The sequence below is a fragment of the Paraburkholderia sp. SEWSISQ10-3 4 genome (assembly GCF_030464785.1).
In the GTDB taxonomy this organism is placed as follows: domain Bacteria; phylum Pseudomonadota; class Gammaproteobacteria; order Burkholderiales; family Burkholderiaceae; genus Paraburkholderia; species Paraburkholderia aspalathi.
Map to the genome: position 1 here is coordinate 286695 of NZ_JALPRI010000001.1, position 115343 is coordinate 402037.

104 protein-coding genes and 2 pseudogenes (2 of these 106 cut by a window edge) are annotated in these 115343 nt (G+C 59.8%); 49 read left to right on the top strand and 57 right to left on the bottom strand.

The window, feature by feature from the left end; all coding sequences use genetic code 11:
* On the bottom strand, positions 1-1907 hold the 5' portion of the coding sequence (locus M0D68_RS01270; RefSeq protein ID WP_308187546.1) for a type VI secretion system tip protein TssI/VgrG. It extends 766 nt beyond the left edge of the window; only the first 1907 of its 2673 coding nucleotides appear in the window; it begins with the start codon at positions 1905-1907; the stop codon falls past the left edge of the window.
* A 581-nt stretch (positions 1908-2488) separates the two neighbouring features.
* Between M0D68_RS01270 and M0D68_RS01275 the strand changes: the two genes are divergently transcribed.
* Complete coding sequence (locus tag M0D68_RS01275) at positions 2489-3031, top strand: NUDIX hydrolase (RefSeq protein WP_266223576.1); 543 nt, start codon at positions 2489-2491, stop codon at positions 3029-3031.
* A gap of 87 nt (positions 3032-3118) precedes the next feature.
* On the opposite strand, the gene M0D68_RS01280 is transcribed toward M0D68_RS01275, so the two are convergent.
* The gene (locus M0D68_RS01280) at positions 3119-3790 is read right to left on the bottom strand and encodes a DUF4336 domain-containing protein (RefSeq protein ID WP_266208853.1); all 672 of its coding nucleotides are present in this window, start codon (positions 3788-3790) and stop codon (positions 3119-3121) included.
* Positions 3791-4104: 314 nt separating this feature from the next.
* Here M0D68_RS01280 and M0D68_RS01285 point away from each other — a divergent pair, with 314 nt between their 5' ends.
* Positions 4105-4602: a RidA family protein gene (locus M0D68_RS01285; RefSeq protein ID WP_200622414.1), complete on the top strand. Its 498-nt coding sequence runs from the start codon at positions 4105-4107 to the stop codon at positions 4600-4602.
* A gap of 236 nt (positions 4603-4838) precedes the next feature.
* A complete protein-coding gene (locus M0D68_RS01290) occupies positions 4839-6266 on the top strand; it encodes a cytochrome P450 (RefSeq protein WP_266223577.1) in 1428 nt (475 codons plus the stop codon).
* A gap of 145 nt (positions 6267-6411) precedes the next feature.
* Here M0D68_RS01290 and M0D68_RS01295 read toward each other — a convergent pair whose 3' ends face one another.
* Positions 6412-6678, bottom strand: coding sequence for a hypothetical protein (locus tag M0D68_RS01295; RefSeq protein ID WP_200622412.1), 267 nt, complete (start codon positions 6676-6678; stop codon positions 6412-6414).
* A gap of 348 nt (positions 6679-7026) precedes the next feature.
* Between M0D68_RS01295 and M0D68_RS01300 the strand changes: the two genes are divergently transcribed.
* The 5 genes from M0D68_RS01300 (at position 7027) to M0D68_RS01320 (ending at position 9931) form a co-directional block, all read left to right on the top strand.
* Entirely contained in the window at positions 7027-7281 is a 255-nt protein-coding gene (locus M0D68_RS01300; protein ID WP_266223578.1) for a hypothetical protein, read from the top strand.
* Positions 7282-7595: 314 nt separating this feature from the next.
* Positions 7596-7970, top strand: coding sequence for a CHAP domain-containing protein (locus M0D68_RS01305; RefSeq protein ID WP_093641928.1), 375 nt, complete (start codon positions 7596-7598; stop codon positions 7968-7970).
* 8 nt (positions 7971-7978) lie between these two features.
* Positions 7979-8431 carry a DUF3828 domain-containing protein gene (locus tag M0D68_RS01310; RefSeq protein ID WP_266223579.1) on the top strand — a complete coding sequence of 151 codons (453 nt, stop codon included), beginning with the start codon at positions 7979-7981 and terminating at the stop codon, positions 8429-8431.
* 80 nt (positions 8432-8511) lie between these two features.
* Entirely contained in the window at positions 8512-8856 is a 345-nt protein-coding gene (locus tag M0D68_RS01315) for a hypothetical protein (RefSeq protein WP_266223580.1), read from the top strand.
* A gap of 169 nt (positions 8857-9025) precedes the next feature.
* A complete protein-coding gene (locus tag M0D68_RS01320) occupies positions 9026-9931 on the top strand; it encodes a hypothetical protein (RefSeq protein WP_266223581.1) in 906 nt (301 codons plus the stop codon).
* A 135-nt stretch (positions 9932-10066) separates the two neighbouring features.
* Here M0D68_RS01320 and M0D68_RS01325 read toward each other — a convergent pair whose 3' ends face one another.
* A complete protein-coding gene (locus M0D68_RS01325; protein WP_266223582.1) occupies positions 10067-10561 on the bottom strand; it encodes a hypothetical protein in 495 nt (164 codons plus the stop codon).
* A gap of 339 nt (positions 10562-10900) precedes the next feature.
* Between M0D68_RS01325 and M0D68_RS01330 the strand changes: the two genes are divergently transcribed.
* Positions 10901-11425: a hypothetical protein gene (locus M0D68_RS01330; RefSeq protein WP_200654784.1), complete on the top strand. Its 525-nt coding sequence runs from the start codon at positions 10901-10903 to the stop codon at positions 11423-11425.
* Positions 11426-12738: 1313 nt separating this feature from the next.
* Here the strand turns inward: M0D68_RS01330 and M0D68_RS01335 are convergent.
* The 3 genes from M0D68_RS01335 to M0D68_RS01345 all read right to left on the bottom strand — a co-directional run bounded on the left by M0D68_RS01335 (position 12739) and on the right by M0D68_RS01345 (position 17265).
* On the bottom strand, positions 12739-14709 hold the full coding sequence (locus M0D68_RS01335) for an alkaline phosphatase family protein (RefSeq protein WP_266223583.1): 1971 nt from the start codon (positions 14707-14709) through the stop codon (positions 12739-12741).
* Positions 14710-15272: 563 nt separating this feature from the next.
* The gene (locus tag M0D68_RS01340; protein ID WP_266223584.1) at positions 15273-16682 is read right to left on the bottom strand and encodes an MFS transporter; all 1410 of its coding nucleotides are present in this window, start codon (positions 16680-16682) and stop codon (positions 15273-15275) included.
* Positions 16683-16692: 10 nt separating this feature from the next.
* Positions 16693-17265: a hydrolase gene (locus M0D68_RS01345; RefSeq protein ID WP_266223585.1), complete on the bottom strand. Its 573-nt coding sequence runs from the start codon at positions 17263-17265 to the stop codon at positions 16693-16695.
* Positions 17266-17383: 118 nt separating this feature from the next.
* On the opposite strand from M0D68_RS01345, the gene M0D68_RS01350 reads away from it, so the two are divergent.
* Positions 17384-18082, top strand: coding sequence for a TetR/AcrR family transcriptional regulator (locus M0D68_RS01350; protein ID WP_200620978.1), 699 nt, complete (start codon positions 17384-17386; stop codon positions 18080-18082).
* A gap of 66 nt (positions 18083-18148) precedes the next feature.
* On the opposite strand, the gene M0D68_RS01355 is transcribed toward M0D68_RS01350, so the two are convergent.
* Complete coding sequence (locus M0D68_RS01355) at positions 18149-18838, bottom strand: glutathione S-transferase (RefSeq protein ID WP_266223586.1); 690 nt, start codon at positions 18836-18838, stop codon at positions 18149-18151.
* A gap of 147 nt (positions 18839-18985) precedes the next feature.
* Between M0D68_RS01355 and M0D68_RS01360 the strand changes: the two genes are divergently transcribed.
* The 3 genes from M0D68_RS01360 to M0D68_RS01370 all read left to right on the top strand — a co-directional run bounded on the left by M0D68_RS01360 (position 18986) and on the right by M0D68_RS01370 (position 22082).
* On the top strand, positions 18986-19561 hold the full coding sequence (locus tag M0D68_RS01360; RefSeq protein ID WP_093641871.1) for a TetR/AcrR family transcriptional regulator: 576 nt from the start codon (positions 18986-18988) through the stop codon (positions 19559-19561).
* 343 nt (positions 19562-19904) lie between these two features.
* A complete protein-coding gene (locus M0D68_RS01365; RefSeq protein WP_266223587.1) occupies positions 19905-20615 on the top strand; it encodes a hypothetical protein in 711 nt (236 codons plus the stop codon).
* Between the two features lie 273 nt (positions 20616-20888).
* A complete protein-coding gene (locus M0D68_RS01370; RefSeq protein WP_266223588.1) occupies positions 20889-22082 on the top strand; it encodes a GGDEF domain-containing protein in 1194 nt (397 codons plus the stop codon).
* 22 nt (positions 22083-22104) lie between these two features.
* Here the strand turns inward: M0D68_RS01370 and M0D68_RS01375 are convergent, their stop codons facing one another.
* Positions 22105-22476, bottom strand: a complete 372-nt coding sequence (locus M0D68_RS01375) for a YciI family protein (RefSeq protein ID WP_266223589.1) — start codon at positions 22474-22476, stop codon at positions 22105-22107.
* Positions 22477-22725: 249 nt separating this feature from the next.
* On the opposite strand from M0D68_RS01375, the pseudogene M0D68_RS36575 reads away from it, so the two are divergent.
* Positions 22726-22911: pseudogene (locus tag M0D68_RS36575) on the top strand (hypothetical protein); the annotation flags it as partial.
* Positions 22912-23092: 181 nt separating this feature from the next.
* Here M0D68_RS36575 and M0D68_RS01380 read toward each other — a convergent pair.
* Together M0D68_RS01380 and M0D68_RS01385 are read right to left on the bottom strand one after the other, a co-directional pair.
* A complete protein-coding gene (locus tag M0D68_RS01380) occupies positions 23093-23389 on the bottom strand; it encodes a TM2 domain-containing protein (protein ID WP_093641855.1) in 297 nt (98 codons plus the stop codon).
* A 1032-nt stretch (positions 23390-24421) separates the two neighbouring features.
* Complete coding sequence (locus tag M0D68_RS01385; RefSeq protein WP_266223590.1) at positions 24422-25063, bottom strand: lysozyme inhibitor LprI family protein; 642 nt, start codon at positions 25061-25063, stop codon at positions 24422-24424.
* A gap of 30 nt (positions 25064-25093) precedes the next feature.
* Between M0D68_RS01385 and M0D68_RS01390 the strand changes: the two genes are divergently transcribed.
* Positions 25094-25804: an SH3 domain-containing protein gene (locus tag M0D68_RS01390; protein WP_266223591.1), complete on the top strand. Its 711-nt coding sequence runs from the start codon at positions 25094-25096 to the stop codon at positions 25802-25804.
* Positions 25805-25979: 175 nt separating this feature from the next.
* Here M0D68_RS01390 and M0D68_RS01395 read toward each other — a convergent pair whose 3' ends face one another.
* The 5 genes and pseudogenes from M0D68_RS01395 to M0D68_RS01415 form a co-directional block, all read right to left on the bottom strand.
* Positions 25980-26714, bottom strand: coding sequence for an LrgB family protein (locus M0D68_RS01395; RefSeq protein WP_256456937.1), 735 nt, complete (start codon positions 26712-26714; stop codon positions 25980-25982).
* 122 nt (positions 26715-26836) lie between these two features.
* Positions 26837-27160 (bottom strand): annotated as a pseudogene (locus M0D68_RS01400) (CidA/LrgA family protein); the annotation flags it as partial.
* 149 nt (positions 27161-27309) lie between these two features.
* Entirely contained in the window at positions 27310-27660 is a 351-nt protein-coding gene (locus tag M0D68_RS01405) for a DUF4148 domain-containing protein (RefSeq protein ID WP_266223592.1), read from the bottom strand.
* Positions 27661-27975: 315 nt separating this feature from the next.
* Entirely contained in the window at positions 27976-28641 is a 666-nt protein-coding gene (locus tag M0D68_RS01410) for a response regulator transcription factor (RefSeq protein ID WP_266223593.1), read from the bottom strand.
* The gene (locus M0D68_RS01415; protein ID WP_266223594.1) at positions 28622-30292 is read right to left on the bottom strand and encodes an MASE1 domain-containing protein; all 1671 of its coding nucleotides are present in this window, start codon (positions 30290-30292) and stop codon (positions 28622-28624) included. The genes M0D68_RS01410 and M0D68_RS01415 overlap by 20 nt, the downstream gene beginning before the upstream one ends.
* 235 nt (positions 30293-30527) lie before the next feature.
* On the opposite strand from M0D68_RS01415, the gene M0D68_RS01420 reads away from it, so the two are divergent.
* Positions 30528-31556, top strand: coding sequence for a hypothetical protein (locus M0D68_RS01420; RefSeq protein ID WP_266223595.1), 1029 nt, complete (start codon positions 30528-30530; stop codon positions 31554-31556).
* A 35-nt stretch (positions 31557-31591) separates the two neighbouring features.
* On the opposite strand, the gene M0D68_RS01425 is transcribed toward M0D68_RS01420, so the two are convergent.
* Positions 31592-32554 carry a pseudouridine-5'-phosphate glycosidase gene (locus tag M0D68_RS01425; protein WP_266223948.1) on the bottom strand — a complete coding sequence of 321 codons (963 nt, stop codon included), beginning with the start codon at positions 32552-32554 and terminating at the stop codon, positions 31592-31594.
* Positions 32555-32767: 213 nt separating this feature from the next.
* On the opposite strand from M0D68_RS01425, the gene M0D68_RS01430 reads away from it, so the two are divergent.
* The 3 genes from M0D68_RS01430 to M0D68_RS01440 all read left to right on the top strand — a co-directional run bounded on the left by M0D68_RS01430 (position 32768) and on the right by M0D68_RS01440 (position 38094).
* Positions 32768-35521, top strand: coding sequence for a glucosidase (locus M0D68_RS01430; RefSeq protein ID WP_266223596.1), 2754 nt, complete (start codon positions 32768-32770; stop codon positions 35519-35521).
* A gap of 248 nt (positions 35522-35769) precedes the next feature.
* Positions 35770-36936, top strand: a complete 1167-nt coding sequence (locus tag M0D68_RS01435) for a leucine-rich repeat domain-containing protein (protein ID WP_266223597.1) — start codon at positions 35770-35772, stop codon at positions 36934-36936.
* 429 nt (positions 36937-37365) lie between these two features.
* Positions 37366-38094 (top strand): OmpW family protein, encoded by a 729-nt coding sequence (locus M0D68_RS01440; RefSeq protein WP_266223598.1) that lies wholly within the window; start codon positions 37366-37368, stop codon positions 38092-38094.
* Positions 38095-38157: 63 nt separating this feature from the next.
* On the opposite strand, the gene M0D68_RS01445 is transcribed toward M0D68_RS01440, so the two are convergent.
* From M0D68_RS01445 to M0D68_RS01460, 4 genes are all read right to left on the bottom strand, one after another.
* Positions 38158-38379, bottom strand: a complete 222-nt coding sequence (locus M0D68_RS01445) for a hypothetical protein (protein WP_234486938.1) — start codon at positions 38377-38379, stop codon at positions 38158-38160.
* Between the two features lie 185 nt (positions 38380-38564).
* On the bottom strand, positions 38565-40997 hold the full coding sequence (locus M0D68_RS01450) for a DNA-binding protein (protein ID WP_266223599.1): 2433 nt from the start codon (positions 40995-40997) through the stop codon (positions 38565-38567).
* 398 nt (positions 40998-41395) lie between these two features.
* A complete protein-coding gene (locus M0D68_RS01455; RefSeq protein ID WP_301711642.1) occupies positions 41396-42145 on the bottom strand; it encodes an Asp/Glu racemase in 750 nt (249 codons plus the stop codon).
* Between the two features lie 45 nt (positions 42146-42190).
* Positions 42191-43543, bottom strand: a complete 1353-nt coding sequence (locus M0D68_RS01460; RefSeq protein ID WP_093641797.1) for an MFS transporter — start codon at positions 43541-43543, stop codon at positions 42191-42193.
* Between the two features lie 295 nt (positions 43544-43838).
* Between M0D68_RS01460 and M0D68_RS01465 the strand changes: the two genes are divergently transcribed.
* Positions 43839-44765, top strand: a complete 927-nt coding sequence (locus M0D68_RS01465) for a LysR family transcriptional regulator (RefSeq protein ID WP_244179482.1) — start codon at positions 43839-43841, stop codon at positions 44763-44765.
* A 119-nt stretch (positions 44766-44884) separates the two neighbouring features.
* A complete protein-coding gene (locus tag M0D68_RS01470) occupies positions 44885-45844 on the top strand; it encodes a D-2-hydroxyacid dehydrogenase family protein (RefSeq protein ID WP_256456947.1) in 960 nt (319 codons plus the stop codon).
* Positions 45845-45853: 9 nt separating this feature from the next.
* Here the strand turns inward: M0D68_RS01470 and M0D68_RS01475 are convergent, their stop codons facing one another.
* From M0D68_RS01475 to M0D68_RS01515, 9 genes are all read right to left on the bottom strand, one after another.
* On the bottom strand, positions 45854-47623 hold the full coding sequence (locus M0D68_RS01475) for an ABC transporter ATP-binding protein/permease (RefSeq protein ID WP_266223600.1): 1770 nt from the start codon (positions 47621-47623) through the stop codon (positions 45854-45856).
* A gap of 371 nt (positions 47624-47994) precedes the next feature.
* Positions 47995-49029, bottom strand: coding sequence for a zinc-dependent alcohol dehydrogenase (locus tag M0D68_RS01480; protein ID WP_093641778.1), 1035 nt, complete (start codon positions 49027-49029; stop codon positions 47995-47997).
* 33 nt (positions 49030-49062) lie between these two features.
* Positions 49063-50514 carry an NAD(P)(+) transhydrogenase (Re/Si-specific) subunit beta gene (locus tag M0D68_RS01485; RefSeq protein ID WP_200620959.1) on the bottom strand — a complete coding sequence of 484 codons (1452 nt, stop codon included), beginning with the start codon at positions 50512-50514 and terminating at the stop codon, positions 49063-49065.
* A gap of 10 nt (positions 50515-50524) precedes the next feature.
* On the bottom strand, positions 50525-50896 hold the full coding sequence (locus tag M0D68_RS01490) for an NAD(P) transhydrogenase subunit alpha (protein WP_256456950.1): 372 nt from the start codon (positions 50894-50896) through the stop codon (positions 50525-50527).
* A gap of 49 nt (positions 50897-50945) precedes the next feature.
* Positions 50946-52121, bottom strand: coding sequence for an NAD(P) transhydrogenase subunit alpha (locus M0D68_RS01495; RefSeq protein WP_266223601.1), 1176 nt, complete (start codon positions 52119-52121; stop codon positions 50946-50948).
* Between the two features lie 21 nt (positions 52122-52142).
* Positions 52143-53525: an NAD-dependent succinate-semialdehyde dehydrogenase gene (locus M0D68_RS01500; protein ID WP_093641770.1), complete on the bottom strand. Its 1383-nt coding sequence runs from the start codon at positions 53523-53525 to the stop codon at positions 52143-52145.
* Positions 53526-54050: 525 nt separating this feature from the next.
* Positions 54051-55607: a DUF2235 domain-containing protein gene (locus M0D68_RS01505; RefSeq protein ID WP_266223602.1), complete on the bottom strand. Its 1557-nt coding sequence runs from the start codon at positions 55605-55607 to the stop codon at positions 54051-54053.
* Between the two features lie 30 nt (positions 55608-55637).
* Positions 55638-57494, bottom strand: a complete 1857-nt coding sequence (locus M0D68_RS01510) for a potassium transporter Kup (RefSeq protein ID WP_200620982.1) — start codon at positions 57492-57494, stop codon at positions 55638-55640.
* 270 nt (positions 57495-57764) lie between these two features.
* Positions 57765-58568: a helix-turn-helix transcriptional regulator gene (locus tag M0D68_RS01515; protein ID WP_266223603.1), complete on the bottom strand. Its 804-nt coding sequence runs from the start codon at positions 58566-58568 to the stop codon at positions 57765-57767.
* Between the two features lie 155 nt (positions 58569-58723).
* Between M0D68_RS01515 and M0D68_RS01520 the strand changes: the two genes are divergently transcribed.
* From M0D68_RS01520 to M0D68_RS01545, 6 genes are all read left to right on the top strand, one after another.
* Positions 58724-59836 carry a P1 family peptidase gene (locus M0D68_RS01520; protein ID WP_266223604.1) on the top strand — a complete coding sequence of 371 codons (1113 nt, stop codon included), beginning with the start codon at positions 58724-58726 and terminating at the stop codon, positions 59834-59836.
* Positions 59837-59885: 49 nt separating this feature from the next.
* On the top strand, positions 59886-60995 hold the full coding sequence (locus tag M0D68_RS01525) for a polyamine ABC transporter substrate-binding protein (protein ID WP_266223605.1): 1110 nt from the start codon (positions 59886-59888) through the stop codon (positions 60993-60995).
* 150 nt (positions 60996-61145) lie between these two features.
* Positions 61146-62033 carry an SDR family oxidoreductase gene (locus M0D68_RS01530; RefSeq protein ID WP_266208856.1) on the top strand — a complete coding sequence of 296 codons (888 nt, stop codon included), beginning with the start codon at positions 61146-61148 and terminating at the stop codon, positions 62031-62033.
* Between the two features lie 123 nt (positions 62034-62156).
* Complete coding sequence (locus tag M0D68_RS01535) at positions 62157-63137, top strand: chromate resistance protein ChrB domain-containing protein (RefSeq protein ID WP_266223606.1); 981 nt, start codon at positions 62157-62159, stop codon at positions 63135-63137.
* Positions 63134-64318 (top strand): chromate transporter, encoded by a 1185-nt coding sequence (locus tag M0D68_RS01540; protein ID WP_266223607.1) that lies wholly within the window; start codon positions 63134-63136, stop codon positions 64316-64318. The genes M0D68_RS01535 and M0D68_RS01540 overlap by 4 nt, the downstream gene beginning before the upstream one ends.
* A gap of 38 nt (positions 64319-64356) precedes the next feature.
* A complete protein-coding gene (locus tag M0D68_RS01545; protein ID WP_234486743.1) occupies positions 64357-65091 on the top strand; it encodes a superoxide dismutase in 735 nt (244 codons plus the stop codon).
* Between the two features lie 162 nt (positions 65092-65253).
* Here M0D68_RS01545 and M0D68_RS01550 read toward each other — a convergent pair whose 3' ends face one another.
* A complete protein-coding gene (locus M0D68_RS01550) occupies positions 65254-65616 on the bottom strand; it encodes a translation initiation factor Sui1 (protein ID WP_256456957.1) in 363 nt (120 codons plus the stop codon).
* 20 nt (positions 65617-65636) lie between these two features.
* Positions 65637-66647: a DnaJ C-terminal domain-containing protein gene (locus M0D68_RS01555; protein ID WP_266223608.1), complete on the bottom strand. Its 1011-nt coding sequence runs from the start codon at positions 66645-66647 to the stop codon at positions 65637-65639.
* 340 nt (positions 66648-66987) lie between these two features.
* Between M0D68_RS01555 and M0D68_RS01560 the strand changes: the two genes are divergently transcribed.
* Both M0D68_RS01560 and M0D68_RS01565 read left to right on the top strand, forming a co-directional pair.
* Entirely contained in the window at positions 66988-68730 is a 1743-nt protein-coding gene (locus M0D68_RS01560) for a methyl-accepting chemotaxis protein (RefSeq protein ID WP_266223609.1), read from the top strand.
* Positions 68731-69103: 373 nt separating this feature from the next.
* Positions 69104-70846, top strand: a complete 1743-nt coding sequence (locus tag M0D68_RS01565) for a thiamine pyrophosphate-binding protein (protein ID WP_266223610.1) — start codon at positions 69104-69106, stop codon at positions 70844-70846.
* A gap of 49 nt (positions 70847-70895) precedes the next feature.
* On the opposite strand, the gene M0D68_RS01570 is transcribed toward M0D68_RS01565, so the two are convergent.
* From M0D68_RS01570 to M0D68_RS01595, 6 genes are read right to left on the bottom strand one after another with little or no spacing between them, the layout of a single operon-like run.
* On the bottom strand, positions 70896-71117 hold the full coding sequence (locus M0D68_RS01570; RefSeq protein ID WP_093641745.1) for an FmdB family zinc ribbon protein: 222 nt from the start codon (positions 71115-71117) through the stop codon (positions 70896-70898).
* A gap of 6 nt (positions 71118-71123) precedes the next feature.
* Positions 71124-72545 carry a dihydropyrimidinase gene (gene hydA / locus M0D68_RS01575; protein WP_054033454.1) on the bottom strand — a complete coding sequence of 474 codons (1422 nt, stop codon included), beginning with the start codon at positions 72543-72545 and terminating at the stop codon, positions 71124-71126.
* Positions 72542-73492 (bottom strand): dihydrodipicolinate synthase family protein, encoded by a 951-nt coding sequence (locus tag M0D68_RS01580; RefSeq protein WP_256456960.1) that lies wholly within the window; start codon positions 73490-73492, stop codon positions 72542-72544. Before M0D68_RS01580 ends, hydA begins: the two co-directional genes overlap by 4 nt.
* Positions 73489-74649, bottom strand: a complete 1161-nt coding sequence (locus tag M0D68_RS01585) for an FAD-binding oxidoreductase (protein WP_266223611.1) — start codon at positions 74647-74649, stop codon at positions 73489-73491. The genes M0D68_RS01580 and M0D68_RS01585 overlap by 4 nt, the downstream gene beginning before the upstream one ends.
* The gene (locus tag M0D68_RS01590; RefSeq protein WP_266223612.1) at positions 74646-76070 is read right to left on the bottom strand and encodes an NAD(P)/FAD-dependent oxidoreductase; all 1425 of its coding nucleotides are present in this window, start codon (positions 76068-76070) and stop codon (positions 74646-74648) included. Before M0D68_RS01590 ends, M0D68_RS01585 begins: the two co-directional genes overlap by 4 nt.
* Positions 76060-76365 (bottom strand): (2Fe-2S)-binding protein, encoded by a 306-nt coding sequence (locus M0D68_RS01595; RefSeq protein ID WP_234487551.1) that lies wholly within the window; start codon positions 76363-76365, stop codon positions 76060-76062. Before M0D68_RS01595 ends, M0D68_RS01590 begins: the two co-directional genes overlap by 11 nt.
* 160 nt (positions 76366-76525) lie before the next feature.
* On the opposite strand from M0D68_RS01595, the gene M0D68_RS01600 reads away from it, so the two are divergent.
* The 4 genes from M0D68_RS01600 to M0D68_RS01615 all read left to right on the top strand — a co-directional run bounded on the left by M0D68_RS01600 (position 76526) and on the right by M0D68_RS01615 (position 79498).
* Positions 76526-77356: a transporter substrate-binding domain-containing protein gene (locus tag M0D68_RS01600; protein WP_054033460.1), complete on the top strand. Its 831-nt coding sequence runs from the start codon at positions 76526-76528 to the stop codon at positions 77354-77356.
* Positions 77357-77425: 69 nt separating this feature from the next.
* Positions 77426-78094: an amino acid ABC transporter permease gene (locus M0D68_RS01605; protein ID WP_211708698.1), complete on the top strand. Its 669-nt coding sequence runs from the start codon at positions 77426-77428 to the stop codon at positions 78092-78094.
* A complete protein-coding gene (locus M0D68_RS01610; RefSeq protein ID WP_266223613.1) occupies positions 78094-78783 on the top strand; it encodes an amino acid ABC transporter permease in 690 nt (229 codons plus the stop codon). Before M0D68_RS01605 ends, M0D68_RS01610 begins: the two co-directional genes overlap by 1 nt.
* The gene (locus M0D68_RS01615) at positions 78761-79498 is read left to right on the top strand and encodes an amino acid ABC transporter ATP-binding protein (protein WP_054033467.1); all 738 of its coding nucleotides are present in this window, start codon (positions 78761-78763) and stop codon (positions 79496-79498) included. The genes M0D68_RS01610 and M0D68_RS01615 overlap by 23 nt, the downstream gene beginning before the upstream one ends.
* Positions 79499-79547: 49 nt before the next feature.
* Here M0D68_RS01615 and M0D68_RS01620 read toward each other — a convergent pair whose 3' ends face one another.
* The 7 genes from M0D68_RS01620 to M0D68_RS01650 all read right to left on the bottom strand — a co-directional run bounded on the left by M0D68_RS01620 (position 79548) and on the right by M0D68_RS01650 (position 85481).
* A complete protein-coding gene (locus M0D68_RS01620) occupies positions 79548-80204 on the bottom strand; it encodes a GntR family transcriptional regulator (protein WP_266223614.1) in 657 nt (218 codons plus the stop codon).
* Positions 80205-80323: 119 nt separating this feature from the next.
* Positions 80324-81562: an EAL and HDOD domain-containing protein gene (locus tag M0D68_RS01625; RefSeq protein WP_266223615.1), complete on the bottom strand. Its 1239-nt coding sequence runs from the start codon at positions 81560-81562 to the stop codon at positions 80324-80326.
* Positions 81563-81619: 57 nt separating this feature from the next.
* Positions 81620-81907 carry a DUF1330 domain-containing protein gene (locus M0D68_RS01630; RefSeq protein WP_093641713.1) on the bottom strand — a complete coding sequence of 96 codons (288 nt, stop codon included), beginning with the start codon at positions 81905-81907 and terminating at the stop codon, positions 81620-81622.
* Positions 81908-82065: 158 nt separating this feature from the next.
* Complete coding sequence (locus tag M0D68_RS01635) at positions 82066-82494, bottom strand: YciI family protein (RefSeq protein WP_266223949.1); 429 nt, start codon at positions 82492-82494, stop codon at positions 82066-82068.
* A 182-nt stretch (positions 82495-82676) separates the two neighbouring features.
* The gene (locus tag M0D68_RS01640) at positions 82677-83249 is read right to left on the bottom strand and encodes an OsmC family protein (protein WP_211700187.1); all 573 of its coding nucleotides are present in this window, start codon (positions 83247-83249) and stop codon (positions 82677-82679) included.
* Between the two features lie 46 nt (positions 83250-83295).
* Positions 83296-84228, bottom strand: coding sequence for a hypothetical protein (locus tag M0D68_RS01645; protein WP_211708701.1), 933 nt, complete (start codon positions 84226-84228; stop codon positions 83296-83298).
* A gap of 209 nt (positions 84229-84437) precedes the next feature.
* Positions 84438-85481: an AraC family transcriptional regulator gene (locus M0D68_RS01650; protein ID WP_266223616.1), complete on the bottom strand. Its 1044-nt coding sequence runs from the start codon at positions 85479-85481 to the stop codon at positions 84438-84440.
* Positions 85482-85946: 465 nt separating this feature from the next.
* Here M0D68_RS01650 and M0D68_RS01655 point away from each other — a divergent pair, with 465 nt between their 5' ends.
* Positions 85947-86111: a hypothetical protein gene (locus M0D68_RS01655; protein WP_200619709.1), complete on the top strand. Its 165-nt coding sequence runs from the start codon at positions 85947-85949 to the stop codon at positions 86109-86111.
* A 35-nt stretch (positions 86112-86146) separates the two neighbouring features.
* Here M0D68_RS01655 and M0D68_RS01660 read toward each other — a convergent pair whose 3' ends face one another.
* Positions 86147-87037, bottom strand: a complete 891-nt coding sequence (locus M0D68_RS01660; protein WP_211708703.1) for a LysR family transcriptional regulator — start codon at positions 87035-87037, stop codon at positions 86147-86149.
* A gap of 92 nt (positions 87038-87129) precedes the next feature.
* Here M0D68_RS01660 and M0D68_RS01665 point away from each other — a divergent pair, with 92 nt between their 5' ends.
* Positions 87130-88104: a zinc-binding dehydrogenase gene (locus tag M0D68_RS01665; RefSeq protein ID WP_211708704.1), complete on the top strand. Its 975-nt coding sequence runs from the start codon at positions 87130-87132 to the stop codon at positions 88102-88104.
* Positions 88105-88172: 68 nt separating this feature from the next.
* On the opposite strand, the gene M0D68_RS01670 is transcribed toward M0D68_RS01665, so the two are convergent.
* Positions 88173-88556, bottom strand: coding sequence for a nuclear transport factor 2 family protein (locus M0D68_RS01670; protein ID WP_266223617.1), 384 nt, complete (start codon positions 88554-88556; stop codon positions 88173-88175).
* A 433-nt stretch (positions 88557-88989) separates the two neighbouring features.
* Here M0D68_RS01670 and rimJ point away from each other — a divergent pair, with 433 nt between their 5' ends.
* Positions 88990-89592, top strand: coding sequence for a ribosomal protein S5-alanine N-acetyltransferase (gene rimJ, locus M0D68_RS01675; protein ID WP_266223618.1), 603 nt, complete (start codon positions 88990-88992; stop codon positions 89590-89592).
* 11 nt (positions 89593-89603) lie between these two features.
* Positions 89604-90482: a S9 family peptidase gene (locus M0D68_RS01680; RefSeq protein WP_266223619.1), complete on the top strand. Its 879-nt coding sequence runs from the start codon at positions 89604-89606 to the stop codon at positions 90480-90482.
* A gap of 92 nt (positions 90483-90574) precedes the next feature.
* Here the strand turns inward: M0D68_RS01680 and M0D68_RS01685 are convergent, their stop codons facing one another.
* Entirely contained in the window at positions 90575-90931 is a 357-nt protein-coding gene (locus tag M0D68_RS01685) for a hypothetical protein (RefSeq protein WP_266223620.1), read from the bottom strand.
* A gap of 71 nt (positions 90932-91002) precedes the next feature.
* Positions 91003-91485 carry a Spy/CpxP family protein refolding chaperone gene (locus M0D68_RS01690; RefSeq protein WP_266223621.1) on the bottom strand — a complete coding sequence of 161 codons (483 nt, stop codon included), beginning with the start codon at positions 91483-91485 and terminating at the stop codon, positions 91003-91005.
* A gap of 179 nt (positions 91486-91664) precedes the next feature.
* On the opposite strand from M0D68_RS01690, the gene M0D68_RS01695 reads away from it, so the two are divergent.
* Positions 91665-91838: a CsbD family protein gene (locus M0D68_RS01695; RefSeq protein WP_266223622.1), complete on the top strand. Its 174-nt coding sequence runs from the start codon at positions 91665-91667 to the stop codon at positions 91836-91838.
* 64 nt (positions 91839-91902) lie between these two features.
* Here the strand turns inward: M0D68_RS01695 and M0D68_RS01700 are convergent, their stop codons facing one another.
* The 4 genes from M0D68_RS01700 to M0D68_RS01715 form a co-directional block, all read right to left on the bottom strand.
* Positions 91903-92934 carry an alpha/beta fold hydrolase gene (locus M0D68_RS01700; protein WP_266223623.1) on the bottom strand — a complete coding sequence of 344 codons (1032 nt, stop codon included), beginning with the start codon at positions 92932-92934 and terminating at the stop codon, positions 91903-91905.
* A gap of 245 nt (positions 92935-93179) precedes the next feature.
* Positions 93180-94496, bottom strand: coding sequence for a HAMP domain-containing sensor histidine kinase (locus M0D68_RS01705; protein WP_211708058.1), 1317 nt, complete (start codon positions 94494-94496; stop codon positions 93180-93182).
* Positions 94493-95233: a response regulator gene (locus tag M0D68_RS01710; RefSeq protein ID WP_093641654.1), complete on the bottom strand. Its 741-nt coding sequence runs from the start codon at positions 95231-95233 to the stop codon at positions 94493-94495. Before M0D68_RS01710 ends, M0D68_RS01705 begins: the two co-directional genes overlap by 4 nt.
* Before the next feature lie 126 nt (positions 95234-95359).
* On the bottom strand, positions 95360-95731 hold the full coding sequence (locus tag M0D68_RS01715; protein ID WP_054033507.1) for a GFA family protein: 372 nt from the start codon (positions 95729-95731) through the stop codon (positions 95360-95362).
* A gap of 238 nt (positions 95732-95969) precedes the next feature.
* Here M0D68_RS01715 and M0D68_RS01720 point away from each other — a divergent pair, with 238 nt between their 5' ends.
* Complete coding sequence (locus M0D68_RS01720; RefSeq protein ID WP_266223624.1) at positions 95970-96551, top strand: thioredoxin family protein; 582 nt, start codon at positions 95970-95972, stop codon at positions 96549-96551.
* Between the two features lie 30 nt (positions 96552-96581).
* Here M0D68_RS01720 and M0D68_RS01725 read toward each other — a convergent pair whose 3' ends face one another.
* Positions 96582-97340: a creatininase family protein gene (locus M0D68_RS01725; protein WP_266223625.1), complete on the bottom strand. Its 759-nt coding sequence runs from the start codon at positions 97338-97340 to the stop codon at positions 96582-96584.
* Between the two features lie 126 nt (positions 97341-97466).
* On the bottom strand, positions 97467-98750 hold the full coding sequence (locus M0D68_RS01730; protein WP_266223626.1) for an MFS transporter: 1284 nt from the start codon (positions 98748-98750) through the stop codon (positions 97467-97469).
* Positions 98751-98887: 137 nt separating this feature from the next.
* On the opposite strand from M0D68_RS01730, the gene M0D68_RS01735 reads away from it, so the two are divergent.
* The 3 genes from M0D68_RS01735 (at position 98888) to M0D68_RS01745 (ending at position 101846) form a co-directional block, all read left to right on the top strand.
* Positions 98888-99811 (top strand): LysR family transcriptional regulator, encoded by a 924-nt coding sequence (locus tag M0D68_RS01735; protein WP_211700174.1) that lies wholly within the window; start codon positions 98888-98890, stop codon positions 99809-99811.
* Positions 99812-100066: 255 nt separating this feature from the next.
* Positions 100067-100303, top strand: coding sequence for a DUF4148 domain-containing protein (locus tag M0D68_RS01740; protein ID WP_093641636.1), 237 nt, complete (start codon positions 100067-100069; stop codon positions 100301-100303).
* Between the two features lie 187 nt (positions 100304-100490).
* On the top strand, positions 100491-101846 hold the full coding sequence (locus M0D68_RS01745; protein WP_211700172.1) for an epoxide hydrolase family protein: 1356 nt from the start codon (positions 100491-100493) through the stop codon (positions 101844-101846).
* A 112-nt stretch (positions 101847-101958) separates the two neighbouring features.
* On the opposite strand, the gene M0D68_RS01750 is transcribed toward M0D68_RS01745, so the two are convergent.
* Positions 101959-103041, bottom strand: a complete 1083-nt coding sequence (locus tag M0D68_RS01750; protein WP_266223627.1) for an aldo/keto reductase — start codon at positions 103039-103041, stop codon at positions 101959-101961.
* Between the two features lie 166 nt (positions 103042-103207).
* Between M0D68_RS01750 and M0D68_RS01755 the strand changes: the two genes are divergently transcribed.
* The 6 genes from M0D68_RS01755 (at position 103208) to M0D68_RS01780 (ending at position 109733) form a co-directional block, all read left to right on the top strand.
* The gene (locus M0D68_RS01755; RefSeq protein ID WP_266223628.1) at positions 103208-104110 is read left to right on the top strand and encodes an AraC family transcriptional regulator; all 903 of its coding nucleotides are present in this window, start codon (positions 103208-103210) and stop codon (positions 104108-104110) included.
* Positions 104111-104285: 175 nt separating this feature from the next.
* On the top strand, positions 104286-104585 hold the full coding sequence (locus M0D68_RS01760; protein WP_234486737.1) for a helix-turn-helix domain-containing protein: 300 nt from the start codon (positions 104286-104288) through the stop codon (positions 104583-104585).
* A gap of 2 nt (positions 104586-104587) precedes the next feature.
* Positions 104588-105811, top strand: coding sequence for a type II toxin-antitoxin system HipA family toxin (locus M0D68_RS01765; protein WP_093641624.1), 1224 nt, complete (start codon positions 104588-104590; stop codon positions 105809-105811).
* A 62-nt stretch (positions 105812-105873) separates the two neighbouring features.
* On the top strand, positions 105874-106788 hold the full coding sequence (locus M0D68_RS01770; RefSeq protein ID WP_256456980.1) for a LysR substrate-binding domain-containing protein: 915 nt from the start codon (positions 105874-105876) through the stop codon (positions 106786-106788).
* A gap of 180 nt (positions 106789-106968) precedes the next feature.
* Complete coding sequence (locus M0D68_RS01775) at positions 106969-108258, top strand: dicarboxylate/amino acid:cation symporter (RefSeq protein WP_256456981.1); 1290 nt, start codon at positions 106969-106971, stop codon at positions 108256-108258.
* Positions 108255-109733, top strand: a complete 1479-nt coding sequence (locus M0D68_RS01780) for an aspartate/glutamate racemase family protein (RefSeq protein ID WP_266223629.1) — start codon at positions 108255-108257, stop codon at positions 109731-109733. Before M0D68_RS01775 ends, M0D68_RS01780 begins: the two co-directional genes overlap by 4 nt.
* Positions 109734-109858: 125 nt before the next feature.
* Here M0D68_RS01780 and M0D68_RS01785 read toward each other — a convergent pair whose 3' ends face one another.
* On the bottom strand, positions 109859-113176 hold the full coding sequence (locus M0D68_RS01785) for an adenylate/guanylate cyclase domain-containing protein (protein ID WP_266223630.1): 3318 nt from the start codon (positions 113174-113176) through the stop codon (positions 109859-109861).
* Between the two features lie 225 nt (positions 113177-113401).
* Between M0D68_RS01785 and M0D68_RS01790 the strand changes: the two genes are divergently transcribed.
* Positions 113402-115343, top strand: the 5' portion of a protein-coding gene (locus M0D68_RS01790; RefSeq protein ID WP_266223631.1) for a SulP family inorganic anion transporter. It continues 290 nt past the right edge of the window; the window shows 1942 of its 2232 coding nt (coding positions 1-1942); its start codon is at positions 113402-113404; the stop codon falls past the right edge of the window.

Here is a 115343-nt window from a genome sequence, read left to right on the forward strand (position 1 = left end):
GCCTTCGCCTGGGCTTTCAGGGTACTGGCGACGGCCTTCTGTTCGCCATCCTGTGCCCCTGCTGTCTGAGCCGACTGCGCGAGGCTCGCTGCCGTATCCTGGGCGCTCGCCAACTGGAGGTTCACCTCATCAACGCTGAACGCGTCTCCGGTTGCGCCCGAGCGCGGATGAGTCGTCAGCAGCAGCCCGCGCGCACCACGCACGGCCGCATTCCCATCGGTGCGCAGCTCCACGCCTTCACCGCGTTTCTCTCCACGACCGGACGGCTCGCTTACCCGCGTGATATAGCCCGCGTGCAGGCCCGAATCGAGGTGATCGCTACGTATCTGCGTTTGCACCTGCCCAGTGGTGTCGTCCTTCAACCAGACGTTGTTCTGGCTGCCGCCGATTTCCTTGCTGACGAACCCCGACAGCATGTGCTGGTCGGGCAGGTTCCACTGCGGCCGGTTCGCGCCGTTGCCCACGCGCGCCGTGATGAGCGGCCTGTCTGGATCGCCGTCGAGAAACGATACGACGGCCTCGTCGCCAATTCTCGGCAGCTGGATACCGCCAAAGCCGCCGCTTGCCCACGGCTGCGCGACGCGCACCCAGCACGAACTCCGGTCATCGCGCTGGCCGATGCGGTCCCAGTGAAACTGCACTTTCACGCGGCCCAGTTCGTCCGTATAGACCTCCTGTCCGCCCGGTCCCACCACGGTCACCGTCTGCAACTGCATGACGGGCTTCTGATGTTCAAACGGACTGCGGAACGACACGGACTTACGCTGGACCTCTATCTCGACGCGGAAAAAACCACCCGAGCCATCCGCGTGCGGCACGATGGAAGCCGGGCTGTCCTGGGCGCTTTCGCGCGCCTGGGCTAACCGGTTTTGCAGGCTGTGCGGGAAGTTCGCATGATGACTCGATGCCGGAATGTTGTTCTCAATCAGCCATACCGTTTCGATAATCACGAACTGCCGCCTGTCGGCAGCGTCGGGGTCGTGCTCCGGATGCCCGGTAAGTTCGAACCCGCGCCCGGCGTCGATGCCGCGCACTCCGCCGACACCGTAAAACCGCTTCGCCTCCGACTCCCATTGCTCCATGCGAATCTTCGACAGGTGCTCGCCGCGTTCCTGTTTCAGATAACTATAGGGTCCTGTGTATTCGTAGACTTCCAGCTCGTCCGGCAATTCGTGCGACACCGTGGGGATGCTGGTGCCTTTCGGATTGGCGAGCGACGACGGGCTTTTGTAGTCGGCTGTACGGGTTGTCAGCACCGCGCTGTGCAGCGTACGTTCGCTCGACCAGTGAACCAGCGCGTCCAGTTCACTGCTCGTACCGTAGCGGGAAAACTGCACCGTCTGCGGGGCGAGCGGTTCAAACGTGTCAAGCCGGTCCGTAATCGTCAGCGTATGAGACTTACCGTCCTCGCCCTGTGTCCAGAAGCCGAACAGTCCTTCCTCTTCGATCAGCCGATGAGCAAAATTCCAGTCGTCTTCATATTGCGTGCAATAAGACCTCGGCGGTAACGGTGTCGAGAGTTTGAACTGAAACTGGCCTTTCGCCTGGGGGTGGGCATTGAACACATCGGTCAGGATGACGTCGGCGGACTTATCCTGCCAGATGCGCTGGTCGCGGCGGAATTTGAGGAAATTCATCCACGAGGCAAAACGGATCGAATAGCTGGTTAATCCGCCATCTGATCCCAGTCTCCGCACGCCGAATACATAGCCGTGAAAGGGGCGATAGGATTTGTCCGCCTGCTGAAGCCATAGGGTCACCGGCTGGCCGATCAGTTTTTTAAGCTTGATATTGCCGTTTGTTGACTGGACGTCGAGCGTGAACTCGAAATGTCGCCCGATTCGCGACCAGCCCGCCGCCCGCTGCGGTAACAGCACACTGCTCCCGAGCGGCGTATCCAGTTTCAACAAACGGTCCTGCTGGATCAGCCCGCTTTGAATGGCTCTAACAATATCCTGCGCATCCATTTCCACCCCAAATTACTTTTTACGTGCTTATTGTCGTGAACGATAGAAAACTTTTAGCGGCCCGGTAGTCGATCGATTGACCGGTAAAGCCTGCATTCCGACAGGAGATTCGATACCGCTAACACGCGCGGGCCGTGTCGTTGGCACTATAAAATGCGTAAGGACCATCCCTTAAACCAATCTGACGCGAAAGGGGGAGGGTTTCATCTGATCATATCAGGCCCGCATAATTTCAAGGCAGATTGGTGACATGAATTAACAGTTTTGATGCTAAACGGATCGATTCCACTCGCCTTGGGAGCGTATCGTCCCGCTCGTGCGGAGTTGGAGATGCTTCCCTGTTACACGCGCCGTGGGTTTGCGGGCTTGGAGGGGCTCATTGCTCTATATCGTGACTATCGTCACGTCACGGATAGTTTGTTTGAGAAACTTCCAGTCGCCAAGGTTGCGATTGAGAACTCGGAGAGGGACTGGCCAGCCTATGAAAGGAGCATTCCGCAGGCTTAACGATTGTTGCCCTGTTGGGCCAGTTGATTGAGAAACGGTATCGATCAAGGATTGATGTCCGTGTGCTCCGATTTCCTTTTTTCCGCTTCCGATTAATTCCTATGCGCGAACGTCCATCGGCCAGACTATTGATCACCACCCCGGAGCGGCGAGTGCTCCTGTTCCGGTTCGTGCACAGGACTGGTGTGTTAGCGGGCAAAGTCTACTGGGCCACGCCGGGCGGAGGTGTTGAGCACGGAGAGACGTTTGCGGAAGCAGCTTTACGAGAGCTTCGTGAAGAAACTGGCATTTGCGAGGCGCAGATATCCGGGCCGGCCAGTCGGCGCGAAGTTGCTTTGCAGTTACCTGATGGCGAGCGCGTTCTCGCGGTTGAACAATATTTCGCCGTTCAAACGGACACGGAGTCCATTTCACATGAAGGTTGGACGGCGCAAGAGTGTGAAGTGATGGCCGATCACCGGTGGTGGAGCCGGGAGGAATTGTCCGCAACAACCGAGACTATCTATCCGGATAAGCTGATCGAGATGCTCGACGAGATAGGCGTTTTTGGCAATTGAGTGGCCGCTCTGGAGCGAACTGAGAGACCGCAACGGGTCGAAGGCTGCCGACCGCAACCTCGCGAGATTCGGGTGGCGACGCACGGTTCAGAGCCACGCCAAGCCCGCCCGGACCTGCGCGTGAGCGTTGTCCGTCAGCGGCTCGCCATGCGCCAGTACGACTTGCTCGAACGGCCAGGCGAGCAGCTGATCCACGCAGGCGCGAGCCCGCTTGCGGTCGCGATAGACCAGACGCAGGAGGGGATGCCAGCCGACGTGGCCGAGCACGCCACCCAGGCGCAAATAGTTGCGCGTTAGCCAATGCGGCGACGCTCGAAAGTTCTCAACCAGATCGCAGGTGATCAGTGTGCGCGTTGCCGGGTGATAGAACACCGTCTCGCCGAGCATGGAGCCTTCAATCGTCAGCAGTTCGAGATCGTCACGCCATTCGGGATGCGGCTGGTCCGTCAGCGTCGCGCCGAAACGCAGGTCCCGGCGCTTGCGTTGCAAGGCGGCTGGACCGTGCAGCAGTGCCTGTGGATACGTGGCCGCCGCTTCGGACGCGTACATGTGGTGAAACAGGTTTGGACAGACGATATGCGCGACTGGCCCGAGCGCGTCGATCTCACTGCGAAGCTGCTCCGGGAGCGCGACGGGCGAATGCAGCAGCAGCTTGCCCGATGACAGGCGAATCACAGTCATTCGCGTGCCAACGTGCAAACCGATGAAAGAATGATGAACCGAAGCGGTCCAAATATTCTTCGCCAATTCCTGAAGCACCGGGATCCTCCCGACAATGTGTAAATCTGAACATTCTCGACCGTTACTTTCGCTACCGTCAAACGAGTACTAACCCGAGTGATCAAGAGTCTGCACGCTACCATCACGGCGATTTGCTGCGTGCGCTGTTGGAGTCGGGCCTTCTGATCCCCGTCTGATGCGTTCTTTGCACCAGTGAGATTGCCCGCAGCCCCGTTCTTCGGGATCGGCTTAATGACGAGATAGATCCCCTGGTTTTCGTGATCGGGACGTCACGACTTGAAAAGCCGACCGCCAACATCTAACGTTCTTCGCATAATCCCGAGGAGACGGCCATGGCAAGAATCGAAGCAAAGCTGGCGGAAATGGGATTGACGTTACCGCAGACGCTGCAGATGCCTGCAAACGTAAACATGTCATTGCCATTTGCATGGGTGCGCGTGAGCGGCACGCGAGCTTTTGTCTCAGGACACGTGCCGCTCAACCTCGACGGGACGATTGCGCAACCGGTCGGTAAAGTCGGCGCGGAGGTTTCGCCAGACGAAGGCTACGCAGCAGCGCGCCTTGTGGCGCTTGCACAGTTGGCGAGTCTTCAGAAGGCGCTCGGGGACCTGGATCGCATTACGGCCTGGGTGCGCGTCTTTGCAATGGTCAACGCAGCGCCCGGGTTCGACCAGATGCCACGGATCGCAAATGGCTTCTCGGATTTGATCCTTGAACTATTCGGACCAGACATTGGAATGCATGCGCGATCAGCCGTCGGCGTCGCGCTCCCTCTAAACGTACCCATCGAATGCGAAGCGGAGGTTGAGATTGACGGACGGCGCCTGTAATCCAGGATTGCCGCTGAGCCCAGACCCCATAAGCACGTGTAGGTGCCATCGTCTCGATGTGTGCAGACCTTTCCCATATTTAAGCGCCGAAACGTAGCCCCACGCGGCCAAAGCCGAATATTTTCGATGCTTGCATATACGGCTAGGACTTCATTTGCGAGCTATGACCTATCCTCTACAAGAGCGTTCTTCACGCCCATTGTCTTCGCGCGGTGGCATGCGAAGCGGAGGAAAATATGTCGGAGCTTCGACTCGGCGCGAACGATATTCTTCGTACTGTCGCAGATCTACCTTGCCCGCAAGGTCTGCCCTTCCTGGGAAATCTGTTCCAGATGCCACCGGCGAAATTTCACCTGGTTTTGGAGCAGTGGGCGAAGCGATTTGGTTCGCCATTCAGGGTTCAGCTCGGCACGATTCCTGTCACAGTGTGGACGCAGGCGGAACTGTTCCAGACTGTCATGCGCGAACGTCCGCACCTCTATCGACGTTTTGCGCCAATTGAATCCGTTATGGCGGAGCTTGGCGGAAACGGTCTATTCGCTGCGGAAGGCTTGGCTTGGGAGCCGCAGCGTCGGCTCGTCATGCGGGCACTGTCTTTTTCCAACGTTAAAGCGTTTTATCCGACGCTTGCGGCCATTACTGGGCGTTTTCTCGCTCGCCTGCAAGAGGCGGCGAGGGAACATAGAACGCTCGAAATGACAGAAGAGCTTAAACGCTACACGGTTGACGTGACCAGTACGCTGGCCTTCGGCGAGGACCCGCATACGCTCGAGCACGAACGGGGGGTAATTCAGGAACAGCTTGGCCTGATACCGCCGGCACTGATGAGGCGCGTCACCGCCCTCTTTCCCTATTGGCATTACGTCACGCTTCCTCAGGACCGACGACTCGCGCAGGCAATGACGGAGGTCCATAGCTACATTCAGAAAATGATTGAACGGGCACGCGAGCGCATGAGCCAGTCGCCTGATGCACCTCCACACAATTTGCTGGAAGCGATGCTCGCGGCGCGCAACGAACCCGACTCGATGGTTACCGACGAACAGATCTCGGCGAACGTCCTGACGCTTCTTGTCGCAGGTGAAGACACGACGGCCAACGCAATTGCCTGGGGGTTGATGTACGTCGCTATGGATTCGCATCTGCAAAACCGGGTATTCGAACAGTCGCGTGTGGCGCTCGGCGATTCGAGGGTGTGCCCAGACTACGACGCATTGAAGCACCTCGACCTATGCGAGGCGGTATGCAGTGAGGCACTGCGACTGCGGCCCGTTGCTGCAATACAGACGTTCGAGCCCTTGACCGACGTGTGCCTTGGAGGGGTAGCCATACCTGCAGGAACACGCATGTTGTTTCTCACGCGTCCAGGCATGCTGGACCCGCGGAATTTTGTGCGCCCGGAAACATTTGACCCTGACCGTTGGAGGCATCCGCGGGACCCATCGGAAGGTGCGCATGACCAGAAGGCATACCTGACATTCGGCGCGGGGCCGAGAGTGTGCCCGGGTCGTTACCTCGCAGCAGTCGAGATGAGGCTGGTTATATCGATGTTGATGAGGAGCTTCAAGATTGAACTGACAATCGACCCTTCTGAAATCGAAGAAGTTTCAGCATTCACGATGGTGCCGAACCAAATGCCTATACGACTTACGCCACGAGCATGATTTGCCGGCTTGCCAGCTGCCGCACTCATGGCGAACTTCGAGCGTGATGCTGAAGATCTACTCCAGGTATCTCGACCATATTTGCATGCCGCCGTGAACGATGATGCACGCGTCGATGTCGCGCGGCGTTAGAGCGTAGTACTCTTTACTTCGCAGTCTCAGGCGCAGGTAGCTGCTTTGACCCCGTGGTTTCAAGGCCGGTGGCGTGCTGGCTTGGCGTTGCTCCACCCGCATGGTTGTCCGCCCGGTTCTCGACATTCTTGGCGTTCATGGGGCTGACGACCAGTTTCTGGGCTGCGACTTCGCTGTCTGTCGGCGCAAAGACATTGACCTCTTCTTGCGAGTAGGCGTTCGCAAGCGTGCTATACATCAATGCCGCGGCCACTATCGGCAACACAATGACGAGTTGCATATCACCTCCACTCCACGTACATCGCCATAGCCTCAGTTGTTACATTGAGGCCACCAGTAGAAAAATAGCGCGGGAGTGAGTACCGGGCGATGCAGGACGGTGCGCAATAGATGCGCCGGCGACAAGGACGGTAGGTCTGTTATCCAGGATCGTGCTACAGCTATGTTATAGGTCTCCCGGTCGGCGATTGACAGCACAATCGCCAAGGATAGTCTGGCTGAATGTTCGGTGGCGTTCCGGTCTCTGGCACACGCCTGCTCCGCAAAAAAACATACCGCGGCTGCACAAGAGGGCTGTGCGGCAAATGGACATTTCAATGCTCAATTGTACGAAGTTTAGGCGCGTTGGATGGTCGATTTCGGGTTGACGAACGAGCAAGGCAATCATGGCGAGGATGTGAAGGAGCTTTACTTCTATCTCGACGGCACGTCGACGCATTCGTACATGAAGATTCTGTACAAGTATCCTCACGACGCGTACCCGTACCAGGATCTGATCGATGAAAATCTGCAGCGCGGCGCCGATCAGCCCGAATACGAAATTCTCGACACGGGCGTGTTCGACGATAACCGCTACTTCAACATTTGGTCAGCACGTTCATAGTTATTGTCAGTTCCGCGTCGGGGGACCTTTCTGCCAGACTGCTAATTTTTTGGCTATTTATCTTTGTGTAACGGCAACCCGACACGACTCTTGAGGAATCTGCCGCAAACGTTATCGGCCTCCTACCAGAGGAGCACCGCGGCTTCGGAACGAGATAATGGGCACGCTCCGTGAAGCCAGCCATTAACATAATGGGAGGGACGCAATGCAACCGGCATAACATTGCCACTCCAAACCGAATTTCACAGCGACAACGAATCCCATGTGTTAGCGTTCCACCGCGAGCGCCAACTCAATCTTTAAGGGAGATAAAAATGCCGTTCGATAAATCCTCAGCAGCGAGCTACGCAGACGACCATGCGCAATCGCACAGCACAGGTAACTGCGCAAAATACGTGCGCAAGGCCATCGAATCGGGCGGAATCTCACTGCACCACGCCCACTACGCCAAAGACTACGGCCCACTTCTTGAGGCCGTCGGCTTTCGCCAAGCGACAGGCGATCCGCAGAAAGGCGATGTGATCGTGATACAGCCAGCCCCAGGAAATCCTTCGGGGCACATGGCGATCTTCGACGGCTCCGTATGGGTGTCCGATTTCAAGCAGACGCCACATGGCTCACAAGGCTTCTATCCGGGACCGTCCTATAGACAATCGCAGCCGGCATACAAAATTTATCGCTACAACTGAGACGAAAGATGAAGAAGCTATTTACCCTGGCCGTGTCGGTACTGCTGCTGGTTGGCGGGTTGCTTTTCCAGCAAGGGGCGTTCGCGGATAGCGCGACTCCTGACGCAAGCACGAAAGCGTTCTACGCCTGGTATATCAAGCTGGAATCCAAAGCGACCTATCCTTTGCTGGACAAGGGCATCTATGTCTACGTGACCAAAGCGACGGTCGACAAGCTCCGAAGCGCTTACCACCATAACAGGCTGCCTGGAGACGCCGACTATTTCACGAAGGTCCAGGACTACGACGAACAGGACTGGTCGAACAACATCGCAACACACCACGCGATCATGCTCGACGACGTTGCGGTTGTTCCAGTTACTTTCGGCTCGAAAGACAAAATCAGTGTGCTGGTGTTTCTGCGCAAGCTGGGCGACAGCTGGAAGATCACCAAAGTTGATGACACGCTCGATTATCAATAGTCGAGTCTAATGTCGGCGGTTACGCTGTCGAACTACTGACGCAGCTTCAGGGCCTAGCCACGCTAGAGATCAGAATAACCATGCGCATTCTGAAGAAAATTGTGATTGTCCTGGCAGGGCTGGTTGCTTTTTTGGTAGTCGGCTGGCTGGGGATAACCACGGGCGCCCCGGCTGCCCCCAAATCCAGACCTTGCAGTGAAGCGTGGGTCAACGACGTGGCAGAGCGCTATTTCGACATTTCGGATGGAGAGGGTCACGGACCTGACCCAGGTAGCGGGGAGTGGCTGGGTTCGGTAGAGAGAAAGGCAAAGCTGCCCGTCCGTGCAGATCTTGCTGACGCCCAACGGTGCGGTCTGATCCAGCAGCAACTCGAACGCCACACCTTCATCATCAACCAGCCACTTGGAATCACGATCTCGTTCTGATTGTGCAATGAAGTCAGAATGTTCTTTCGCCCAAGCGAAGGCTTACGATCAGTCGTTTTCTGGTGACGTGGTTTCCATTGGTGGAGTTTCCCGGGTGGAAAACGCTAGCGAAGCATGCCTGCGTGGCTCCGCATACCCACCTTGCAACGTACGTGAAGGGATGCAACAAATGAAAACTGGTGCCCTTGTCATCGGCGCCCTACTGTTGTCGCTCGGCTCCGCCGTTACCCTCGCACAGCATACTGATCTGTCGCCAGCCGATACGTCACAGATCGATGCAAGAGCGAAACAGTTCTATGCGCTATCACATCCGGATGCTTCATGTGTCTTCAGCAAGGTTGATGATTCTGGCAATCCGACGGACCCTCGGGTCCGTAGCAAAGCTTTTCGCGACCGGTCATATACGCGCATCTTCAAGCCTATCTTCTCGAGCAGTCTGTTTGAGCGCATGAAGCAATCCTGCGTTCTCGCTGGGAACGCCAACGGCATGCTCGACATTCGCGTCTGGGATTCCGAAATCGATACCCATCGCGTTCCCATCCCTTTGCAAGGCAAACGCCAACCCGATGGAGAGATGCAGCTCTGCGAAGCAGTCGAGCCTGTTTCGTTTGGTGATTCATCTACGGTACCGGCTGTTTCGCCATCGCACCCTATTGCTTGCCCGGTTGCATTGAAAATCAGCGGTACAGAGGCATCGGGGGAGTGGCGAGATAGCAAACACGTTCTACCGATTGCGCTGCACCAAATCAGCAGTCTCGACGATACTGGCCTCGATACACCCAGAGTGGTCGGTGCCGTCGAAATACCAATGTGGCATCACACGAAGGATCATCTGTTGCTGGGTGTGTACCAGTCTTCGAAGGATTGTTCGTTGTCTATGGTGCGTCTGCGTCTTATCAACATCAAAACAGGACAAATCGATAGGGATCTAAAATTCGACTGCGGCACGGGTATCGTGGCTACCCCCATTTACGCCAACGTCTATCGTGCAGAAAATCCCCATCACGTGACCGTCATTTCTCAAGGTGGTTATCACGGGATGGGCGACGACAAAGATGTTGCGGTTGAGCCATAAGTTTCTCGGAAACCACACGGCATTCCAACTACCGCGATTGCATTGCTTACACGATACGCAGCGCGCGGCCACAAGCGGCCTGCCGCACTCGAAGGTCGCTCCAGTTTGTCCAATCGTCAGGCGCTACCTCCTACGCTACTTTGCAGGCGGCTGACCCGAGGTTAGGATCGTGCTCAACTTCGTGCCTCCGATGGATTCGCAATCCGTTGGCTTCGGTTCAGTCCACTGCACAGCAGTACCACGTACCACAGGCCTGACCACGCGCCACGGCCAGAAGCCAAAGCGCTGCGAACCGGTGTACCCGATAATCGCGTCCGCTCCACGCATCTGTGCGTACTCGGCCAACTTGGGAAGGATGGTTGTGACGCTGCCGTACGAATTTTTGCCGATACTCACATCCTTGATGATCTTGTATTTCTGACTTGCGGGCGGGAGGTTTGCGAAAAAGCAGAAATCGCCGAGGCCCCTAGGCAAATCAGCTGGAAGGTGTGCGGCATTGCCGGTTGTGTCGAGTTCTGCCTCAGACGCGGCCTCTGTCGGCGACTCCGCAGCATGTATTGTGGTTGCTGGTAGGCTCGTAGCAATAAGTGCCGTAATCAAGGAAATTTCGATGCTTCGTGTGTGGTTCATTTGAGGATCTCGAAGATACGCGCGCCAGACGGCGGGGGCCTTTATTTTGTAATCGAATAGTAAGCGAGTGCGACTCTGTTGGCTACCAAAGCCTGCAGCTTCTTTACGTCAGTCAACGGCATAGACAAAAAAGCGCGCGACGGACGCCGGTTTCGATGCAATCGGAAGTCCTAAAGCGCTGTCCGGACAGCACCGGTCATTGCACCGCATGCCACGAGTCGGCGACAATCCAACTAGAAAAGTATTCAGCAAAAACGAAGCATCTAAACGCGTACCTTCTGCATCGCCGATCGGCCTTCTAACTTTACCGATCGGCGACAAAAAATTCGGGCTAACAGGATGAAGACGAGCGCGGAAAGGAAAGTGGAAAACTATCGGGGCTTCACGTTCGCAGGGTTTATTTCGGGCCTTTGGTTCTTGTTTTTTGCGCTTCTGCCGATCTGGCATCCGAAAGTGCATATCGACAAATGTCCGGTTGACTTAGCGGGGAACGTGATACCTGATCGAACCGTCGATGGATTGCTGGCAGCGACGGCCGGCATTTACTTCGTTCATCGTGACGGAGTGGACGACTCAGTAATCGGGACTTGCGCCGGAAAATCGCCTTCCTGCAACAACCTGATACCTCAACTATCGGGGCATGTTGGCGAACCCATCCACGTTGAGTACTGTGGCCGTACAGCCTCCAGTGTGATTTTGGCAGGGAATCACATCGTAAGGTCCCACCCGTCCGTTTCAGAAGCAACCACTGATGAACGAGCTATTTCGGACAGGCGCCTCTGCACCCTGTTCGGCAGCGCATTGTTGCTTTGGGGCATGCTTTCGTTTATCAAGTTGCGTCGCGTTAAAAGTGAAGCCGCATGAAGACTACTATGATGCTGGCAGAACAAAAGCGGGAGCGCGTAACGGATCGTCTGAATGGGTTGTTGTACGGGGCGCCCCTTGGACGCAATGACATCGCTTGCACCAGCCATCTCGCAGTCACGCACGATCCTGCGCGCAGCGTGCCCGTCACGAGCAACTCACGGAGAAAGACTCTTGAAAAGCACACTTATCCTAATTGCGCTTGCGGGCTTGTTAGGGGTTCCCGTGGCGCATGCGCAAAGCAGCGCGACGTATATCGGACTGAGCAAGGCTCATGTGAGATACATGGCCGCCCCAGACAGCGAGCATTGGTGGTCCACTTATTACGACACGCCGCATTGTCGGCGGTTTGGATTGGGAATGATGGAGGATCTCGGACCGCGCTTCCACTCGCATTTCGTGCTCGAGACCGATCCGATGTCGTCGACAGAGCGCCGGTTTGGTGCGATGGCCACTATGCACGCGCAGCAAGAGTCCAGAAGCGCTGACACGGTTACGTTTTCCATGCCGCCGCTACCGTGGTGCTAGACAGGCGTGTTGCCACGTGCGACGGCTATCGCGTTGTTCCGCAAAAGATGTCTTGGACGCGGTAGCGGTGCAGTGATCGCTCGTCGTGTCCCTGTCCGAATGTCCGTTCTCGAATACACGGAAGGACGGCTCCGGGTCGCGTGTTGTCGATCGAAACCGAGGGAGTTCGAGTCGCCGAAGCGGTTGACATGAGGCAGCGCGCGGCCATTCGACACCCGCACTTAGATCGCCGACAATCGCGGTGTGTTGGAAGTCTTGGCACGTACTTGAGATCATGCTCTGCTAAAAAACTGCATAGTGAGCCAATGTTAAAAAAACGACTATCGTTTCTTTTTTCCGTCCTACTTACCATAAGCCTTTGGGCCGGGAGTTCAATTCTTATCTGCGATAACTCATCGCTAAATGTTCGTGTGTCCCTTGGCTCAAGCTTCGGAGGCGTGCTCGCGGTCTACGCAATCGCGCTTGGCTTTGCGACGCTCGGAACTACAATTCAATACTTTTATGTTTTTGCGGACAGGGGTACTGCAACTCGACCGACGATGTCGAGTAAGCGCGCCTGGCTTTTTTTAGGCGGGCTAGCTGTTTTCCTTTGGGTGTACAAGTGGGCAATCAGCCATATCTGCTTCTGAAGTTCAAAACAAGCCGCGCGGTATCCGTAATACATTCTCGTGGATCGTAAGTCGAAGACGAATGCCTGCTAATTAGCAACGCCCGCACAAGGCGGGCGTTGCTGCATCGAAGCGAAATGTTATGCCAGAGCCGGCCCTACGCTCCGTCTCAGACTATTACGGCGTGCGCGGAAACTCGAACGCTTCGAACAGATCGTCGATTGCGGGCGCATTAACCGGCACATACGGATGCGTCTGCAACTGGATCGGATTCGGCAGATTGTCGCGGCTTCTATGCGTGATCGGTTTCAGGCGCCAGTTGCGATCGATGAACTTCACGATCGAAGCATGATCCCCGTACTGGTGCACGACACGTCCACCGCGGGAGTACGGCGACACGACGATCATCGGAATGCGCGGGCCGTCGCCGAAATAATCGAGCGGCTGGATGTAGCCTGAGTCGTAGTAGCCGCCACCTTCGTCAGTCGTGACAAGAATCGCTGTCGAGGCCCACAAACTCGGGTCACGCTGTACCGTATCGACCAGCTTGTGCACGAACGATTCAAAGAGCCCGAACTTAGATGACTCCGGATGCCCGTCGAGCAGTCCGCCCGGCTTCACGAACGAAACCGCAGGCAGCGTGCCGTTCGCAATGTCCGCGTACAGATCGGTCGTGTCCTGCAGGTGCGCTTTGACGAGCGCGGGGTTCGTCATGATCGCGGTTTCATACAGGAACGGGTTGCAGATATTGCAGTAGACACTCGTGGCCGGCGTAGTCACAAAGGTATTCCAGCCCTCGCCGTAGTACTTCCACGAGATGTTCTTCTCGATCAGCGTATCGGCGATCGTCCGCACCGGCGACGGCGGGATCGTGAACGTACTCGTATTGACCGTGCCGTCCCCGTTGTAGCCCGGGTTGTAGTTGTTCAGCAGGTAGTACGTGTTCGGTGCGCACTTCGCGTCCGGCTTGTACGGCAGGCGGTTCAGGTACTGCCGCAGTGCGCCGGGCCCGGGCTGATGACCATCCGAGCAGTTGCTGTACGAACCGCCTGAATAGCCGTCCTGCGTGTACCAGTTGTTGGTGTTCGCCAGCGGCAGCGGATTTTCGATCTGATCAGCCGGCGGCTTCGCGGCATTGCCGTTGCCGTCTGTGTAGTAGAGCGCATCGGCGGTGCCTATCATGATGCTGTTTGCGCCCGTGCCGCCCATCACCGGCTGGTGATAGTTGTCGCTGATCGTGAATTCACGCGCGAGATGTGTGAAATACGGCATGTCGCCGGTATTCACGTTGTAATAGCCGAGCGCGGTCGCTCCTTCGCCGGTTGTCTCGTCGTTGAAGTTCGCGGGCCGCGGCTGGCCGTTCGAACCGGCGCCCACCGACGTCTCCACCCACGCGAACAGATCCATCTGACAACCGCTCGGATTATCGAGCGTGGCGTGATCGAGACTGCAATCGGCCTCTTGCCAGTTCTGGTAGAAGCGGTGCACCGGACTATTGATGTATTGGTCATAGTCGGGACCGACGCGCGAGATCTGATACGGTCCGTTCGGCAGGTTATACGTGTTCGAGCCAAAGCGCGTATCGACGCTATGCGTCGGCAAGCCGCTCGCACCGGTGGTCAAATGCACGACGTCCCAAGGCTCCATCATCGCGCCCTCGGTGGCCTGCGCCGCCGCGAGCGTAGCGAATGGCGGTGGACTGGTATCACTCGGTGTGCTTGCCGTAGAGCCGGTATTTGGCGCCGGCAGCACTGTATATAGCTGCTTGCCGCCAGGCGCCATTTCGAAGCGGTTCGGGTCCGTAGCACTGGCCGTGTATTGCGCGGCCAGCGCGAAGTTCGGACCCGGGTGGCCGTCGGCCGTGATGATGCCCTTCGACAGCAGGTTCGCCACCGTCTGCCCCTGGCGTGGCGTGTACGCGCCGAATACGTGATCGAACGTGCGGTTCTCGCCGACCACTACGATGACATGCTTGATCGGCGACGCCGTGTTCACTGTCGCAGCCGCTATCGCGGCCTGCTGCTGGCTTTGTGCAACGGTCGGCCAGATAGCCGCGGCAAGCGCGACGGAAACGGCGCCGCAAAGCAGGCCGCTTCTAAATATTGGGGTACTAATTACATTGGCAATTTTTTTCACGAACGCCTCCATGACGTTACTCGGACGAGCAAGCGGTAATGTGGCGTGTGGAAACGACGGGCAGCCCCTACGTGGGGATGCTGCCTCTATTACAAAGCGTTACGAAGGAAAGAAATTATCGGGAGGGAATGACAATACGGGGACGAAAAAAAGTCGATAGTGTGTGAATCTTCTAACGAATCACTTTCATCGCGATTCACTTTGCATAATTCGCTCGCAGATCCAGACTGGACAACGATGATGCGCTCACAGCAAAGGCCGCGCCGGGGTGCTGCCGAACATCGACGCGATGAGTACTGCCGCGTACATTCGCTGGCAGGGATGGGCAGGTTGATCGCATACTTCCTGCTGCTTGGCTTAGTCACTCTACGTTTTCAACCTGGTCTTCACTCTTTCGCGTTCGCCTTGCTGGTCGCGTTGTTGAGCCTTGCCCGTGTGGCCGTATGCTGGTTGAAGGGAGAACCGCCTCGCTGGCGATGGGGCAATGACTAAGCCCATCAATTAGCTGCGGGTTCGATATCGCACGCGACACCCCAATGTCCGCATCGGCGAGTAGTCGCTCCGCCCGCTGCCGTTCACACCGAGGCGATTCGCGGAATCGTGCGATCGAATATCGTGGCGACAAACAGGCAGGCGCTCAACACACCCATCACGATGGCCAGGCTGTGCAGGCCGTGATCGCCCGCAGTTTTGCCATATAAGGCGCCAAGGAGGCTGGTCGCCGCGATTGCACCCAGATATCCAGCGGTGCGCTGGAGTCCCGCTGCAGTGCCGATCTCGTCGGCCGGCGCCTGCAGATAGACGGCAGTCTGAGTGGCTGTGGAAAACATGCCTTGAGGCACACCGAAGCACATAACCGCGGCAGCGATGATCCATGCGGACTTGCTGCTGTCGATAAAAAACAGGCAGATGCATCCGGCCAGCGCTGCGCCAATGCTGACGATAAACGGCCCTCGAATGCCTTTTGTGCGCCCGCCTGTCACAGAGGAGACGGCGGCGAGCAGCGACATCGGCATGGTGATGAGGCCCGCTTGGCTCGTGGAGAAGCCGGCGCCACTTTCGAGCCACTGAGCGAATCCGTAGAGGATGCAATACACGATCATCAGGACCGCCCCTGCGCGTAGATAGGTTACCGTCAACGGTCGGTTGCGGGCCAACATCCGCACATCGATAAACGGCTGCTTGCGTCGCGCCGAGTGGAGCACGAGCGCAACACCGAGAACGGCGGCGATAGGCAGCATGCTCCAGACTGGGCGGTCGAGATTCATCAGGAAAATCATCAGGCCGAGCAAGAAGCCGGTGAACAGCAGGATGCCCACCACGTCGAGCTCTGCCATCAGACGCGCAAAGCTGCCATCGCGCGGCTGATCCTTTGGCACCCACAAAAAGACCAGCAGCGCAGCGAGCAGCGCGAGCGGCGTGTTCACGGCAAAGATCGAGTGCCAGCCGAAAGCGCCTGTCAGCACGCCACCCAGCAAGGGGCCGATGGCCAGGGTGGAGACCCCCGCCAGCGAGAGAATGCTCATGGCGACGCGTGGCGGCGCCGCACCGAGCCGATCTGCCTGGACGCGGAAGATGCGCATGGCCGACGGATAGGCGCCGGCGGTGCCGATTCCTAGTGCCACCCGCACCGCGATCAAGACGCCGAGCGTCGGAGCAAACCGGCCGACCAGCGCGGATATCGCGACGATGAAGAGGGAGATCAGGTAAATCCGGCGTGGGCCGAATAGATCCGCCAGTCGCCCCATGGTCGGCTGGGCCACGGCGCTTGCCAGGTAGAGCCCGGCAATAAGCCATCCAGCCTCCGCGACGCTTGCATGGAAGTCGGTCGCAATTGGCACCAGCGCGGTAGAGATCATGGTCGAATTGATCGGATTCAGTACGGCGCCGAGCGCTAGCGGTGCAATGAAACGGAAGCCGAAACCCGCCTGTTGTTCGTTCGGGCGAGCGGGATCGGCGCCGGTTGTCAGCGGATTGCTTTGCATTTTGCGTGGCTCAGTTCTTCAGATCGATGTCATCGGACTTCACCACGCGTGCAAGTAGCGGAAAGATGTTGTCGACTGCAAACGCGTGCATGGCATGAGACAGCCCCGTCGTCGCATCTTCGGCGATCACGACGTCGTAGCCATGCTCGTAGGCCTGGCGCGCAGTGGATTCGACGCCCATATTGGTGGCGATGCCGGCGAGCACCACCGTTTTGACGTTCCGGCGCCGCAACTGCACATCGAGATCGGTGCCGTAGAACGCGCCCCATTGATGTTTCGTCACGAGGATGTCGGACGCGTGAGCGAGTTCTTCGACGAGCTGGCTGAAGTTCGCCGGAAAGCCCCCTTCCGGACGCGGAAAAGGACGGTCCACGGGCTGTTTCAGCACATCACCGAAGTCCGCCGCGAAGGCGACGTTGACCAGTACGACCGGTGCCCCGGCAGTCCGGAAACGCGCTGCTAGCCGGCCACCGGTTACTGCCACCTGAACGCCGGGGCGAGGTGCCAGAGCGGGGATCGACACGATGCCTTGCTGGAGATCGACAAGAATGAGTGCGGTTGTAGTCGCGGGAAGAGCGAGCATGATGGGAGCCTTACGGTGGATTCGATGAGGTAACTGACACCCAAGCATAACTCTATTTGAGTATTTGCTCAAATAGAGTTATGTGGCCGAGGGCCGCCGTAACTGGCAAACTGACGGCATGTCTTCGACTCCCGCCAAAACTAAAGCTCAATCTGCTGCTCCGCGGCCCAATCGTGAACGGTCAGCGCTTGCGCCGCAGCGTGGTGTCGGCCGTGAGCGCGTCGCCACGTTGATGGCCGCTGCGTCGAAGGTCATTCAGGAGCGTGGTTTTGATGCCGCAACCATGGCCGAGATCGCGGCGCGCGCGGACACAAAAATCGGTTCGCTCTATCGTTTCTTTCCGAACAAGGAAGTGCTGGCCGATGCACTGATGCAGCGCTACAGCGAGTTGCGTGATGCCCAATGGGACGAAATCGATGCCCGTGCCCGTGTGGTGTCGATAGACGAGTTGGCCGATTTGCTGGTCGACTCCATCGCGGAGATCCACGACGAGAGCAAGGCGCTCGTCGCTTTGCTGGATGCCCGTTCGGAATGGTCCGGCAAGCGACTCGAGTATCGCGAGAAGGCGCTCAAGCGGATTGTTGGCACGCTGCGACTCAGGGCGCCGACATTGCCGGGAGAGACCGCCGAAGACATGGCGGTGGTATTGCTCAACAACATGAAAACGATGGTGGCGATGACGCTCGACAAGTCGGCTCCAACCAGCCCGGGCGGCCCTGCCGAGTTGCGTCTAATGAACCGGCTGTATCTCGCCAGCAAGCTCGCTGGCCACGAACTGCCCGCGGCTCAGGCCGGGGCGCCACCATCAATCCGGTAGTGGCCGTTCCAACAAGTCACCGCTTTCGTTGCAACACTGGTTCGTGCCGGTCAGTTGCGGCTGGGCTCAGGGGTTGGCGAACACCGGCTGGTTCCGGACGCTCTGACGCTCCAACATTCTCGCGTACCAGGCTTGAAGCGCCTTACAGTCCTCAGGCACCGGCAGCTTCACAAGCATCGCAAAGATCAAACCACCGATGACAGTGATGTCGGCCATCGAGAAAGTTTCGCCCGCGACATACGGTTGCCTTTGCAGAACTGCATCAAAGTAGCGCATACCCCTCATCGCTTTGTCGCGTTGACGGAACCCCCACTCCGGGTTTTGATACGTCTCGACGTCGGGGCCCAGTCCCGGTGTGCCGTGATGGAAGTAGACGCTGATGGCGTCGAGCAGTTCCAACTCGGCGCGCTTGCTCATCATGTGGATGATGCCTTTTTCGCGCGGTGTACTACCCGTGAGCGTGGGTACGCCATCGAGCGCGTCGAGGTATTCGGTAATGGCGGTGCACTCGGCAATACAGGTTCCATCATTGAGTTCCAGCACCGGCAGCGTACCCGAATAATTCTTGCCAGCGATGAACTCGGGCTTCTTATGCTCGCCTTTGTAAAGATCGACCATCACGAACTGGACGCGCGATTCCAGCCCTTTTTCAGCCAGAGCGATGCGGACGCGTGTCGGATAGGGCCCTGTCGGGAAGTCGTAGACCTTCATCACAGGCAGTTGCGCTGCGTCGAAATTGACGGTATTGGAAGTCATTGCGGGGACGCTCCGTAGTCGGTTGCATTGGATCGGGCGACGTGAAAACACGTCGCCCACGTAATCTACCTAACGTTTGTTAGGTTAACCATATAAGGTACAATCCGAGGTGTCAACACCCATTTCCTTTTTGCGGAGACTGAAGCGGTGAGGAATGACGCGAGCTCAAATTCGAGAGAGAGAATTTTGGTAGCCGCCACGAGGCTCGCGCAGACGCACGGCTACGGTGGGTTGAATTATCGTGATCTCGCGGACGAGGTTGGTATCAAGGCCGCGAGCATCTACCACCACTTCGAAAGCAAAGCCGATCTCGGTGCTGCGGTAGCAAGGCGTTATTGGGAAGATTCAGCGGCGGCTCTGGATGACATGCTGGCCCGATCGCACGATCCGCTGTACTGCCTGCGTCACTATCCGGATACATTCCGCAAGGCGCTTGAGACCGGCAATCGCATATGCCTTTGCAGCTTCATGGCCGCCGAAACCGACGACCTGCCGGAAGTCGTGATGAAAGAAGTCCGGACCTTCGCTGATGTGAATGTGGCGTGGCTGAGCAAGGTTCTGTCCGCAGCCGCAGTGGTCGGCTCTCGTGAAAGCAAACACCGGGCTCGCGCAATCTTCGCCGCCATCGCCGGCGCTCAGCTCATCGCGCGGAGCCGTTCCGATCTCTCCCTCTATGACGCACTAATCGAAAATTACCGTAAAGCGGGCCTTTTGCCCGCATAGCAGTGCGACGGTCAGTGAAACGCGCATTGGAAGGGATGCGCTAGGCGCGCGACCCGCACGACAAATCAGGTGAGACGACCGTTTGATCCCGGTAACCAGTCGTTCGCTGCGCGTAGCGACGACCGGCCGCTCCGGGTCGACTCCGGTCCCACGTCTCGCTCGGAAGTTGACATTCGCTGAATGTTGAAACGACGGATCTCAGATGACTGCAATGGATGATAACGCCGTGAATGAGACTGATGCGATAAACGACTTCGGCGTATAAGGCCTAAAATTAAAAATAGCGCCAGTCCCTTTGTGCGGGGCGGCTCGCCCTATCCTCTCCTGTCAACGGCAGGCGGCCATGAACACTCACGATGCGCCTTTTGTTCGCCCGGTGCTGGCTGCACTTTGCGCGGCTTCGCTCGCCACACTCGCCGCCTGCGGCGGAAGCGCCTGCTTCGGCTTCGACGGCTGTAGCGGCGGAAACGGGACACCGAACGTCGCCGTATCCGGCACGGCAGCCACCGGCAAGGCGCTCGCCAGCGCGACGGTTAACCTCAGTTGTGCGTCGGGTTCGGGCTCCACCCTGTCAGATGGCGGTGGACACTACAGCACGACCCTCAACGCCACGCTTCCCTGCATCCTCACCGTGACCGCCGGCGGCACGACCCTGCATTCGCTGGCATTTGCCGGTGGCACTTTCAATACGACGCCTGAGACCGAACTGATGCTCGTCTATCTCGCTTCGCAACTTGGCACAAACGAAACCAGTCTGATTGCGAACTTCCAGAACAATTCACAGTTCCAGCGGGTGCTGGAAAATCAGACCGATGTACTGGCTGCGCAAACGGCAGTTGTCGCGAATCTGCAGCAGCGATATGCGGTCACGCTGACGGCACCGGCGTTTCTGACGACGCCGTTTGTCGTCGGGCAAGCAGGGGTGGACAGCGATCTCGGCGCGCTGGCGACAGCAGGCGCCATCGACGTCAATGGCATGCCCAATCCGGCTGCCGTCTCGCTGCTGTCCGCGGCGGGCCTCGCCCATCCACTCACAACGACGTCCACACCTTGATCAGGCACTGGCGGAACAGCGAGCGCCCGCGGCGGCAGGAGATCCGCTAGATGATTTTCAATCCTGCACGCATCAAATTCCGATCTCGAGACCGGATGCGACACTATCGCCTTGCCCGAGGGCTCCCACTCACCAGGCGTACAATCCTCTGACCATATCGGGTGCCACGTCCATTTTTGGGAGAGTCGTCAATGGCGACTGACGATGCACGCCCTGAGAACCGCCAACCCATAGGCCCGGCGATTTCGTGGCCGGCAGCGGAGAACGAGCCACATGCCCGCTCAGATAACGCCCAATCAACTCGTTCAATTGATCATCCCAGGTATCACGGCCGTCTTTTCGCTCGGTTTTGCCTGTGCATGGCTCTACGATAGACGACTGCGCTATCTGCGCCTTCTCTCCGCTTCATTTGTCGCTTTCGCACTCGGCTCGGCAGTGCAGATCTGTCACCTGCCGGATGAATGGCGATTGAACGCGCTTATATCGGCAACGTTTTACGTGTTAAGCATTCAACTGTTGGCGGAAGGTGTTTTGCGCAGAGCAGGGCTTCACTTGCGGCTCGCGACGCATGCGTCGATGTTCGCGCTCGTGCTGGGCGGCATGTATTACTTCTCCTTCGTGACGTCAAACCTGCTCGTGCGCGTCTACATTCTGAATCTCAGCGCCGGGCTGTTGATGGTGTTTACCGCGGTCCGTTTCAGGAAACGCTGCAATGGCCGCACCGTCAACCACGTTCTTCTCTGGGTGCTGCTGATCTTCGGCGCCAGTTTTTTCATCAGGACGCCGCTCACTACGATCCAACCCTTGCCGCATAGCACTGCGCCGTTCGCGGGAACCATTTTCTGGGTCTTGCTGCAGTTGTCGCTCGCCCTGATGGGCGCTGTGTTGGGGCTCGTGCTGCTGGCCGCCGCGATGTCGGACGTGATCGACCGGCTGACTCTCGAACGCGATCTCGACTCGCTCACCGAAACGTTGAACCGGCGCGCGTTTGAACGCATGGCGGGCCGCCGCGTCGCGGACAAGCGAAGCTATCCGCTCGCGCTGATCGCTTTCGACATCGACAACTTCAAATCCATCAACGACCGTTATGGGCATGCGGCCGGCGACGCGGTGCTGCGCCAGTTCGCCACAATCCTGCGCGCTGCGGTGCGCGAGAAAGACGTGGTGGCGCGCATCGGCGGCGAGGAGTTCGTGCTTCTGCTGCCGGGCGCTGACGACAAATTCGCGTATCAGATCGCCGAGCGCTTGCGCACCGTGCTGGAGTCTTCACGCTTCAATGAAATCGAGGCTACGCTGTGCGTTACGACGAGTGCCGGCATTGCCCGGTATCGGCCTGGCGAGGCGGTCGGGGCGTTGCTGGCGCGCGCCGATCACCTGCTCTATGCGGCGAAGCGCGCGGGGAGGAACCGGGTGGTCACGGAGCCACTAGGTCAGACGTGGAGTGCCCCCGAGCTTGATATCGTGTGATCGCCCGAAGGCCGGCAAGCTCTCATCGGGACCAGTAGAAATCCACGGGGATAAGCTCGACGACCCATCCACCTTCTTCGCCCAGCGTGGCCGCCGGGTGCATGGAGGCGATGCGCAACGCCTCGTCATGGGTATCCGCCTCGATGATGAACAGGCCGCCCACGACTTCCTTCGACTCGGTATAGGGCCCATCGGTGACGTGCGTCTTGCCACTGCGCGGGCGGAGCGTCCTCCAGTTGTCCAGATCGCCAAGCGATGCGGAAATCATTACCTTGTCGGTAGCCCGCATCTTGTCGTCCAATGCGGGGCATTGGCTCACCAGTTTCTTGACGTCGTCTGGCGCCATCGCCGCGAATTTATCGGGGGTGAAGTAGGCCAAGCCGAGGTATTTCATGGGAGATCCTTTGGGTGTGGATAACCTGACGACGAAGCTGATGATCGAAAATCGACAATCTTCTGAAAAAGTTTGTAGCGGGTCTCGCCAGACTGTCCGCTTTTGGGGTCGCGCGGTGCCGACCGCCGGGCTCGTGCTGCACATGCGGATCGCGCGAGGCATAGGTCGGCCAGGAAGAGGCATTCGACATCGATGCGGAGATCGTCGACAATTGGTACCTGCCCTTATCCTTGCGTCTCGTCCAGAACCATGCGCAACGTCGCCTATCTGCTTCTCTCGATCACGCTTGCCTCGCCGCTTTCAGCGCTGGCGCTCGGTAACGACAATCCAGATTACGATCAATGCATTCTGCTCTCGCTGAGAAACAGCCAGAGTCGCATGGCGGCAGGCGCGATCAGAGACTCGTGCGATGCGCTTTACAGAAACGGCGCGCTGCGATGCGCCGCGAGTTGTCGCGCGTAAGCAATGCCATGTCGTACTACTGCTTCGAGCCGGAGAACTTTGAATTCTTCGCTCGAGCTAGTGTGGGATCTTCTGCCCCTAGCGCCCTAGCTGTCCATCTTTAGTATCCAAGCCAAAGCACCATGGCTTACCTGATTAGTTATTCCACACCGCTTCACTCTGAAAGCCGTTGCGCCAGCATCGTGTTATGTTCTCGCACGCCTCCGGAGATGCAGAATACGTCGACAAAGAGCCACCCGTATAGCGCCAGCAACAGGAACACGCCGATGTAGGCGAATGCCGTTGTCCAACCGAAGATGAACAGCAGCAATTGAAGGACAGCAGTACCGGTGAAGCCGAGATAAAACCGGTGCGCGCCAAGGCTACCGAGAAAGAGCCAAAGCAGAAAGGCCACCACGCCACTCTTTTTCTGAGCTTCGTACATCATCATGCTGCGTGTCGAGTCGTTCATTTTCAGGATTTCCGAAAGGTTTTGGGGAGGCGAGCGGGCAATGACCTCGGAGTGCGACGCGGGCCGTGTTCTACAGCCGGCCAGACGAGGACCAACTGCGTTGAGCCGTCAACGATCGAAGCGCAACCGCCAGGGGACAGCAGTCCCTGCACCACCCATGTCGATTTCATAGATTTCCCCGTTTTTGTTGTGCTTGCCTTGGATAGGCCGTCCCTTCGCTATCAAGGAGCGATTCGTTACGCTGCTATTGGTTGGCCTTTGACTCCGTCTTCGCTGAGTTGCCGTGCGGAGCACACATGCACTAAACATGCCATCACCTTCAAGCCGCTGTCGCCATTGGCCGACAGGCTGGACAGGTTTTGGGGAGTGCAGATGCCGTGCCGAAGTGATTCAGGTTTGAACGGCGATCCTTGATAACGAAACGATTTCCTCGTTCGTCTCGCCCGCGCAGTCTTTTCTTGTTGTCCCGTTCTTGCAGAACGTAACAGCGCTGTGGCGCCGCTTATGTGGAAGTCCCCGCTGCGCGTCGAAGGATTTGTGGGGTGTCGTCGGACGAGTACTTGCGCCAATTCAGCCAATACAGGTTTTCTTATCGGTCCGGTTTGTCGCAAAACTGAATGCCATCTCCCCACGGCGGGAAGCTGCGGTGCGCCCATACGCGAAGTCAGGACGCGCCGGTCTGCTGGCTCAGTTGATGTAATACGCCGTCAACACCATATGAGCTGCCATATCGAGTAGGAGCTTCGCCTCGCCTTGTCGGTTCGGTCGCCCACGCCTTAGGCGCGAATGACCTGCTCGCGCAATCCTGCAAACAGGCGGCGAAAAAGATGCCGCCGCACGTGACATGCAGCGGCATTCACAAGCCGCAAGTAACGGGAATCACCGTCGCTTACTACGTCGATAACGGCAGCGGCGGGGAAAGCCTGAACCCGCCTGAACCCTACAAAGACAATCTGTTCGCGAAGAAGTCGTTTGCTTCTCGGTAAATGTCAGCTTCGGGCCATCAATCGGGCCGAACCCAATCTGCGCACATCAAGGAGCGTAGTAGTTCAATTCATCGATCCGCGCACGGATCGCGTCCACATTGAGTGCCTCGATGTCGGCGCTCGCCATCGCCCCCCGGTCGGCTCGCCATGGACCGTTATCGGCTTGACGCTGCGCGTCGCGATAGGCCAGCCATTGACGTTGAGCGTTGCGGATCAGCATGCGCGATTGCGGATCGGCGTTGCGCATGATCCGTTGATACACGTCGTTCATGCGTCTGTCATACGCAAGGTAGGCCTTGTGTGAACAGTCGGTCATGCCCGCCGTCGTCTGCCCCGCCGGCGTGCCGAGACATGCCTCGACCTGGGCCTCGATCGGATCGACTTTCTTTTGTGCCGATGCGATGGGCACAGCAAGGACCATCAGGAGCAAGGGATCTAGAAGAAATCTCCGGCCCGAACCACCGCATGGCGCTCCAATCGTTCGCCATACCAGCATCCCGACAAAACTGACTCTTTGCTCAGCCCGACGCATGACCGGCAAAGCATGAAAGTTGCTGAACGGTAAGAACGCTGACAAACCGTAATTGCGCAGACAGTCGGGTGCAATTCGAACGCCCCCAAGCTTGTCCAAGCAATGTGGCCCTGCTATCGAGGCGCCGGCATGGCCGGGATGAATACCGCAGTTCATGCATGGGCCGCTCTTTCCGAGGGAGGAATCGTGCAAAAGAAAATCGTCATTCGAGCCATCGCTGGAAGCGTCTGCCTGGTGGCGCTGTCCGGCGCTGCGTTCGCTCAATCGCCGGCGTATACGAATCAGCCCGTGGACGTTTATGCGGGTCCGTCCGGGGATTATCCGGTGGTCGCACAAGTGCCGCCGAGCGCGCAGCTTACGGTGTACGGCTGCGTTTCCGATTACAGCTGGTGCGACGTCGAAGCGCCCGGACTGCGCGGCTGGGTCTACGGCGAATATCTCGACTATCCGTACCAGGGTACCGAGGTGCCGATCATGACTTACGGCTTGCAGATCGGACTGCCGGTCGTGGTGTTCTCGTTCGGAACTTACTGGGATCACTACTATCGCGGCCAGCCTTGGTATCACGACCGGGACCGGTGGGCGAATCGTCCGCCGCCGATGCGAGGCGGTCCGCCGCCGCATGGTGGCCAGCCGGCGGCGGGCGGTCCGGCTATGAACCCGAGGCCGGTCATGCACGGCGGCCCGCAGCCTCAGCCTCAGCCCCAGCAGGGGTACGCTCATGGGCCGATGCAGCCGCAGCCGGGATATCCGCGCGGGCCTGCGCAGCCGCCCGGGCAAATGACGGGCGGTCATCAGGGACAGCCTGCCGTGCACCCGGGTGGTCAGTCCGGTGAACACGGCGGCGAGGCGCGCGGCGGCAATGAAGACCGCAATCATCCGCAGGATAACCATTAGCGATTGAACGCTTTTCCCCCGCCACCGCTTCGCGATCGCATGGCAACGCGCCTCGCGCCCATGCCACTCAATTCGACGGATGATCGTCGGCGTGATCGTGAAGCGGGTCCGGGCTCTTTTGCGTCGAGCGCAACACGCCTGCGTCGTCGAAATAGAAGTAAGTGGATCTGTCGCGTCAGGAAAAAACGCTCAGGACTGGATAAATAATCGGCAGTACAAAGGACGTCAGAATGCCGTTCAGGCCCATCCCGAGGCCTGCAAATGCACCGGCTTCTTCACTCATCTGCAACGCACGAGCAGTGCCGATTCCATGGGACGCCACACCCAGTGCGAAGCCACCCAGGTCATGCCTCGACACGTGAATCAACTTCAAAAGTCCACTGCCAATCACCGCGCCAGTGATGCCGGTCATGATCACAATGACGGCCGTCAGCGACGGCAACCCGCCGATTTTCTCGGAGATACGGATAGCAATTCCTGCCGTCACGCTCTTCGGAGCAATCGTGGCAAGTATTTGACCCGTGGCCCCCAGGAGCCTTGGGATCAAAATGGCTGATGAGATGCCCGTCGCACAGCCCGCCACAAGTGCGCCAGCCAACTGCGGGGCTAGCCGGCGCAATTTAGGCAATTGTCGGTGCATCGGTATAGCGAGCGCGACGATAGCAGGTCCAAGCAAAAAATGAATGGGCTGGGCGCTTTGCATGTAAGTGACATACGACGTGTTCGATTCACGCAAGGCAAATATCAAAAGCGCCACTGCAATTAACACGGGATTCGCGAGCGCACTTTTTCCTAGCGAACCGTGAACGACCTGCGCGATTGCGTAGGCGAGGAACGTGAGGGTCAGCCAAAGAAGCGGTGTTGTTCCGAGAAATGCCCACGCGGACGCGATGTTCTGATGAACGTTCACGGTGTATCAATCTTCTCAATGTTGGCAGCCGCGGGCGCGGTGTTTCCGTCGGCATGGAGCGGCGATGCAAACGGTGTTGTCGGGGCTGCGAGCGGTGTAGCGCGCGCGGGCCATAAAGCGCACAAGCCTTGGCCAACAAGCGCGGTAACGACGATTGTCAGCGCCGTACACACAACAACGGACACAGCTATCGGGAGCAGGTCATGAGCCACGCGGCCGGCAAAGGCCATGATGCCAACTCCTGCTGGAACGAACAAAAGAGGCAGAAACCTAAGCAGGGCAAGAGCGTCGCTCTCAATGGCGGATGCAAGGCCGGGGCGGAGACTCAGTGAGGCTAACAACAGGATCATCCCTATAACCGCGCCGGGAATCGGCAGGTTCCCGGCGTAGGCTATTAATTCGCCAAGGCACTGGTAGGCCAGAAGGACCGTGAACGTCTTGATCATCGGGTCACCTTCGATTCGGACGCGCACACGTTGAGCCACCAGCAGAGCACGACAACGTGGGTTAAAGCCGTCATGCCAGATCTTATTCACCCGTTCGCAACAGTCATCATTGCGGTGAGCAAAAAGCGTCGCGCATCCCGTGCATCCGCTCACTGCCCGCCGTAGAGCGCGTTCAAGCGATCCAGCGTGCCGTCCTGCTGGGCGCGCTGCAATTCCTGTTTGACCTCCGCGCGAGTCTTGCCATGGAGGGCGCCGCTATCGCTGCTGCCCATGGACATACCGCCGACAGCGTCCGACGTCATCGCTGCGTTGCTGTCGGTGGCCGTCCTAGACGTGTCAGTGTTGTCAGCCGCATAGGCGAGCGTGGTGCACAACGTCAATGCGGCAATAGGGATCAAAGTCAGAGCTTTCATCATATTCTCCAGCATGGTGCATGACATGCCCGACGCCAATCGAATCACGCGGTTTGCGCCGGGATTTCGTGCCGCTTCGAAAAGCATCAAAGGTTCTCGCAAGGACTCGGCACGCTCTTGCAATACCCGGGAAGAATTTCCTTTATTCCCGCGTCATCTTCCTTATTTGTATCGCGACCGCTCCAGGATAGGACCGGGCACCCAGCCTGGATCTATTTTCATCACCTGCCACTTGGCGGCGATCCTCGTGGAGTTGCTGGGTTTGAACTGCCTACCCAGTCCACGGGTTGCGGCATGCCGGCAGGTACCACTGCACTGTATGCGCTGACCCCATGCGCATGAATAAGGCACTTTTCCTAAACGAAGCTAGGGGATTGCCTTATTCAGTGACTGGGCGTCGCTCTATTGGCTCTCGATCCACTGAATTGCAAAGCGCATCAGTTCGTTGCCGCTCCGGATATTCAACTTTTCTTTGATGTTGGCCCGGTGTGCCTCGATGGTCTTGACGCTCCGATTCAGTTTCGTGGCGATTTCGCGGGTACCGAAGCCGAGTCCGATCAGATGCAGGACCTCGAATTCCCGTACCGAAAGGCTCGCAATTGGCCCTGCCGGCGTTTTTCTGGGACCCGCAAGGGCTCGCGCCAGGTTTTCATGCATGGCAGCACTCAAATAAATATTGCCTGCCAGCACTTCGCGGATGGCGCTCACGACATGCTCTGTGGCCTCGAGTTTCATCAGATATCCGTTTGCCCCGGCCCGTAGTGCGCGTTCGGCAAACAGGCCTTCGTCGTGCATGCTGAGGACAAGGATTGCCAATTTTGGGTAGCGGTGGCGGAGGGTCTTGACAAGATCCAAGCCAGAGTCCGATTGCAGACTGATGTCCACAATGGCCATGTCGGGCAGGCAGGCCATTTCCGCCAGGGCTTCTGCTGCGCTGCCGGCCGCGCAGCAGACGTGCAGATCCTCTTGCAGATTCAGCAAGTGTGTCATCCCCTCCCGGATGATGGGGTGGTCATCCACGATCAGGATTTGAGTCGCGCGGCCTGGGCTAGACGGCTTCCCGTGCATGGTCTGGGCGCTCCGGTATCGGATAGCTGATGGCGACCGTAGTGCCACCCAAAGCATTGCGGGTCACGGTGCAAGCGCCGCCCAGAAGACTCGCCCGGTGACGCAGGTTTTGGAGTCCCAGTCCTGAGGCACGCTCCATTTGTTCCGGGCCGACGCCCACCCCGTCGTCACTGATTGAGAGCGTCTGGAAACCGCCTACGCGGTCCAGGTCGATCCAGATGTGGCGGCCTTCGCTATATTTCAGCGCGTTGTTGACTGCTTCCTGTGCCGCACGATACAGGTTGATCTGAGTAGGCTGATCCAGTAAGTCTACATCTGGCTGGATCCGGAGCATGCAGTCTATGCCATCAAGCGTACGAGCCGTTTCCGCGAGCGCATGTAGTGCGGCTGCAAGGCCACCATATTCAATGGCGACCGGGTCCAGGCCATGAGCAATCCTGCGGGTCATCAAGGACGACTGCTTCACCAATCCGACGATCGTAGCGGCGTCGGCGGCGGCTGGGTGGCCCTGCGTCTGCAGTTTCTGATTCAAGGCGGCGCAGTACAGACCCAGGCTGGTCAGGTGTTGCCCAAGTCCATCATGCAGTTCCCGGCCGAAGAGTCTTTGCTGCTGATCGCCGATCTGGATCAGTTCTTCTTCCAACAGACGGCGTTGCGCGATCTCCTCCTTGAGTTCGCTGTTTGTCTTCTCCAGGTCTTCGGTTCGCTCCTCTACGCGCCGTTCCAATTCGATGTAGGAGGACTGCAGCAGGCGATGGACGCGCTGCTCCTGAGCACGTGCCGCCACCAGCAGCAGTCCGGTTATCGCCACCACGTTCGCGAAGGTGCACCATCTCACGAGGCTATCCACCGGAGAATTGGCGGCGAAGGGGCCCGTGCCGTGGGTGGTACCCCAGATGGCCACGACTGAGACCATCAAAGTCGCGAGACTGGTGCCAAGGTGATCGAAGCGCAGAGCCGCCCAGATGATGAACGGAAAGATCGCCAAGGCTGCAGGATAGTAACCGTGTCCGGCAAGTTGCGGAGCGCCGAAGATGAGGTAGCTCACCCAGACGGTCGCAATGGTCAGTCCGCACGCCTCCACGGCCTGCTCCACCGAGCGGATGGGATTCGGATACACGAGCAGGCTGAGCAGGGGCGGAGCCACCACGAGCACGCCCATCATGTCGCCGAGCCACCATTTCAGAAAGGCTGCGCCGTACTCGGCGGCCGGCATCAAGCCCCCTCCGAATACGGCGGTCGCACCGATCAGCGCACTCACTGCCGTGCTGAGCACCGCAGCGAGAGCAATGAGGGCTAACACGTCCTTGATGCGGTCGAGGGTGATCTGGAATCGGGCTACGCGGTTCAACAGTATTGCCGCCGTCAATGCTGCAACTATCGCGCCAACACTAATCACAGCGGCCACTGGCAAGGGCACGCCCACCGACACGTTGGCGAGGAAAGAGCCAATGACGATTCCGGGGGCAACTTCGAAGCCTAGAGCGAGCAGTGCAACAAGGGCGATGCCACTGGAGGGCCACACCAGAGACACTGCGCCGCCCACTATCGCATAAGCAAGTCCTACTTTTGCGCCTGCGTAGTAGGCCAACGCCACAAGCCCGGTGAGCAGGAAGAGCCTGAACCTGGAATCGCACCGAATAATGGCCATGGTTCGCTTCACCCCTCATGCGAGCGATGCCCCACACGTCCCGGCTCAGCCCGCAAGCAGCATGCGACATGGGGCCGTAACACGTTAGCACACAGGACTACCGTTCGATATTGATGGGTGCGCGCTCGCATCGCCCGCCAAAACACAGGTTCCAACTGGCGGAACTCCGTTCGGCCTCCGGCCGGGGTCTATGCTTGAATGGCGCATTCGCACTATATGACCAAGGAGGCGTGTCATGAAACCCGCGCTATGTGTCGCCGTCGTCAGTATGCTGTTCGGGGTCGAACTGGCGCACGCCGCCTGCCCCAACGACGCCGTCTTCCTCATTCTCAGTGATCAGATTCGCGGTTACTCCTTGCGCGCCAACGGAGCGACCGAGCCCTGCCAGGTGCTGCAAGGGTCGCTCACCACCCTCATGACCGCTGGAGCGACGGTGATCGACAAGAAGGACTCCTTTCACGTCGCGCAGTTTCTTACCAACAGCACGGTCGACATCTTTCAGCGGAAGGCCGAAGGCAATGAGGCACCCAGTCGGTCGTTCACGTTGACGATGACAAATGACCTGCTCAGCATCGCGGTGGATTCCCACCTCAACGACTTCGTCCTGACCGTTCGCCCCGCGGAAGCGGGAGTGCTGGTCGCTCCCGCCAACAGCTCCGGGCCTGTAACCAATCCGATTCACATCACCGATCCGAATATCGTCCAGTACGTGAGCATTGCGATTGACAGCGACGACAATCTGCTGATTGCGGGTTATGACGTACGGGGGGCAGCGATCATCGACACGTTTGGCACGCGTCGGAGCATGACCTCGCCGCCGCTCCTGCGCAGCCTCACGGGTAGCAAAACCGGCCTGCTGCCGGGGGCCGGACTTTTTGCACGGAACAACATGACGATCGCTGTCGATCCGCGTACAGACGAGTTATTCGTCTACAACCAAACCGCGGACGTGATGCAGATCCAGGTGAGCGTTTTCGCCGCCAAGGCGAACGGCGACGTGCCGCCGCTACGGACAATCAGCGGTCCAGCCACGGGAATCACCGGCTCCGGCTTGCCGGGAAACAAGATCGCCATCTCCTCGGACGGGCGGCTCTTTGATGCCGAGCCGAACCTGCGCATTCTCGCGTTCGCGCCGGGGGCAAGGGGCAATGTGGCGCCGTCTCAGATCATCGAGGACTCCACCCCCGGTCCGGTCACCCTGGGCGGGATCGCGGTCCGGTCGAGAGGAGGCCGGCAACATGATCGAAATGACGATGCCCAATGAAACGGACGACATTGGAAAATCCGTTAATCAGCTAACTAACGGGACGGTCGGGGATGTCGGCTATCGTCGTTCGCTGCAGGTGCCAACGCCAGCGCCAGCCTTGCCCCCACCTCGGCATTGTGTTTCACGAGCGCGATGTTTGTTGCCAGGCTGCGTCCGCTCGTCAGTGCCTTGATGCGAGCTAGCAGGAAGGGGGTCACGGCCTTGCCGGTGATTCCCTTCGCAGTGGCCTCGGCGAGCGCCTGCTGAGTCAGCGCGTCGATCTCTTCGGCGCTCATCGCTGCCGCTTCCGGCACCGGCGTGCTCAACACCACGCCGCCCACGAGACCCAAGTCCCACTTGGTGCGGATGAAGCGTGCCTGCTGTGCCGCGTCGTCCAGCCTGAAGTCCGCGCGAAAACCGCTGTCGCGCGTGTAAAACGCAGCGAAATTGTCTTGCTCGCAACTGAGCACCGGCACGCCGTGTGTTTCCAGGTATTCCAGCGTGAGCCCGATGTCCAGGATGGATTTCGCACCGGCACAGACCACCACCACCGAGGTCTTTGCCAATTCCTGCAGGTCGGCCGAAATGTCGAAGGTTTCGGGCGCGCCCCGGTGCACACCGCCAATGCCTCCGGTAACGAAGACCTCGATGCCGGCGAGAGCGGCACATATCATCGTGCCAGCCACTGTCGTGGCGCCAAGCCCGCCGTCGGCCAGCACTGCCGGCAAGTCGCGGCGGCTGACCTTGTGTACCTGGTCCGAGCGGCCGAGCAGTTCCAGTTCGTCGTCCGAAAGGCCGATGCGGATTCGCCCGCCGATCAGTGCAATAGTCGCGGGTTCGGCGCCCAGGTCACGGATCAAGGCCTCCACTTCACGCGCAGTGCGAACGTTCTCTGGATAGGGCATGCCGTGAGCGATGATGGTCGATTCCAGCGCCACAAGCGGGCGGCCGGCGGCCTGTGCAGCGGCCACGGGTGCGCTGCAGGTCAACCACGAGTGTGCAAGGTCCGCAACCATGTCGATGTATCCGGTGATGTGATTCACTTAAGTATGCAACACAAGACTACTCCACGGGTCGCCTGCTGCAGCGCGATGACGCCTATCATTAACGCACCGCAGAGAGGATGTTAAGCGCCTGATGTGCATCGCACACACGGCGCTCGTGATGGAAAGGAAACGACATTCACGCCCTGAGCGTGTTGGATGGTCGATTTCAGGTTGGGAGGCTTCATGCCACCGCTACGCGCAATCAATCTGCTCCAGTCGAAGGAAGGTGCCCGTCTCCATGGTCCGGAACTCGACCGCTGGCGCCGCTGGGGGCCTTATCTAAGCGACCGGCAATGGGGCACCGTTCGCGAAGACTACAGCGAATACGGCACCGCATGGGACTACTTTCCGCACGACCATGCGCGCAGCCGCATGTACCGCTGGGGTGAGGACGGCATTGCCGGATTCGGCAACGACCCGCTCGACTGGTGCGTATCGCTCGCGCTCTGGAACGGGCACGATCCGATCATCAAGGAACGGCTCTTCGGGTTGACGAACGAGCAAGGCAATCACGGCGAGGACGTGAAGGAGCTTTACTTCTATCTCGACGGCACGCCGACGCATTCGTACATGAAGATGCTGTACAAGTATCCTCACGACGCGTACCCGTACCAGGAACTGATCGATGAAAATCTGCGGCGCGGCGCCGATCAGCCCGAATATGAAATTCTCGATACGGGCGTGTTCGACGATAACCGCTACTTCGACGTCTGCGTCGAGTATGCGAAGCACACGCCGGACGATATCGTGATGCGCGTTAGCGTCGAAAACCGCGCTGATCAGCGCGCGGCGCTTCATCTGTTGCCGCAATTCTGGGCGCGCAACCGATGGGCGTGGTCGGGCAAGCCCGGCAAGCCGTCGCTCACGCTCGAGCCGGATACTGAGGAAGGCGCACGCGTCGTCGCGCACAATCCGGCGCTCGGCACGATGATCGTGACGGCGTCGGCGCAACAGCCGATCGAGTGGATCTTCTGTGAAAACGAAACGAATGTGCGCCGCATTTTCGGCTTCGAAGGAACGGGGCCGTTCAAAGACGGCTTCAACGACTACCTCGTTGACGGCGACGAGCAGGCAATCCGGCGCGACAAGGGCACCCGCGCCGCCTCGCATGTGTATCTACAGTTCGCGCCTCATGAGCGCTCGGTGCTGTATCTGCGCTGGCGTCCAGAATCGTCCCCGGCTGCAGTTTCGAATGCCGTGGCTCTCGACATGGAAGAACTCTTCACGCGCCGGCAAGCGGAGGCCGACGAATTCTATGCGGCGCTTCAGCACGACATCCCTGACGCCGATGCACGGCTCGTGCAGCGTCAGGCGCTCGCCGGCATGCTGTGGTCGAAGCAGTACTACCAGTTCGACGTGACGCGCTGGCACGACGGCGACCCCGGCCAACCGACGCCACCGAGAGCACGGAGGCGCGGCCGCAACGCGGACTGGCGGCACATGTGCAATGGCGACGTCGTGTCGATGCCCGACAAGTGGGAGTATCCATGGTACGCATCGTGGGACCTCGCGTTTCATGCGGTCGCATTCGCCATGATCGATCCCGACTTCGCGAAGAAGCAATTGCTGCTGCTCGTGAAGGAGCGCTATATGCATCCGAACGGGCAATTGCCTGCCTACGAGTGGGCGTTCGGCGATGCGAATCCGCCCGTTCATGCGTGGGCAACATGGCGTGTGTATGAACTCGACCGCGAGGTGACGGGCATAGGCGATCATGAGTTTCTTGAAGTCATGTTCCACAAGCTGCTGCTCAATTTCTCGTGGTGGGTCAACCGCAAGGACGCCGATGACCGCAACATCTTTCAAGGCGGCTTTCTTGGGCTCGACAATGTCGGCATCTTCGACCGGTCTTCGCCGCTGCCGACCGGCGGCCGCATCGATCAGGCCGATGGCACTGCATGGATGGCCTCGTACGCGCTTGACTTGATGCAGATCGGCCTCGAACTGGCGATGACGAACAACGCGTATGTCGAAATCGCCGTGAAGTTCTTCGAGCACTTTCTGTATATCGCGGAAGCGGTCAGTTGCAGCGAAGGCTGCAGAACAGGGTTATGGGACGGACAAGACGAATTCTTCTACGACGTACTGCACCTTCCGGACGGAACCCGTGTGCCAATGCGCATTCGTTCAATCGTCGGACTGATTCCGCTGTTCGCCGTTCACGTGCTCGAGGATCGGGTGTACGGTCATCTGCCGGGATTGCGCGAACGGCTGGCGTGGTTTCTCGATCATCGGCCCAATCTGGCAAAGCTGGTGTCGCGCTGGACCGAACCCGGCACGGGTAACACCACGCTGCTGTCGTTGTTGCGCGGACAGCGGATGACAGCGCTGTTGCGCCGCGCGCTCGATGAAAACGAATTTCTCTCCGAGCACGGCGTGCGGGCGCTTTCCCGTGTGCATCGGGATGCACCGTACGTCTTCGACCATGATGGCGTGAGCCTCCGCGTTCAATACCAGCCAGCCGAATCGGACTCGCGTGTTTTTGGCGGCAATTCGAACTGGCGCGGGCCGATCTGGATACCGGTCAACTACTTGCTGATCGAATCGCTGTATGAGTTCTATCGCTACTACGGTGATGAGTTTCACATCGAATATCCGACGGGATCGGGCAACCGTGCTTCGCTGAGCGGGATTGCCGACGACCTCGCACGGCGGCTCACCACGCTCTTTCTCAAAGATGCACAAGGCGTGCGGCCCGTGATGGCCGCTTATCCGATGCTGCAAGCCGACCCGCGCTCGCAGGACCTCGTACTGTTCCATGAATACTTTCACGGAGACAATGGACGCGGGGTCGGCGCTTCACATCAGACCGGCTGGAGCGGGCTCGTCGCGCTGCTGCTCCAGCCACGCATGATGAAGCTGGCCCATGTAGCGCCCGAGGCAGCGCCTGATGTTGCGTCGGTGGCCGAGGACACCATACCAGCCATGGCCCGGTAGCGTTTCGGCTGCCGAAAGGCTAATGACGCACAAGGCTGGCAGAACGTGTCGCCGGCTCTCACGCGTGGCGCGAAGCGCGACGTTGCCTGGGCGGAATGCGTCCCGCACTTCGTGTATAAAGGAGGAAGCCTGAACTACGTGAGCCCGCCGTGCCCGAAATCCCGCCGTCAACCACGAACTCAAGCGCTGAAGGTCCGAACACGTCCTTGCCGCGAATCATCAAGCCATGGGCCATCGGCGGCGCAATTGTGCTGTTGCTCGGCATTTTGCTGCTGATCTTCAACCCGTTCCACAAGAGCCCGGACGAACGGGCGCTGAGCGAACTGGGATTCCTCAAAGGAACCTGCAACGACAGCAACGCGTCGACAGCCACACCCGACTCGGAATGCCTGGCGTTGCGGGCGAAACCGACAATGACGGCATCTCAGCTCGCGGCCGCTTTGCCACATCTAAAGAATTCCGACCGCAAGATTGAACTGAATCTGGCAGGCACCCAGATCGATAACCTCGATTCGCTGAAGGAACTGGACGATCTGGAATCGCTTGACCTGACAGACACGCCCGTCTGGAACATCGAAGCCCTGAAGGACGTACATTCGCTGAAAAGGCTCGTGCTCCATCGCACCGAAGTCGAAAACATCGCCGCGCTAAAAGGGCTGACCGGTCTGCAATCGCTGAACCTCTGGGATACCCGCGTCTCGAATCTCGACGCGCTCAAGAACCTGCGCGATCTGCGAGAACTCGACCTGCGGGATACACAGGTTCGCGATCTCAATCCGCTCGAAGATTTGCCTCATCTGGAAACGCTCAAACTCGGCGGTGCGAGGAACGTCCGGAACGTCCACGCGCTCAGCCAGCTCGCCTCCTTGCAGACGCTCGACCTCAACGAAACCCAGGTCGACAGCATCAGTGAGTTGAAAAAGCTCTCCGGTCTCCAAGCGCTCTATCTAGCGAACACGCCGCTGCGAGACATCGACGCACTAAAAGGAATGTCCTCGCTCAGGACGCTCGTGCTGGACGGCGCGAAGGTCGATGATATCGACGCGGCGCAAGGCATGCTTCAGCTGAACACGCTGGTGCTCGCTCGCACGCAAGTGACGAACATCGATGCATTGAAGGGGCTCACCGGCCTGCAAAGGCTCAATCTCGCCGACACCCGGGTCGAGAACATCGAGGCGCTGACAGACCTGAAAAGCCTGCGAATGCTCAATCTCTTTCGCACCAGGGTTCGAAACATCGATCCACTGCGAGGTTTGACCGGTTTGCAGGAACTCTACCTTGCGAACACCCCTGTCGAAAACGTCGACGCACTGAAAGGGCTCACTGGCCTGCGAGAGCTCGTTCTGTATGGAACCCAGGCCAGGAACGTCGACGATCTCAAAGCGGCGCTTCCAAAAACGCGAATCGTTTGGTGATCATTCAACAGATTTTCAACAGGTGCGCGAGGCTGGCATCAGCCATCGTGGCTCCCGTGCCGCATCAAACCAGTAAGGCAAGGGAAGCAAATCGACATCGATATCTTCGCCATCTTCCTTGCGTATAGCGTTTCTTCTACGGTTAAATAAACCCACCTTAGCGCGTTGATTTCAATGCGCTGAGGCACAGTGCATTTCTTCCAAAAAGGCAACCGGAGGCCCGCTCTAACCAGCGGGCTTTTGGCTTTCTTACGCCCGCTAAAAGTAGTCACACGTATTCGATATCTGAATCGGCTGGGTGCTAAATCCTTACCAAATTTCAGAGGTCACATTCGACAGAACAGATCACAAATAGCACGGACGTACGCATAGAATCAGCACTGCCTATTCAGCAAAGGCAGCAAAAACAGTAAAGACAGAGGAGATAAGATGAAGCAGATAAAGGCATTCGGCGTGGCTGCCGCATTGTTAGTGAGTACGGCCGCCCACGCGCAGAGCGCCGGCGATATCGTTGCAGGCTTCGGCTGGTTCCACCTCGCGCCGCAGGACTCGAGCAAACCGCTGACGGTAAACGCACTTGGCACGAGCGTAACGGAGACCGGCACGGGCGCGACAGTGGATGATTCGGATACCTTCGGTCTGACGGCCACCTATTTCATCACCGATCACCTTGCCACGACCGCCGTGCTCGGCATCCCGCCGAAGTTCCATCTAACCGGCACCGGGTCGCTCTCCGCGCTTGGTCAAATCGGCTCCGCTTACGAATGGAGCCCGACGCTGCTCCTGAAGTACTACTTCAACGATGCAAAGAGTAACTTCCGTCCTTACGTTGGCGCGGGCGCATCGTACGTCTGGTATAGCGGCATTAAATTGAGCTCAGCAGTATCGAGCGGCAGTTTCTTGTATTCGCAAACCTATGGCACCGCGCTGGAGGGGACGACAACTGCGAAGTTGAGCAGCTCGTTTGCACCGGTCATCAATGCCGGCTTTGCCTATAACATTGACAAGCACTGGTCGGTCGATGTCTCGCTGTCGTATATGCAGTTGTCGACGCGTGCCACGCTGACTACCAAGTCCCAGGTAGGAACGGTGACCAGTAGCACAAAGCTCAAGCTGAACCCGATCATTTCTTATGTTTCTATCGGGTATCGTTTCTAACCGAGCTCCGCATTGCGCCGATGCAATGCGGAGCCCAGCGTGATAAGTGCCTTCAACCAGCCGTTAGTCAATGACGTTCACTTCAACGGCTTTTGGATCGGTCAGTTCGAATGTACGAATCCGGCCGGCGCGGACGTCGAGTACCAGCCGGTCTATCGATTCGATTTCGAGCATTTCCCTTTCGACGTTGTCGTCCACGGCGGTCGCAATCTTTCCCTGCCAGCCACGGCGGTGATATAGCAACATAATCACGGCGCTGCCGCGCCGCATAAAGAACCGTTCCATTCCCCGCGTCCGTGAGTCTTGAATGTCCGTTTCTCAATTCCGGACAGACCATAGCACGCGGGTATCGCCGATTGCGGGGCCGCAAAGAACGTGAAAGAAAGTCGATGCTTGAGCGGAGACGGCCAATGCACCGCCTCCGCTCAGCGTAGTGACGCCGTTGCCTCTTGACGTGAAACGCGCGTAAATCAGCGCTCTACCTTCGACATAACCGCCGTCGTCGGGTCATACCGATAGCCCTTCTGCGAAAGCCGCTCAGCCATCGTCGCCCCAATCAGCTTTTGCTGCGTGTCCCGGGAGACCAACTCACTATCAGGCTTAAGCCGCTCAAGTTCAGACGAGAGCTTGCGGATGAGCGCCACTTCTCCTGTGCTGCGTGAGTCGACGAACAGAAGCTTCTCGTTTGCAGAAGCGAGACGTTCCTTCAGGTCCTTGGCATGCTCCACCCATTGTTCAGCAATCGTGCGAAGTTCGTTGAAGGCCTTCTCATGCGCTCTGGCCTGAGCCGATATCTGCCGCTGCAACTCGGCAACTTCTTCCGCCTTCGCAGAGTCGCCCGCTTGAAGGGCAAGTTGATGGCTGCGTCGCGCTTCTTCCGCGCGAGCCTTCTCGGCATCCCCAAGGCGCTGCGCCAATGTCGCCGCATGCTGTTCGGCGGCCTCTGCCCGCTCCTTCGCGGACGACGCATCCTGCGAAACCTGAGCCAGTTCAGCGATCGCGGCCGCTTTCGCCTCAGTCATTGCGGTGACCTGCTCCCGCGCCGCCTCGAGTTCTCGGGTGACGCTTTCCAGTTGCTCGTGCTGAATCGACGCTGCCCCGCTCCGCTCTGCGTTTGTCTGCCGCTCTGCTTCGAGTGCGATCCGAGCGTCTTCAAGTTCTCGGGTGACGCGTTGTAGTTCGTTGAGCTGGCCCGATGCTTCCTCGCCAAGGGCTGCGCTTGTCTGGCGCTCAGCAGCAAGCGCAGTGTGCGCCTCATTGAGTTCAGCCTCGATCGCAGCAATCCGCGTGAGGCTCTCGCTCACCTGTGCCGTAGCAGCTTCTGCGCGTGATGAAGCCGCACTGGATTCCTGCGACCATCGTTCCGCTTCAGCGGACTTCGCCTGTTCGACTTCTGCAAGACGCTGCTGCAACGTCACCGCATGCTGCTCCGCGAACTCTGCCCGCTCCTTCACGGCAGACGCGTCGTGCGAAACCTGGAGCAATTCAGCGGTTGCGGCCGCGTTCGCTTCAGTCATGGCGCTGACCTGCTGTCGCGCCCCCTCGAGTTCCCGAGTGACGCGCTGCAGTTCGTTGAACTGCCCCGACGCTTCCTCGCTCCGCGCTGCGCTCGCCTGACGCTCCGCAGCAAGCGCGGCGTGCGCCTCATCCCGCTCAGCCTCCAGCGCGGCGACCCGCGCGAGGCTCTCGTTCGCCTGCGCCGTAGCGGCTTCTGCACGCGACGAATGCGCGTTAGATTCCTGCGCCCATCGCTCAGCTTCGAACGACTTCGCTTGCTCGACTTCCGCGAGGCGCTGCTGCAACGTCGCCGCTTGCTGCTCGGCGAACTCTGCCCGCTCCTTCGCGGCAGACGCGTCCTGCGAGACCCGAGCCAGTTCATCCCGCGTGACAGACGCATCGTGCGAAACCTGAGCCAGCTCAGCGCTCACAGCCGCCTGCGCCGCACTCATCGCGCTGACCTGCTCCCGCGCCGCCTCCAGTTCCCGTCCGACGCGCTGCAATTCATCAAACTGAATCAATGCTTCTTCGCTCCGCGCCGCGCTTGTCTGGCGCTCTGCTTCGAGCGCAAAGCGCGCCTCATCCCGCTCAGCCTCCAGTCCAGCGACCCGCGCGAGACCCTCGTTCATCTGCGCCGTGGCAGCTTCTGCGCGCGCCGAAGCATCGCTGGCCTCCTCCAACGCTCGATCCGCTTCGGCCGACTTCGCCTGACAATCGTAGCCCATCGCGGTCACCTCCTGCCGCGCCTCGTCGACCTCCTGCTTCATCTGTGCGATCTGATCGTTGTGGCTGGCAGCAGCAGCGGCCAACTCCTCACGCGCGTGACGTTCCTGGTCGAGTTCCGCCTTCGTGTGTTCCAGCGCGGCCTCTTCCGCCGACACACGTTGCGCCAGCTCTTCGGCCCGAGCCTCGGCGGCCTCAGCGCGCCCCGTCGCGGCTGCGAGTTCCGCCGCGAAACGCGTGGACGTATCTTCGGCGATGCTCAGCGCGCTCGTCAGCGCACTATGCCGCTCACGCCCGGCTTCGACTTCCGCCGTCGTCCTCTGATACTCGGCAAGCGCCTCGTCCCGTTCCGAGCGGGCAGCGTCGAGGTGCTGGTGCACGGCACTCAGGTGCTGACTGACCGCCCGGTCAGCTTCGCCTTGGGCGGCCATCCAGAGCCGCTCAGCGGCACTCGTCATGGTTTCGGCAATGTGCTCCGGCAACCCGGCCTGGACCTGCACATGCGGGGTGAAAGGCTGTCGCGCTTCGCGCCAGCGCTGCAAAGCTGCCGCAATGGCAACGATCGAACCGCCGGGAATCTCCGGCCAAATGGTCACCGGGGACACCTTCCGGCCCTCTTCGACCATGCGATCCGCGATTCCGGCGACGAGTTCGTCCGTGATTGTGTCTGCGTCCGTAGACATAAGCGCCTCAAAGCTCATTTTGGCCTGACGAAAAATTGAGTCCCCAATACGTTACTCCAACCCAGCAATAATCCCGATGAAAGGAATGCCGGTTGGCTCATACCGCGCGATTCGCCGTTCACTGAAAAAGCGGCGACGCGGTGACCGACGTCATCCGCGCGGTAAAGCGCGAGATCGATATTATGGGCGATATCGTGGCAGCTTCGGACGAGCTGACGCGTGGGGTCAAACTGGCCAATGTTTAAGGCGATCTGTTCGACGTTTTTCCTATTTCTTATTCGCCGAGATGCAACGCGGCGTATTCCAGCTTCCGGTTGCCCGAATGTTCGGCTCGACGAGACCTGGATGATGTACAACGCCGCATTCGAAAAAATCGGCTGAGTGTCTGCCGTAGGCGATCACACGCCGGACAGCAACGCCCCCGCACCAGGCACGATCGGCTCGAGCCCAAGATGATCCAGCATGCGCCGAACAGTGCATACCGCAGTCGAAACGGTGCGGATTCCCAGCATGTCTTCAATGCGCTGAATCGCCGGCAATGAAGGCATCTGGACGCAAGCGGACGCCACCACAACGTCCGCGCCTTCCGTGTTCAGGTCGCGCACGTCGTTCACAAGTTGCATCGGGTCACGCAGACCAACTTCAAGGTTGTCGGGAATCTCAAAGCAGAGGGAATCGATGACCTCGATGCCTTCGTTCTCGATATAAGCGACGACAAGATCAGTCAAAGGCCGCATGTACGGCGCCATCAGCGAAATCCGCCGAGCGCCCATGATCTTCAGTCCTTCTACCAACGCGCCCGCGGAGGTCATGACGGGCGCAAGGCAATGATTGGCGCGCGCAACTTCCAGCAGTTCGCGTTCGGTTTGCCGATGATATCCGGGCCCCATCGCCATGATCGCGACCAGGCACGCCGTGCTCATGACATCGACACGCGCGTCGGCGAGTTCCGCCGCACAGCGCAGGCCTTCCTTGTTCATTGCGACCAGTTCTTCCTTCGTGACCTTGTGCATTCTCATCCGGCTCGAATGGAATGTGAACCTTTCCGGGCGGATCGCTTCACGGGCACGCAGCATGGCGGGAATTTCAGTTTCCATCGTCGTGTTCGAGCTTGGAACGATCTGTCCAATACGAAAATTTTGACGCATTTTTCTCTCCGAAATAGAATTAGGCATCCAAAGTTATCAACTGACTCAGTCCGGCATACCCGTGCCGCGTGTCTCCGGCAAAAACCACGGAACCACGATACCGAGCAGATACACAGACCCGAGTGCCAACGCAGCTTGGGACACACCACCGAATGATTTGATCATGCTGCCCGCGATGATCGGGAACACCCACGCGATCAGACGCGCTGCATTGAACACAAAGCTAATCGCGGTGGAACGCACGCTGGAACCAAAGAGTTCGCATGGATAGATCGCCATCCAGACATAGGCACAGCCCAGCGTGAAGAAGCCATTGATCGGCGCCACGACCATCATCGCTTCGACGCTTGTCGTCAGCTTGTACGTGATGATCGTTGTGAGCAGTGCGCCGACGAAAGTGAGTGACAGGAACGCTCGCCGGCCAATTGCATCCACCACGAAGCCCGCGACCATGTAGGCCACAATCGCGCCGATGGTGTACACGATCGATACCTTCGAGCCCCACGACAAGGCATCGGGGATGCCTTCGGCTTTAGCGAGCGCTACGGTAAAGGTCGGCAGCCAACTGGAAATGGCCCACCAGCCAACGGTCGTAACGATCGACAGCACGAGCAGAAGCAGCGTGCGGCGTAGCGCTTCAGGTTCGCTGAACAGTTGCGTGAGCGTGAAAGGACGCTTGTCGGAGGCAGGCGCGTCTCCCGCAACCGGCTGCGTACTCGTCGCGCTCCAGCGTTTTTCGCGCACCGCGCGTTGCCATTTCTCCGACTCGTTCACCCCGCGGCGGATGTACAGCACAAAAAGCGCGGGCACTGCGCCAAGCACGAACATCAACCGCCACGTTTCGGCGCCGAGGGGATGCGCCGACGAAAGCGCGTACCACACCACCGCCGCGATCAACGTGCCCCAACCGAAACCCGATTGCAGGAAACCCGCTCCTTTTGCACGCGCCCGCTCAGGCCAGGTTTCCGACAGCAGCGCGACGCCCGTGCTCCATTCGCTGCCCATGGCGAGGCCCGTCAGAAAACGCAGCCCGCACAATACCCAGAAGGTTTGCGAGAACGCGGTCAACCCCGAAAACACCGCATAGAGGAACACGGACCAGAGCATCATCCGCTTGCGTCCGACATAGTCGGCGAGAATCCCGCCGATCAGACCGCCCGCCCCCCAGCCAAGCAACGTAATGCCGATGACCAGACCCGCGTATGTCGTGGGCGACGCGGCTTGTGCCGGCGAGAGCACCGAATGCAGCATCGGCCCAAGCACGACGACGAGCGCCAGTGCCTCATAACCGTCGAAAATCCAGCCGAGAAAGCTGGCCTTCAGGACACGCCAGTGCATGGCCGTGAGCCCCTCGTACCAGCGCGTTCGCGCGCTCAGGGCAAGGTGTTTGTGTTCCATCTTTTCGTCTCCTTCATGTTTTCAACCGATTTTTCCTGCGTGCCGGCCGTCCGCCGGCTTGTGCTTCTGAAAAGGCTGATGGGCCGGCGTCCAGGACAACCGCGCCGCCGCGACATAGAATCGCGAGGCACAGTGCCCGGTCTCGCGCCTCGACCGATCGTCCTGCGAGGATTGAGCCCTATGGAACATAGGATGCCGGTCACGAGGCGGATTGAAAACTTCTCAATGTTCAATAGAGGCATCGCCAACCGCGATGGGTGCGAGGCGCCCGGATAGCCAACCCGAAGGAGTAAGGATGCGTGTTTCAGCAGATCGGCCGTTGCGCCTCGACATGGAGTCCCTGCGCATTTTTGTGGCCGTCATCGAGGAGGGCAGCATTGCCGCGGCGGCGGCCCGCACGCATATCGTGGCGTCGGCCGTCAGTAAGCGCGTATCGGATCTCGAAGAGGACGCCGGCACGCCGCTGCTATATCGGCACAGTCGCGGCGTGCAACCCACGCCGGCCGGCGAAGCGCTCTATCACCACGCGAAGCGGCTGAGTGAGCACCTGCAGCAAATTTCGGACGAATTGTCTGAGTATTCGGCGGGGTTGAGGGGCCATACCCGGATTTATGTGAACTTTACGGCCATGGTCCAGTATCTGCCGGGTGTGCTGCGCACCTTCCTGCGCACCAACCCGAAGGTGCGGATCGATATGGCCGAGAAGTCGAGCGATGAAGTCGTGCAGGCAATCGCAAGCGGTGTCGCCGATCTCGGCATCTGCGCGGCTACCCGGGACACCCTCGGCGATCTGCAGTGGCGTCCATACAGCGTCGATAAGCTGGTCGTGATTGTGCCGTCGGATCATCGGCTCGCCGAGCGCGCAAGCGTGACCTTCGCGGAAGTTCTCGAGGACGACTTCGTCAGCATGCCGTATGGCACGTCCATTTCGAAGTTGTGTCGCGCCGCCGCTGAGCGTGCCGGTATGCGGCTTCGCGTGCGTATCGAGGTGACCAGCTTCGAGGGCGTGCGCAACATGGTCAGCGCGGGTCTCGGCATTGGCGTGCTCCCCAAGGGAAGCGTGACGCCTTATATGCAGTCGGTGCCGTTTCGCGTCGTTGAGCTTGATGAACCGTGGTCGCAGCGGCCGCTGGTGATCATTGCCCGCAACTTTGAGACGCTGCCGCTGCCTGCGCGCATGCTGGTCGACCACCTCAACAAGCACCGGGACAACGAGTCATGAGGATAGTGAGCCATCGCGGCTCGCGATGGGTGGCGTCGTTACATATTGATTTACGTGACGAGCCGGGATTCTTAGCATTCGGTTAGCAGCAACCGTCTACAACACATGGAGCGCGCAACATGAACCCCAAACTCCCGATCAAGGTCGCCGTCCTCGACGATTATCAGAACGTCGCGCTGAGCGTGGCGGACTGGTCGCCGCTTAAGGATCTGGCAGACGTGACGGTGTTCAACGATCACGTCGCTGATATCGGGAGCCTGATTCAACGCCTGCAACCATTCGACGTCGTATGCGTGATGCGGGAACGCACACCGCTGTCCCGCGTGGTTATCGAGAGCCTGCCGAACCTGAAGCTGATTGCTTCGACCGGCCCGGGGAATGTGTCGATCGATCAGGAGGCGGCTGCGGAACGCGGCATCGAAATTCGTCATACGGGCTATTCGTCCACGCCGACGATCGAGATGACGTGGGCGCTGATTCTCGCGATGGCCCGCAATATTCCGCTCGAGACTCAGTCAGTGCGTGAGGGAGGCTGGCAGCTTTCGCTAGGCGAGCAACTCGCGGGCAAGACGCTCGGCGTGCTTGGTCTTGGCCATATCGGTTCGGCTGTCGGCGTCATCGGGCGGGCATTCAGAATGAACGTCATCGCGTGGAGTGAGAACCTTACCGAGGAACGCGCTGCGGAGAAAGGCGTGCAGCGAGTCAGCAAGGATGTGCTGTTCTCCACTTCCGATTTCCTGTCGATTCACTTGCGGTTTAGCGAGCGAACCCGAGGTTTGGTCGGCGCGACAGAACTCGCGCAGATGAAATCCACGAGCCGGCTGATCAATACGTCGCGTGGAGCGATCGTCGACAATGCCGCCCTGCTTCGGGCACTCACGACCGGTCAGATTGCCGGCGCGGCACTGGACGTGTACGAGGTCGAACCGCTCGAGAATCCGCACCCGCTCCGCGAATTGCCTAACGTGCTCGCGACGCCTCATATCGGCTATGTGTCGAAGGAGTTGTATCGCACCTTCTATGGCGATACGGTGCAGAACATCGTTAAGTGGCTTGAGGAAACCGGACGTTCTGCGTAAGGGTAGCGGTCACGACGGACGTGTGTCTGCCACGGTGTGCTCGTGCTCGTCCGCACGTGCAATATCGAGCGTCTCCTGGTGGAACGCCGCAAGCGACCCGCGGTGCGTGACACTGACAATCGCCGCTTTCGGCAATCGCTCGATCAACAGGCCATACAGATACGCTTCGTTCTCGGTATCGACCGCACTCGTTGCTTCGTCGAGAAACACATAGTCAGGCTCGTGCATCAGCACACGCGCGACTGCCAGCCGCTGTTGCTCGCCGGGAGAAAGAATGCTCCACCAGTGCTGAGATTCGTGCAACCGGTCGACGTAGCCCTCAAGCCGGCACAGACGTAGCGCCTCGCAACATTCCTCGTCGCTGAAATTGGTGGCAGCCGTGGGATAAGCGAGCCCAGTCTTCAAGGTGCCAACCGGCAGGTAGCTCTGCTGCGGGACAAACATCATGCGCGCATTCACAGGTGCATCGATCGAGCCGTTTCCGAACGGCCAGAGACCCGCCAGCGCGCGCAACAGCGTGCTTTTTCCCGAGCCCGAAGGTCCACGCACGAGCCAGCGCGAACCTGGCTTGACGGCAATGTCGCGCACACTTGCGAGCGTCTCGCCGTTGGGCAGCGCAAGCGTGAGCTTGTGCGTGGTGAGCTGGTTCTCGTCGACGTAGTGCAGATTGATGCCGCCATGCTCGGTGGCGGGCGACACCGACTCCTTCAGATGAGGTAGATGCATGACGCGTTTGAACTCGCGCAGACGGTTAACGGTTGCGCGCCATTGGACGAGCGTGTCGTAATTGTTGATGAACCACGAGAACGAATCGCTAACCGAACTGAATGCGTCGCCGATTTGCATCAGTGTCCCGAAACTCATCAACCCTGCGAAGTAACGCGGCGACGCTACGACGATCGGAAAGATTTCGGCGATCTGGGCGTAAAAATTGAGCACGAAGCTGTAGCGCCGCGTGTACTTCATCACGCGCCACCAGTTTTCGCGAATCCGGCCGAACAGGTCTTGGGCCGTCGACTCCTCGACACGCATCCCGTCATAGAACGCAATCTGCTCGGCGTTTTCGCGCAGACGGATCAGGCCAAACCGAAAATCCGCTTCGACGCGCTGCATCTGGTAGTTGATCGACACCAGCGGATGACCAACCTTGTTGGTCAGGAGTGAGCCGACAATCGCATAGACGATGGCTGCCCACAGCATGTAGCCCGGAATCTGGACGGGCATGCCGCCAAGCTCGATTGCCAGCACGCCCGCCGTGCTCCATAGAACGGTCGAGAACCACACGAGTGTTTCGAGTGTCGAGAGCAGATCGAGCGTGAGCGAAAGTGTGGTGTTGGCGAATGATGCAAGATCGACGGCGACCCGCTGGTCAGGGTTGTCGGCGAGGCGATCGCGCTCGATACGATAGAAGGTGCCGTCGCCCAGCCATTCCTGCAGATAGCGTGTGGTCAGCCACTGGCGCCATCGGAAGCCAAGCATCTGGCGCAGATAGCGGTTATAGACGGAGATCCCGACGAACGCGAACGCAAGCGCGCTGAAAAGCAGCATCAGCTGCGGGAATTCATGAACCTTCCTGCCTTCCAGTGCGTTGTAGAAATCACGGTTCCACGTATTCAAGCGAGCGTTGATGCCGACCAGAACCAGGTCCATGACGATGATCGTGATCAGCAAACCCCACGCGGTCTTGCGTTCCTCAGAGACCCAGTACGGTCTAATCAGGCTCCAGGCTGAGACACGGTCCGCTTGCCCGGACGCAGGGCCGGAAGATTGGTCGCTCATGAACACCCCTTAACGCGCAGTGAATACGGACCGAGTGCACGGGGGTGATTGTAGGGTGTGACCTGTCCTGCCGTCGATGCGACTTTAATCTTCGCCAGTCATGGCTTCGATATGATCGATTTCGACATCCGTGACGAAGACCAGTACCCGGCGGGCGCTAGTGCAGGCCCGGTTCGCCGACAAGTCATGATTACTCGACGGAGCAATGATAAGTCCGGTGTTTATGCTGCTGGCCAAGGCACGGCGTGGCACGCCGCTTTCGAGCATGATTTGGCGACTGGAGTGTTCGGCGTCAGCTCCGTTTAGTTCGGTTGCGTTATATGGCCATAGGAGCCGGACCGGGGTCCGGCAGCCACGATAGCGCCCTCCTCTCAACCCTTGGCGAACTCGAGCACCACGCGCGATGGGACATCGCCGTGCGCTAGGCGATGGAACACGCTGTTGATCGCCGAGAGCGGCTGCAGTTCGATATCCGCCTTGACCTTGCCGTCAGCGGCGAAGGCAAGCGCTTCGGCCATGTCCCGGCGATTGCCGACAAACGAGCCGCGAATCGTGATGCAGTTCGCCACGACGTCGAACAGGGGGGTCGGAAACTCGCCCGGCGGCAGCCCAACCAGCACACAGGTACCGCATTTGCGCGTCATGCCCACACCTTGCTTGAATGCGCCCAACGACGGCGCTGTAATCAGCACGCCATGCGCACCGCCCCCAGTAGCCTTTCTGACGGCAGCAACCGCATCGCCGTCCTTTGCGTTGACCATGGCATCGGCGCCAAGGCGTTTGGCATGCGCGAGCTTGCCGTCATCGATATCGACCGCGCACACATGCAAGCCCATCGCCTTGGCATACTGAATGCCAAGGTGTCCGAGGCCACCGACGCCAGAGACCACGACCCATTCGCCTGGGCGCGCCTGGGTCTCCTTGATGCCTTTGTACGAGGTGATCCCGGCACAGATGAGGGGCGCCGCGTCGCGGGCCGCCAGATGGGCTGGGATATGGGCCACATAGTTCGGATCGGCGACGATGTATTCAGCGAACCCACCGTTCTTCGTATAACCGCCGAACTGCGCTTCGGCACATACGGGCTCGCGTGCCGCGAGGCAAAACTCGCAGTGTCCGCAAGCGGAGTAGAGCCACGGTACGCCGACCCGGTCGCCTTCCTTCACGGCCGTTACACCCGCACCAAGGGCGGTGACGATGCCGATGCCTTCATGGCCCGGTATGAACGGCAACGTGGGCTTTAACGGCCAGTCCCCGCTCGCGGCATGCAAATCGGTGTGGCATACGCCGCACGCTTCGGTCTTCACCAGGATCTGGCCTGGACCGGGCTCGGGAATATCCAGTTCCTTTAGCACCAGTGGCTTGCCGAACTGTTCGACGACGGCAGCTTGCATTTTCGATGTCATGGCTTGTTCCTCGGTTGCGATGAATTCAGCGCGCTAGGCAACAGCGGGCAATCCAAGCCCTCTGACCGCTTCACTCATCTTGATGAGCACGGTCTGGGCGTCGCCATAGACCATGTTGCAGTTATCTGCGTAAAAGAGTTCATTGACGATGCCAGCGTAGCCCTTGCCTTCCCCGCGCTTGATCACAAACACCTGCTTGGCGTGATCGGCGTTGAGAATCGGCATGCCGTAAATGGCCGACGATTTGTCGGTACGCGCGGCCGGGTTGACCACGTCGTTGGCGCCGATCACTAGCGCAACATCCGTCGTGGCGAACTGGTCGTTGATGTCCTCGAGCTGGAAGATCACGTCGTAGGGCACGCCAGCCTCGGCCAGCAGCACGTCCATCTGGCCCGGCATGCGGCCAGCCACCGGGTGCACCGCAAACTTCACCGACACGCCGCCCGCCTGAAGCAGCTTGACGAATTCGTACAGCTTGCCTTGCCCCTGCGAGACCGCGAGACCGTAACCCGGGACGATAATCACCGAGGCCGCATAGCGCATCGCGATGCCGGCGTCGCCTGGCTGCGTCGGCTTCAGGCTGCCCTTGATCTTCCCCTGCTTGCGCGTGGCGACCTCACCAAAGTTGGTGAAGATCACATTGCTCACGGAACGGTTCATGGCCTTGGCCATCAGCAGCGTCAGCAACATGCCGGCTGCACCGACCACCATGCCGGCGATCATCAGTGCGGGGTTCTGCAACACGTAGCCTTCAATGCCGACCGCGAGGCCGGTAAAGGCGTTAAAGATCGAAATCACCACCGGCATATCGGCGCCACCGATCGGCAGCGTCATCAGGATGCCGAGCGCCAGCGCACAACCGAAGAACAGATAGATCCAGGTCGGCATCGTCAATATCAGCGCAGCGTTATCCGCGCTTGCGACGACGATGTAGCCGCCAACCACGAAGGTAGCCAGCAGCACCAGTCCATTGAACACCTGCTGCCCTTTCACTCGTACGGGCTTGTTGATGACCCCATCGAGCTTGGCCCAGGCGATCAGCGAACCCGACAGCGACACCGCGCCGATCAGCGCGCCCAGCAAGGTCACGATGAGCGCGGTCGCGCCCTGCGCCTTGTTGCCGAACAGTTCCACCGCGGCAATCGCACCGGCCGCTCCGCCACCCATGCCGTTGTAAATCGCCACCATCTGCGGCATGGCGGTCATCGCCACCTTGCGGCCGCCCCACCAGGCCAACCCGCCGCCCAGCGCCAAAGCAACGACGGCAAGCCCCAGGTTGACCGGCAGGTTGGGCCGGGCCGCCGCGCCGACGTCGAAGGCGTACAGGAAGCTCCCGAGCACGGCCACGGCCATGCCGATACCGGCGACGAAAATGCCCGAAGGCGCCGTAACAGGCGACGACATGCGGTGCAGGCCGTAGAGAAAGAGAAAAGCAGCGGCGAGATCGACCACGCCGATGCCGAGTTGGGGGATCAGGGTCAACATGGCGGCGTCCTCAATGCTTCTTTGCGTGGATGGACTTCACGGTGCCGGACTTGCTGTGCGCACCGTGCGTGCCGTGCGCCGCGGGATGACCGCTGGTCTTGAACATGGCGAGCATGCGATCGGTGACGGCATAACCGCCTGCGGCATTGCCCGCGCCGAGCAACACAGCAACGAAGCCGATGACTTGCTCCTGAACCGTACTCGCGTTCAGGAGCGCATAGATGCCGCCCACCACGACAATGCCGTGTACGAAATTCGAGCCCGACATCAACGGGGTATGCAGAATGGCCGGCACGTGTCCGATGATCACCCAGCCGGCGAAAGCGGCCAGCATGAAGATGTAAATCGCGACGAAGCCGGAAATGCTGATCGGGAAGTCCATCACTTGGTCCTTGGTCAGAGCGTGTTCGTGCCGGTGTTGATACAGGCGCTCATGCCGGCGTAACAGGTTCGGCTTTCGCGGGGGGCTTCTTCGCGGCGGCAACAGGCTTGGCCGCCGCGTCGCTCGCCTCAGCCTTGTTCTCGCCCGCGTGGGTGAGCACCGTTTTGGCGAGCACTTCGTCGCTCCAGTCAATCTCGATGACGTTGTTTTTCATGATCAACGCGAGCAGGTTGTACTGATTCTTCGCGTACAGTTCGCTCGCGTCCTCGCCGAGCAGCGAGGGCACATTCAGCGGCGCGACGATCGTCACGTTGCCGATCCGCGTGGTCTCGCCAGGCCGCGTGTCTTCGCAGTTGCCGCCGCCCTCAGCCGACAGATCGACGATCACCGAGCCCGCCTTCATGCCGGCCACCTGTGCGTGGCTGATGAGCTTGGGCGAGGCCTTACCGGGAATCGCGGCGGTTGTGATGATCAGATCGGCGCTCTCAATGTGCTTCGTCAGCACGTCCGCGACCCGGGTCTTTTCCTCGGAGCTCAGCTCACGGGCATAGCCGCCTTTACCACGCGCATCGATACCGGTATCGACAAAGGTGGCGCCCAGCGAGAGCGCCTGCTCCTCAGTTTCCGGCCGCACGTCATAGCCCTCGACGACGGCCCCAAGGCGGTGCGCCGTCGCGATCGCCTCCAGCCCTGCCACACCGAGCCCCATCACCAGAACGTGAGCCGGTCCGATCGAACCTGCCGCACTGGTAATCTTGGGCACCACGCGAGCGAGATGGGTAGAGCCGAGTTGCACCGCGTAGTAGCCTGCAAGCGCGGACTGGCTCGATAACGCGTCCATGGACTGGGCACGCGTAATGCGTGGCACCCGCTCCATTGCGAAGCAGGTGATCTTCTTGTCGAGCAGGCGCTTCACCAGCGCGGGTTCGCTGTGCGCATAGATGAACGAAACGAGGATCGCGCCCTCCTTCATCGCGTTGACCACCTCGAGCGCGGGTGGCTGAACTGCAAGCACGACGTCGGCGTCTTTCACCAGCGCCGTGCGATCCGCTATAAAGGCGACGTTCTCGAACGCGGCGTCATCCAGATGAATCGCCGCGCCCGCCCCCGGCTGCATATGCAGCCGGGCACCCAGTTTGACCAGTTTCTGGACCACGGACGGCACGAGCGCCACACGGCGTTCATGGGCCCGGGTCTCCGTCAGAACGGCAACGTTGACATACATGGCGGGCTTTCCTTGTGGAGATCAGGCCGGTGCATCGAGGCGGGCGGTACGGACCAGCTTCGTATTGACGAACTCCTGGATGCCCATGTTGCCGAGCTCACGGCCGTAGCCGGAATCCTTGATGCCGCCAAACGGCAGTTCCGCATCGGACCAGTCGATGTTGTTGATGAACATCATCCCGGTCTCGACCCCGCTCGCCACGCGCTTGCCGCGCGCTTCGTCTTTCGTGAAGACCGAACCACCGAGGCCGAAGTCCGAATCGTTGGCTAGCGCGATGGCCGCGGCTTCGTCCTTGACGCGGAAGAACGACACCACCGGACCGAAGAATTCGTCGCGGAAAGCCGGATTGTCCGGTTTGATATCCGTGAGGATCGTCGTTTCCATGAACGAGCCGGGTCGGTCAATGCGTTTGCCGCCCATCACCAGCGTGGCGCCATGTGCCACTGCATCGTCGACCTGCTTGAGCAGTTGAACCAACGCCCCCTCGGTGGACAAGGGGCCGTGCGTCGTCTTCTCGTCCATCGGATCGCCTGCCTTCAATTCGGAGAGCGCGGTCTTGAACTTCGCAAGAAATTTGTCGGCAATCGAATCGAGAACGATGAATCGCTTCGCCGCGCAACAGGTCTGGCCGGCGTTATACATCCGCCCCCATACAGCCCACGGAACGGTCTTTTCCAGGTCGGCATCATCGAGCACGATGAACGCATCGCTGCCACCCAGCTCCATCGAAGTCTTCTTGAGGTTCTGCCCCGCTCGCGCCGCAATACTTCTGCCGGCCTCGACGCTGCCCGTCAATGCCACACCCTTGATGCGCGGGTCGTCGATGATTCGCTCGGACTGCTCGTGCGAGATCAACAAATTGGTGTAGGCCCCCTTAGGTGCGCCGGCGTCGAGCAGGAGTTTCTCGAAGGCAATCGCGCATTGCGGTACGCAGCCTGCATGCTTGACCACCAGCACGTTACCCGCCATCAGTTGCGGGCCGGCGACGCGTGCAAGCTGGTAGTACGGGAAATTCCACGGCTCCACGCAGAAGAGCACACCAAATGGACTATTTTCCATGTGCGCTTCACCGACTTTCGGATTCAGTTTGGTCGGTGCCAGGAATGTTTTCGCGTGCTCGGCGTAATAAGCAAGGATGTCGGCGCTGAACCTGACTTCGCCACGCGCTTCGTCGATGCGCTTGCCCATTTCAAGGGTCGCCAGTTTGGCAAATTCGTCGACGTTCTTACGCATCAGTGTTGCGGCCTTATCCACGATTTCGGCACGTTGGGCGTAGGTCGTGTGCTTCCACGTCTGGAAACAGGTCTCGGCGGCAGCGATCGACTTTTCGAGTTGCTCGTCGGTCAGTTTTTCGAAGCTCTTCAGGACCTTGCCGGTGTTAGGGTTGACACTTTGATAAGCCATGATTTGTGTTCTCTCTAAATGGAGGTTGGCTTGAGTCCCCGGAGCGGAACGTCAAGCAGGTGTCGAACACCAGTACGTCTTGTGTTCGACATCCTAAATATTAGTTTTCGAATGATCCCAATTCGGACGCCACTTGCGTGCCTGACCTCAGGCGCCTTGCTTCTTCATCGAGGCCTTCGACTCTTTCACGTCCTGCTCAGTCCTTGGACCAAAATCACGCAAAATGATCTGTCTTGCCGCGCCATTGCATAGCAGCGACTGCCTCCGCCATGAGCGCGGCGGAAAGAAATAGTGTTTTCGGATTGTGAGCATGATGGCCACTCCTTGTTGGAGGGGGCGGCCCGGGCGAGCGATTGAAGAAAATCATACTGCGCGAGGGTGTTTCGAGCGCCTTTGGATGAAAGACACAAGGCACGTGTAACCACGGTGCGCTTAACCTCGGCGGAGGTCGGTACGGTGCCGTACAAGTACGGACCCGGCCCCAATGAGCACGAAACGAAGTCTCGATGTCCGTCGCGCTACCGTTCAGGACGGTTCGCCTGCTCCAGACCCTCCGGGTGCTGTCGCCGGCGCAGTCAGGTCTTCGTCTGAGTGCCGGTATGCCGTCCCCTTGCCGCCCGGCAGCCCGCTTGATTCGGCGATTTCAACCCGCAGACTGCCTTGATTGTTCCAATACGCCCAGGTGGCGTCGTTGGCGAAGCAATACAGGTAACCCGAGTAAGGCGCCTTGATCTCCATCTCTCTGCCGATTCTGAAGTAAAAGGGTTGAGGTGACACGCCTGCTTCGCTCGGTTCCCCTGGGTATGAGATCGCACCGCAGAGCTCGAACCAGTTCGCTCCCCTGACCCGCTTGGACCATGCAAACAGGCGCTGCATCCAGTTACCAGGCGTGCCCTCCGCGCCCGATACGCTGTCCCCATCCAGCCATGTTTGACCTTCAAGCACCTTGAACCGGTAGCTCACCCCCTCCTTCATGAAAATGCCGGTCCAGTTCCACAACGTGCTGGCGAAGACCCGCACCTGCACCCCCTTCCCTGGATCGATGTTCGGTCGATAGGGAGCCTGAAAGATTGGCGGACTGGCCTGCCGTGCCAATGCCAGATCCGATATCGATTCGGAGCATATGCGTGAATCCTTCGCCAGATACGGAAAGGACCGGGGACGAAATCCGATCCTCCTGTAAAAGCCTGTGAGCGAGTTGTGCAGGACGCCATGTACCGCGGATGGCGACAGCTGGCCCGCATCCGCTATTTGGTCCAACATTTTCGGTTCAAACACCGCACCGCACTGCGCGGCCTCGGTAATCATCCATTTGAGCGTGGCGTCAGAAAGCCCTGTCTCCTTGTAGCCGCCCCCAACGTCCGCGTGCACACCAGGGAACCACACTTGCGTCACGCGTGCCGGGTCGCAACCATCGGCATCCGTCCACAACGTTGGAAAGAAAGTGTTCCGCTGCTCATCAATGGCAAGGGCTTGTACCGCGCGTTCAACTTCTGGCGAAAGCCTCGTGTCATGAAATTCGAGGCGCTGTCTCCCTAAGCCGAATAAGTTCGCAATTTCAGGAATACCGAGAGCGCCCACCGTCTCCCACACGCCCAGGAAGCGAATGGGAGGCGGTTTGCCATTCTCGATGCAGAACCGTTCCTGCAGGCTGATGTTTTCCGGTGTTGCTGGATCGAGCCGGTACAGGTTCCATGCCTGTTTGACTAGCGCCCAGCTTGCCTCGCCAGGAAGTCCACAACGATGAAGCATGCCCACCAGACTTCGCGCCGTGAACGCGCCACGCGAAAAGCCAATGATGAAGATTTCAGAACCCTCCTCGTAGTGGTCGGACAGCCACTTGTACGCAGTTCGAATGTCTCGCGAGAGGCCCAATCCCAACGCACCGTCTACGAGGCGACGAACCCGGCCTTCGTTGGCGCCAATGCCGACGTGGTAGTAGCGGAGTTGCTCGACGCCATCTTCACCGTGTTCACTCAACGCGTTGAAAAAGCGAACGACATTGGTCGGAACGGGCACCCCCTGAAACTCGTCGCTATCCGAGTTCCATGTGCCGTCGCAGCAAACGAAAAGTCTCTTCATGTTTGCAGGTTCTACCTTATAGGTTCTACCTCATATTTCGACGCGCGAGCCCAGCTCGATCACCCGGTTTGAGCTCAGTTTGAAATAAGCGGCGGGGTTGCCGATATTGTGCGCCATCACGCTGAACAATCGTTCGCGCCACACTGGCATGCCCTTGCCTCCGGTCGCCACCACAGTGGCATGACTGAGGAAGTAGGAGACCTTCGCCGGATCGACCACCAAACCCTTCGGCTCGCAGTCGCGCAGCGCTTGCGGAAGGCTGGCCACGTCCTTGAAGCCGTATGTCACCAGGATGCTGTGGCAATTGTGGCCCAGCGGCGTGATCGCCACGCGCTGCTCGCGCGGTACATAGGGCACATCCAGGTTGGTCACGTGCACGAACAGCACACGCTCGTGCAGCACGTGGTTATGCGCCAGGTTGTTGACCAGCGCGTGCGGCACGGTGCTGGGGTCGATGGTCAGGAACGCCGCCGTGCCGGGCACGCGTATCGTTTCCTGCGCGAACAGGCTGTCGAGGTACCTGGCCAGCGGCAGCGCGCCGGCATGGATGCTGGCCTCTTCGATCATCAGCGCACGGCCGCGGTGCCAGGTGGACATCACGGTGAACATGATGGCGCCCAAGAGCAGCGGGAACCATCCGCCATCCACGAACTTGAGCAGGTTGGCCGAGAAGAACGCCAGATCGATGACGAAGAAGAACCCGGTGGCCAGCACGCACAGCAACCAGTTGTAGTGCCAGGCGTAGCGCACCACGTAGAACGTGAGGAAGGTGGTGATCATCATCGTGCCCGTTACCGCGATACCGTAGGCCGAACCCAGCGCCGTAGAGGAACCGAAGCCCAGCACCGCCCCCACCACCGCGATCAGCAGCAGCCAGTTGATGGCGGGCACGTAAATCTGGCCGACTTCGCGTTCGGACGTATAGACGATGCCCATGCGCGGCATGAAGCCGAGTTGCATGGCCTGCTTGGTCATCGAAAACGCGCCGCTGATCACTGCCTGCGACGCGATCACAGTCGCCACCGTGGCCAGCACCACCATCGGGAACAACGCCACCGACGGGAAGAGGTGGAAGAAGGGGTTATCCACGGCCTTGGGATCCGACAATAGCAGCGCGCCCTGGCCCAGGTAGTTGAGCGCCAGCGCGGGTAGCACGAGTGCGAACCACGACAGACGAATCGGCGGCGCGCCGAAGTGGCCCATGTCGGCATAAAGCGCCTCAGCGCCGGTCAGCGCCAACACCACCGCGCCGAGCGAGACGAAGGCCCGCCAGCCGTTGCGCATCAGGAATTCGAGGCCCACGAACGGGTTGAAAGCGACCAGGATGGCCGGCGCGCGGCCGATGCTGAGCAGTCCCGACACCGCAATCACGACAAACCACAGCACCATCACCGGCCCGAACACAGCGCCGATGCCGGCCGTGCCGCGCCGCTGCACGAGGAACAAAGCGATCAGCACGACGAGTGCGATCGACACCACGAAGGGCTTGAGCTGCGGTTCCGCCACTTCCAGTCCTTCCACCGCGCTGAGCACTGAGATGGCCGGCGTGATGACGCCGTCGCCATAGAACAGCGCCGCGCCGAATACACCGGCGAGTAGCAGCCCGTTGCGCAGGCGGGGCCGGTCCATTACAGAACTGGAAGCCAGCGCCAGCAGCGCCATGATGCCGCCCTCACCGTGGTTGTGGGCGCGCATGATCAGCGTCACGTACTTCAGCGTCACCACAATGATCAGCGACCAGATGATGAGCGACACCACGCCCAGCACATTGAAGCGATCGAGCACCAGCCCGTGACCCGAGTCGAATACCGTGCTCATGGTGTAGAGCGGACTGGTGCCGATGTCGCCGAACACGATGCCGATGGCGGCCAGCGCCAGCTTGGGCATCGACCCGTGGCGGGTTTCCTCGACGTGGCCGGCAGGGGCGCCCGGTTGTTGGCCTGAAGACGATTCCATGAATGGCTCCTTCTCAGTGGGTGGGGCCCCCGGCCAACGAACGGTGCGCCGGCGCTCAAGCGCCTGGCGGCCCGTCTGGTCACGCTGATTTTGCTGCAATGGACTGATCAGCGGACGGCCTGTCGGTGACAGCCTACAGAAGAAAGGGCGCGGTTCAAAGCCAGGCATCTCCTTAGGATCACCCAGCAGAACCGGTTCGCCTCAGTTGGTCTCCGGGTCTTCATCCATGATGAGCAGAAAGAGTGTCGCTTGAGAGGAGATGTTCAGCTTCTTGTAAAGATTGCGTCGGTGAACTTTGGCAGTAGCGGGTGACACGCCGAGCAGCCTTGCCATATTCTTGGTCGAATGACCGGCAAGAATCATCAGCGCGATTTCAATTTCGCGGTTGGTCAACGATGTGTTGGAGCGCTTGCGCAACGCCTGTTCGAAATGAAGGCGCCGGTCACCTCCCGCGGGTGAACTCACCGGCGGCGGGAGCACGGCTGTTTGTGCTGCCAAGGCGTGGCACATCAACGGAAGCAACCATGCGCCGTAAAGACAGAGGGTTCCGATTTCAGTTGAGCTGAAGCGGCGTTCACTGCCCATCGATACGGACAGCGTTCCACCCGTTGGCAGCGGGGCCAACAACTGCACCTCATCTTCCAGCACGTTCACCGAAAAATAGCGGCGAAAATATTCGGTTTCCCGAAAGTGATCGGGCGCGACTTCGTCCAGACAATACACACCCGGGCTGATCTCGCCCAGGCTGAATTGATAGAAAGGGTCCAGCAAGTAGACGCTGTTCAAATACCCCTTGAACAGTTCGTCGTTCGGCGTGCGCGACTGGATTTCCGCAATCAACTGGGGTTTCCCATTGGGCCAGAAGATCACCACCACCCAGTTGTCAAAGTGGACCACTTTGCGCAACAGGTCGATCAGCGCATGCCAGAACTGTTTGTCGTCGAGCTTCTCGACCAGACGTCCAAGCCGCTGATGAAAGGCAACGTCCGATACATCAAGCTGCATGTCAGTTTCCCCCACTACCCCTTAAAGGGTAGGTCGTCCCATCGTTCTAGCCCTTCGGCCTGATTTTCACGCGTCGTTCCCCACCCTACCATCTCTGTACCCCGTCGCATGCGCGTCGGCAGGCTTGCTCGCAGCGAGCAATACAGGAGAAAAGTATGGGTATCAGAGACATCGGTGTTCGAGTTGGCCACGGCACGCCCGGTCCGTTTAACAGCATCACCGACGTGCAAGGCGTAAGAGTCGGTCATCGTACCCTGGTCGAAAACCGCGCAGAAGCTTCGATTCGAACCGGCGTGACGATCATCGAACCGCGCGCCGGCATGGCACGGCTCGACCCATGTTTTGCCGGCTGTCACGTGCTCAACGGAAACGGCGATGCCACCGGCCTGGAATGGATACGCGAATCAGGATTGCTCACTACGCCTATCGCCTACACCAACACGCACAGCGTCGGTGTGGTTCGCGATGCTCTGGTCGCCGCCGAACGCGCGTGGGTCGGCAATAGCCAGTACTGGTGCATGCCGGTGGTGCTGGAAACGTTTGATGGAGTGCTGAACGACATCTGGGGGCAGCATGTCACCGCCGCGCACGTTCACGAAGCGCAGGCCGACGCTCGCAGTGGACCGGTGGCCGAGGGCTCGGTTGGCGGTGGTACCGGCATGATTTGTCATGAGTTCAAAGGCGGCATTGGAACAGCCTCACGCAGGCTCGCGGCAGCGGACGGTGGCTGGACCGTCGGCGCGCTAGTCCAGGCGAACTACGGCCGTCGCGACGCGCTGCGCGTGGCCGGTTATCCGGTGGGCGAAGTGCTGCGAGGTCTGCCGTCGCCATTCGACCGACGTCGTGCGGGTGTCCCCGGAATGGGATCGATCGTGGTGACGCTTGCGACCGACGCGCCGCTTCTTCCGCATCAGTGCGAGCAGATTGCGCGGCGCGCGAGCATTGGATTAGCCCGCGTGGGCGGTGGCACCGAATACTCCAGTGGCGACATCTTCATTGCCTTCTCGGTGGGTAACCGCGGCATACCGCCGGCGGATTACGGCAAGGCGATCGAGCCTGTCATCAGCGTGCGCTGCGTCATTCACGATTTCATTTCTCCGCTATTCGTCGCGGCTGCGGAAGCGGTCGAAGAAGCCATTCTCAACGCCCTCGTTGCTGCCGAAGATATGGACGGCCAAGGCGTTCATGTCCACGCGCTCGGCGCCGCCCGTCTGCTGAAAGCACTGGAACAAGTTGGTTGGCGCCGCGACCGCCCGATTGCTGACTGACGCTTCTTCCCCTTCGCACGAGTTCCTCCATTAACACGGAAATGCCGCTATGACACCCCGCCATCTCATCACTGTCGTCACGGGACTCCTCGCAGTTGCGGGGACACTGGTTGCGACCGCAAATCATGCTCAAGCCGAAGAGCTGAATGTCTACAACTGGTCGGACAATATCGCCGACGACACCGTCTCCGGGTTCGAAAAGGAAACCGGCATTCACACCCGATACGACGTCTATGACGGCGACGACACCTTGCAGGCAAAGTTGCTAAGCGGTTCATCGGGCTATGACGTTGTCGTGCCGTCATCCAGTTATGCCGGCAAGCAGATTGAAGCAGGGGTTTATCGGAAGCTCGACAAGAGCAAGATTCCAAACCTGGCCAATCTGGATCCCGTGCTCATGAAGATGCTTGCGTCAGCCGATCCGGGCAATCAATACACCGTGCCATGGTCATGGGGAACAGATGGCATCGGTTACAACGTCACGAAAGTGACGCAGATATTAGGCAAGGACGCACCGTACGATAGTTGGGACCTGCTGTTCGATCCGCAATACGTCTCGAAGCTGAAAAGCTGCGGCGTTTCCGTGCTCGACTCCGCGGAGGACGCATTCTCGGTTGGGTTGATCTACCTGCATAAGGACCCCAACAGTAAGAACCCCGCCGATTATCAGGACGTGTTCAAGCTGCTCAAAACGATTCGCCCGTACATCACCCAGTTCAATTCTTCCGGCTACATCAACGATCTCGCCAACAACGATGTCTGCATCGCGCTAGCGTGGTCGGGCGACGTCGGAATCGCAAAGCGGCGTGCAGAAGAGGCCCATCGCTCGTACGAGATTCGCTACGTCATTCCTAAGGGCGATGGAGTGTTGTGGTTCGATCTGATGGGCGTTCCCAAAGATGCGCCACACCCGGAAGCTGCAATGCAATGGATCAATTACATCCTTCAGCCGAAGGTGAGCGCGGCGATCACCAATCAGGTTTTCTATCCGAACGCTAACGCTTCGGCGCGTGCCTTTGTGAAGCCGGCGATCCTCGAGAATGAAGCGGTTTATCCTCGCGGTGAAAAGATGAAATCGCTCACGCTGTCATTGCCTTTGCCGGCCGATATCCTGCGCCTTGAAAACAGGCTGTGGACACAGCTTAAGGCCGGGCGCTGAGGTTGAGGCGGATCGACGTATTGCGTCAGCGTTGGATTGGCCGGCCGGCATCGGGATCATCCTGTTAGTTCTTTTCATAGGATGACGTCACCACTTCAACAGAACGGGAAATGGTCAGATAGTCGCAGTGACAATCACGGAGGTTTTACTATGCGTATCTTTCTGACGGGCGCGACAGGCTTCATCGGTGCGGCCATCGTTCCCGAACTCATCAACGCGGGTCATCATGTGATCGGTATGACGCGTTCGGACGCGGGAGCGCAAGCGCTTATCGATGCAGGTGCGGAAGTGCATCGCGGAACCCTGGAGGATCCGGAGAGCCTGCGCAGCGGCGCCGCAAAAGCAGATGCCGTCATTCACACAGCGTTCGATCACGATTTCTCAAGATTCGTGGAGAACTGCGAAAAAGACAAGCGTGCGATCGCAGCACTCGGTTCCGTGCTCGCCGGCTCCGACCGTCCTCTGATCATCACCTCGGGAACCGGCATGGGTAGTGGTGAGCACGGTCAACTGGCGACTGAAGATGTCTTTAATGTCAGCCATCCCAATCCGCGGATCGCATCCGAGGTTGCTGGGAATGCTCTCCTGGAGGCGGGAATCAACGTGTCGGTGGTGCGCTTGCCTCAGGTTCACAACCCGTTCAAGCAGGGTCTCATCTCGCCGCTCGTTGCTATCGCTCGGGAGAAAGGCGTCAGCGCCTTCGTCGGCGAGGGTCGTAACCGCTGGCCGGCCGGCCATCTCTCCGATGTGGCGCGTCTCTATCGGCTCGCCGTAGAAAAGCGCCAACAGGAGGCTCGATATCATGCGGTCGGCGAAGAAGGGATCAGTAGCCGCGAAATCGCAGAGGCGCTTGGCCGGGGTCTGAACTTGCCCGTCGTTTCGATCAGCCCGGACGAAGCGGCGTCGCATTTTGGATGGATGGCAATGTTCGTCGGCCTGGATATGCCGGCCTCCAGTGTTCAGACCCAAGCTCGGCTGGACTGGCATCCAACAGGTCCGACGCTCATCGCCGATCTCAACGAAGCGCGGTATGTCTAGTCACTTTTGTTGATCAGCCCGCGGCGGAGCGGAATCAATCTACGCCGCGGCATCAATGCGGCTCCACCGAAGTCAAAACAAAATAATTTGTAAAGTACGCTACATACGTGTAGTTTACTTTACATGAATGCTCTAACCACCTGGTCTGTCCTCGTTCTGACGTTCCCCACCGTGAACGCCACCGCGCGCATGCGGGCGTGGCGGGCGCTGAAGGCGAAGGGGTGCGCTGTCCTGCGCGACGGCATCTACCTGTTACCCCAAACCGCGGAGCGCGAGGACATGCTGCGCGAACTTGCCGGCAGCATTGACGAAGCCGGCGGCACCGCCCATCTGCTACGGGCGCAAAGCCTGGACGCGTCGCAAGAAGAGGACTTCCGCGCACTGTTCGATCGGAACGACGACTACGCAACCTTTGTCGCGGCACTGGGCGCGGCGCGCAAAACGCTGGGCGGTATGCTGCCGGCTGACGTCACCCGTTTGCTGCGTCGCTTGCGCAAGGACTACGACGCGATCCGGACGATCGACTACTTTCCGGGCGCCGCATCGACCGATGCCGAAGTTGCCTGGGAAGATTTTCTGGCGCTCGCGGATACGGTCGTGTCACCGGGCGAACCGCATGCGGCTGAACGAGCTATCCGGCCACTGCGACGCGACGACTATCTCGCCCGGACGTGGGCGACCCGACAACGGCTATGGGTCGACCGCGTCGCAAGCGCATGGTTGATCCGTCGCTTCATCGATCCGCAGGCACGCTTTCTTTGGCTCGTGTCGCCGGAAGACTGCCCCACGGACGCCCTCGGCTTCGACTTCGACGGCGCCGCCTTTACGCACGTGGGCGAGCGCGTGACGTTTGAGGTGCTGGTTGTGAGTTTCGGCCTCGACGAGGACGCAGCGCTTCTGCGGCTCGGTGAAATGGTGCACACGCTCGACGTCGGCGGCGCACCGGTACCAGAAGCAATCGGCTTCGAGGCAGTGATGGCCGGCGCACGGCAACGCGCGTTGGACGACGATCAACTGCTCGACGAGATGGGTCGGGTGCTCGATTCGATTTACGCGCACTTCGCAACGGGCAAAAAAAATAACAGCGCAGAAGGCCGTTCATGAACACCACGACGGCGATCTCGCCCGGCTACACGCTCGGCCAGATGATCCTTTACATGCTGCGGCTCGGCACCTTTGGATTTGGCGGTCCGGTGGCGCTGGTCGGCTACATGCACCGCGACCTCGTCGAGCGCCGGCGTTGGATCAGCGAGCAGGACTACAAGGAAGGACTGGCGCTGGCTCAAATGATGCCAGGTCCTCTCGCCGCACAACTCGGCATTTATCTCGGCTACGTCCATTACCGCGTCGTCGGTGCAACGGTGGCCGGTATCGCTTTTGTCCTGCCGTCGTTCCTGATGGTTGTGGCGCTCGGCTGGGCCTACGCGCAGTTTGGCGGCCTCTCCTGGATGCAGGCAGTCTTCTATGGCGTAGGCGCCGCGGTGGTCGGAATCATCGCGATGAGCGCGTACAAACTGACCAGAAAGACCGTCGGCAAAGACAAACTACTGTGGGCGATATTCCTGGTGCTCGCGGTCGTCACCGTGGTCACTGAATCCGAGATCGCGTGGCTGTTTATCGGAGGCGGTCTGCTCAACTGGTTCTGGCGCGCGCCCCCGAAATGGCTTGGCAAGGGCGGATTGAATGCACTTGCCGTGGCGCAGGCGCCGGGTGTGAGCGGTGTCCTCAGTGGCCTTGACTTGCCGCTGCTCGGCCAGATCGGTCTGTTCTTCGCCAAGGCCGGTGCGTTCGTGTTCGGCTCGGGACTCGCAATCGTGCCCTTCCTCTACGGCGGTGTCGTGACCGAACATCACTGGCTCAACGACAAACAGTTTGTCGATGCGGTGGCCGTCGCGATGATCACTCCGGGGCCGGTCGTCATTACGGTCGGCTTCATCGGCTATCTCGTTGCGGGATTTTCGGGCGCCTGCGTCGCCGCGCTCGGGACGTTTCTTCCCTGCTACCTGTTCACCGTGCTGCCGGCACCGTACTTCAAGAAATACGGCAAGCTCCCCGCCGTCAAGGCGTTCGTTGATGGCATTACTGCGGCGGCCGTGGGCGCGATCACGGGCTCAGTCATCGTTATCGCGAGGCGCTCGATCGTCGACTGGCCGACTGTCGTGCTTGCTCTTGTGACGGTCGTGTTGCTCTGGCGATTCAAGAAGCTGCAGGAGCCGGTGATTGTCGTTGCGGCTGCCCTATTTGGTCTAACTGTCTATCCACTTATCCATTCGCACGCCATCTGAAGGCACGCGTGCGCGTGCATTCTACGAGGATCGTATTCATGGCTACACGTCGTACCTTCCTGCAAGACACCGCTGCTATCGGTGCTGGAATCATGCTGGCTCAGGCACAAACGGCACGTGCCGCAGAAGAGTCCGGTTACACCGACAAGCTCACAGACGCGGACGGCAAATATGCCGCTGGACCGCTGCCGTTTGCCTACGACGCGCTTGAACCCGTTATCGATGCGCGCACCGTCGAACTGCACTATAACTTTCACCACAAGCCCGCGGTGGCTGCCGCGAACAAGGCTGAAGATGGCCTCGCGAAAGCCCGGGACTCAAACGACTTTGCGCTAGTGAAGTTCTACGAGAAAGAACTCGCGTTCCAGCTATCGAGCCACATCCTGCACACCATTTACTGGACCAGCATCTCCGGCAAAGGCGGTGAACCGAAGGGCGAACTGGCAAAAGCGATCGACAGGAATTTCGGTTCCTATGCGAAGTTCAAGGCGCAACTGCTTGCCGCGACGATTGCTGTGGAAGCATCCGGCTGGGGAGTAGTTGGCTACCACCCTGCGACGGGTAAGCTCATGATCCTGCAATGCGAGAACCATCAGAAGCTGACCGCCTGGGGCATCCAGCCCATCCTCATCCTCGACGTTTTTGAGCACGCGTACTACCTGAAGTATCAGAACAGGCGCAACGAATACGTCAACCAGATTTTTAGCCTTATCAACTGGGACAACGCCGCCATGCGGATGCAGGCAGCGTTGCCTGCGCGGAGGATGACGTGAACCGGATGATCGATGTTCAAAGCCGACGCCGGCATCGTGTCGAAGATCGGCGACGGCCGCATCGACTCTAACTGTTCGGACGATTTGCGTCCTGAGCGATCGTGAGTGCTTGTGGCCGCACGTAGTCCATTGAACTCATTGTGCCGACACTCACTGAAACGATTAACCCCCGGCGCGCTTCGCGCTGTGGCCGTACTTCTTGAGCGCTTCGATGACCCGCTCGCAATGGTCACCCTGCACTTCAATCACGCCATCCTTGACTGTTCCACCAGAACCGCAGGCCGTGCGCAATTGCTTGCCTAATGAGGCCAACGCAAGAGGATCGAGCGCCAACCCCTTAACGATCGTCACGCTTTTCCCGCCTCGGCCCTTGGTCTCGCGTGACACTCGCACGACGCCATCGCCTACCGGTAATGCCCTGGCAACTGTCTTGCAGATACATTCCGCGAGCGCCTTTCTGCATTCGGGACACATCCGTCCGCCGTCGGTGGAATAGACGAGGCCGCCTTTTGAACTATCTTTCATGATTGGTTTACTCAAAGACACTACTTGGCTGCGAAACGCTGGCTCGAGCATGCAGGCATTACCTGCGTCGCTCGACGCCCCGCATCCGCAAACATCTCACGCAGCCGTTGTCGTTCATCGTCAGTGAGATGTGAAGCCGCAGCCGGCATCGCGAGCACCAATTGCAGCGTCAGGTCGCCGCGAAAGCCGTTGCGGTCCGTGAGTCCATGTCCGCGTAGACGAATCGTGCTGCCCTGTTGCGCGTTCGGCGGAATCGTCATCCGATGCGCACGCCCCAGGATCTGCGCGTCGAAGTTACCGCCGAGCGTGGCGGTCACGAAATCAACCTGAATCTCGCTCGCGAGATTCAGGCCGTCACGACGAAAGGCCGCGCTGCACACAATCGCGACCGAGAAGATCGCGTCACCAGACGGACCGCCATTCGTCCCGGGATGACCACCACCTTCGACGACAAGACGCTGGCCATCCCACACACCCGCTGGAACCTTCACAGTCTCGAACTTCCGCCAGGTTCTGATACCTGTGCCGAGACACGCTTGACACCGGTCACTCGCCGGCGGCCGACCAGTTCCTCCACAGGCGACGCAGTGCATGCCCGAGACCGACAGACCGCTGCCGTTGCAGCTCGCGCACTGGGCACCGCGTTCTTGACATGGGTGACACGGTCCCCTCACCGCATAGCTCGCTTCGACCTCGCCGCCATGAATCGCGGCTTCGAGCGGAACGAAAAGTTCGACCAGGCAGTTCGCGCCGCGCATCGGAGGCGAGCTGCGGTGTTCGCGTGAGTGGGCTGGCTTGTCACGGCGCTCAGTCGATGCCGCCGCCTGACTGAGTACGGGCGGTTGACGCTCGCCTGTCAAAATCTCAAACGCCTCCTGAATGCGCTTGAACACCGGCTCGACTGTCGATTCGCGCCCCTTGTTGCGATCGGGGTGGTACTTCGCTCTTAGCCGTCGGTACGCGCGCTTGACGTCTGCCGGCGACGCAGTGTCCGGCAACTTCAGCCGCCTATAGTATTCGTCAAGACTCACGCATTTCCCCCGCATCTCTTTCCGTACGCGCAAGTCTATCAAGACGCGATGAACGGACTGCCAGTTGTCGAAACGTCATCTCATCTGCAGCGCTCAGTCGCTGGACCTTCGGCATTCGTCTTCGCTCCAAACCTTACAAAGTAATAACTTGGAAGCATAAAAATACGATAAATTTGCGCGTAAACGATAATTGGTATGAAGAATAGATTGTGCCTGCCGTTAACTGAATACATGGAGCACTTGCCGCATCCCCGGACGGCATTGCCGACTATCCGGCGACGCGCGAGCGTCGTTGGATCTATTTCTTTGTTCCAATTTTTTCACGTTGACGAAGCAAGCTATGAATATCGGCAATATGAAGCTCGGCGCCAAACTAATCAGCGCCTTTATCCTCGTATCAGTCATCAGTGCCATCGTCAGTGTGATCGGTGTCCGCAGCATGGGACGGATCAGCGACAACGCGGACACGACCTATCGAATGGATCTCGTGGGGCTTAACCAGATCCAGCAAGCGAACGCCGATGTGCTGAGAGTCGGTACCTATCTACGCAACGCCATTCTGGCTTCCACTGCCGAGCAGCGGACTGCCTCGCTAGGCCAAGCCGAAAAAGCCCTGGCCTCGGCGCGCGAGCACCTCAATCAAGCCGAGCCCCTCGTCTACACCGACAAAGGGAAGGCGACCTTCGCCGATCTCGATCAGGGCTGGCACGACTACATACAGGCCTTCGATGAAATGAAAGGCCGGATTAACGCCGCTGGGCTACAGGATCAAGCTGCCCTGACTGCCTATCTGTTGGGCGAATACCATGAGAAGGGGTTCAAGACCCTGGTCCTGATGGGCACGCTGGTTAATGTGAAACAGAGCGACGCCCAAGCGACGGCCGGATCTAACGACAAGGTCTACGAGGACGGCCGCAATCTGATGATTGTTCTGGTGGTCTTGTCCATGTTGATCGGTTGGGGCATCGGCGTCTGGATGGCCCGCAATCTGACACGGCAACTGGGCACTGAACCGGCGACAGCCGCCAACCTCGCCAGAAGCGTGGCGGCGGGCGATCTCAGCGTAAGCATCGACCTCCCGCCCGGCGATACGACCAGCCTCATGGCATCGCTGAAAGCAATGCGCGATGCGCTCGCGCAGGTCGTGGCGGAAGTCCGCGAGAACGCCGAAGGCGTGGCGACGGCAAGTGCGCAGATCGCACAAGGGAATCTGGATCTGTCGAGCCGCACAGAGGAGCAGGCAGCATCGCTCGAAGAAACCGCCTCGAGCATCGAAGAACTGACCGCTGCGGTCCGTCACAACACGGATAACGCGAAGCAGGCAGCAACGCTCGCCGGTACGGCCTCCGGCATCGCACAGCAAGGCGGCGACGTCGTCGGGCAAGTGGTCGAAACGATGCGCGATATCTCCGCCAGTTCGACCAAAATGTCCGAGATCATCAGTGTGATCGAGGGTATTGCCTTCCAGACCAACATCCTCGCGCTCAACGCGGCGGTCGAGGCGGCTCGTGCCGGCGAACAGGGTCGCGGCTTCGCCGTCGTTGCCGGCGAAGTGCGCGCGCTTGCGCAGCGTAGTGCCAGCGCCGCAAAGGAAATCAAGGATTTGATCGCCGATTCGGTCAATCGGGTAGAGGTGGGCTCGAATCTTGTCGAGCAGGCGGGCGGCACGATCAATGAGATCGTCGCGTCGGTGAAGCGTGTCACCGATATCGTGGGCGAAATCTCGTCGGCGTCGCAAGAACAGAGCACCGGCATCGAGCAGGTCAATCAGGCAGTCAACCAGATGGACCAGGTCACCCAGCAGAACGCCGCGCTGGTGGAAGAAGCTTCGGCGGCGGCCCAGTCGATGGCGCAGCAGGCCCAGGGTCTGCGTGCAGCGGTGGCGTTCTTCAAGATCGACGTCAGGCGCGTATCTATGTCACCTGTGAACGCAGCTCGGAAGGAACCGCATCGCAAGCCGCAGGTGGCATCCCCGGCAAAGTTGGCAAAGCCCGCGGCGACGCCACGTTTAACAAGCAGTGCAAGCACCGCGGCCGCAGCCGCGACCAGTGCAAATGAAGCTGCCGACTGGCAGACATTCTGAACGGGGCAACGCGTTCAAGCTGAACGTCTACCTGTAGTCGAACGGACCGAGGTTCGCGATTCTCGCGCGCCGCATGGTCGATAACACCTCGCAGCGCTCGCCTCCATTGAGGCAGTGCATGCGAGCGACGTCGTAATCGAGAAAGAGTACTCACGGATGGAGACACGGGCCCGTTTCAGGCGGGCTCGATGCAGCAGCACGGGACGCGATTGCAGCCGGTGTGCAACGCGTTCAGGGCCGTCTCGCTGTCTCCACATACCGGCGTTGTGCCGCCGGCTTCGTCACGTTGCTCTTTCGAGGGCCACGCGCGACGTCCGGATGAGAGATAGCGAGATCCGATTATTGGTTTCTACTCGGATCGTACTCAAAAAATATGGAATCACACGCTCCTCTCAATGTATCGACAACGGTCGTGAAGTCGTTGGAAGTCGCGAAAATCGACCACGTCTTCCTCGTGCCGGGGAAGATGATCTACCCACTGCTGGATGCAATCGACAAATCGCCATCGATCCGCGGCATTGTTTGCGCGCATGAGACCAGCAGTGCTTTCATGGCCGATGGTTATGCGCGGGCCAGCCGAAAATTCGGCGTGTGCGTGGGGATTTCCGGACCGGGCACCATGAATTTCGTGCCCGGTATGGCGGCCGCTCACGCAGACCGGATTCCCATGCTCTATATCGCCGGAGGGGTTTCGTCGCGTGCGGAAGGCAAAGGTGCGTTCCAGGATGCTACGCAGAGCGGCATTTTTGAAAGCGGCGTGGTAAGGAGCCTGGTCGAAAATGTTGTTGAACTGAAGAACAAAGACAATCTTCAGGCCGAGATGCGCCGCGCGACAGATGGGTTGAACTGGATGCGTCGAGCGCAGTCCTTCGTGAGCATCCCTGTCGACGTTCAGCGGCAGGAGGTGCTGCCCGGCCACAATGCATCACGGCAACCATACGATCATGACGAGTTCAACGCCTGCGAGGTCCCCGCGAACCGCGCTGCGTTGGAGGCCTTGTGCAACCGGTATCTGCTCAAATCGAAGAGAGTCGCTTTTCTGATCGGCAGTCGCGGCAATGACCCGGAAACCGCGAAGGTCCTGCTCGACGTAGCCGAAAAATTTTGCATTCCGGTTGCGACCACGCTCTCGGGAAAGGGAGCGTTTCCTGAGGACCATATCCTTTCGCTCGGCGTGTACGGATTCTCGGGCCACTCGCGGGCCGTCCGCGTCATCAACTCGGACGAGCTTGACGTCCTCGTCGTATTCGGCAGCGACCTGAATCAGCGCGACAGCATGAACTGGACGGAGAAGCTCTCCGCCTGGAAGGAACTGATCATCTTCGACGACAGCTTTGACGCACCCGCGACGGGGCATGTCGCGCGCGGCAGAGTTTTCTCCGGAATTGGCGCCACATTCCGCTTGCTGTCCGAGATGGACACGGACCGCAGCGCCGACTTTCACACGGTGTTGGAAAGAAGAAAAGCATGGGTCGCCGAGGTCAACGAAACTCCTTTGTACGACTATAAGTTCGAGCAACCCGGCGTGCGGGGTTCAGATGGCGATCAAGCGCTCTATACAGGAGACGTCGTCAAGCAACTGTGTCAATTCCTGCCCAAGGATGCAAACGTTGTCGTGGATTCCGGCGCCCACCGGATATTCATGGCTCACTACTGGCTCTCGTCGGGCATTGGCAACTATTTCTCATCCAGCTCGCTCGCGCCGATGGGTTGGGCAGTCGCCGCTGGGATCGGCGTCAAGCTTGCGGCTCCGGAGCGCCCGTGTGTCGTCGTGACCGGAGACGGATGCATGCTTATGCACGGCATGGAGATCCAGACCGCAGCCCGATACGGCGTAAAGGTGCTTTATGTCGTGTTGAACAATGCTGCGCATGGCGCGGTCCATATCGACGCAATCAGCAATGGCTCTATTCCGGCGCAGTTCAGCGAGTTGCCGAGTCATGACTGGGCTGCTTTTGCCGCTTCGCTCGGTGTCGCGTCGCGCAGAGTTGAGCACCTCGATGATCTGGCAGATGCGCTGAGCGATGCGTCACAGCTTAACGGTCCATTCCTGATCGAGGTGATGACCGGCGTTTTTCCGGCACCGAATCGGTACTACGCGGAATGCGCGGCTTGAACAGCAGCTATCAAGGTGCAGCGGTCGTTTGCGCAGTCAGGTCGGCTGTCTAGCGACAGCAACCGCAGCCACCTTGATGCCTGAAGCCATAAGCCCCTTCTTCCGCCGGCATGGTCTCGCCGCGGTGCGACAGCAACACCGTCGCACCGCTGGCGATGCGCGGCGACAGCAGGCCGCACTCCGGGCACGGCGTTCGCTCATCACGCCTCGCGACCGGGCGGATGGAATCGAACGTCCCGCATGCGTCGCAGGCATATTCATAGATTGGCATGACGCTCTACCAGTGACCGCCCAGTTCGCCGCGCGTGACAAACTGTCCCTGACCGGTCCGTCCGACCCAGTCGCCGTTGTCGATCAGCAACTCACCCCGTAGCAGCACTTTCTTCACCCGGCCCGTGACTGCGTGGCCTTCGAACAACGTAAAGTCGCAATCGCCGTGCTGCGTGTCCGCGCTGATCGTATGCGACTCGTTCGGATCGAAAAGGACGATGTCGGCGTCGCTGCCGATCGCTAACGTTCCCTTCTTCGGGAACAGGCCGAAGAGCTTGGCAGGCGCAGTCGACATCAATTCGACGAAGCGATTCAGCGAAATGCGGCCGCCGCGTACGCCACCGTCGTAGACCACCGTCATGCGCGTTTCAACGCCAGGCACGCCATTCGGAATCTTCGAAAAATCGTCGCGTCCAAGCGGCTTCTGGTTAACGTTGCCGCGATGCCCCTCCTTCATGCAATACGGGCAGTGATCGGTCGAGATCAGTTGCAGATCGTCGGTCTTGAGCGCGGTCCAGAGCGCGTTCTGCGCTTCCTTCGAGCGCAGTGGCGGACTCATCACGTAACGCGCGAGCTCGAAGCTGTCGTCGGCGTATGCAGATTCATCGAAGAACAGATAGTGTGGACAGGTCTCCGCAAACACCGGAATGCCCAGGTCGCGCGCTTCGATCACATGCTTCAGTGCCTCTTTCGCCGAAAGGTGCACGAAGTAAACCGGCGCTTCAGCGAGTTCGGCAAGCTTGATGCCGCGATGCGTCGCTTCGCCCTCCATGATCGCGGGCCGCGTCAGCGCGTGATAACGCGGCGCGGTATGGCCTTGCGCGAGCGCCTCGCGAATCAGCAGGTCGATGACCGTGCCGTTCTCGGCATGCAACGCGATCATGCCGCCGTGCTGGCCGACCATTCGCATTGCCTGAAAAATCGCGGCGTCGTCCGACATGACCGTGCCGGGATAGGCCATGAACATCTTGAAGCTCGAGACACCTTCGTGACGAATCGCGTATTGCATGTCGCCGAGCACGCGCTCGTCCACCTGCGTCACGATCACATGAAACCCGTAATCGATGCTCGCGGCCGATGCGGCTTTCGATTGCGCCCTCGAGATCGCATCGAGCGGACTCGTGCCGGCGGTTTGCAACGCGAAGTCGATGATCGTCGTCGTTCCGCCGAAGGCGGCCGAGCGTGTGCCCGACGCAAAGTTGTCGCAGGTCACCGAGGCCCCGAAGGTGTTCTCCATATGCGTGTGGCAATCGACGCCACCAGGAAACACCAGCAGTCCTGCCGCGTCGATCACCCGTGCATCCGGTCCTCCGTCGAGATTCAGTCCGATACTGACGATGCGCTCGCCTTCCACGAGGATGTCGGCGACGTAGTCGTCAACGGCCGTAATGATGCGGCCGCCTTTGATGAGGGTTGGGGTCGAACTCATAAACCACTCCGTTGAGTGTCGGTTGCGATGGCGAGCGCGTCTTCGAGACGCATCAGCTCTGCATGGGAAAGCGGTGGGATCGGCGGGCGCATCGACGGATGCGGAAAATGGCCCAGCAAGTGCAGGCAGGCTTTCAGACGCGCATTGGCGTATGAGCCCGGCGCGGTTCCGTAGATCGCCTTCGCAAGCGGATAGATGCGCTCGTGAAGCTGCTGCGCGCGGCCGAGATCACCGTGTTCGATAGCGCGATACAGTGCCACGACCAGTTCGGGCACAACAGCCGCAAGGCTGACGAGGCTGCCTTCGGTGCCGATCGCAAAACAGGTGAACAGGTGTTCGTCGCCGGATGCCATCACGGCCACATGCGGTGCGATCGATTTAACGAGCCGGCGGTTTGCTTCGTACGCGGCCGTCTCCCAACTGCCTTCCTTGATGGCTACGACCTCGGGCAAGCCGACGAGCGCGGCAAGCATCTGCGGCGTGTAGGCCATGCCGCCCGTGGCAACGCCGGCCTGGTAAAGCATCATGGGCAGGCGGGCCTCGGCGTTGGCAATGCGGTGATGCGTCAGAACGGTGTCGAGATCGGTCGACAGCGCCCAGGAGAACGGTGGAAACAGTAGCATGGCGTCGGCGCCGGCCTGTCTTGCGTCGTTTGCGTGGGCCTGCGCTTCGTAACTGTCTTCGGCATTCACGCCGGCTACGATGATCGAGCGATCGCCGCAGACGGCATGCGCAATTTCCACGACACGTCGCTTATCGGCCGCCGAGAGCGTGAAGTTCTCGCCGGCATGGCCGTTCACCAATAGCCCGACAATGCCGTCGACGCTCGCCACCGCTTCGATATGCCGCTCGAGCGCCGCTTCGTCCAGGTGTCGTCCATCCGCGTCGAGGGGGCACAGCGTAGCGGCATAAACGCCGTTGAATGGGTCGGCATGCGTAGGGATCATTCTGTCTTTTCCCGATGAAGTTGGGCGGGCACATCGTCATGAACGACAAGCCGCGCCGGATCGAACAAGGGCAGCTCGGGTTCTTCGCCGAGCATGGCCTGGGCAAGCAGCTTGCCCATGTAGGGACCGCTGGTGTAACCGGAATGCACGCAACCGATTACCCACGCATCGGGGGAACCGGGGAGCGCACCGATCATCGGCATGGCGTCGGCGGTTTCGGCTTCGAGGCCGAGCCAGATGCGGGCCACGCGCGCTTTGGCTAGCGCGGGGATCACATGCTGCGCGAGCCGGAGATTGCCGATCAGGTTGTCCGGCACGGTCTCCACGCCGCCCCGCTCGCGATCGCCGATGCCTTGCCAGCCACCGCCTATCAGGACACTGCCGTTGGCGAACTGCTTCATCGACAGCAGCCCATTTGCGATGCTCAGCACCGACTTCATCACGGGCGGCATGCGTTCAGTGACGATCAACTGATTGACGAGCGTCTTGACGGGGATGCGGATGCCGAGCATCGCGAGCAGCGGTTCCAACCACACGCCGCCCGCCATCACCAGACGCGTCGCGTCGATACGGATAGCGTCGTTCGGGCCGTACACCTGATACATTCCCGCGACGCGCTCGATGCGCGTGACAGGTGTCTGCTCGAAAATGTGTACACCCGCTTCGCGCAATGCCGCATGGAAAGCACGGCCAGTAAGATAGGCGCTCGCGAAGCCATCGGTTGCGCAGTACGCAGCTTGCAGCATTGCGGGATTCAGGCCTGGCTCGACGGCGAGCGCGGCATCCCGGTCGAGCAGATCGATCTGCGCGCCGTACTCGCGCCTCGCCGCCGCGCGTTGCTGCAGCAGCACTTTCTCGGATTCGGTGAAGGCGAGCGAAAGGCCGGGCGCCGACGTCGCAAGCACGCCGTGGCTTAGCCACGTGTCGGTGTTCATCCACATTTTCCACGCGCGGATCGCGTAGGGAACGAGCGCGGCACGCGTCATATGCAGCGTCAGCGTGCCGGCGTTGACGCCCGACGCGCCACGGCACAGCGCATCGCGTTCAATCACAGCCACTCGCATGCCGGCTCGCGCCAGAAATAGTGCGGTGGTGCAGCCCATCACGCCGCCGCCAAGCACGGCGACGTCGAATGCGGTTGTCGTCGGCTGGCTCATAACGGCGCAGCCTTCGGGATCGGAATGTCGTCGTAGCTGAACTCTCCCGTCAGCGCTTCAACCGTCACGGGCCGCAACGGCGTGCGGGCGGAAAAACAACCCACGCGTTCGCGCGAGCCGCCGCATGCGCGTGCGGCAAGCAGTTCCGCCGCCACGTCCCCGCATGTGCGGCCCTGGCACGGTCCCATGCCGCAGCGCGTCCAGGCCTTGAGCTGGTTCACGTCGTGCGCGCCGGCGTCGCAGGCGGCGTCGATCTCGGCGCGCGTCACGTCCTCGCATCGACACACGATGGTTTGCGGCCCAATGCCGTCGACATGGCCGGCCCGTAGCGCCATCAATTGCGCCATCGAACGACCGAAGCGCGCCGCCTTGAGATGCGCCCGACGCACGGATGAGAGTCGCGACCGGAGCCCGGCGACGTCCGTGCCGCCAAGCTCGATGGCGCAGGCGAGTCCTGCGAGCGTGCCATGATGGCTCGCGGCGGCCGCACCGGCGATGCCTGCGCCATCGCCAGCCACGTAGAGCCGCGGGCGCGAGGTGCGGCAGTTCTCGTCAGTGATGGCGATCCATCCGCCCGCCTGCCGCGAGTACCGATGCTCCGCCCGCAGGAGACGCGTGATTTCGGTTGACGGGGTCAGCCCATGACCGACCGCGATGCAGTCGGCGATCACGCTGCGGTGTTCTCCGGAGACGGGCCGGCCTGCTGCGTCACACGGCGCCAGAGTCGCGCGCAGCTGATCGCCGGCCGGCTCGACTTTGACTATCGTGTGCCGCGAATGAATCGGCACGCCTGCGTGGCGAATCTCGCGCCACCAGCGGAAACCCTCCCGCATCAGATCGGGGCGCGACACCATGGCGGGGAGCGCGCGGGCCCAGTCGCCGACGCCCCCGATATCCGCAATTGCTTCGACCTTGCCGCCGTTTTCTATCGTCTTCGCGGCGACGGCCGCAAGCAACGGCCCACAGCCTGCGACTAATGTCGAGCGGCCCGGCAGGATGGCTTGCGATTTGAGGAGGATCGTTGCAGCGGCCAGCCCGATGACGCCCGGCGTGGTCCACCCGTCGAAGGGAACGACACGTTCCGTGGTTCCCGCTGCGACGATCAGCGCACGCCCGGTGCAATGCACGGGGCCGGCCGGACCCACGGCATCGACGCGATAGTCGGCGGTGACCGCCCAGACCACGTGATCGAAGTAGGTGGTGACCTTACTTTCCGCGAGTTCGCGCCGTAGCGCGTCGCCCGCTTGCTGGTCCGCACTCGACGGAACAGCGGCGCTGACCGGTGCGCGGTAGACCTGCCCACCGGCCGCCGGGTTCTCATCGAACAGCGCGACCTTGAGACCTGCTGCCGACGCAGCCAGCGCCGCGTTCACGCCGGCAGGGCCGCCGCCGAGTACAAGGACATCGAACTCAGATATCAAGGCCGATCTCCGGTACTTTGTCGACGCGCATTCCTTCAATGACCGTTGTCCGGCATGCAAGCGCGCGGCGACCATCGACTACGACCAGACACTCCTGACAAGACCCCATCAAACAGAACATGCCGCGTGGTGCGCCATTGCGCGGACTCGCCCGCAAGGTCTTCGTACCCGAGGCGAACAACGCCGCCGCCACGCTTTCGCCCTGGCGCGCCCGCACCGGCCGGCCGTCGAAGAGAAACCTCACTGTAGCCGCGCCGCCTGCCTTCTCGATGCGCATGGTCTTCTCATCCAGCATGGGGCATGGCTCCCTTGACAACTAATTTCGTCGATGTTTTTATCTTATCGTATACGTTTCGTATACGCAAAATGGCCAAAATAAAGGCGGTCCTGGAGATGCCCGAACCACGCGCCAGAAAGGTCAGCATTCGCCCCCGAACCTATTACGGAGTTGCAGCATGAAATCCTTTACCCTCCTCACCCGCATGCTCGCCGTGGGTGTTGCCGCCTGCGCGTTGCTCGGCTCGTTGGACGCCAGCGCCCGCACGCTCGACGAAATCATCGCGTCGAAGAAGATCGTGTTCGGCATCAACCCGAACCTGCCGCCGCTCGGCATTTACGATGCGAAAAACAACATCGACGGCTTCGATGTCAGTATTGCTAAGAAGATTGCCGACTCGCTCGGCGTGAAGCTTGAGATCGTTCCGGTGGGCTCGAACGATCGCGTGCCGTTTCTGATGACCGACAAGATCGACGCGGTGATGGGCGGCATGACGCGCAACGCGGACCGCCTGAAGGTGATCGACTTCACCGACCCGGTCAACACCGAAGTGCTAGGTGTCCTGACGACACAGGCAACGTCGTATTCAGACTGGACCCAGCTGAACGATCCGGCGGTACGCCTCGTTCAGGTACGCGGCACGACGCCTATCCAGCTGATTCATGACAAACTGCCCAAGGCGCAGCTTCTGATTCTCGACAACTATCCGGATGCGGTTCGCGCGATCGCTCAGGGCCGCGCCGACGCATTGATCGACGTGCTCGACTTCATGCTGAGCTACACGAAGAACTATCCGACGAAATGGCGCGTAGTGGATGCGCCGATCGAAGTGGACTACGACTGCATCGGCGTGCAAAAGGGTAATGTGGCACTGACGCAGCGTCTGAACAAGGAAATCGGCGCGTTGCAGAAGAACGGCTTTGTCGCCGCAAGCTGGAAGAAGTGGTTCGGCAGCGCCATGCTGCACGATCCGACCGCCTCACCTACACCTGTTGCAGCCGCGCAGTAAGGGAAACTGGCGACAGCGCTCGTCGCCGTAACGGACGAGCACTGCGCATCCGGCGGGAGCCACTATTCGATGACCCTACATTTCGAACCCATCCTCCAGCAGTGGCCTTATCTGCTTGCCGGCGCATGGCTCAGCCTGCAGATCGCCGTGCTCGCGTTTGGGTTCGGCATGATCATCGGCCTCATCTGTGCTTCGGTGTTGCGCTACGGGCCGGCGCTTCTGCGCAAAGCGGTGATGGCTTATGTGGTGTTCGCGACCAATACGCCGCAACTCGTGCAGATCTTTTTCCTGTTCTTCGCACTGCCTGAGATCGGCGTGACCCTGTCGCCGTTTACAGCGGTGCTGATCGGGGCGACGTTCAATGCCGGCGCGTATCTGTGCGAGATCCAGCGCGCAGGATTCAATTCGGTCCGACTGATGGAAATCGAGGCTGCCGAAGTACTCGGCTTCTCCACGCCGCAGATCGTGCGGCATGTGATCTTTCCACACGTACTGAAGGTGATGTTCCCGCCGCTGTCGAATCAGTTCATCGTCATGACGCTCGGCACGTCGATGGCGTCGATCTTCGGCGTCGAGGAACTGACGGGGCGCACGTACAACCTCAGTTCACAAACCTACCTTTCGGTCGAAGCGTTCAGCGTGGCCGCCGTTCTGTATGTCGCCGTCACATTGATCGCTACGTTCGCGCTGGCGATGATCGGGCGTCATGTCTGCCGCGCCAAAATCAAGGTGTTCTGATGTTCGCTTCCTCACACGCCGAAATCGCACAACTGTTTTCTTTCTACAACCTGCTGTTGCTAATGGAAGGGTTCGCCGCAACCTTCGTGCTATCGGCTGCCGGCTGCTTTACGGGCTTTCTCGCGGGCTTTGTCATAGCGATTGTCCGCGTCACGCATTCCCGCACGATGGCGCCTTTGCGCGCCCTCGCCTTTGTCTATTGCTTCCTGTTTCGCCGCATCCCGTTTCTGGTCACGCTGATGCTCGTGTTCTTCGCGAGCCAAACGTCGAAAGCGAATCTCTCGACGTTCGCCGTCGCGTCGCTGAGCGTCTGCCTGATCGCGTCCGCGTACCTTGGCGAGATCATTCGAAGCGGACTCGAATCGGTCCATAAAAATCAGTGGGAAGCCGCGCAAACGCTGAATTTCTCGTACTTCGAATCGCTGCGCTTCGTCATCGTGCCGCAAGCGTGGCGCGTGATCGTGCCGCCCACGTTCGGGTTCTTCGTCATGTTCATCAAGGACACGGCGCTCGCCTCGCAGATCGGCGTGATGGAACTGACGTCCGCCGGCAAGGTGCTCACCAACAAGGGGTTTTCCTCGTGGCTCGTGTATGGAACGGTGTTGGTGCTTTATTTTGTAATGTCGTACCCGTTGTCGCGCTTGGGTAAGCGCCTGGAGAAGAAACTTGCCGCAACTCGAAATCGTTGATCTGAAGGCGTCGTATGGGCCGCACACGGTCCTCGAACGCATCAACCTGTCGGTCGAGAAAGGTGAAATCGTCAGCCTGATCGGGCCGTCCGGATCGGGCAAGAGCACGTTGCTACGCGTTCTGCTGGGGCTGTTGCCCCCGGAGCACGGCAGCGTACGGCTGAACGGTGATCTTGTGAACTATGGTGACAAGGCGGCCGTGCGGTCGTTGCGCTCGGAAATCGCGATCGTTTTCCAGCAATACAACCTGTTCCAGAACATGACTGTGCTGGACAACGTGATGATCACGCCTACCCGGATCAAGGGGTGGCCGCGCAAGCAGGTGGAAGACGATGCCATCCGGTTGCTCACGCGCGTGGGCCTCGAACACAGGCTGAAAGCGTATCCGGACGAGTTGTCGGGCGGTCAGCAGCAACGTGTGGCGATCGCTCGCGCGCTGGCGTTAAAGCCAAACGTGCTCTTTCTTGATGAAGTCACCGCCGCGCTCGACCCCGAACTCGTCACCGAGGTGCTCGATACGATTCGCGCTCTGGCGCTGGAGGGCATCACCATGTTCATCGTGTCGCACGAGATGAGCTTCGTGCGCGAGGTGTCGTCGAAAGTCGTGTTCATGGCCGGTGGCCATGTGATCGAAACAGGCTCGCCGCAGCAGATTTTCGATGCCCCGCAGGAAGCGCGCACGCGTGAATTCGTCGGCAAGATCCTGCGCCACTGATGGAGTCGCTGGGGCCGCTAGCCGCTAGTCGCTAGCGGGTCAATCCGGCTCAGGGACCGCTGCCTCCACTCAGACGGTTAAGCACGAAACTGCGCAGATTCTGTAAGTGCGTGCGAACGGCAGCGCGTGCAGCTTCCGCGTCGTCGGCAGCATACGCTTCGAGGATCGCAAGGTGTTCGGCGCGATCCTCCTCGATTCGATTGAAAGGTGTCGTGAGTTCAAACAACCGGCTGTTCGTGCGCACCACTTCGATCGTCCGCGCGAGCACGTCGTTGCCGCTCGCATGCGCCATCATCGTATGAACCTGGTCGTCGATCTGCCAGTGTTCCTGCTCCTGCTGACCACTGCGCAGAGCCTTGATTTTCTTTACTAGTTGCTGGATCTGCTTCTTGTCGATCTTGCCGATGGCAAGGCCGACGGCCTCCGCTTCGAGCAGCTCGCGCACCTTCATCGCCTGCAAATATTCCTGCGCGCTGACGAAGCGCACCGAATAAGAACGGGCCCCGGCGCGCGTCAGCAGCCCCTCGCCCTCGAGCCGCAGCAACGCTTCTCGCATTGGCGTGCGGGAAATGTTGAGTTCCTCGGCCAGCCGCCCTTCAACGACGGCGCCGCCGCTGCGTAATGCCTTGTCGAGGATCATTCGCCGCAAAGTCTGATAGGCCAGTTCCCCCAGTTTTTCCGGGGTTGTCAGGGAAGATGCTGTCACGTCGTCTCACTCAATTCGGATGCACGGTATACGTATTGTATGCGATCGAATGTCCACATTGATACGCCGTCGAACGACTGAGACTGGCCGTCATACCAGCCGCGATACTGCAAATCGCGTCAGTAGCACTCAACGATCTTCCGAACCCCTGCGGGGGAAAACTCCAGCTGTTGAAGTCTCCCCGTCGCCGCATCCACATCGCCCCGTTCAAGCAGCGTGGCGACCGACAGCAATTCGCCGAGTACGCCACCGCCGTTAAGGATAGCCAGCCGGATGGAATCGGAAACGGGCAACTCGTCGACGAAGCTGCGCAGTTCCATGTGGTACGCGACATGCAGAAGCGACAGCATGCCCGTCAGATAGCCAGCAGACGCCAGCGAACGCGAGCCATCCGGCATCGCGTCGATTGCCTCTTCCATGAAATGTGCGCGTCTCTGCGCAAGCAGCACAAGCGGATCATCCTCGATGGGAAGTCCGTCGCGGCCGACGTAAAGCAGAAGTCCGCACCAATGCAAAAGTCTGCGGCTTCCGGCGATCGAGAGCGCCTGTTTGAGCGACGAAATGCGCTCGGTTTTGCCGTTAGGCTGCTCGCTGCTGTTTGCAAGCCGTAAGAGTTGGGCAACCAGCATTGGCGTTTCTTTTAGCGCTCGCGCGATACTGCCCAACGGCGCATCGCTTCCGACCAGGTCGAACACGTGAAGAATCGCCTTGACTGGCGGCATCGCGCGCTTGCCTGACAGAATTTGCGGTTTGGCGAAATAGTAGCCCTGCAGCAGATCGCAACCCAGTTGCCGGGCGTGCTCCGCGTCCCCCGCAGTTTCGATTTTCTCGGCGAGCACGACCTTTCCGGCTCGTTTGAACTGACTGACCAGCTCCGGTAACTCCTCACGTTCAACAAACGGCCAGTCGATCTTGACGATGTCGACGGAAGGAAGAAACCATCGGACCTCGTCAGTCATGCTCCTGACGTCGTCCAGTGCTATCTGGAAGCCCGCGCCTCGCAACTCGCTGCACCGTCGCGAGAGGTCCGCTGTCAGCTCGACAGACTCCAGAATTTCCAGAACGAAACGTGACGCCGGCAGCACATACGGGTAGTCCGAAAACAGAAAATCACGTGGGCAGTTCAGGAAGCACGCCTTGCTCCCCGCAAGCCGTTCGAGACCGATCGAACCCACCGCGCGTTCAATCACCGCCGTGGTGCAACGCAGTTCGTCGCCGATCCGCGCTCCCCCGGTGGGACCGTCTCTGAAAAGAAGCTCGTATGCGACAACGCGACCAGCCCGATCCATGACTGGTTGACGTGCCACAAACACGTCCGCATCGCTCGGCGCGACGGCCTCAATTGAAACGCTGTTCACGACTACCCCTGGCTTAAAGGCTTAACAATATGCAAAATGGTTATGCATCGCCTTTCGTCACACGCCTTCGACGAGAACGGCGCGATAGCGCGCACCCTTGAACCGGTGCTGCGCGACCTCCTGATATGCCGGGCTGTCGTACCACGCGCGCGCGGCCGCCGTCGTCGGAAACTCCACGATCACGACGCCCTCTGGCGCGTCGCCCTCGAGGACCTGCTGAGGTCCGTAAGCAGCGAGAATTTTGACGGGATGACCTTTAAAGGTCGCGCCAACCGTGCTTTGGTAGATGTCGAGCTCCCCCTGATCCTGCGTGCTTTCCTTTGTGAAAACAATGTAAGTCGCCATGGTGTGCGTTCCCGCGGTGGTGTGAAGGTGCACACGATAATGCCATGAAACCGCGTTGGACCTCATCACCTGTACGGCGCCAGGACGCCTGACTCAAACCTCATACAGGCGGGCGGGGCTGCCTGCGCACGCCCCGCAGACTGATGCGATAAAAATTGTCAGCGCGTCTGCCCATCGATCTGCTGCCGTAGACGCTTTTCCTGCTCCTGAAGCTCAGGAGTAAAGACCTCACCAAAATCCGCAGGCTCAAAGAAAGGCCGAATCTCGATCTCCGAATCACTCACCATCGGATTCGGGCAGCGCTTGACCCATTCAATCGCTTCGTCCATCGATTGAACTTGCCAGAGCCAATATCCGGCGATCAATTCCTTGGTCTCTGCAAATGGGCCGTCAACGACGGTTCGATCCTTCCCTGAAAACCTCACGCGTACGCCTGCCGAACTCGGCTTCAGCCCGTCGCCGCCTTGCATGATCCCAGCCTTCACCAGTTCCTCGTTATATTTGCCCATCGCCGCGATGAGCTCCATGCTTGGCATCTGCCCGGCTTCGGATTCGGGCGTTGCCTTAACCATGACCATTACACGCATTTGGGTTTCTCCTTTGAAGACGATAGTGTTCGGAGGCAAAAGCGCCTCCTGTGAATACGACGAATGATCGCGGGAGAAATCGACATGCGCAAGACACGACTTTGCGGTTTTTTCAGAGCGCGGTGAGGCGCTAATTGGACGCGACGAAAACGATTCGAGTCGCCGCGCCCGCATTGCGAAGTTCAACCGACCACGAGGGTCGATTTCAGAACGACAGCGTTCGCCAGATTGTAGACGTTGGGGGAAGTTGCCATTACCGCATCATGGACTTCAGCGAATTGCTGGCTGGTCCCGCTGCCCTTGATACGAACGGTGTAACGCAGGCTCTCATAGCCGTTTGCCACTTTCGGGTCGATCCCAAGAAAACCCCTGAGGTCGATTTCACCCTCGGTCTCAATCTGCAGGGACTCGAGCGTAATCCCGCGGACGGCGCATTGCGCCACGTAACCCACCGCTATACAAGCATTTAGCGCGGCGATCAGATGCTCCTGAGGATTGGCAAACTGATTCGAGCCACCGAGTTCGCAGGGTTCATCGATATCGATCGTGAACCGGCGCGACACATTCTGGCCGCCGATCGAGAACCCCTCTACCTCGGCGCGAGTTCGAGTCTGGCCCTGCCAGCTCGTCGCTACGCGCCAGTTGGTGGTGGCTTTCGAAGCATCGCCCTTGACGCCCTCAATCAGGGCGAAAAGGTCGTCGACGTTAAGACCGTTAACAATGTTGGGTTCGTTGACCTGTGCGTTCGCATTCATGTTCCATCTCCTTCAACATACGTGGATTGTCCAGCTTCGGTAAATCTCATTGCAGTGTGGCGAGCGCAGCATGGATGCGCTTGCGCTGGTCTTCGGAAATGAGGCTATAAAGCACTTCGCCGAAATGGGGATGACGCACACCCGAGTGGATGTATTGCCACCGGTAAGCCTCGAGGAAATTCGCTTCGATCGACTGGGCTTCCGTCTCGTCGACTGCGCGGCCGCAGTTCGCCTTGAAATAACGCGCGTCGGATGCTGCCTGTGCCTGCAGAATGCCGTCGATTGCGGCGACCAATTCGATGAATTCGTCAACAGCCTTGTTGCGATCACTATCCGTCATGGTGGCGTCGTGACGGACCCATTCGAGCTCGTCCAGGATGGCGTGCTGGCTCTCTTCCTTCCAGTGGTAGAGGAACACGCTCTTGAATAGCTCCGATAGCTGATCGTCTGGCGCGATACTCTGGCGGTAGTGGAGTTGGCTGAACAGTTCGATATGCAGCGTCAGCGCCAATACGGCCCACGTGCTTTTCCCGAGAACTGCAGAGGCAACGACATTCGGGTCGACGTCGAAGCGATAGCCCGCGGGAAGGGTCTCACTGATCATCTCGTCGATGCGACGAAATAACGCCTGATGCTTGAGCTCTTCTTCGCTGAATCGGACCAGCGCCTCAAGCGCAATCTGGTCGCCGAGCCAATGATCACGGCTGACTTCCAGCACCTTGGCGTTGATGAAGCGCTCTACCAGCCCGAACACGTTGGCATACGTGCGTCCTTGAATCTGGCTGACGAAACGCTTTTCGTGCTCGGAGAGCGTGAAGAAATTCGGAGCCAGTGAGAGCCCATCGGGAAGATATTTCTGCGACGTGTCAAAGGTGCGGCCTCCAATCACGTCACGTTCGATATCCCAACTGACCATCTTTGAAGCGCGAATGCAACGGGCGTAACGATCGCGGTTGGAGAGTCGCGATACTGCGTTCATAGCATTTCTCCCAATATGAACCGACATGCGGTCGAGCTGTGAATGCTCATCTACCGGTCAGAACCAGATGGTTGATCTGGCATCCGGTACGCTCGAATGTACGGTTGCGAGACGCGAGGTTCTATGGCCGGGCCACCGGGAGATATGGCCGAAACGCCGGGTCAGCTTTGACGTGTGCGAGTGAATGTGGCGTCGGGTATGGCAGTCCGTCACTGATCTAGTGGTGGCGTGATGCCACTCGCAGCGGGCGCGGCCTGCGCAGATTCGGCAGCGCCGTTCATCTTTCCTTTGCTCTTGCGCCAGCCTGCCGGCGGCATTCCAAATTCCCGCCTGAAGGCCCGACTGAATGCCGCCTCAGACTCATAACCAATCTGCTCCGCTACAGCGGCGAGGGACTTTCTGCCGACGAGAAGTTCCTGTGCCGCGATCTGCATCCGCCATCGCGCCAGGTACTGCATGGGCGGTTGTCCAAGGAGATCGGTGAAGCGTTGCGCCAACGCGGAGCGCGATAGCCCTACCTTGCGCGCAAGCTCGTCGACAGTCCAGGGGTGGACTGCTTGAGCGTGGAGCAACGAAAGCGCACGTCCCACGTAACGATCGCGCACGCCGGCCAGCCATCCGGTCTCATGGGCAGGAAGCGCTTCAATACAGCTACGCACCGCCTCGACAAACAGTAGTTCGGACAGTCTGGCGAGGACAATCGTACCGCCCGCCCGCGAACTCGCAGCTTCGCTGGCTGCAAACTTGAGAGAGGACTCAAGCCATGCTGCCCGCGGATCGTGACGCATATCAACCTTGAAGAGTCGCGGCAACGATGACAGCAGTGGGTTACTCAGCGTATCGTCGCAGGCCAGAAAACCGCAGACGATGCGAGTCGTAGGTCCTCCGCCTCCGTAAGACACCGTCATCACCTCACCTGGTTCTACCGCCATCTGGCCGGCCAATAGCACTTCGGTTGGCGTGGGCGCAAGATCCACAGCACTACCTATCAAATGCGTTTCGCCTTGCGGCACCACCAGCAGTTCGCCGGCATTGAGATGAATAGCGGAAGCGGGGTCGTCTGCCAGTTGAGCCCAGCAGTTGCCTTCTATGATCAGATGATATGAGACGACACGCTCGGATTGCGGCAGATAGGCCGCGCAGAGCGCAGCATCCGTGCGGCCTATCACGCACCACGGTGCCGTGAAGGTCCCAGTCAGATACACCGCGCCGCTTAGGCGCACAGCGCGCAGGACGTCAGAAACTGCATCCATGAAGAGCTCGCGTGATATGCGATTTCCCGGGTAAGAAACCGGGGAGGCCGGTCATTCTTCAAATTGACCGAGGGGTTCATGTTATACCCGCCGCCACGGAAGATGACAAATGGCTTACCGATTTTCGGTGCGCTCGATGCATCGCTGCGTAACTTAAACGCGTGCAACAAACTCGCCTTTTCGCAGGAGGGACGGACAATCCATCTGGACGTTCTGCAATGGTCAGGAGAACCATCGGCAAGACTTGGACGATGGAGCAAAAAACATCGACGCACGGGCAGGACGGCAACAGGTTGCGAGCGGCAAAGTTGATCGCAGGACGGGACGTGACAGATCAGTGTCATCCGTACTTCGCAGCCAAACCTTCCACGGATTCCGGAAGCCTGGCACGCCACGAAACTTGCGCAGATCGGTTCACGCACAGTGACTTACCGGTTCGGGCAAACGAAACCGCGTGAGACGCCGATGAAACGCCTGATAAACCGCGCGATGTACCACCCGCTCATCGCGTTAGCCATGTTCTATTTAATCGACCTGATGTTCAACGTCGACTACAGCGTCTCTGGCGCGCTGCTCGTTCTGGCAGCGAAATCTATGTCTCGTGTTGTGAGCCTGTTCAATAAGGGGTAGTGGTGTAGGTTGGTGGGTGGGTCGGCGATCGCTATTCAACGTGCACCCTGCTCCAACAACTGCCCCCAAAGACGCTGCGCAATGGGACCGTGCGCGGCATCGCGAAGCCGCGCCGCGTAGTGTTTGAGCGTCGCGCCTTGCAAGTGCCGCCCCTCCAGTGACACGAGCCGCTTTTTCTCGAGGTCGCCCGCAACCAAGTGATAAGGCATGTGCCCCCACGCAAGCCCCTGCACGATCAACTCGCGCTTCATCAACTGGTCGGGCACGGTGCAGGTTGGCGCACCGTCGATCAGATAGTAGTTGGCGTCCGACGACTGCTTGCTCGTATCGCGGATGATGCACTGAACATAGTGCCTCAAATCGGTTGGCGTGAGCGATTCGACTGACAGTGGCTTGATATACCCAGGGGCCGCGACCGGAACCAGCCTGACCTCGAACAACTCAACCGATTCGATCGCTGGCGACGGTTTGTCGAGGTGATGAAATATCAGGTCACACTCGCCGCTCCGCAGCCGTTCCCAAGGGCCGCTAATCGCCTCGAACAGAAGCGTAAGACGCGTGCCGCTGCTCGTCTCGAAGAACCGTTTGAGCGTGCGGAGGGTTTCGGGCAATGGACACAGGTCGCCGACTACGACGCGCAACTCTGCCTCCTGGCCAGCAGCAAGCTGAGCCGCTTCGCGCTGCAAATTTTCATATTGACGAAGAAACTGCATCACGCGCTCGTGATACGCCGTGCCTTCTGCAGTCAGCGTGACACGGTATCCGGCCCGGTCCAGCAGAGCCATTCCCACTTGAGCTTCAAGCGCCCTCACCGCTGCATGGACCGTTGGATGCGTTCGGTTTAACCGTGCAGCGGCCGCGGCAAAGCTACCTTCGGCAACCAGTGCTTCAAAGCACTGCAACTGTAAAAGTGTGGGCTCGTTCATTGTAGAGATGGCCTTCAGTCTTTGTCGAAAGAGAGTAATTTCTCTCGACGAAGATCGATCCTACCATTCAGTCTCCCAATGAGGAGATCGACATGAAAGCAATCGTGAGAAACAGGTTTGGTGGTCCTGATGTGCTTCAAATCGTTGAGAGGCCACGTCCCGTCCTCAAACCCGGCTGTGTCCTGATTCGCGTTCGGGCGTTTGGTCTGAACCGCGCCGAACTCTATATGCGGCGAGGATTATGGGGAGAGGCGGCGGAAGTAAGCGGCATCGAATGTGTTGGGTCTGTGGTATCGGATGCAGCCGGGATACTGCATGAGGGCCAGACGGTCGTTGCGCTGATGGGCGGAATGGGGCGAACGATCGACGGCAGCTATGCAGAATACGTCGTTGTACCCGCCACCAATGTTGTGGCCGTTGAAACGACCCTCGACTGGGCAGAACTCGCCACGCTGCCGGAAGCTTACGCAGTCGCCTGGACGTGTCTTCACAGAAACCTCGAAGTAAAGTCCGGGCAGCGACTCGTCGTGCGAGGGGGGACGTCGAGCCTTGGGCTGGCTGCGATCGATATCGCCGTCCAACTCGGTGCGGAGGTGATTGCGACCACACGTCGGCCGGATTGCGAAGTCATGTTGCGCGCGCGGGGAGCCGCACATGTGGTGACGAGCGCTGGTGAGTTATGTGCAGCGCCGGGATGGCCGGGCGATAAGGCCGATGCAGTGCTTGATCTGATCGGAAACAGCACCGTCCTCGACTCGCTGCGCGCGGCACGTCGTGGCGGCCGTGTGTGCCTGGCCGGATTTCTGGGTGGGCTCACGCCGCTCGCCGAGTTCGATCCGCTCGGCCAGATGGCAAGCGGTGTTCATCTGAGTTTCTTCGGGAGTTTCGTGTTTGGGACTCCGGATTTCCTGCTGTCGGATGTACCAATGCAGAAAATTGTAGAGCTGGCCGCAGGCGGTTTTTATCAATGTCGACCCGCGCGTATCTTCGGCCTGTCCGAAGTACCGGTTGCTCATGAATTGATGGAGCGTAATGAGGCCGTGGGGAAGTTTGTCGTCGTAGTTTAGGTTGGCAGTAGGAACGGCGAACGTCGGCGACGGGCATTATTCGACTTATCCCGCCGCAACGCGTCGCCTCACTCGCCCTGCTGAACCCATTGACTCCTCCAACCCGGCGCCTCGAAAGGATCCGAAAAATACTGGGTCTCGTGAACAACCTTGCCGTTGCGGAACTCCATAATGCTTACTGTGTAAGCCGCTCGCCCCTGATAGTTGATGGAGTATTCCGTGACCCAGAGATTACCTTCTCCCTGAATTCGCCTGACCTCGAAGCCTGATGGTTTGCCTGGATGATGCCCTCGCAGCGCCTGCAAATTAGCTCGCCCGAGGATTCGTTCACCTGACTGGGGATACTCACAGATGGCGTCGTCATCGTAAATATCGTGTTCTGCGTTGAGATCGCCGGCGGCCGACGCGCGCCAGTGGGCATTCAGTGCGTCACGTAACTGTTCTTCATGCATGGCTTGCCTCCGGATACCGTTCACGTCGATCTATTGACCGCCTCCATGATTGAGCACCAACTTTTTGCTCCGGAAATCGGAAGACTCAATCACAGCGACACCTCCGCGCTATTTCATGCCCTACGACGACGGGTCGGCGCTCAGGCTTGCAATTGTGGTGCCAGGTGTATGAACAGAAAATGTCACCGCACTCGAGTCGCTACTCGGCAGCCGCCATCAGGGGCAAACCGAGCACCAATCAGGTTTGCTCCTTGATCGAGTGTAGCAAGTAAATTACTGGGCGGCGGCGGAGGGTTTCTGAAAGGTTCAACCTAGCGCGGGGTTAATCTCTTTGCGCGTGTGGCCCGCGACTCGTCGAAGTCGGAGATCCAGAGAGAAGTTTTTTGCCTCGGTACAATCACGCGCAATATTGCATACCAAGGGCGATAGACTAATGGAAAATGCAGCAAATCATCCAGACGAAGGACTAACCACCGAACGCGTGATACTGCGAGCCGTCAGTGAGAACGACGCAAGCGCTCTGCAGGCGCACTACGCAGCCAATCGAAAGCATCTTCAGCCTTGGGAGCCTGCGCGACAGGAAAGTTTCTTTAACCTGGATGCCATCGCTGACAGGCTACGCGCAATGGCTCATCAAACCGCAACAGGAAACGCTCTTCATCTCGCGCTGTTTGAACGCGAAGGCGATCAGTTGATCGGAGAGTGCAACTTCACCAATATCGTTAGGGGATCGTTCCAAGCATGTCACCTTGGATTCTCTCTTGCGAAAGTGGTCGAAGGGAAAGGCCTGATGCGAGAGAGTCTAACGGTGGCTATCCAGCATGTGTTCAGAGATATCGGCTTGCATCGCATCATGGCCAACTATCGACCGGAGAACACCCGCAGCGCTCACCTACTGGCTAGCCTTGGTTTCGAGAAGGAAGGCCTGGCTCGGTCGTACTTGAAGATCAATGGTTGCTGGGCCGATCACGTACTTACGTCGTTGCTCAATCCAGACGATCTTGCCGATCCCGCATCCAACTCACGTAAGCTGTGAATGGAACAACAATGCGGTCTTCATTCAGAATGCGCGATCAGAAATCAACGCGAGCAACGCCCTTAACCTGCTCCACTAACAGGCTTTGGAAACTGTTGCGTAGATTCGCGGCCCCAATTTGCGCATTCGCCTGCACACTCCTAACCGCAATTCCAGCGTATTCCGATGAACTCCTGCAAGTCCCAATACGAGGACAACAGACCCAGGCCATCTTCATCGAACAGCCAGCAAGCGCGCCGCCGTGGGTCATCGTATTGTTTGCCGGAGATGACGGTGCAATCGCCCTCAGTGAAACCGGCCCAACGACAATGAGGGCAAATTTCCTCCTCCGGACCGCCGGCTACTGGACTTCTGCGGGCGATGCGATCGCAATCGTCGATGCGCCATCGGATCAATCATCCGGCATGAATGACGCATTCCGTTTGAGCGAAACTCACGCTCAAGACTTGCACGTCATCGTCGCGGCGCTGAGGCAACGCTTTCCAGCCGCAAAAATCGCCCTCGTGGGTACCAGCCGGGGCACGATTTCGGTTGGCAATGTGCTCCAACGGGAACCACGGCTGGCCGACGCGTATGTACTGACTTCCCCCGTCACGATCGGTATGCGTGGCGAGACCGGGCTTTCGGGCATGCATTGGGACGTCAGCACGACTCCAGTGCTGGTAGTGTCGAACGAAAATGACGGATGTCGAGTTTCACCGTTTAGCGCGGCCCACACGCTCGCGAAGGACAACCGGTTCCAGTTCCTGGCGGTGTCAAGCAGCGAGCGCGGCGGGAACGGCGCTAGTGAATGCGGGGCGAAATCGCCTCATGGCTTTCTTGGCATCGAGACACAGGTGCTGTCGGCGGTCTCACGATGGCTGGAAGAACCGGGAACCGTGCCGCGCTAGCAGCTTGTCTCGATGCGGCTGCACGCGGCAGGCAGAACCCGGCCCGATTGAGCGCTCAGGCAACGGCAATCACCAGGCGCGGGCCCTGCGTTCTATCGGAACTGCAGCGGTATAAACAAGCTTATGCCAGGTGCCGACTCCGGAGCATAGACCACGGGTGGCGGCGCATACACATAGTCCTGGTTGCCGTAATAGTCGCCGCGACGGTGGTCATTGCCGGGATGTTGATAGGCGTGCCGGTTGCCATGGTCCGACTGATGCCCTTGGTTATGCTGATAGTTGTTATTCGCGCCATGCTGCTCCTGGCCCTCGTGATTACCGTTGCCGTTGCCTTCGCCATAGGCAGGCGCCATGGACATGCCGCCAATGGCCAACGCCAGACCAACTGCAATCGAGATTCCGGTCTTCACCGGGCCCCTGCAAGCGGCTCTCACTCTTTGGATCTTCATGATGTACTCCTGTCTGCGATCCGGGACCTTACTGAGGTGCCAGTCCGCTTCCCGTTGCGGGTGTCTTGAGATCACCCTTTCTTTGCGGCGTGGTGGTGGTCAGTCTGGAAAATCAGATCAGCGTTCTTCTTCTGAACGTCCGACATGCTGTCGTAGAGTGCCCGAAACGCCGGAGTGAGCTTTCTGATGCCGTCCGCATGGGCATCGGCAATCTGGCCATAGGACTTGAGATCGTCGACAGCGCTCATGCTGTTGGCCTGACTGGTTCGTGCCTGTCTGAGCGAGTCCATCGTTCCCGCATTGTCACGCATGACCTGTGCGACTTTTTGCCAAAGTTCTTCCTGCGCCGCGGTGATCTGAAGCCTCGTGTGGAGTCCACTGATACGCGTATCGATCTGGCTGTGGGCCGCAACGGTCATCACGCTTGCACGTGGTTGAGTCTGGATGGGAGTGGCAGCGCTCGCCGGATTGGCGAATGCCGTTATCGCGAGAAAAACCGCTATCGCGAACGCCGGCGCGGGTCGCCGTTGGAATGGGGTGGCAACGAGTCTCATGATCGGTCTCCAAAGGAGTTCGATGGACTCGCGAAGGGATTATCGTCAGTGCGGCGAATTCGATCGAACAGATCATTTGTGCGCCGACTCCCGAAGGGCGTCTGTCCGGTGCCGTACCGACTCCTTCCTCCATTGAGGTCATGCTGTCGCGATGGAAGCAGCGCTCAAGGAGCGAGGTGATGAACAAAGACCAGATGCAGGGATGGATAAGAGAGGTCACGGGCAAGCTGCGTACCGGCCTCGGCAAGACCATCGGAAACCGGAGGGTCGCGTGGAGGGGGCGCGTCGAGCAGGTCGTCGGCAAGACGCAGGCATCGTATGGCGATGCCAAGGCGCGCTTCAGGAAACGCTAATAATCGACCGATGCGCCGCGCGGTGCATTACGTTGCGCGCCATGACCCCACTCCTCCGCTCCGCTTAAAGCCGGGTGACGTCGACGATAGCATCGGCAAATGCCTTCGGCGCTTCCTGCGGCAGGTTATGTCCGATGCCGCCGTCGATCGTCCGGTGCTGATACTTGCCGGTGAATTTCTTCGCGTAGGCTGCCGGCTCGGGATGCGGTGCGCCGTTGGCGTCGCCCTCCATCGTGATGGTCGGAACCGAAATGGTCGGCCCTTTCGCGAGCCGCGCTTCGAGTTCATCGTATTGCGGCTCGCCCTTGACCAGACCCAGACGCCAGCGATAGTTGTGAATCACCACCGCGACGTGATCGGGATTCTTGAAGGACTCAGCCGAGCGGTCGTACGTTGCATCGTCGAAATTCCATTTCGGCGACGCGAGACGCCAGATCAGCTTGTTGAAGTCGTGGCGGTTCGCTTCGTAACCTGCACGGCCACGCTCCGTGGCGAAATAGAATTGATACCACCAGGCCAGCTCAGCCTTCGGCGGCAGCGGCGCCCGGTTGGCTTCCTGACTGCCGATCAGATAACCACTGACCGACACCATCGCCTGGCATCGCTGCGGCCACAGCGCGGCAATAATATTCGCCGTACGCGCGCCCCAATCGAAGGCACCAAAGATGGCTTTGTCGATCTTCAACGCATCCATCAACGCGATGACGTCGACGGCAACCACCGCCTGCTGACCGTTACGCGGCGTATCCGCGGATAAAAACCGTGTCGAACCATAGCCCCGCAGATACGGCACGATGACGCGATAGCCGGCGGCTGCCAGCAACGGTGTGACTTCGGCGAAGCTGTAGATATCGTAGGGCCAGCCGTGCAGCAGGATCACCACCGGTCCATTCTGCGGACCCGCTTCCGCATAACCCACGTTGAGCGTTCCGGCGTTGATCTGGCGAATGTTCTCGAACGAAACGACACGCGTTGCAGGGTTCGTACTGGTCGACTGCGCCTTGGCGAGTCCGCTCAAACCTAACTCCATCAAGCTGATACCAGCAACTGTCGTCCCAAGCAGACGACGACGTCGAGTATTGATCTGATCCGGCATCGCGGATTCTCCTCAAAGGTTAGCTACAGAAGCGCAGGGCGTGTCCAGCCTGCGAAGCCAGACGATCTGGCCTGGAATCATTAAAGCCCGTGGACGTATCTGGCGTGTGTCTGCGAAAAGCGCCAGTGAAACGCTATGTATTTACCGACGGTGCAGATACGTTGAGATACAGAGACGGGGGGCAGAAGTTAAAGCTCATCGACGAAAAAGTACGGCATACAACGCGATCGGCGAGCGATCGGAATCTAGCCGACGCCTTTCAACACAAGCGTGGCTTCAAGGCCGCCATCGGGCCGGTTCTGCAACGACAATGTCGCGTCCATCGCCAAAGCGAGTTGCCGCGCAATCGCGAGGCCCAAGCCGGTACCACCGGTTCCGCGGTTGCGCGATCCTTCCAGCCGATAGAACGGCTCGAATACCGCTTCGAGCGACTCGTCCGGAATACCCGGCCCACGATCGAGCACGGAGACCCTCACGCGCCCGTCTTGCGAGGCAACCCTGATCTCGGCAGCACCACCGAACTTCAGCGCGTTATCGACGAGATTGCCCACGATCCGGCGCAACGCCTGAGGACGCGTCACCAGTGCAGCGTCGATTCGACCGTGCAGCGAAACGTCCTTGCCGGCATCCATGTAGTCGAGCACCAGGCTGTCGAACAGCGCGTCGGGATCGATACGCAGCGGCGCCTCGCTGGCGCCGTGCATGGTGCGCGCATACGTGACGCCTTCCTTGACCATGGTTTCCATTTCCTGCAGGTCCTGCTGCAGCTTGGCGCCTTCTGGGCTCTCGTCCATCACATCGACACGCAAACGCATGCGGGTAATCGGCGTTTGCAGGTCGTGCGAAATCGCCGCGAGGATCTGCAAACGCTCGGTCATGTACAGCCTGATGCGGTCCTGCATGGCGTTGAACGCTTTCGCCGCCCGCGCCACTTCGTCCGGTCCGTCTTCGGGCAGGCGCTCCACCTTCAGATCGGGGCCCAGCGCATCGGCCACTCGCGCCAGGTGGCTCAACGGGCGCGTTGCCAACCGTACCGCCAGCCAGCAACACGCGGCCAGCACCACCAGTTGCAGCACCAGCAACCACGACAACCACGGCGACAGCGGCGCGCCCGGCATGGGGCGATAGTCGATCGTCAGCGGCGTGCCGTCGCTCAACTGCAGATGGACCTGCAGGCGGTCCGGATCGCCCGGGACGGCGTTGGCCGTGAGCGCATAGCGCTTGCCGATGCCGTCTGCGATAGATTGAGCCACTCTCGCTGAGAGCTTCGCATCCGGCGGTGCGCCGGCGACGCCGGGCCCGAGATTGAAGGTATAGGTCCGCCGCGCCAGCCTCGGCAGCCATTCGGCGCGCTCGTTAGCGGGCAAATGATCGAGCAGCGCGACAGAGCTGGTGACCTCGCGTTCGATGTAACCCATCATCACGTTCGTCATGGTCTGGTCCCGCTCCGTCATGGTGAGCCAGACCGACAGTGTTTGCACCAGCGCAAGGCTGACAAAGAGAATCAGGGCGAGCCGCGCGAACAGCGTGCGCGGCCAACGCAGCAATGTATTCAGCTTCATGACGTGCCTTCGATCATCGTCACAGCCGCCGAAAACACATAACCCTCGCTACGCAGCGTCTTGATGTAACGGGGCTCACGCGCAGTGTCCTGCAAGCGCTGCCGCAAACGGCTAACCAGCAGATCGATCGAGCGGTCGAACGCGTCGGCCTGGCGACCTTGAGTCAGATTGAGCAACTGATCCCGAGTGAGCACGCGCTGGGGATGATCGAGGAACACGCGCAGCAAGCGATACTCCGCGCCGCTCAGGGCAACCATGGTGCCTTCGGCGTCGAGCAAATGACGCGCGGTGGTGTCGAGACGCCAGTCGCCGAAAGCGATCATCGGTGCAGTTTCCGTCACCTGCATGCCGGGCGGCAGCATCCGCGCGCGGCGCAGCACGGAGCGGATACGCGCCAGCAGTTCACGCACCGCAAACGGTTTGGAGAGGTAATCGTCCGCGCCCATTTCCAACCCGACGATGCGATCCGTCTCCTCGCTGCGGGCGGTCAGCATCAAGACAGGCACCGCGCGAAACTTGCCGGCACGCAATTCCCGGCACAGCACGAGACCGTCTTCGCCAGGCATCATCAGATCGAGCACGATCAGATCAGGCGCGCCCTGCTCGAGGACCGTGCGCATCTGCCGGCCATTGGCGGCCAGTGAAACACGCATGCCGTTCTTCTCGAGATACGTGGCGAGCAATTCGCGGATGCCGCGATCGTCGTCGACGATCAGGACGTGGTCGGTGGTTTCCATCAACGGATCAATCCTTTCGACGATTGACGCGCACCCGGTTCACGTTGATCAGCGAACAGTGCACGGGGTGCGCCAGTTCCGCCGCCAATCCGCCCGCGAGGAAAGCGAGAATTGTCATGAGTTTTCTCATGCATCCTCCACGACGGACAGGCTGGCGCCATTGGCTACGCTCGCCTCCAGCGTATACGGGTCGACACCCTCCAAGCAACCGATGTTGACCCGCCACAGCTGCGGATCTCTACGCGTCTGATGGAATGGATAAATACCGCAGTGCTTGCAGAAATAGTGCTTCGCCGTGCGCGTATTGAACTGATAAAGCGTCAGCGCTTCCTCACCCTTCAGGATTTTCAGTTCACCCGCGGCAAACGGCGGTGTCATCAGCGCGCCCTTGCGCCGGCACAGGCTGCAATTGCAACGCCCAGCAGGCTGGACATCGGTGCGGACTTCAAATTTCACGGTCCCGCAATGACAGGATCCTTGCAGCAGTTCGGTACTCATGTGGCTTCTCCACGGTAGGAATGGCTGCTTTATAGCCTGGTACGCGCGACGCTTTGTATCCCAATGTATCTGGGCGTTCCCCTGACACAAAACATTGCACCCACACCGCTCCGGCGACACAAGCCAGATACGAACGGGCGTTCAAATGCACCCATGCCAACCACTGGAATGCCTGAGGCGGCGTACGGGCCCATGCCCGGATCGCCGCTCTGCTCTCCACTCTGAAAAGGACGCTGACATGCTCTCCCGACTCAAAACCACCGCTACCGTCGCCCTATTCGCCGCCACCGTGGCAGCCGGCGCCGCCGCAATCGCAACGCTCGTTGCAAGTCCCACGGCCAGCGCTGCTGCCGGTCCTGTTGCAAACCAGCTCGACAACAACGCTGCCGCGCCGGAATTTACCGGCATCGATAAATGGCTCAATAGCGATCCCCTGACCTTGCAACAGTTGCGGGGCAAGGTTGTGCTGGTCGACTTCTGGACCTACACCTGCATCAACTGCATTCATGTGCTGCCCTACGTCAAGACCTGGAATCAGAAATACAAGGACCAGGGCCTGGCGGTGGTCGGCGTCCACACACCCGAGTATCCATTCGAGCGCAGCACGGACAACGTCAAATCGGCGATCAAGCGCTTCGGCATTACGTTCCCGGTCGCGCAGGACAATAACTACGCAACATGGCGCGCCTACGACAACCAGTATTGGCCCGCGTTCTATCTAGTCGACAAGAAAGGGCACATTGCCTACACGCATTTCGGCGAAGGCGACTACGAACAGACTGAAGCGAAGATCAAGGCCTTGCTCGCGGAAAACCCGTGATTCGCATCGCAATGTGCCTGGGCTCATCAATCAGTCACGTCCGCCCGGCACGACCTCGCTGCTGAACGCATCCACCGCGCGAATCAGGCTCTGGGCGGCCAGCTTAACCAGCGCGCCGCCCTTCTCCTGAGATGCCTGAGCTGGATCCGAGCCCATCCGTCCATCGGGATAGCGCGCGCGGAAATCGAGTGCCTCGCGAATCGGCCCGGACGGTGCGATCTGCGGGGCGTAGCGAGCTGTTTTGATCGTCTCGGGAAGCGCCCACTGAGTGATGGCAATCTCGGAGGGCGTCGCGTGCACGCCATGCCCTTCGGGAAACTGCTCGCGCGCCAACTCGCCGACGCCTTCGAGATCCCACCAGTTGCATAGCTTCAGTGCGAACCCCAAGCGGCGCCGCGCGAAACTCGCTTCGGCATAAATCTCGGAGAAAGCAGCTTCAATCGACGCGATGTTGCCGCCGTGACCGTTCAGAAACAGGATTTTCTCGAAGCCATGAACCACAAGCGAGCGCGTCCAGTCGCCAATGGCCGCAATGAAAGTTGATGGCCGCAACGAGATGGTTCCCGGAAAGCCCAGGTGATGTTGCGCCATGCCGATATTGAAGGTCGGCGCCATCAGGATGTCCGCGCTCTTCTCGGCTTCATGCGCAATGATTTCCGGGCACAGCCAGTCGGTGCCCAGAAGACCGGTGGGGCCATGCTGCTCGTTCGAGCCGATAGGAACGACGATCGAACGGCTTCGCTCCAGGTATTGCCCCACTTCGGCCCATGTGGACAGGTGTAAAAGCATTTGAAGTCCTCTGCTTCGCCGTGTCCCGCAGGAACGCGGCTCATTGGGTTGACTGCTGCTCCTCGACGACGCCTGCGGGTGTCTATGGAAGAGCGTCCCTATCCGGATCCGGGCGTGCCCAGATCGCTATTCTGACGGTAATCTGTTCGCGACGAGCAGCGCAGAGCCGCATAGCGCCAGGCCGGCAATTATCAGGAGTCCAAGATGCAGGTTGCCGGTTGCCGTCTTCGCCCAGCCGATGATGGCAGGCCCCCAGAATCCACCGGACAAACCGATCGTATTGATCAAGGCAATACCGCCCGCTGCCGCGTCGCCCTTGATGTATTCAGAGGGGATGGCCCAAAACACCGTGTACGCCATCCACAACATCGTCGTGGTAAGCGTCAACAGGACGAGCGTCGCGACGAGGTTACCGTCCATCAAAACCGACAGGGACAGCAAGACCGCGGCGAGCAGCGCCGGCACCGAGCTGTGATAGCGCCGTTCGCCACGTGTGTCCGATCTGCGGCCGATGAAATACATGCCGAAGGCGGCTCCAACGTACGGAATCGCCGAGTACCAGCCAAGCCGGATCGTATCGTTGACGCCTTGCGACTTCACGATGGTCGGCAGCCAGAAGCTCATGGCATAGATCGACGCAATGATGCAGAAGTACGCGCACGCCAGCAGGTAGACCTTGGGGTTGCGCAACACAGCCTTGAACGAGTGATCCCCAGCCGGTGTCGCCACGAGTTCGGCCTCGAGCAGGCGCTTCTCGTCATCGCTCAGCCAGTTGGCCTGCGCGGGCCGATCCGAAAGAACAAACAGCGTCAGCACGCCCAGCACAATGCACGGCAAGCCTTCGGCGAGAAACATCCACTGCCAGCCGGCGAGACCCGCTGTACCGGCGAAGGTAGTCATCAGCCAGGCCGAGACGGGGCCGCCGACAATACCGCCGATTGGCCCGGCGAGAAAAACGATCGCGATGGCCCGAGCCATACGCGAGGGTCCGTACCAACGCGACAGGTAAAAGATCATGCCCGGCGCGAAACCCGCTTCGAAGATGCCGAGCAGAAAGCGCATTCCGTAGAACATATGCACGTTGCGCACGAACAGCATGCAAGCCGATGTGATGCCCCACAACACTAGGATGCGGCAAAAGGTTTTCCGTGCGCCGACTCTCGGCAGCATGAGGTTGCTCGGCAGCTCGAACAGCACGTAGCCCAGAAAGAATATCCCGGCGCCCACACCGTAAGCGGCATCGGAAAAGCCAAGATCGCTTTGCATCTGCAGCTTGGCAAAACCGACGTTGACTCGATCCAGATAAGCGAACAGATAACAGATCAGAAGAAACGGCAATAGCCGCCAGTTCAGCCTGTCATAGAGCGCGGAAACATCGTCCCCGTCGATGGTGGTTTGAATTGCTGCCATGCCTGTCTCCCTGTTCACCGTTCTGTTCGGCTCGCCTTCCGGATGAATAGTGGCGACGCCCAGCCGAACTAGCAACAGCAACTAAGTTCACGTATCGTTGCTCACAGGGCAACGACAGCCATGAAAGGACAGCCGACATGCGAGAAATCAACCAGCAACGCCTCCGGTATTTCCATGAAGTACTGGCGCACGGCACGATCCGTGGCGCCGCGGATAGCCTCAACACGTCCCCCTCCGTTATTACGCGGCAGATCAAGCTGCTGGAAGACGAACTCGGCGTGATGCTGTTCGAGCGCCAGGCCCGCGGCGTCAAGCCCACTGAGTCGGCGGCGCATCTGCTCGAGTTCTGGAGAGGGTACCGGTCACAGCAGGAGAAACTGGAAGACCAGCTTCATGCTTTGCAGGGCCTCCAGCAAGGCCATGTTCAACTGGCGATCAGCGAAGGCTATGTCGATGCGCTGGTCGACGAAGTGCTCACCCCGTTTTGTGCGCGCTATCCCAAGCTGGACATCGGCGTGGAGATCCTGGCGGTCGACGATGTGCTGAATGAAGTGGCCGAAAGCCGCGCGCATATCGGTCTTGCCTATAATCCGCCGCCGCATTCGCGCATCGAATATCGCGCAAGTTCAGCGCAACCCGTCGTTCTGCTGGTTCGCCCGGAGCATCCGCTGGCCGTGAGAGGCGGCCCGGCAAGCATCGAAGACGTGCTCGCCTACCCGCTTGCGTTGATGCCGGCCACCTTCGGAATCGGCCACGCGGCAAAGATGTTGGCGTTCGCCGAGAACATCGAGATTCGTGCGACGCTCACCACGAATTCGCTAAGCGCGCTCAAGCGCTTCGTCGCGTCAGAAGACTTCGTGACGCTCGTTGGCGAATTCGCCGCGTATCGGGAGATTGCGGCGGGCGAATTGACCGTCGTGCCGATCGACCATCCCCTGTTCCGCGGTATCAAGGCGCGGCTGCTCGTCAAATCCGGCAGGCCGCTCGCGGCCGCCCCGCAGGAGATGCTCGAATGGATCCTGCGCCACATGACCATGTTCGCGGAGCCGGATAACGCCTAGCGCGTCGACGCATTCGCATCTGGCCCTGCTGGCGGAAAACCCGTGATTCGTATCGCAATGTATCTGGGCCTCCAGGTGATACAGAACATTGCAATTGCCCCGGTTTCTCGACACAAGTCAGATACGTCGGGACGTTCTAATGCATCAACGCCGGATGCAAGACACAAGCAAATCGCAGATGACTGATCGAATTGCTGCCCTTGCTCCTGACATCGCGGCGCCTTCCTTTTAATTGATTGGTTCACGGAGAATGATATGAAAACCTCAATGATCGCTTTGGCATTCGCTGCATTCGCTACCGCTGGCTTCGCTCACGCGTCCGAAGCTCCTGCAACAACCAGTGCTCAATCGGCCGCCCCGCAAGTGCAGCAATGGAACCCGAGCCAAACTGGCGCAACGCAGAAGACCCGCGCAGAGGTCCGCCACGAACTGGTGCAAGCCCAGCAGGATGGTCAGCTCGCGCAGCTCAGCAGCTTGTATCGCGGCAGCTGATTATCTGAGCTCCAACGGATTGAACTATGCTTCCAATACGGTAAGTAATCCTCTTGGTTCAAGATCCTTCGTACGATCCACAACGCCCACACTGAGCACGCTCGGCGTGGGCGTATCGCGTTCAATCGCTCGTAGGACCACGCTGCCATTGATCGGGAACCTCGCTCTGTCGCCCATCGGAAATGCCATGTCAGACACCATCCTTCCCCAATCGCCGTCTCGCCGTCGTTTTGTTAGTGTGGCAGCGGCGGCCGTTGCCGCGGGCTCGCTGAGTCAGCTCGCTTTTGCAGAAACGAATCAAGCGATTACTGAAATTGCCAAGCCGGCCGGCGGCGACAAGACCGCTATTCGTCCACTTCGCGTGCATGTGCCGGAATCGCAACTGATCGACTTGCGCAGGCGCATCAAAGCCACAAGGTGGCCTGACCGCGAAACCGTTACGGATGACTCGCAAGGCGTGCCGCTCGCGATGATTCAGGAATTCGCGCGCCATTGGGCGACCGATTACGATTGGCGCAAGTGCGAGGCGAAGCTGAATTCGCTGCCGAATTTCGTGACCGAGATCGACGAACTGGACATTCATTTCATCCACGTTCGCTCGAAACATGAAAATGCGATGCCGCTCATCGTCACGCACGGATGGCCCGGCTCAGTCATCGAGATGTTGAAGGTTATCGATCCGCTGACCAATCCCACGGCATACGGCGCAAGCGCGTCGGATGCTTTTCATCTGGTCATTCCGTCTTTGCCGGGCTACGGATTTTCCGGAAAACCCACCACGACCAGCTGGGGTCCTGAGCGCACCGCCCGTGCCTGGGTCGTACTCATGAAGCGCCTTGGATACGAGAAATTCGCGGCGCAAGGCGGCGATCTGGGTGGCGTCGTCGCGAATGTGATGGGTAAGCAGGCGCCGCCGGAATTGCTGGGCATCCACGTCAACTTCCCTGCGACCGTTCCGCCCGAGATTGCAAAGGCGCTCGCCGCCGGCGATCCGCCGCCATCCGGTCTCTCGGACGATGAAAAGCACGCTTACGAGCAGCTAAGCAGCGCGGCCAAGAAACGGCGTGCCTATGCGTTGGAGATGGGAACACGCCCGCAAACGCTCTACGGACTGGCGGACTCGCCGGTTGGACTGGCAAGCTGGCTGCTCGATCATGGCGACGGGTATGTTCAGCCGGCGGCGGCGCTGACTTCGGCCGTGTTCGGGCGACCCGTCAATGGAGAATCCGCAGGCGATCTGACACGGAACGATCTCCTCGACGACATCACGCTCTACTGGCTGACGAACACGGGGATTTCCGCGGCGCGCTTCTATTGGGAGTCCCACTTCAACTTCCTCGCCGCCGCCGATGTATCCGTGCCGGCAGCCGTGAGCGTCTTTCCCCGCGAGAACTATCAGGCCCCGCGAAGCTGGACGGAGCGGGCGTATCACAACCTTATCTATTACAACAGGCTCGATAAAGGCGGACACTTTGCGGCATGGGAACAGCCGCAATTATTTGCCGAAGAGGTTCGTGCCGGTTTGAGAACGCTGCGCAACTAGCGGATCATTCCCCGCTTTGGACCGACTTGATCCGATTGTTGCGCAGCGTCACGATCGCCTCAGTGCGGGCCCTCGCCGGCTTCCGGTTACGATCCTCGGTCTTCCGTACGCATCAATACCGAACGCTGCTTGCGGTGACCAGGGGCAACGCTTGCGTCGGCTGTCCGTCGACCGTGGCGCCGGCGAAGATAAAACTCGGCGAAAGATGAGCATTGATATCAGCGGGGAAGTTGAGCGCGGGCTTCGACACTTCGTCGAGCATCGCGATCTGCGCAGCGCTGAGCTCGAGGTCCAGCGCAGTCAAGTTGGTCCGCAGTTGATCGATACGTCGTGCGCCGACGATCGTCGAGGTCACGCCGCGCCGTTGGTGAACCCATGCGAGCGCGACCGCAGCGGGGCTCACCTGAAGTTCAGCGGCGACCGCCACAAGCACGTCGATCACCGGAAACTCCTTGTCACCCGGCACACCGACAAGCGCCGAGCGTTCCGACTTCACAGCTTGAGTGTTTTCGCGCGTGTATTTGCCCGACAACCAGCCGTTCTTCAACGGACTCCATGGCATGACACCTATGCCGAGTTCTTCGGCCATCGGTATCAGTTCGCCTTCGGCTGTCCTCTCCAGCAGCGAATACTCGACTTGCATCGCAATGATCCGGTTCCAGCCGCGAAACTGCGCCATGGTCTGCGCTTGCGCGACCTTCCAGGCCGGTGTGTCGGAGATTCCGATGTAGCGAATCTTTCCAGAGGCGACCAGATCGTCGAGTGCGCGCATCGTCTCGTCGATCGGTGTGGTCCGGTCCCAGTTGTGAATCCAGTAGAGATCGATGTAGTCCGTCTGCAGGCGGCGCAACGACGCTTCGCATTGTTCGACCATCGCCTTGCGTCCGGCGCCTCCACCGTTCGGATCGCCAACGTGCAGGTTGCCGACAAACTTCGTCGCAATGACGCTGCGATGACGACGGTCCTTGCGCGCCGCAAAGAAGTCTCCGATGATTTTTTCCGAATGGCCTAGCGTATAGATGTTGGCCGTATCGATGAAATTCCCACCGCGCTCCAGGTACTCCGAAAGTATGGCTTCGGATTCGGCGGAGCTCGTGCCCCAACCCCAGTCTTCACCGAAGGTCATCGTCCCAAGACAAAAGGGACTCACGCGTAGACCAGAGGATCCGAGCGTGACGTATGAATCGAGCGACATAAAGTTTCTCCTGGAAAATGAGCCGACTGGCTAGCTCCAATGAGACCATCGCACAAGTGCGGCACGGTAGACCGAAACGCGCAAGCTCTTGCACAATCCTCTCAGATTGGATCGATTCGGGCAGATCCGCTTGCGCTTTCATCGCTCGCCAGGATACGTTTGAGTTATGGATACGATCGCTGAACTTCGCACCTTGATTGGCCGCCATGCTGTCGACGACGTGACGGCAACAAGCCTGCCCGGGGTCATCGTGTCGGTGTCGACCGCACAAACGCACTCGGTTCATCGCATCTACGAGCCAGTCTTCGCTCTGGTCGCCCAGGGCGCAAAGCGCGCGACCCTCGGCGACCAGTTCCTCGAATATCACGCGGGACAATGTCTGGTCGTGACCGTCGATCTCCCAATGTCCGGACACGTGATCGAAGCGAGCGCGAAAAAGCCGTTTCTGGCAGTGGGCCTGAAGTTGAAACCCGCGACTATCGCTTCATTGTTGCTCGACACCGCATCGGACGCACCTGTGGCGATGAACCCGTTCGGCGCAGCTGTCGCCGAAGCGACGCCCGAACTGCTTGATCCATTTGTGCGGCTGCTGCGGTTGCTTGAGCATCCGGAAGACGTGCCCGTTCTCGCGCCGATGATCGAGCGCGAAATCTTGTGGCGGATACTCACAGGAAGCCAGGGTGCGCTGCTGCGGCAAGTCGGCCTTGCCGACAGCCGCCTGTCGCACGTCGGGCGCGCGATTCGCTGGATCCGCATGCACTACGCGGAGATGCTTCACACCGAAGAGCTCGCGGAGCTGGCGGCGATGAGCGTGTCCTCATTCCATCGGCACTTTCGCGCCGTCACCGCCATGAGCCCGCTGCAGTACCAGAAGCAGATCAGGCTTCAGGAAGCCCGCACACAACTGCTGACCACGTCGAAGGACATTGCCAGCGTGGGGATGAGCGTTGGTTATGACAGCGCCTCCCAATTCAGCCGTGAGTACAGCCGGCTGTTCGGAAGACCGCCGGGGAGGGATGCGGAGCGGCTGCGATCGTCGGCCATGCAGGGAGGTGGTGCAACTGCGTGATCGTGAGTGACTTCAACGTCGATTTCTAATAATCATCACTTTTTGGTCGGTTAACCGCGAAAATTCAACGTAAACGGCAAAAATTTGCCTGTTAACTGCGACTTGCCTTGCCGCACTGAACATCAACCGGTAAAATATCACCGTTTATCGGCGAATTTAAAGGATAACCGGCGAAATGTTGCTCTTTGATCTCGCTACCGCAGATGAAATTGCGCTTGAGCTGGGTCACCGGCTACGCGCGCAGCGCCTCGCCCAGAATCTGCAGCAGAGTGAACTGGCCTCCCGTGCAGGGGTGTCGGAACGCGTGGTACGTAACCTCGAGCGTACCGGGAAGGCAACGCTTGAGAGTCTTCTCCGGGTAGCTATGGCGCTTGGGCTGACCGGCTCGCTGTCGCCTCTATTCGAATACAAACCGAACTCCATTCGCGCGATGGAGCAGGCGAGCGCCACGCGCGAACGAGCTTCCCGGAGGTGACGATGAAAAAACTGAGCGTCGTCTACGCCGGCTGGAGCGAGCGCTTCGAACTGGGCAAGCTCGGGGACGACGGAACAAACCTGATATTCGAGTACTCTTCCGAAGCGCTGCAACGCGGTCTTGAGCTTTCGCCCTTGCATCTGGCATTGCGTCAGCAGGCCTACGATAGTTTCCCGGACTACCAGTTCCGCTTGCCAGGGCTCGTTTCTGATGCCCTGCCCGACGGCTGGGGCATGCTACTAATGGACCGTCTCTTTCGGCAGCGGGGTTGGGAGCCTGCGCGGATGTCCCCGCTCGACCGTCTTGCGTTCATTGGCGAGAAGGCAATGGGTGCTCTTGTTTTTGAGCCGACTCAGGGAGACGATCTTCAACCTTCAGATGTGCAACTGATCGAGCTTGCCCGGGAGGTCCGCGAAGTGATGACGGACGGCAGTACCGAGTTGCTGCGTGAACTCGTCCTGATGGGCGGTTCACCTCACGGCGCCCGCCCTAAAGTGCTGGTCAACTTCGACCCGCACAGTGGCCGCATGTCGAATTCGGAGCAGAGTGCCGGCACGCCCTGGCTGGTCAAATTTCCTGCCCAGTACGACCACAAGGAAGTGTGCGCAGTCGAGGCGCTGTATGCCGTGCTTGCGCAAGCGTGTGAAATTCCGGTGCCGGCAACAAGGTACTTTGACCTCGGCCCCCGTCTTTCAGCATTCGGCATCGAGCGTTTCGACCGGTCTGGCGCTCAGCGCGTGCCAATGCACACCGCTGCCGGCGCGCTGAACGCCAACTTCCGATATCCATCGATTGACTATGGTTCGCTTCTGAAATTGACTCGCTTCATTACGCGGGACGAGCGTGAAGTGTTGCGGGCCTTTGAACGCTGTGTGTTTAATGTGGTGTTCAACAATCGGGACGACCACACAAAAAACTTTTCGTTCCGCCTGTCTGCGCAGGGGCAGTGGCAATTCTCACCGGCTTACGACTTGACCTTCAACGAAGGGCCGGGTGGCGAGCATCAAATGGACGTGTGCGGCGAGAGCCGTGAGCCGGCGCGTAAGCATCTATTGCAGCTTGCCAACCTGACGGGTGTACCGGCCCGTGCCGCGGAGGCGGTCATTGAACGCACTGCGGATGTGGCCAGCCGGTTTCGGGATCAAGCGAAGAGTTTTTCCATTCGGCGCGCAACGGTAAGCCTGATCGCAGGCAAGATAGAAACGAACCGCTCGCGCATGCTGTGAGGCGAGATCGATGATCAAGCACACTGACAGCACTCGCACTCGCCACACACATCGGACCCGACATGGAAATCAAGTGGATTGAGGACTTCATTGCGCTCTCCCAGTATCAGAGCTTCTCGCGGGCGGCGGAATTCCGGAATGTCACCCAGTCGGGCTTCAGCAGGCGCATTCAGTCGCTTGAGCAGTGGGTGGGCGCGGACCTCATCGACCGAAGCAGCTTCCCTCCCACGCTGACGCCTGCCGGACAACTGTTTCGCGAGGCAGCGGTAGATATTCTTGGGAAGCTATTCGATACGCGAGCCATCATTCGCATCGACCAACGCATGGCGGGCAAAGGCTTGCAGATTGCAGCAGGCCACACGATCGCGCTAAGTTTCCTGCCTGCCTGGTTAAAAGCGCTCACTGCCCGTTTCGGCGAGGTACGTGCCCGGGTGATACCCACCAATGTCCACGACTCCATCCTGATGCTCGTGAACGGCAACTGCGAATTGATGTTTGCCTATCATCACCCGGAACTGCCTCTCCACCTCGACCCGATCAGGTACGAGCATCTCACCGTAGGTGTCGATGTACTGATGCCAGTCTGCAGGCCGAATCCGCGTGGCGCGCCGATATTCCGGTTGCCGGGCACGGCCGCGCGTCCCTTGCCGTTGATTACGTACACGGAAACCAGCTATTTCGGCCGCTGCCTCGCACTCCTCCTCGGCCGGGTCGACGCAACCCCAGCTTTGCGGCCTCACTACGAGTCCGATATGGCCGAGGTCCTCAAGAAACTGGTCCTGGAAGGCGAAGGCGTTGCCTGGCTGCCAAAAAGCTCGATCGGCGCCGAGCTCGATGCGGGCGAACTCGTCCCTGCCGGCCGGGATACGTGGCATCTCGAGGTTGAACTTCGCGTCTACCGGGATGCCTCGAATCGCAGTGAGTTTCTGGACACGCTCTGGCGCCACCTTCGCGCCGAATCGCAGGCTGTCGATTAAGGGTAATCCCGCGTTATGCGAGTCTCGCATATCCCCATGCAGGACCCGCATTGAGTCTTTTTTGATCATCTCTATCATCCGTCCATACACAGAAACGTCGCTCCTCTAGCGGCGTTTTTGCCTCCTGCCAGCGTACGGTGGTCGCGTCAGACCCTTGTGCGCCTTCTCGGACTGATGGAAATGAAAAACCGCCTAACGTTCTATATTGTGGTCGGCATGGTGCTCGGCGTGATTGTCGGTTACGTGTGCCATCGGACCGTAGCCGATGCTGCGGAAGCCAAGACAATCGCCGGTTACTTCTCGATCATTACCGACATCTTCTTGCGCCTCGTGAAGATGATTATCGCGCCGCTCGTCTTCGCTACGTTGGTGTCCGGACTCGCCGGAATGGAAGGGACGAGCGACGTGCGCAGAATTGGCTTCAGGTCGGTGGGATGGTTCGTGTGCGCATCGCTTTTCTCGCTCGCGCTTGGCCTCATCCTGGCGAATGCGCTGCAACCCGGCGCCGGCTTGCATATGACGCAGACCAGTTCCGATGTCGCCACCGGCCTCAACACCGCGGGTCTGAACTTCAAGGACTTCGTCACGCACGCGTTCCCTTCCAGCATCATCGATGCGATGGCCCGGAATGACATTCTTCAAATCCTCGTCTTTTCCGTGCTGTTTGGTGTGGTGCTGAGTGCCATCAAAACGGACCCGCGCGTCACGCCGTTGATCGCCGGCATCGATGCGCTCGTCCCCGCGATGCTGAAGCTGACCGACTATGTGATGCGACTCGCTCCGATTGGTGTCTTCGGCGCCCTTGCCTCCGCGATTACGGTGCACGGCCTGGACGTGTTGACCACTTACGGCAAACTCGTCGGAAGCTTCTACCTCGGCCTCGTCCTGCTGTGGGCTGTGCTCATCCTCGTTGGTCATGTTTTTCTGGGCAAATCGATCTGGAAGTTGTTGAAAGCGGTCCGGGAACCCGCGATGCTCGCCTTCTCTACTGCAAGCAGTGAAGCTGCTTATCCGCGTCTGACCGAGAAGCTTGAACAGTTCGGTATCGACAAGAAGGTCGTCGGCTTCACCTTGCCACTCGGCTACGCGTTCAACCTCGACGGATCGATGATGTACCAGGCGTTTGCCGCGATCTTTATCGCGCAAGCCTTCGGCATCGACATGCCGCTCAGCGCTCAAATCATGATGTTGCTGGTGCTTATGTTGAGCAGCAAGGGGATGGCCGGCGTCGCAAGAGGTTCCGTGGTGGTGGTTGCGGCCGTTGCCCCGATGTTTCATTTGCCGCCGTCCGGCGTGGTGTTGATCCTCGCCATCGATCAGATTCTCGATATGGGGCGAACCGCCACGAACGTGATCGGTAACAGCATCGCGACGGCCGTGATTGCGAAGTGGGAGGCCAAGCGGGTTGCCAGGCAGAACGACGCAGAGAACAACGTTGTCCTGGGCCAACTGCAAGGCGAAGCAAAATGATCAGCGCAAACGTGCTGAGCGGGAAAAAGTTCGGTGTGGTGGGCGGCCTGGGTCCACTGGCGAGCGCGGATGTCTTTTTCAAGCTCGTCAAATCGACGCCCGCCTCGAGCGATGCCGAACACGTCGATGTCATTTTCGAGCAGCATCCCTTCCGAAGCGCGGCCATAGGAAGCGAGGCGACGACTCAACGGAAACTGTACATCTTCGACATGATTAGCGGTTTCGAGAAGAGGGGTGTGACGACCGTCGTACTGCCCTGCTTTCTCAGCCACACGTTTATCGACGAGCTAAAGGCTAATTCGCCCTTGCAGATTGTCGATATGGTGGAAGCCGTCCGCAGCCATGTCCGAAGAAAATTTCCCGCCGCACGACGAATCGGCGTGCTGACCTCGGACTACACCCATCGAAAGGGGTTATTCGAGAAGTATTTCGCGGAGCCGGAATTTGAAGTCATTCATCCCCGCCCGCGCGACAGTGTCGACCTCATCACCGAAGCCGTCTACGGCGCGAACGCCATCAAGAGCGGAAATCTGTCTGGCCGGCCCGTCGCGCTTCTGCGCGAGGCGTGCGAGGACCTCATCGCGCAAGGCGCACAAATCATCGTGCCGGGTCTGACGGAGATTGCGCTCGTGGCGGAGGAAATGGGCTCATTTCGAGTACCGCTGATCGATTCGAATCTTGCGTATGCGCAGTATGTGATCGCGGGTGAATACGGTTTGCCCGAATCCATTTTCAAAGTGGGAGTGGTCGGTGGAGTTGGGCCTGCAGCGACTGTGGACTTCATGCAGAAGATCGTACGCAATACGCCGGCGAATCGGGATCAGGACCATATCAGGCTTCTGATCGAACAGAATCCGCAGATTCCAGACCGCACAGAAAACCTGATCGGTGACGGGCCCGACCCGACGATTTCGCTTTACGCGACCTGCAAGAAACTCGAGTCGGGCGACGCGGACCTCATCGCGATTCCGTGTAACACCGCTCACGCATTTGTCGAACGCATTCAACCGTATCTGGGGATACCGATCGTCAACATGCTGACGGTGACGGTCCGCCATCTGCGCGAAACGTTTCCGCTCCTGCGCTCCGTTGGCGTGCTGGCCACCTCCGGCACGATCGCAAGCGGCGTCTATGAAAAGGCCCTCGAATCGCAGGGTTTGCGGCAAATCGTTCCGAACGCGGAATTGCAGGCCCGCGTGATGGATGCGATCTACGGCAAGGAAGGGGTAAAAGCCGGATTCACTACCGGGCAATGCCTCGACGACATTGCCGCTGCCATTGATGGGCTTATAGCGGAAGGCGTCGAGGTCATCGTCCTGGGATGTACAGAGTTGCCGCTTTTATTGCCACAGACGAGTTTCGTGGGCACGACTGGCGCACGCGTGAGTCTTGTCGATCCAACCGATGTCCTTGCACAGCAATGCGTAACCCTGGCGACGGCGGCTGCGGAACGCCCTGTTTCTTTGCGCTGTTAAATCCTTGTAGGAGACCACGCTATTGCCGATGGAGCAAACGGCAACTAACCCAGGCAAGGTTCAGCAGGCCTTCTCGGCTACCTTTTGACCGGGGCCCGGCACGTTGTGATTAGTTGCGCGCGCCGCTACGCGGCGAGCGCAGCGTCCACCGCAGGCAGATAGCTATCGAAGCCGGCTTCCACGAGGGCTGCACGCACACGCTCTAGTTCGTGCTGTATTTCTTCACCGGCGTGGTCTTGCTGCGCGCGAGCGAGAACACGGCCGCGCGCCACAAACAGGTCCGCCCACGGCAGCGGTTCGGCGCGCGTATAGCCTTCGAGGGCTGCGACATAGCGCAGTGCGCCAGCCGAGTCGCCGGCGGACAGCATCGCTTCGATGGCGTCACGATAGAACCACAGATGATTGTGACCCACCGCGCCGCGCTCCAACATGTCGGCACCTTCGGCGAGCAGACGCGCGCGTTCGCCGTCGTCCTCGACGGCACGGCTCAGTGCGCCCACCGCCTTGGGCGCACTGAACTGCGTGCCCACCTCGCGGCACAGCGCCAGCGCTTCACGCAACAACGCCGTGGCCTCACGCCGATGGTCGGTCGCGAGCAGCACGCGTGCCCGCATTTCCATATTTTGTGCCTCGAAGCGGCGAGCACCCAGTTGACGGATGATAAGGGTCTCGCACTCGAGATGGGCAAGCGTAGCCTGCATGTCGCCCAATTCGTAGCTGGCAAACGCGCCCAGCGTTTCGCATAGCATCTGTGCACGTGGCTGGCCGACCAGCGCAGCGGTGCGTGCAGCGGCGCTGACGTCCTCGTGCGCCAGACGTGCCTCGTTGAGATAGATCCTGCTGAAGCCCGCCATCGAACGATTCGCGACCTCGATGCGGCCGAAGCCGTGTTCGCGGCTTAGCGCAACGCACCGGCTGAAGTGCTCGAAAGCAGTGCGCATGCGCCCTTGCGCGTAGGCCGCATCCGCAAGGCCGCCAAGCGCGCGCGCCTCCGCTTCCGGCGCGCCGAGGCGCTGGGCATAGGCGAGCCCGCGCTCATGTTCGCTACGACAATCGTCGATCCTGCCGAGCGGAAAGAAGATGTTGCCGCGCAGGTGATGCAGGCGCGCGAGTTCAGGTACCTGATCCAGGCGTTGCGCCACTTGCTGGGCCGCATCGAGCAGTGCGAGGGCTTCGGCGAGGCCTTCGCTCACCCGCAGACCTTCAGCGAGCCCAAGCTGGGACTGGCAGAGACTCGCTTCGTCTGGAGCGGCAGCCACCGCCGCACGGTACGTCGCGATCGATGCGGCGATGTCGCCGAGATCTCGCTGGAGTTCGCCCCTGAAACAGATCAGTGCATGGCGATCCTTATCCGCTTGCGCGATTTGCAGACCGCGCTCGACGAGCCGCAATGCCGCGTCGGCAAAGTAGGCCGCGCGTTGTGCGAGCGCGGCGTCGAGGTAGGCCCGCGGTGCACGCTCGTCCTCGGCCCGGTCGAGATGCTGGGCGCGCAGTACGGGGTCCGTCGCCGCAAACCAGTCAGCGGCGAGGCGATGCAACTCGCGCCGGCGCGCCCGCAGCAGTGTCGAGTACGCGCTCTCCTGGATGAGCGCGTGAGCAAACAGAAAATCTTCGCCCTCAGGTAAGACGAGCGCGTTGGCGACAAGCCCGTGACAGACGTACTCCGGTGCGTCGATCAGCTGCCGCAGCAACGCGAGGCCAAAGCGCTGCCCGATGACCGCGGCAGCCTGGAAGGCCTCGCGGTCGCGCGCAGTCAACCGGTCCATGCGCGCCAGCACGAGGCTCTGGATCGTCGCGGGGACCGCCTCCTCACTCCCTTCTTCGGCGTTATGCAGGAGCTGTTCGAGGAACAGCGGATTGCCGCCGGCTCGCTCGATGCAGGCACGCGCGATACGTTCGGTCGCATCGATAAAGCTGCCGGCAAGATTCAGCGCCTCGTCGCGGCGCAATGGGCCAAGGTCGATCGTGGCGAAGGGCGTGCCGCGGCAACCTGCCCGCCATGCCGCGTCGAGCGGATCGCCGTCCACGCGCGAAGTCATCACCAGCAGGCCCGGGCCGTTCGCGATCGCTACGGCGAAGGCGGCCAGGTAACCGAGCACCTGCGGGTCCGCCCAATGAAGGTCTTCCACGACAATCATGGTCGGCCCGTGCCGACAGGCATCCTGCGCGATCGCCGTTGCAACCGTGCGCTTGCCGCGCGTCCGGGCGGTGTTGTCCATCGCGTTGTAAAGCGTGCGCCCTTCGCCGGTTTGCGCAAGGTCGAGGAGGTCGTGGAGGAACATCAATTGATCGGGGCCGACGGCACCGGACGCGGCAAACCGCTCGGCTGCCGCGCGCCGCTCGTCGGAGCCGGCCGCGGGCGGCAGGCCCAGCAGACTGCCGACAATGGTGCGAATCGGGTCCTGGCCTTTGCCCACGCCGAAATCCAGCACGAGGCCGCGGTGGCTGGCAAAGCCCAGCGTTTCGACGAAACAGCGCATTTCGTCGACGAGCCGCGTCTTGCCGATGCCCGCCTCACCGCGGACATAAACAACGTGGCCGGCTCGCTGCTCGAGACATGTGCGGGCAACGCCCTTGAACTGCTCGAGTTCAGCCTTGCGGCCGACAAACACGCTGCGGCTCGCCATGACGGGTTCAAAGGAGAGACCGCGCAGACGCCACACCTGCACCGGCGAGTCGATCCCCTTGAAACGCATTGCGCCGACGGCGTCGCTCATCACGCCATCGCCCAGCGCGCGATGCACGCTATCGGAGAGCAGCGTTTCGCCGGGGCCGGCGGCGGCAACCAGCCGGGCGGCGAGGTTCACGGAGTCGCCGAGCACCGTGTAGTCCTGAACATCCGCGCGCTCGAGCGGCCCCGCGACCACCTCGCCGCTGGCGATGCCCACATGCGCCCTCAACGGAGGCGCGCCCTGCTCTCCCAGTCCGTTAAGTGCCTCATGAATCTCCAGCGCGGCACGCGCCGCGCGCAGCGGATCAGTATCGTGTGCGCGCGGTGCACCGAAGATCGCCATCACGGCATCGCCGATGTGCTTGTCGATCGTGCCGCCGTAACCGAGGACGATCCCATCGACGAGCGCGGTGTAACGGCCTGTCAACTCACGCAACTCTTCAGGATCGAGCGTCTGCGACAGCGCGGTGAAACCACACAGATCGGCGAACAGGATGGTGACTTGCCGGCGCTCGCTGGCGGCTGCATTCACGGCGGGCGGCACTGCGCACAATGCAGCGCCGCGCTGCTCGGCAATTGCCGCCAGCAGGCGCTTGCGGTGGCCGAGCGAGAGGACGCCGAGCTCTTTCAGGTCCGCGTCGTCGAGCTGTGCCAGCATCGCGAGATCGATGTCGTTCCCGGCAAATGCGGGTGCGTATTGCTCAAGCCCCAATGCATGCAGCCACTGATCGATATCCATCGCCGCCGCCCAATCCGGTGCGTGTACGAACACGCATGCTGCGTCGCAACTCATTGCGGTGCGGGTCGTCGAACCGTATGCCTGAACCGGGCCGCGTGGCACGAACAATCATACGAATCGGCGCACCGCCTGGTGCCGCGCTGCGACTGGCGCAACGTACTCCGTGTTCAAGTCCTTCCCGCCTAAAATACAGTGTACGTCCAGCGTGAAGCAAACGGCTACCGGGCGAGATTCCATCCGCCCTCACCGGGAGGCACCGTGAAGCCAGCTACCACAGGTTCCTCGCCTGTTGCCCGCTCCGCGCCACGCATCACGGGCCTGGTCGGAGACCTGTCGGCCGGCATGGTGTCGACCTTGGTCATGCTCTGCTACGCAATGAGCCTGGGCACCCTGATCTTCAGCGCGGATCTCGCCCGTTACGCCGAGCTTGGCGTACCCACCGCCTTCATCAGTTGCGTCGTGACCGCGCTGGTGATCGCCTTGACGAGTTCGATGCGCATGAATATCGCCGGACCCGACGGCAACGCGACGGCGTTTCTTGCCGGTGTGGCGGCCGGCGTCGCGAGCAGCGTGCGCGCTAATGGCGGTACGCCGCAGACAATTCTGCTGACGGTGCTGATCGCCATCGCGCTGTGTTCCGTGGTGACAGGCGTCATTTTGTATGCGGTCGGTTCGTCGAAGCGCAGCCGTTCCCTGCAATTCCTGCCTTATCCGGTCGTAGGCGGCTTCCTGGCCGGCACGGGCTTTCTCCTGCTAGCCGGCGCGTTTCGGGTCGTGACCGGCGAGCCCTTGAACTGGCACACATTGGCGCTGGTGACGCACCTGAACTGGCTGGCATGGGCACCCGCTGTGGTGGTGTGCGCGTTAGCCACGCTCCTGTCGCGCACATGGAAACACGCTGCGGCGCTGCCGATCACGCTTGCATTCGGCGTCGCACTGTTTTACGTGCTCCTGCTTGCAGAAGGTTTGTCGATCGACGACGCTCGCAACACGGGATTATTGCTTCCGCGCGCGGCGCTGCACGCGATGCGGATTCCAGAGCTGCATCTGCCGGCATCGCTGGCGCACGGGAGCGTCGACTGGTCGGCCATCGCTGCGCACTTGCCGGAGACACTCATGGTCACGTCGATCTCGGCAATCACGATCCTGATGAATTCGACGGCGATTGGCGCGGCCACGGGCGAAGACATCGATCTGAACCGCGAAATGCGGGCGGCCGGCATCGCCAACATCGCGAGCGGGATGTTAGGCGGAATGGTCGGCTATCAGTCGTACAACCGATCGATGCTCAACGCACGCGCGGGTGCGACAAGCCGTATGGCAGGCGTATTCGCTTCCCTCGCGTGTCTGTTCGTACTTGCCGTCTCGCCGGACCTGGTGGCGCTATTTCCGGTGCCGGTGCTGGTCGGGCTGCAGCTCTTCATGGGACTACGCCTGTTGATCCAGTGGCTAGTGGGCGCATATCGCCAGCTCAACTGGTATGAGTATCTGCTTGTACCGCTGATTCTGGGCGCCATTGCGTTCTACGGTGTGGTCCCGGGCGTGGTGGCCGGCGTCATCGCCGCCTGTGTGATGTTCGCCCTGCTGTACGGCCGTATCAGTTGCGTCCGGATGGAGTTCGATGGCAGTACGCGCACATCGAATGTCGAGCGCAGTATCGAGGCAACCGGACGGCTTCACGAACTAGGCGCACAGGTGTGCGGAACGTGTTTGCAGGGCTTCCTCTTCTTCGGCACCGCCAATTCGATCTTGCAGCGCGTGCGCGAACGGCTAACCCAGCACGGGCCCGTACCCGTTCGCTTTGTGGTGCTCGACTTCGCTTCGACCAACGGGTTGGACGCGTCGGTATCGGTCAGCTTCGTCAAGCTTAGGCAACTGTGCGCAACGCTTGACGCAGACCTGGTGTTGACGGGGCTGCCGGCACGCTCGCGTGACCTGCTCCTGAAGACCGGCACGCTGAACCTCCGGATTCACGAGTTCGCTACGCTGGACGCCGGGCTGGAATGGGTTGAAGACACAGTTCTCGCGTCGGACTCACGCGCGCTGCCGCGCGGCGAAGAGGATTTCCAGGCGATGCTCGCGCCGCATTTCACGTCGTGCGCGCTTGAAAGGCTGCTGGCCCTTCTGGAAGTGCGCGAGCTTGACGCGGGGCAGCCGGTGTTCCGTCACGGCGAACCAGGGGACGCCATGTACTTCGTCG

What these genes read in the sequence shown, in the direction of transcription:
- M0D68_RS01285 (WP_200622414.1), top strand. Translation starts at nt 4,105, where the DNA reads ATGGCAAGAATCGAAGCAAAGCTGGCGGAAATGGGATTGACGTTACCG.
- M0D68_RS01290 (WP_266223577.1), top strand. Translation starts at nt 4,839, where the DNA reads ATGTCGGAGCTTCGACTCGGCGCGAACGATATTCTTCGTACTGTCGCA.
- M0D68_RS01295 (WP_200622412.1), bottom strand. Translation starts at nt 6,678, where the DNA reads ATGCAACTCGTCATTGTGTTGCCGATAGTGGCCGCGGCATTGATGTAT.
- M0D68_RS01300 (WP_266223578.1), top strand. Translation starts at nt 7,027, where the DNA reads ATGGTCGATTTCGGGTTGACGAACGAGCAAGGCAATCATGGCGAGGAT.
- M0D68_RS01305 (WP_093641928.1), top strand. Translation starts at nt 7,596, where the DNA reads ATGCCGTTCGATAAATCCTCAGCAGCGAGCTACGCAGACGACCATGCG.
- M0D68_RS01310 (WP_266223579.1), top strand. Translation starts at nt 7,979, where the DNA reads ATGAAGAAGCTATTTACCCTGGCCGTGTCGGTACTGCTGCTGGTTGGC.
- M0D68_RS01315 (WP_266223580.1), top strand. Translation starts at nt 8,512, where the DNA reads ATGCGCATTCTGAAGAAAATTGTGATTGTCCTGGCAGGGCTGGTTGCT.
- M0D68_RS01320 (WP_266223581.1), top strand. Translation starts at nt 9,026, where the DNA reads ATGAAAACTGGTGCCCTTGTCATCGGCGCCCTACTGTTGTCGCTCGGC.
- M0D68_RS01325 (WP_266223582.1), bottom strand. Translation starts at nt 10,561, where the DNA reads ATGAACCACACACGAAGCATCGAAATTTCCTTGATTACGGCACTTATT.
- M0D68_RS01330 (WP_200654784.1), top strand. Translation starts at nt 10,901, where the DNA reads ATGAAGACGAGCGCGGAAAGGAAAGTGGAAAACTATCGGGGCTTCACG.
- M0D68_RS01335 (WP_266223583.1), bottom strand. Translation starts at nt 14,709, where the DNA reads ATGGAGGCGTTCGTGAAAAAAATTGCCAATGTAATTAGTACCCCAATA.
- M0D68_RS01340 (WP_266223584.1), bottom strand. Translation starts at nt 16,682, where the DNA reads ATGCAAAGCAATCCGCTGACAACCGGCGCCGATCCCGCTCGCCCGAAC.
- M0D68_RS01345 (WP_266223585.1), bottom strand. Translation starts at nt 17,265, where the DNA reads ATGCTCGCTCTTCCCGCGACTACAACCGCACTCATTCTTGTCGATCTC.
- M0D68_RS01350 (WP_200620978.1), top strand. Translation starts at nt 17,384, where the DNA reads ATGTCTTCGACTCCCGCCAAAACTAAAGCTCAATCTGCTGCTCCGCGG.
- M0D68_RS01355 (WP_266223586.1), bottom strand. Translation starts at nt 18,838, where the DNA reads ATGACTTCCAATACCGTCAATTTCGACGCAGCGCAACTGCCTGTGATG.
- M0D68_RS01365 (WP_266223587.1), top strand. Translation starts at nt 19,905, where the DNA reads ATGAACACTCACGATGCGCCTTTTGTTCGCCCGGTGCTGGCTGCACTT.
- M0D68_RS01370 (WP_266223588.1), top strand. Translation starts at nt 20,889, where the DNA reads ATGCCCGCTCAGATAACGCCCAATCAACTCGTTCAATTGATCATCCCA.
- M0D68_RS01375 (WP_266223589.1), bottom strand. Translation starts at nt 22,476, where the DNA reads ATGAAATACCTCGGCTTGGCCTACTTCACCCCCGATAAATTCGCGGCG.
- M0D68_RS01380 (WP_093641855.1), bottom strand. Translation starts at nt 23,389, where the DNA reads ATGAACGACTCGACACGCAGCATGATGATGTACGAAGCTCAGAAAAAG.
- M0D68_RS01385 (WP_266223590.1), bottom strand. Translation starts at nt 25,063, where the DNA reads ATGAACTGCGGTATTCATCCCGGCCATGCCGGCGCCTCGATAGCAGGG.
- M0D68_RS01405 (WP_266223592.1), bottom strand. Translation starts at nt 27,660, where the DNA reads ATGCTTTTCGAAGCGGCACGAAATCCCGGCGCAAACCGCGTGATTCGA.
- M0D68_RS01410 (WP_266223593.1), bottom strand. Translation starts at nt 28,641, where the DNA reads ATGCACGGGAAGCCGTCTAGCCCAGGCCGCGCGACTCAAATCCTGATC.
- M0D68_RS01415 (WP_266223594.1), bottom strand. Translation starts at nt 30,292, where the DNA reads ATGGCCATTATTCGGTGCGATTCCAGGTTCAGGCTCTTCCTGCTCACC.
- M0D68_RS01420 (WP_266223595.1), top strand. Translation starts at nt 30,528, where the DNA reads ATGAAACCCGCGCTATGTGTCGCCGTCGTCAGTATGCTGTTCGGGGTC.
- M0D68_RS01425 (WP_266223948.1), bottom strand. Translation starts at nt 32,554, where the DNA reads ATGGTTGCGGACCTTGCACACTCGTGGTTGACCTGCAGCGCACCCGTG.
- M0D68_RS01430 (WP_266223596.1), top strand. Translation starts at nt 32,768, where the DNA reads ATGCCACCGCTACGCGCAATCAATCTGCTCCAGTCGAAGGAAGGTGCC.
- M0D68_RS01440 (WP_266223598.1), top strand. Translation starts at nt 37,366, where the DNA reads ATGAAGCAGATAAAGGCATTCGGCGTGGCTGCCGCATTGTTAGTGAGT.
- M0D68_RS01445 (WP_234486938.1), bottom strand. Translation starts at nt 38,379, where the DNA reads ATGGAACGGTTCTTTATGCGGCGCGGCAGCGCCGTGATTATGTTGCTA.
- M0D68_RS01450 (WP_266223599.1), bottom strand. Translation starts at nt 40,997, where the DNA reads ATGTCTACGGACGCAGACACAATCACGGACGAACTCGTCGCCGGAATC.
- M0D68_RS01455 (WP_301711642.1), bottom strand. Translation starts at nt 42,145, where the DNA reads ATGCGTCAAAATTTTCGTATTGGACAGATCGTTCCAAGCTCGAACACG.
- M0D68_RS01460 (WP_093641797.1), bottom strand. Translation starts at nt 43,543, where the DNA reads ATGGAACACAAACACCTTGCCCTGAGCGCGCGAACGCGCTGGTACGAG.
- M0D68_RS01465 (WP_244179482.1), top strand. Translation starts at nt 43,839, where the DNA reads ATGCGTGTTTCAGCAGATCGGCCGTTGCGCCTCGACATGGAGTCCCTG.
- M0D68_RS01470 (WP_256456947.1), top strand. Translation starts at nt 44,885, where the DNA reads ATGAACCCCAAACTCCCGATCAAGGTCGCCGTCCTCGACGATTATCAG.
- M0D68_RS01475 (WP_266223600.1), bottom strand. Translation starts at nt 47,623, where the DNA reads ATGAGCGACCAATCTTCCGGCCCTGCGTCCGGGCAAGCGGACCGTGTC.
- M0D68_RS01480 (WP_093641778.1), bottom strand. Translation starts at nt 49,029, where the DNA reads ATGACATCGAAAATGCAAGCTGCCGTCGTCGAACAGTTCGGCAAGCCA.
- M0D68_RS01485 (WP_200620959.1), bottom strand. Translation starts at nt 50,514, where the DNA reads ATGTTGACCCTGATCCCCCAACTCGGCATCGGCGTGGTCGATCTCGCC.
- M0D68_RS01490 (WP_256456950.1), bottom strand. Translation starts at nt 50,896, where the DNA reads ATGGACTTCCCGATCAGCATTTCCGGCTTCGTCGCGATTTACATCTTC.
- M0D68_RS01495 (WP_266223601.1), bottom strand. Translation starts at nt 52,121, where the DNA reads ATGTATGTCAACGTTGCCGTTCTGACGGAGACCCGGGCCCATGAACGC.
- M0D68_RS01500 (WP_093641770.1), bottom strand. Translation starts at nt 53,525, where the DNA reads ATGGCTTATCAAAGTGTCAACCCTAACACCGGCAAGGTCCTGAAGAGC.
- M0D68_RS01505 (WP_266223602.1), bottom strand. Translation starts at nt 55,607, where the DNA reads ATGAAGAGACTTTTCGTTTGCTGCGACGGCACATGGAACTCGGATAGC.
- M0D68_RS01510 (WP_200620982.1), bottom strand. Translation starts at nt 57,494, where the DNA reads ATGCCCAAGCTGGCGCTGGCCGCCATCGGCATCGTGTTCGGCGACATC.
- M0D68_RS01515 (WP_266223603.1), bottom strand. Translation starts at nt 58,568, where the DNA reads ATGCAGCTTGATGTATCGGACGTTGCCTTTCATCAGCGGCTTGGACGT.
- M0D68_RS01520 (WP_266223604.1), top strand. Translation starts at nt 58,724, where the DNA reads ATGGGTATCAGAGACATCGGTGTTCGAGTTGGCCACGGCACGCCCGGT.
- M0D68_RS01525 (WP_266223605.1), top strand. Translation starts at nt 59,886, where the DNA reads ATGACACCCCGCCATCTCATCACTGTCGTCACGGGACTCCTCGCAGTT.
- M0D68_RS01530 (WP_266208856.1), top strand. Translation starts at nt 61,146, where the DNA reads ATGCGTATCTTTCTGACGGGCGCGACAGGCTTCATCGGTGCGGCCATC.
- M0D68_RS01535 (WP_266223606.1), top strand. Translation starts at nt 62,157, where the DNA reads ATGAATGCTCTAACCACCTGGTCTGTCCTCGTTCTGACGTTCCCCACC.
- M0D68_RS01540 (WP_266223607.1), top strand. Translation starts at nt 63,134, where the DNA reads ATGAACACCACGACGGCGATCTCGCCCGGCTACACGCTCGGCCAGATG.
- M0D68_RS01545 (WP_234486743.1), top strand. Translation starts at nt 64,357, where the DNA reads ATGGCTACACGTCGTACCTTCCTGCAAGACACCGCTGCTATCGGTGCT.
- M0D68_RS01550 (WP_256456957.1), bottom strand. Translation starts at nt 65,616, where the DNA reads ATGAAAGATAGTTCAAAAGGCGGCCTCGTCTATTCCACCGACGGCGGA.
- M0D68_RS01560 (WP_266223609.1), top strand. Translation starts at nt 66,988, where the DNA reads ATGAATATCGGCAATATGAAGCTCGGCGCCAAACTAATCAGCGCCTTT.
- M0D68_RS01565 (WP_266223610.1), top strand. Translation starts at nt 69,104, where the DNA reads ATGGAATCACACGCTCCTCTCAATGTATCGACAACGGTCGTGAAGTCG.
- M0D68_RS01570 (WP_093641745.1), bottom strand. Translation starts at nt 71,117, where the DNA reads ATGCCAATCTATGAATATGCCTGCGACGCATGCGGGACGTTCGATTCC.
- hydA (WP_054033454.1), bottom strand. Translation starts at nt 72,545, where the DNA reads ATGAGTTCGACCCCAACCCTCATCAAAGGCGGCCGCATCATTACGGCC.
- M0D68_RS01580 (WP_256456960.1), bottom strand. Translation starts at nt 73,492, where the DNA reads ATGATCCCTACGCATGCCGACCCATTCAACGGCGTTTATGCCGCTACG.
- M0D68_RS01585 (WP_266223611.1), bottom strand. Translation starts at nt 74,649, where the DNA reads ATGAGCCAGCCGACGACAACCGCATTCGACGTCGCCGTGCTTGGCGGC.
- M0D68_RS01595 (WP_234487551.1), bottom strand. Translation starts at nt 76,365, where the DNA reads ATGCTGGATGAGAAGACCATGCGCATCGAGAAGGCAGGCGGCGCGGCT.
- M0D68_RS01600 (WP_054033460.1), top strand. Translation starts at nt 76,526, where the DNA reads ATGAAATCCTTTACCCTCCTCACCCGCATGCTCGCCGTGGGTGTTGCC.
- M0D68_RS01605 (WP_211708698.1), top strand. Translation starts at nt 77,426, where the DNA reads ATGACCCTACATTTCGAACCCATCCTCCAGCAGTGGCCTTATCTGCTT.
- M0D68_RS01610 (WP_266223613.1), top strand. Translation starts at nt 78,094, where the DNA reads ATGTTCGCTTCCTCACACGCCGAAATCGCACAACTGTTTTCTTTCTAC.
- M0D68_RS01630 (WP_093641713.1), bottom strand. Translation starts at nt 81,907, where the DNA reads ATGGCGACTTACATTGTTTTCACAAAGGAAAGCACGCAGGATCAGGGG.
- M0D68_RS01635 (WP_266223949.1), bottom strand. Translation starts at nt 82,494, where the DNA reads ATGCGTGTAATGGTCATGGTTAAGGCAACGCCCGAATCCGAAGCCGGG.
- M0D68_RS01640 (WP_211700187.1), bottom strand. Translation starts at nt 83,249, where the DNA reads ATGAATGCGAACGCACAGGTCAACGAACCCAACATTGTTAACGGTCTT.
- M0D68_RS01645 (WP_211708701.1), bottom strand. Translation starts at nt 84,228, where the DNA reads ATGAACGCAGTATCGCGACTCTCCAACCGCGATCGTTACGCCCGTTGC.
- M0D68_RS01650 (WP_266223616.1), bottom strand. Translation starts at nt 85,481, where the DNA reads ATGGATGCAGTTTCTGACGTCCTGCGCGCTGTGCGCCTAAGCGGCGCG.
- M0D68_RS01655 (WP_200619709.1), top strand. Translation starts at nt 85,947, where the DNA reads ATGAAACGCCTGATAAACCGCGCGATGTACCACCCGCTCATCGCGTTA.
- M0D68_RS01660 (WP_211708703.1), bottom strand. Translation starts at nt 87,037, where the DNA reads ATGAACGAGCCCACACTTTTACAGTTGCAGTGCTTTGAAGCACTGGTT.
- M0D68_RS01665 (WP_211708704.1), top strand. Translation starts at nt 87,130, where the DNA reads ATGAAAGCAATCGTGAGAAACAGGTTTGGTGGTCCTGATGTGCTTCAA.
- M0D68_RS01670 (WP_266223617.1), bottom strand. Translation starts at nt 88,556, where the DNA reads ATGCATGAAGAACAGTTACGTGACGCACTGAATGCCCACTGGCGCGCG.
- rimJ (WP_266223618.1), top strand. Translation starts at nt 88,990, where the DNA reads ATGGAAAATGCAGCAAATCATCCAGACGAAGGACTAACCACCGAACGC.
- M0D68_RS01680 (WP_266223619.1), top strand. Translation starts at nt 89,604, where the DNA reads ATGCGGTCTTCATTCAGAATGCGCGATCAGAAATCAACGCGAGCAACG.
- M0D68_RS01685 (WP_266223620.1), bottom strand. Translation starts at nt 90,931, where the DNA reads ATGAAGATCCAAAGAGTGAGAGCCGCTTGCAGGGGCCCGGTGAAGACC.
- M0D68_RS01690 (WP_266223621.1), bottom strand. Translation starts at nt 91,485, where the DNA reads ATGAGACTCGTTGCCACCCCATTCCAACGGCGACCCGCGCCGGCGTTC.
- M0D68_RS01695 (WP_266223622.1), top strand. Translation starts at nt 91,665, where the DNA reads ATGAACAAAGACCAGATGCAGGGATGGATAAGAGAGGTCACGGGCAAG.
- M0D68_RS01700 (WP_266223623.1), bottom strand. Translation starts at nt 92,934, where the DNA reads ATGCCGGATCAGATCAATACTCGACGTCGTCGTCTGCTTGGGACGACA.
- M0D68_RS01705 (WP_211708058.1), bottom strand. Translation starts at nt 94,496, where the DNA reads ATGAAGCTGAATACATTGCTGCGTTGGCCGCGCACGCTGTTCGCGCGG.
- M0D68_RS01710 (WP_093641654.1), bottom strand. Translation starts at nt 95,233, where the DNA reads ATGGAAACCACCGACCACGTCCTGATCGTCGACGACGATCGCGGCATC.
- M0D68_RS01715 (WP_054033507.1), bottom strand. Translation starts at nt 95,731, where the DNA reads ATGAGTACCGAACTGCTGCAAGGATCCTGTCATTGCGGGACCGTGAAA.
- M0D68_RS01720 (WP_266223624.1), top strand. Translation starts at nt 95,970, where the DNA reads ATGCTCTCCCGACTCAAAACCACCGCTACCGTCGCCCTATTCGCCGCC.
- M0D68_RS01725 (WP_266223625.1), bottom strand. Translation starts at nt 97,340, where the DNA reads ATGCTTTTACACCTGTCCACATGGGCCGAAGTGGGGCAATACCTGGAG.
- M0D68_RS01730 (WP_266223626.1), bottom strand. Translation starts at nt 98,750, where the DNA reads ATGGCAGCAATTCAAACCACCATCGACGGGGACGATGTTTCCGCGCTC.
- M0D68_RS01735 (WP_211700174.1), top strand. Translation starts at nt 98,888, where the DNA reads ATGCGAGAAATCAACCAGCAACGCCTCCGGTATTTCCATGAAGTACTG.
- M0D68_RS01740 (WP_093641636.1), top strand. Translation starts at nt 100,067, where the DNA reads ATGAAAACCTCAATGATCGCTTTGGCATTCGCTGCATTCGCTACCGCT.
- M0D68_RS01745 (WP_211700172.1), top strand. Translation starts at nt 100,491, where the DNA reads ATGTCAGACACCATCCTTCCCCAATCGCCGTCTCGCCGTCGTTTTGTT.
- M0D68_RS01750 (WP_266223627.1), bottom strand. Translation starts at nt 103,041, where the DNA reads ATGTCGCTCGATTCATACGTCACGCTCGGATCCTCTGGTCTACGCGTG.
- M0D68_RS01755 (WP_266223628.1), top strand. Translation starts at nt 103,208, where the DNA reads ATGGATACGATCGCTGAACTTCGCACCTTGATTGGCCGCCATGCTGTC.
- M0D68_RS01760 (WP_234486737.1), top strand. Translation starts at nt 104,286, where the DNA reads ATGTTGCTCTTTGATCTCGCTACCGCAGATGAAATTGCGCTTGAGCTG.
- M0D68_RS01765 (WP_093641624.1), top strand. Translation starts at nt 104,588, where the DNA reads ATGAAAAAACTGAGCGTCGTCTACGCCGGCTGGAGCGAGCGCTTCGAA.
- M0D68_RS01770 (WP_256456980.1), top strand. Translation starts at nt 105,874, where the DNA reads ATGGAAATCAAGTGGATTGAGGACTTCATTGCGCTCTCCCAGTATCAG.
- M0D68_RS01775 (WP_256456981.1), top strand. Translation starts at nt 106,969, where the DNA reads ATGAAAAACCGCCTAACGTTCTATATTGTGGTCGGCATGGTGCTCGGC.
- M0D68_RS01780 (WP_266223629.1), top strand. Translation starts at nt 108,255, where the DNA reads ATGATCAGCGCAAACGTGCTGAGCGGGAAAAAGTTCGGTGTGGTGGGC.